The organism is Paraburkholderia sp. EB58 (genome assembly GCF_050436665.1).
GTDB lineage: Bacteria > Pseudomonadota > Gammaproteobacteria > Burkholderiales > Burkholderiaceae > Paraburkholderia.
This window is the reverse complement of sequence record NZ_JBNDMQ010000034.1, coordinates 1-106,863: the sequence shown is the minus strand read 5'-3', so window position 1 is coordinate 106,863 and position 106,863 is coordinate 1. Positions and strand designations below refer to the sequence as shown.

Here is a 106,863-nt window from a genome sequence, read left to right as displayed (position 1 = left end):
AAGCCTTGCCACTGCTGGCTCTCCCGTCTCCCGCGCTCCGGTGTCCGGAACGCGAAAGAACGAGATTCTAGCGAGCCCAACCGGGCCTGGCAAGCGTTATTTTGATAGCCTCATTACCGATGCTTGAAGACCGGTTTGCGCTTCTCCACGAAGGCAGCCATCCCCTCCTTTTGATCCTCAGTCGCGAACAGCGAATGGAATAGTCGGCGCTCGAAATGGACACCCTCTGCAAGCGTCGTTTCGTAGGCGCGATTCACCGACTCCTTGACCATCATGACTGCGGGTAACGGGAACTCAGCGATCGTCGCCGCCGCAGCGACCGCTTCGTCGAGCAACGACGCGGCGGGAACAACCCGGGACACCAATCCTGCACGCTCTGCCTCGGCTGCATCCATAAAGCGCGCCGTCAGACAAAGATCCATGGCCTTCGCTTTCGATACCGCGCGCGGTAACCGTTGCGTACCGCCGGCGCCGGGCATGATGCCGAGCTTGATTTCCGGTTGACCGAACTTGGCCGTATCTGCGGCCAGGATGATGTCGCACATCATCGCCAGTTCGCATCCGCCGCCAAGCGCAAAGCCTGCGACAGCCGCAATGATCGGCTTGCGGATTGTGCGTACGGTCTCCCAATTGCGGGTGATGTAATCGCCCTTGTAGACATCCATATAGGTGTAGGTCGCCATCATGCCGATGTCGGCACCAGCGGCGAAGGCTTTCTCACTGCCCGTGATGACGATCGCCCCGATGTCATCGTCGGCATCAAATGCCTTCAAAGCCGCGCCCAACTCATCCATTAGCGCATCGTTCAGCGCATTCAGCGCCTTTGGGCGGTTCAGCGTGACCAGACCGACCCGTCCACGGGTCTCCACCAGAATATTCTCGTAAGCCATGCAGCCTCCTTTGTATGAAGAATGAGTCGCGCGAAAACGCTTCGCGCCGCCGTCCTAATAATGCTAACATTCACCAACCAACCGGTCGGTCAATTATTCGACAAGGTTTCTCCTAAACTTCAGCCCCCACTTTCGCCATGACACATCCGCTATTTTCCAAGAACGAAGACACGCTGCAAAAGGCGCTCGCCGCCATCGAGACACGCGGCTACTGGAGCCCGTTCGTGGAGATGCCTAGTCCTAAAGTGTACGGGGAAACAGCGAACGCTGATGGTGAGGCGGCATTCAAGGCTCACCTGAATCAGACTTTCGAACTCGACCAACCCGCCACCGGGGAAACCGTCGGAGCCGAGGTTTCGCCGTTCGGCTTCCCGCTCGGCGTCCGCTATCCCAAAGCCGACCCGGATACCCTGCTCGCCGCCGCTGCTGCCGCACAAACGAGTTGGCGTGCCGCCGGCCCGCAGGCATGGATCGGCGTGAGCCTCGAAATTCTGGCGCGCGTGAACCGCGCGAGTTTCGAGATCGGCTACAGCGTCATGCACACCACCGGTCAGGCGTTCATGATGGCGTTCCAGGCAGGCGGACCGCATGCCCAGGACCGCGCGCTCGAGGCCGTCGTGTACGCGTGGGACCAGTTGCGCCGCATTCCGGCTGACGCGCACTGGGAAAAGCCGCAAGGCAAAAACCCGCCCCTTGCGATGCATAAGCGTTATACCGTCGTCCCGCGCGGCACTGGGCTGGTACTCGGTTGCTGCACCTTCCCGACGTGGAATGGTTATCCCGGTCTCTTCGCCGATCTGGCAACCGGCAACGCGGTCATTGTCAAACCCCACCCGGGCGCCATCCTGCCGCTGGCAATTACCGTCCGCATCGCGCGAGACGTCTTACGCGAAGCGGGTTTCGATCCGAACGTCGTCACGCTCCTCGCCACCAACCCGAACGACGGTGCACTCGTCCAGGATCTCGCACTACGCCCCGAGATCAAGCTGATCGACTTCACCGGCAGCACGCAAAACGGCACCTGGCTCGAACACCATGCTCATCAGGCACAGGTGTACACGGAGAAGGCCGGCGTCAACCAGATCGTGATCGACTCGGCAGCCGACATCAAAGCCGTGGCGCGGAACATTGCTTTCTCGCTGGCGCTCTATTCCGGCCAGATGTGCACGGCGCCGCAAAACATCTATATACCGCGCGACGGCATCCGCACCGCCGACGGCATGCTCAGCTTCGACGCGGTTGCGCAGACACTCGCCGACGCCGTGCAAAAACTGGTTGCCGATCCCGCCCGCGCCGTTGAACTGCTTGGCGCGATCCAGAATGAAGGCGTCGTGCAGCGCATCGAGGAAGCCGGCAAGCTGGGCCGCGTGCTGGTCGAGAGCCAGTCGCTCGAACACCCGGCTTTTGCAGGTGCCCGCGTGCGCACGCCGCTCGTCCTGCAGCTTGATGCTGCGACCGACTCGGCAAAATTCACCAAGGAATGGTTCGGTCCGATCTCATTCGTCATCGCAACTGATTCGACCGCGCAGTCGCTCGAGCTTGCCGGCAAGCTCGCAGCCGAACACGGCGCGCTAACGTTCTCGGTATACAGCTCCGACGAAGCCGTTATCGAAGCCGCCCACGAAGCCTCGATTCGCGGCGGCGTTGCGCTGTCCATCAATCTGACCGGTGGCGTGTTCGTCAACCAGTCGGCCGCCTTCTCCGACTTCCACGGCACCGGCGCGAACCCGGCGGCCAACGCCGCGCTTGCCGACGCCGCATTCGTCGCAAACCGCTTCCGTGTCGTTCAAAGTCGCGTTCATGTTGAACCGAAAGCGGCCCCAGTGGCAGTCGGCTGAAAGACATAGGACGGAACGGGTCGATGCGTCTTAGGCCGTTTGGCCGAATGGAACGCCCGACCCGCCCCGACTAACATGAGACACGGGACCGGCATTTCAGCCCGGTCCGCCATCAGCAGGAATCCAGCATGAACGACGCTTTCATCTGCGACGCGATTCGCACTCCATTCGGCCGCTACGGCGGCGCCTTGAAAGACGTCCGCGCCGACGACCTGGGCGCGGTGCCAATCAGGGCGTTGATCGAACGCAACCCTGGCGTGGACTGGCGCGCGCTCGACGACGTGATCTACGGCTGCGCAAATCAGGCAGGCGAAGACAACCGGAACGTCGCGCGCATGGCGGCCCTGCTCGCCGGCTTACCTACTGAGGCACCGGGCGCCACCATCAATCGGCTTTGCGGCTCGGGCATGGACGCGGTTGGCACCGCCGCTCGCGCTATCAAGGCGGGAGAAGCTCGCCTGATGATCGCAGGTGGCGTCGAAAGCATGACGCGCGCGCCGTTCGTGATGGGCAAGGCAGCCAGTGCGTTCTCGCGGCAAGCCGAGATTCACGACACGACGATCGGCTGGCGTTTCGTCAATGCGCTAATGAAGCGCGACTTTGGCGTCGATTCGATGCCCGAAACGGCCGAAAACGTCGCCGTCGAGTTCAGCGTGAGCCGCGCGGATCAGGACGCGTTCGCCCTGCGCAGCCAGCAAAAAGCCGCGCAAGCACAACGCGACGGCACGCTGGCGCAAGAGATTGTCGCCGTCGAAATCGCGCAGAAGAAAGGCGACCCGGTTCGGGTCACGCTGGATGAACATCCCCGCGAAACCTCGCTGGAAGCGCTCGGCAAACTCAAGGGTGTTGTGCGGCCCGATGGCAGCGTAACCGCCGGCAATGCGTCGGGCGTGAACGACGGCGCCTGTGCGCTGTTGCTCGCCAATCAGGCGGCCGCCGATCAATACGGACTTCGCCGTCGGGCGCGTGTCATTGGTATGGCGACAGCTGGCGTCGAGCCTCGCATTATGGGCATTGGACCCGCCCCCGCTACGCAAAAGTTGCTGAAGCAGCTCGGCATGTCGTTGGAGCAATTCGACGTCATCGAGTTGAATGAAGCCTTCGCTTCGCAGGGCCTGGCGGTGCTGCGCACGCTCGGCTTGCGCGACGACGATCCGCGCGTCAACCCCAACGGCGGAGCCATCGCCCTGGGTCACCCGCTCGGCGCCTCGGGCGCGCGGCTCATCACGACCGCGCTCTACCAGCTCGAACGCACTAACGGCCGCTTCGCGCTGTGCACGATGTGCATTGGCGTAGGCCAAGGCATTGCACTGGCCATCGAGCGGGTCTGACGCAAACAAACCGTATTTCGCTCAAGGGCTACCAAATAGCCAGGAGGAGACAACCGATGTCATATGAAGCGATCCGCGTCGATTTTGACGCATCAAGCCGCGTCGCTACCGTGACGCTAAACCGCCCCGACAAGCTCAACAGCTTCACCCGGGCGATGCATCGCGAACTCAGCGCCGCGCTCGACGAAGTCGTCGCTGCAGGTGCGCGAGCTCTCGTGCTGACGGGCGCTGGCCGCGGCTTTTGCGCGGGCCAGGACCTGGCCGATCTGGACTTCACGCCCGGCGCAATGACCGACCTCGGCGAGTTGATCGACGAGCACTTCAATTCGCTGATCCGCCGGCTACAGGCGTTGCCCCTGCCGGTGATCGCCGCAGTGAACGGCACCGCGGCTGGCGCGGGGGCCAATCTGGCACTGGCCTGCGACCTGGTGCTCGCAGCGCGCTCGGCCAGCTTCATTCAGGCATTCGTGAAGATCGGCCTCGTGCCCGATTCAGGCGGCACATGGTTCCTGCCGCAGCGCGTCGGTATGGCCCGCGCGCTTGGCCTCGCCATCACCGGCGACAAGCTGGGCGCGGAGAAGGCCGAAAGCTGGGGACTCGTGTGGCAAGTCGTCGAAGACGCGGAGCTCGCCGCCGCAGCGGCCAAACTCGCCGCCCATCTCGCCCAGCAGCCAACTCGCGCAATCGCCGCGATCAAGCAGGCGATGCGCGCAAGCGCTACGCAAACGCTCGATCAGCAGCTCGACCTCGAGCGCGATCTGCAGCGTGAGCTAGGCGCATCCCACGACTACGCGGAAGGCGTGCAAGCCTTCATCGAAAAACGCGCACCGCGTTTCGAGGGCTGCTGACATGTCGACACAACCAGACCGCACCGCCACGCTGTCGCCCGACGAACTGGCACGCGCCACCGCTGAGGCTATGTACGCGTCCGATGCCTGCAGCCGTGCGCTGGGATTCGAATTGCTGGAAGTCCGGCCCGGTTATGCGCGCCTGCGCATGACGGTGCGCACCGACTTCCTCAACGGCCATCAGATCTGCCACGGCGGACTGATCTTCACGCTTGCCGACTCCGCCTTCGCGTTCGCCTGCAATAGCTACAACATCAGCACGGTGGCAGCGGGTTGCTCGATCGAATTTCTGCGTCCCGTGCAAGGTGGCGATGTGCTGACCGCCGAAGCCGTTGAGCAGACGTTAATCGGACGCACCGGGATCTACGACATTCGTGTAACGAATCGCGCGGGCGAAACCGTGGCGATGTTTCGCGGCAAATCGGCGCAAATCAAAGGCAACGTAATCCCGACCGAACGCTGAACTCTGCGGCTCGCACGGCACCCATTCAAACGCAGCCGCGCGCACTGCAACCCATTCTGAAGAAGCAAGGAGACACTCAATGAACACCACGCTCCCGCTCGAGCCGATCGAAACGGCGAGCCGCGACGAACTCGCCGCGCTCCAGCTTGAACGGCTGAAATGGTCGCTCACGCACGCTTACGAGAATTCGCCGGTCTATCGGCGCAAGTTCGATGAAGCCGGAGTTCACCCAGGTGAGGTCAAAACGCTCGCGGACCTGTCCCGCTTCCCGTTCACGTCCAAAAAGGATCTGCGCGACAACTACCCGTTCGGTATGTTCGCCGTCCCGCAGGAGCAGGTCTCACGGATTCATGCGTCCTCGGGTACGACGGGCAAGCCGACGGTGGTCGGCTATACGGCGCGAGATATCGACACGTGGGCCAACGTGGTCGCCCGTTCGATTCGCGCCGCTGGCGCACGGCGTGGCGACAAGGTACACGTGAGCTACGGCTACGGTCTCTTCACGGGCGGCTTGGGCGCGCACTACGGTGCGGAACGCGCGGGTCTCACCGTGATCCCGTTCGGCGGCGGTCAGACTGAAAAGCAGGTCCAGCTCATTCAGGATTTCCGACCAGACATCATCATGGTGACGCCGAGCTACATGCTGTCGATCGCCGATGAACTGGAAAGGCAAGGCATCGAGCCGGCTCAAACTTCGTTGCGCATCGGCATTTTCGGAGCGGAGCCGTGGACCAACGACATGCGCAGCGCCATCGAAAAACGCATGGGCATCGATGCAGTGGATATCTATGGCCTGTCCGAGGTGATGGGGCCGGGCGTGGCCTCGGAATGCGTGGAGACCAAGGACGGTCCGACCATCTGGGAGGATCACTTTTACCCGGAGATCATCGACCCGGAAACCGGCGAAGTACTGCCGGACGGCGAATTGGGTGAACTGGTGTTCACGTCGCTGACGAAAGAAGCGCTGCCGATCATCCGCTACCGCACGCGCGATCTCACACGTCTGCTACCGGGCACCGCGCGGACGATGCGCCGGATGGAGAAGATCACCGGCCGCTCGGACGACATGATGATCGTGCGTGGCGTGAACGTCTTCCCGACGCAGATCGAGGAACTGCTGCTGAAGCAACGCGCACTCGCGCCGCACTATCAGATCGTCCTCACGAAAGATGGTCCGCTAGATGTGATGACGCTCAACGTCGAGCCGTGCCCAGAGACGGCGCCCGACACTGCTGCGCTGAGCGCAGCGAAGCAGGCGCTGACCTACGACATCAAGGCCCTGATCGGTATCAGCGCCGTGGTGAATGTGTTGGCGGTGAACGGTATTGAACGTTCGGTGGGAAAGGCGCGGCGTGTGGTCGACAAGCGGAAAATGAGCGCCTAAGAACGCTGGCGGCGTCGTTTCGGCCGGGGGGCGACGATCCCGCTGCCCCTGCTAGCGCTGGTGCTGGTGCTCACAACGCGAATCCCCCCAACCCGCAACACCCCACCACCCCATCACGAATTCGGCAGCAGCAACCACATCCGCCCGGCCTGCTTCATCTTGCCGGCCAGATCGCCCGCGTCGTCGCCGAGGCCCCAGAAATAGTCGGCCCGCACGCCACCCTTGATCGCAGAACCGGTGTCCTGCGCAAACACCAGGCGGTTCATCGGCGAATTGGTTAGCGGACGGGTCGTCTGCAGGAAGACCGGCGTCCCCAACGGGATCGAGGACGGGTCGACCGCAATCGAACGCTCCGGTGTCAACGGCACGCCTAAAGCACCGATCGGGCCATCCGCGCCGCCACTCGGAATGTTCTCAACTGACGGCATTTCACGAAAGAACACAAAGCGCGGATTGGTATCCAGCAATGCATCGACGCGTGTCGGATTGGCGCGTGCCCACGCCTTGATGCCCTGCATCGTCGCCTGAGCGGGTGTCAGTTCACCGCGATCCAGCAGCCAGCGCCCAATCGACTTGTACGGCTGGTTATTGGTGCCGCCGAAACCGAGGCGCACGACGCTGCCGTCTTCCATCACCACTCGCCCGGAGCCTTGAACCTGCAGGAAAAACGCTTCGATCGGATCGTCGACCCAAACGAGTTCGTTACCGTTGAGCACGCCCGAGCGCTCGAGTTGCGCGCGGCTCGGCAATTCGCCGCCCGTGCGGTAGCCCGCCGGCCAGCGGTACAGCGCCGTCTGATAGACGCCATGCCGGGTCAGCGAGCCGCGCAACAACGGCTCGTAATAGCCGGTCACGAGGCCGTCGAGCGTGCCATCGGTATTCGCGAACTGGTACGGGGTGAAATAGGCTTCGAAAAAGGCACGCGCGCTGTTCAGGTCCAGATCGTCGATCTGCGCTGCGGCCGCACAAGCGCGCTGCCAGTTCCGTTGACTGGCGAGCCGCAAACAATTCTGCCGCAGCGCAGCGGTCGCGCCGATCAGCGAATCGTCCTGCCAACCCGGCACCTGTTGCCACGCAACCTGCGTGAGTCGCGCAGACGCGATCTGCCCTGGGATGATTGCGGCGCCAGTCGGCGGCCCGGAAGTCCGCACCACGCCGCTACCACCACACGAAGCGAGCAACACCGCAATGGAAAGCGCCCCCAGCCAGCCGGAGACCTGGCCGGCTAACCGCATACAATGTTTGTTCTGAATGGAAACCGCCATGTCTGATCTGTTCGACGAATACCCAGCGCTCATGCTCGTGCCGGAATTGCTGGTCGCGCTTTTCCTGCTCGTTTTCATCGTTGTCTATATGTCGTCCGGCAAGAAAAAAGCAAACCGCGACAAACAACGCTAGAGCAGTTTAAAGACCGCGTGCGGCGCCGCCGGTTCAATGCAGCGTGCGCGGCATGCGCAGGACGAACTCGGGCACCGGCGCTTCGAAGCGCTCGCCGTCTTCGGCGACGCAGAAATACTCCCCGCGCATAGTGCCGACGGGCGTCGCAATCACCGCCCAACTCGTATATTCGAACTGCTCGCCAGGTTTGAGCAGCGGCTGATGGCCGACCACGCCGAGCCCTTTCACTTCCTGTTCGTGTTTGTCGCTATCGGTAATCACCCAATGGCGCGCAATCAGTTGTGCCGGCACCTGACCGCTATTGCGGATGGTCAGCGTGTAAGCGAACGCATACTGACGGCGCTCCGGGTCCGACTCGTCGGGCAGGTACTGTACCTGCGCCGCTACGCTGAATTCGTACTGGCTCATCCTGATTCCGGTCTGGTAAAACGATGTCGTGAAAGTCTGCGAGAGGCCCGGGCGCCAATGCTTTCAGGCGCGCCGGCAAAGGCTCTACTATGGTTCCGCATTCTGGCCCATGCACGGCATGCCCGCAACCGGGCAATCCCATCTGGACAAGGCTTCGAGGCCGGTAAGACGCTAAAATGGTGTTTTCCGCCTACCGCCCGCCCCTGCCATGACGCAATTCCGCATCTCCCCCAGCATTCTGTCGGCCGACTTCTCCCGGCTCGGCGAGGAAGTTCGCAATGTCGTCGCCGCCGGCGCCGACTGGATTCACTTCGACGTGATGGACAACCATTATGTGCCGAACCTGACCATCGGCCCGCTAGTGTGCGAGGCGCTCCGCCCGCACGTCGACGTGCCGATCGACGTGCATCTGATGGTGCGCCCTGTCGACAGGATCGTGCCCGATTTCGCCAAAGCGGGCGCCAACGTGATCAGCTTTCACCCTGAAGGCTCGGACCACATCGACCGCACGCTGTCGCTGATCCGCGATCACGGCTGCAAGGCCGGTCTCGTGTTCAATCCGGCCACCTCGCTGAGCTACCTCGATTACGTGATGGACAAGGTCGATCTGGTGCTGATCATGTCGGTGAATCCGGGTTTCGGCGGTCAGTCGTTCATCCCCGAGGCGCTCGTCAAGCTGCGCGAAGCACGCAAGCGCATCGACGCGTACAACGAGAAGACCGGGCGTGAGATCCATCTGGAAGTGGACGGCGGCGTGAAGATCGACAACATCGCCGAAATCGCGGCAGCGGGCGCGGACACGTTCGTGGCCGGCTCAGCAATCTTTGGCCACCACGACTACACGACAGTCATCGCCGAGATGCGCGCCGAGCTGGCGAAAGTCGGGCAACAGGCATGACGACAAGCGCGACGACGCCGCAGTTTCCCGCGCCCGTATTCACCGGCCCGCGTATCCTCGCGGCGATCATCGACCTCGACGGCACGATGATCGACACCGCTGACGACTTCACGGCCGGCCTGAACGGCATGCTCGCCCAGCTCGACGCGGCGGAAACGTCGCGCGAGGAAGTGGTGGGCTATGTCGGCAAGGGTTCCGAGCACCTGATCCGCAGCGTGCTCGCGCCGCGCTTCGAGACGGCCCACGCGCAGGACCGCTTCGACGAGGCACTCGCAATCTACCAGGAAGAGTACGCCCGGATCAATGGCCGCCATACGTGTCTGTACCCGGACGTCGAAGCCGGCCTGATCGCCATGCGCGACGCCGGACTCAAACTCGCCTGCGTCACGAACAAGCCGCACCGTTTCGCAGTGGAACTGCTGCAGCAATACGGGCTGATCGGCTATTTCAGCGTCGTGATCGGCGGCGACAGCCTGCCGAGAAAGAAGCCCGATCCGCTGCCGATGCTGACCGCCTGCGCGCAGTTGCAGGTCCCGCCCGTGGCCACGGTGGCCATCGGCGACTCGGAAAACGACGCGCTGGCCGGCCGCGCGGCGGGCATGGCAACGCTGACCGTTCCGTACGGCTACAACCATGGCCAGGCTGTACAAACAATAAAATCGGATGGTATAGTTGCCTCGCTGCTCGATGCCGCCAAGGTCATCGCAGCGCACCATGCAGTTCACCATACATCGACCTAACAAGTCCTTCATCCTCATGTTTCTGAACAAAAAACGGAGTCTGAGCAGCATCGACCGGGGAGCCTGGCCCTGGCGTCGCTGGTCGCGCTAACCTCTCCTGAGGTACGCTGAAGCTCGTCTTCGGCACCGTTTTTTGCTTCGCTGCGCTTACGCGCCTTTCCCAGTAGTTTTCGTCGCACCAGTTCATGCGGCCATCGTGTACGCCAAGTACCGTGGTGGCGCGCGCATAACTTGCACGCTTCGCGGGAAAGCTCGCACCGGTTGGCCTAGTCTTGTCCTTAACACGACCAGAGCAGACCAGACTTCGCCCAACCGGCCACGCAGAGAGCGCATCGCCCCGCTTGTCCGACGCACGCCGCGCCCGGACCTATGAACAGGATCGGAACATGATGACCGAACTCGAATTCCAGTCCCTCGCGAACGAGGGCTACAACCGCATCCCGCTGATCGCCGAAGCGCTCGCCGACCTCGAAACGCCGCTCTCGCTGTACCTGAAGCTCGCCCAGTCCGAGCGCAACGGCGCCAACTCCTTCCTGCTGGAGTCCGTCGTGGGCGGCGAGCGGTTCGGCCGTTATTCGTTTATCGGCCTGCCGGCCCGCACCCTCCTGCGCACGCGCAATGGGGTATCGGAAGTGGTGCAGGACGGCAAGGTCGTTGAAACGTACGAAGGCGATCCGCTCGAATTCATCCAGCAATTCCAGGGCCGCTTCAAAGTGGCACAGCGCCCGGGACTGCCGCGTTTTGCCGGTGGTCTGGCTGGCTACTTCGGCTATGACGCGGTCCGTTACATCGAGAAAAAGCTCGCGAACACGGCGCCGCCTGACGATCTGAACCTGCCTGATATTCAGTTGTTGCTGACCGAAGAAGTCGCGGTGATCGACAACCTCGCGGGCAAGCTGTATCTGGTGGTCTACGCCGATCCGACCACGCCCGAAGCCTACACGCGCGCCAAGCAGCGTCTGCGCGACCTGCGCCAGCGTCTGCGCACGACCGTGCAGCCGCCGGTAACTTCTGCCAGCGTGCGAACCGAGACTTACCGCGAATTCGCCAAAGACGATTATCTGGCCGCCGTGCGTAAAGCGAAGGAATACATCGCGGCTGGCGAACTGATGCAGGTGCAAGTCGGCCAACGTCTGACGAAACCGTATCGCGACAATCCGCTTTCGCTGTACCGCGCGCTGCGTTCGCTGAACCCGTCGCCGTACATGTACTACTACAACTTTGGCGACTTCCACGTGGTCGGCGCATCGCCGGAAATTCTGGTGCGTCAGGAAAAGCGTGGCGAAGACCGCATCGTCACCATCCGGCCGCTCGCCGGCACCCGTCCGCGCGGCAACACGCCGGAACGGGATGCCGAGCTCGCCACCGAACTGCTCAACGACCCGAAGGAAATCGCCGAACACGTGATGCTGATCGACCTCGCGCGCAACGACGTGGGCCGGATCGCGCAAATCGGCTCGGTGGTCGTGACCGACAAGATGGTGATCGAAAAGTACTCGCACGTGCAGCACATCGTGAGTTCGGTCGAAGGCAAGCTGAAACCCGGCACCACCAATTTCGACGTGCTGCGCGCCACCTTCCCTGCCGGCACACTGTCGGGCGCGCCGAAGGTCCGCGCGATGGAACTGATCGACGAACTCGAACCCATCAAACGTGGCTTGTACGGCGGCGCGGTCGGCTATTTGTCGTTCACCGGCGAGATGGATCTCGCCATCACGATCCGCACTGGTGTGATCAGCAACGGTAATCTGTATGTGCAGGCGGCAGCGGGTGTCGTTGCGGATTCGGTGCCCGAATCCGAATGGCAAGAGACCGAGAACAAGGCGCGCGCTGTACTGCGCGCCGCCGAGCAGGTGCAAGACGGCCTCGATAGCGACTTCTGACCGGAGACAGACCATGCTGCTGATGATCGACAACTACGACTCATTCACCTACAACCTGGTCCAGTACTTCGGCGAGCTCGGCCAAGACGTACGGACCTATCGCAACGACGAAATCACGCTGGACGAAATCGCGAAGCTCAACCCCGAGCGCATTTGCCTGTCGCCAGGACCGAGCAACCCGCAGCACGCGGGCATCACGCTCGACGTGCTGCGCGAGTTCTCGGGCAAATACCCGATTCTCGGCGTCTGCCTCGGCCATCAGGCGATTGGCGAAGCATTCGGCGGCCGCGTCGTGCGCGCGCAGAGCATCATGCACGGCAAGGTCAGCACGATCGAAACCGACTGCAAAGGCGTATTCGCCGACCTGCCGAAGCATTTCGTCGTAACGCGTTATCACTCGCTGGCCATCGAGCGCGAGTCGCTGCCCGATTGCCTCGAAGTTTCCGCATGGACCGACGACGGCGAGATCATGGGCGTGCGTCATAAGGAACTGGCCGTTGAAGGCGTGCAGTTCCACCCGGAAGCCATCCTGTCCGAACACGGCCACGCACTGCTCGAGAATTTCGTGAAGCAGTCGCGCGCCGCGTCGGCCAGCCGCAACGCTTGATCACCCGAGGCGAAATCATGTCGATTACCCCCCAGGAAGCGTTGCAGCGCACGATCGAGCACCGCGAGATTTTCCACGACGAGATGCTGCATCTGATGCGGCTCATTATGCGCGGCGAACTGTCGCCGGTGATGGCAGCCGCAATCATTACGGGCTTGCGCGTCAAAAAAGAGACCATCGGCGAGATCACCGCGGCCGCCACGGTGATGCGTGAGTTCGCCCGGCACGTGGAAGTGCAGGACAACTCGAACTTTGTCGATATCGTCGGTACCGGCGGCGACGGTTCGCACACCTTCAATATTTCCACGGCGACGATGTTCGTCGCGGCTGCAGCCGGCGCGAAGGTCGCGAAGCACGGCGGCCGCGGCGTATCAAGCAAGTCGGGCAGCGCGGATGTGCTCGAAGCGCTTGGCGTCAATATCGATCTGCAGCCTGAACAGGTGGCGGCGTCCATTGCCGAAACCGGCATGGGCTTCATGTTCGCGCCGAACCATCACCCGGCAATGAAGAACATCGCGCCTGTGCGCCGCGAACTCGGCGTGCGGACCCTCTTCAACATCCTCGGACCGCTCACCAACCCGGCCGGTGCGCCGAACCAGTTGATGGGCGTGTTCCACGGGGACCTCGTCGGCATCCAGGTGCGCGTGATGCAGCGCCTCGGCGCCAAGCACGTTCTGGTCGTCTACGGCATGGACGGCATGGACGAGGTCTCGCTGGGAGCGGCGACGCAAGTCGGTGAGTTGCGCGACGGCGAAGTGCGCGAGTACGAGATTCACCCCGAAGACTTCGGCATGCAGATGGTGTCGAACCGCACGCTGAAAGTGGCCGACGCCGCCGAGTCCAAGCTGATGCTGCTCGAAGCGCTCGACAACAAGCCCGGCGTGGCGCGTGAAATTGTCACGCTGAACGCGGGCACGGCACTCTATTCAGCGAACGTGGCAGCCTCGATCGCCGACGGCATCGAACTGGCGCGCGAAGCGATCGCAAGCGGCAAGGCCCGTGCGAAGGTCGACGATCTGGTTCGCTTCACCCAGCAATTCAAGCACTAAATTCTGTATCGAGAGACCTATGAGCGACATTCTGGAACGCATCATCGACGTCAAGCGCCAGGAGATCCGGGCGGCGGAACTGAGCGCACCGCTCGAGGAACTGCGCCTCGAAGCCTCTGCGCGCGACAAGCGCGACTTTGTCGGCGCACTGCTCGCGAAACATGCCGCCGGTCACGCCGCGGTGATCGCGGAAGTGAAGAAAGCGAGCCCGTCCAAAGGCGTGCTGCGCGAGCATTTCGTGCCGGCAGACATCGCCCGGTCGTACGCCAAACATGGTGCGGCCTGCCTGTCCGTCCTCACCGACGTGCAATTTTTTCAGGGCAGCGCTGCCTATCTGGAAGAAGCACGCGCCGCCTGCGATCTGCCGGTGCTGCGCAAGGACTTCATCATCGATCCCTATCAGATCGTTGAAGCGCGCGCGATGGGCGCCGACGCTATCCTGCTGATCGCCGCCGCGCTCGAAACCTCGCAAATGCAGGATCTCGAAGCATTTGCGCATTCACTGGGGCTTGCGGTGCTCGTTGAAGTGCACGACAAAGACGAGTTGATGGAAGCGCTCACGCTAAAGACCCCGCTGATCGGCATCAACAACCGTAATCTGCGAACCTTCGAAACGTCAATCGAAACCACCATTGGAATGCTCGAATCGATCCCGGCAGACCGCATCGTCGTCACCGAGTCGGGCATCCTGTCGCGCATGGATGTGGACCGCTTGCGCGAGATGGACGTGCATACGTTCCTCGTCGGCGAGGCGTTCATGCGCGCTGAAGAACCGGGCGCGGAACTTGCGCGGATGTTTTTCTGAGCTTTGATTCAGGCTAACTGGAAAAACGACCGCCATGGGAATGGAACGCGAAATCAAGCTGGCGCTGCCGGCTGACCAGGTGAGCGCGGCGACGCGCTGGTTCGTCGCGCGCACCGGCGCCGCAGGGCAACCGGTTCCGCTCGCGAATATCTACTTCGATACGCCGGCTTTGACGTTGGCGCGCTCGAAAAGCGCGCTGCGCCTGCGGCACACACCGGACGGCTGGCTGCAAACTTTCAAGACCGCCGGCAATGCCAGTGCCGGAATGCATAGCCGGCACGAGTGGGAAATGCCTGTGGCAGGCGAGGCGCTCGAGCTCGAGACCTTGCTGCAGGCCTGCGACGAACCCACGGTGGCGGCCGCGCTGCGCGGGGCCGCGCCGGATCTGATCGAGTTGTTTCGCACGAATTTCACGCGCACGCTCTGGCAAGTAGCCCACAACGGCGCCACGGTTGAAGCGGCGATCGATCAGGGCGAGGTGATTGCCGAGGTCAACGGTGAGACGCGCCGCGCGCCGATTCTCGAGGTCGAGCTGGAGTTGAAGAGCGGTGACGAAGCTGCGCTGCACGCACTGGCGGACGAACTCTGCGCCAATGTGCCTGGGCTCGCGCCGGACGATATCAGCAAGGCTCAGCGCGGATATCGACTACGGGAACAATAAGCGCCTTTGCGACAAAGCCGATATTGAGCGGGCGGGCGCCAAGCTTAATGCCCGATCCCATCCCCTGACTCGCGTCTTGAGCTACACCCCGTTTGCTGCGACACTTGCGCGTCATGACCTCCGCCTCCCGCACCCGCTCTCCGTCGTCGCAAGCCTCGCTGTTTGGCGACGAGCCGTCCGACCGCCTTGCTGCACCGCAAGCGCCGTTACCGCAATCCATGCAACCCATTCAATCCACGCAATCCACGCAGGCGACACCTCCGCCCTCTCTCGAAGCCCAGTTCGACGCGCTGCCGCCCGCGTGGCGGGCGCATCTGCGCCCGTTCACGGACAGCGATGCCTACGCGCCGCTGTGTCGCTTCGTCGACGGTGAGCGTGCCGCCGGCAAGACGGTGTATCCCACCGACGTGTTCCGCGCCCTGCGCCTCACCAGTCCGGATGAAGTCAAAGTAGTGATCCTCGGCCAGGATCCGTACCACGGCGAGGACCGTGGCACGCCCCAGGCGCATGGACTGGCGTTTTCCGTGCCGCCGGCGGTACGGCCGCCGCCGTCGCTGCGCAACATCTTCAAGGAGATCGCCGCCAGTCTCGGCCACGAGCCGCCGGCTCACGGTTGCCTCGATGCCTGGGCGAAACAAGGGGTGCTGCTGCTGAACACGGTGTTGACCGTCGAGCGCGATGCAGCGGCGAGCCACGCGAAGCGCGGCTGGGAGAAGTGCACCGACACGCTCATCCACGAACTGGCGACCCGCCACGATGGCCTGGTGTTCATGCTGTGGGGTGCGCACGCGCAAGCCAAGCGTGCGCTGCTCGGCGGCAAATCGCATTACGTGCTGGAGGCGCCGCATCCGTCGCCGCTCTCGGCGCACCGCGGCTTTCTCGGTTGCGGGCACTTTGCATTAGCCAATGCGTACCTGACCGAGCACAACCGCCAGCCGATCGACTGGCGCCTACCCGATGAGGCGCAAATGCTGGCTTAACGACGTTTGTGCGCGCAGTACAAGTGTGATCACCCGGCCGCTCGGCGGCAACGCAGCGCAACCCGAAGCGGCAACGACAAGACAGCGCACAAACAAAAACGCCACGGAAGCCAATTCCGTGGCGTTTTTTTATACCCGCAACGTGCGACGCTTTGAAAACAGCCGCATCGCCACGGTCAACCATCAACAGAAGAGATCCGCGTCGCGGTCCTCTACCGCTACTTAAGCAGCAGCGATCGCTTCGCGTGCGCCCGCCAGAGCGGCGCTAGCTGCGTCCGGGCCCATGTTCAGGCCTTCAGCGTAGATGAAGCTGACGTCAGTCATGCCGAGGAAACCGAGGAAGCTCTTCAGGTAAGGGGTCTGGCTGTCGTGCGGGGTGCCAATGTACTTGCCGCCGCGTGCCGAAACCACGAACACCTTCTTGCCCTTCACGAGGCCTTCCGGACCATTCGCCGTGTACTGGAACGTGATGCCAGCGCGTGCGATGAAGTCGAAATACGTCTTCAGTTGCGACGAGATGCCGAAGTTGTACATCGGTGCGCCGATCACGACGACGTCGGCGGCTTGCAGTTCGGCGATCAGCGCTTCGCTACGTGCAGCGATAGCAGCTTGTTCCGGGGTGCGTTGGTCAGCCGGCGTGAAGAACGCGCCGAGGACGGCGTCGTCGAGGTGGGGCAGCGGTTCAGCTTGCAGGTTACGGACGACGACTTGCGCGCCCGGATTCGATTGTTGCAGCTTTTCGGTCAGCTCGTTGACGAGCAGGGTCGATTGAGCGCCTTGCGAGCGGGCTGCCGAGTTGATTTGCAGGATCGTGGTCATGGTTGACTCCAGTTGGGGCGCGCAGTGTTGCGCGAGTGGAGGCATTGTGTTTCTTTACTCGTCCGCGAAAAAGCCATCCCGCAGCGACGGATTGTTGCAAGGGTAGAACAATCCGCCGCCCAATTTCCCGATTTAAGCAGCCGCCAACCGGATTTCGCCGCTGTCACCCAGCCAGCCAGCGCTCGCGCCAGTTGCGCGCGGCCGCGCGCTTGTCGGCGACGCTAAGCGTGTAACGCGACACCTCAGGGCCGTCCAGCTTGACCTGCGCGGTGCGCAGCTCGTCGCGGCGGAACGCGTGCACTTCCACTTTCGCGCCCGGCAGGTAACGCGAAAGCAGCGCATCAAGATTCGCGCCTGTCACGCGCAGGCCGTCGATCGCCACCAGCACGTCGCCCGCCGACAGGCCGGCTTTCTGCGCCGCGCTGCCGTCGTGCACGGCGGCGAGCGTGCAATCCGCCCCGCCGCGCAGGCGTGCGCCCAGCGACGGTTTGGCGTTCCTGTCCGGCTCCGGCGCGAGCGCAATGCCGAACGGCTCGAGCAGCGTCTCGAGCGGCAGGTCGCGCGTGCTGCGCACCGCCTGCTCGAACAGCGCGCCCAGCTCGGCGCCGGTTGCCTCGGCAAAAATCGCCTCGATTTCGTCCTCTGCCACGCCGACCGGCTTGCCGCGATAGAAGTCACGCCCGAAACGCTGCCACAGCAGACGCATCACATCGTCGAGCGATTTACGGTTGTTGGTCTGCGCACGAATCGTCAGGTCGAACGCCAGCGCAACGAGCGAGCCCTTCGTGTAGTAGCTGACGATGGCGTTCGGCGCGTTCTCGTCCTGGCGGTAGTATTTGACCCACGCGTCGAACGAGCTTTCTGCCACCGTCTGCTTGAGGCGGCCACTACCGCGCAGCACGCCACCCACCACCTTGCCGAGCAGCGCGAAATACTCTTCCGGCTTGATGAGGCCACTGCGCACGAGGATCAGATCGTCGTAGTAGGACGTGAACCCCTCGAACAGCCACAGCAGCGAGGTGTAGTTTTCGCGCGTCAGGTCGTACGGCGCGAAGGCGGCCGGCTTGATGCGCTTCACGTTCCACGTGTGGAAGTATTCGTGGCTGCACAAGCCAAGGTAGGTCCGATAACCTTCCGTGATCTGCGGGCGGCCTTCAACCGGCAAGTCGGTGCGGTTGCAGATCAGCGCCGTCGAAGCCCGGTGTTCGAGGCCGCCGTAGCCGTCGCTCACGGCTTGGGTCATGAACACATAGCGGTCGACCGGCGCTTTCTTCGACTTCGGTTCGAACAATGCGATCTGGGCTTCGCAGATGCGCTTCAGGTCGGCGGCGAGGCGCGCCATATCGAGCGCCACGACACGGCCGGCAATCACGATATCGTGCGGCACGCCGTGCGCCTTGAAGGTCGCGAGCGCGAACTCGCCGAGCGTGACCGGATGGTCGACCAGCTCATCGTAGTTCTGCGCGCTGTACTCGCCGAAGCTGTAGCGCTTCGTGCCGCGCGCCTCGGGCAACGCTGTCGCGACGCGCCAGTTCCTGTAAGCGGGGCCGGCGGGCTTCTGGATATCCACGAGACACGGCGCGACTTCGTGGCCCACCGCCGCGAGGAACACGCTGGTGCCGTTGAAGAAGCCGGTCGTATCGTCCAGATGAGCAGCCCGCACCGACATGTCCCACGCATACACCTCGTAGCGCAACGTCAGCGCGCCATTGACCGGCGCGGCCTGCCAGGTGTGCTTGTCGGTCTTTTCGATGCGCACCTTGCGGCCGGCCTCGTTGAACGCGCGCAGCGTCACGATGTTGCGGGCAAATTCACGCACCATGTAACTGCCCGGGATCCACACCGGCAGCATGAAACGCTGACCGGCCGAATCGGGATCGGTGACAGTGACGGTGACTTCAAACAGGTGGGCAGCGGGTTGCTTCGGAACGATGCTGTAGCGGATCGGCTTCATCTGCGAGGGTGGTTATAAGAATGAGGGTGCCCGAAACGGCAGGAGGCGCAAAGTGCGCCTCCTGTCTGACGATGTGCGGTGCTTAGTGCACTGCGGCAAGTTCCTTGTCCAGCCGGTCGGCCGGCACAGCGCCCGGCAGGCGGCGGCCGTCGGCGAGGAATACGGTAGGCGTGCCGTCCACGTTCATGGCGTGACCGAGGGTGAGATTCTTGTCAATGGCGGCGGTGTCGCAGGTGCCAGCGGCGGTCGGCGCCTGATGGTCCTGCATCCATGCTTCCCAAGCCTTGGCGCGATCGGCCGAGCACCAGATCGACTTCGACTTCACCGCCGAATCCGGCGACAGCACCGGGTACAGGAAAGTGTAGACGGTGATGTTATCGACCGACTTCAGCGTGGTTTCGAGCTGCTTGCAATACGGGCAGTTCGGATCGGAGAACACGGCGATCTTGCGGCTGCCGTTGCCCTTCACCACTTTCACCGCGTTCGCAAACGGCAGGCTCGCGAAGTCGATGCGGTTGGTTTCGGACAGACGCGCCTCGGTCAGGTTCTTGCGGGTCTTCGCATCGACGATATCGCCGAGCACCAGATAGTCGCCGTTGGCGTCGCTATACACGATCTGCGTGCCGAGGTTCACCTCGTACAAGCCGGCAATCGGCGACTTCGAAATGCTCTTGATGGTCGCATCGTCGCCGAGGCGCGCCTGCAAGGTGGTCTTGAGCTTGTCGGTGGCCTGGTCGGCCTGCGCGGAGCAACCGAGCGTCGCAACGGCCACGGTCAATGCGAGCGCGGCGATACGGAAGTGCTTTTTCATACTGAATTTCCTGGTTCATTCGAACACGCGTCACGCGTCTTCGATGTGTACGTCTCGGACAGGCGTGCGGCCCATCCGTTCATCATACTCGTGCGCCGCCGGCCTGACGCAGCGGGCCCGGCCGTCGGGTCGGGTCGGACATAACCCCTACCCCAGCGCCGCCGAGACGAGCCAGCGCTTGAGCAGCGGTTGCGCGCCGACGAAAGCCATGCCGGTGTTGCGCAGCACGCGGGCAACCGGGCCCGGTACGGAAAAGAGCTTCTGCAAGCCGTCAGTGGCGACCATCAGCGCGCGAATGTCCTCACGGCGCGCCCGTTCGTAACGGCGCAGCAGCACGGTATCGCCGAGATCGCGGAATGCTTCCTTGCCGGCGATCGTGTCGGCCAGCGCTGCGACGTCGCGCAGTCCAAGGTTCATGCCCTGGCCGGCAAGCGGATGGATCAGATGCGCCGCGTCGCCCACCAGCGCGACACGCGGCGCCACGAGGCGATCGACGGTTTGCAGCGCAAGCGGAAAGCCCTTCGCGGGCGTCACGCAGTCGAGCGCGCCCACCTGACCACCGCTCACGCGCTCCACTTCTGCCGCAAGCTGCTCGGGATCGAGCGCGAGCAATTCGTCCGCATGCTCGGTGCGCGCCGACCAGACGAGCGAGACGTGTCCCTCGGGCAGCGGGAGCAACGCAATGATCTCGCCGTCCTTGAACCATTGGTACGCCGTTTCACCGTGGGGCTTTTCGGCCTTGAAGTTGGCGACCACGCCGATCTGTTTGTAGTCGCGGCGGATGACCTTGGAGCCGATCTGTGCCCGCACCCACGAATGGGCACCGTCCGCGCCGACCACCAGATCCGCTTCGAGCACCTTGCCGTTGGCAAGGCCGATAGTCGCACCGTCCGGGTTGACGTCGAGCCCCTGAGCGCGGGTGTCGATCCACTCCAGATTGGGCTGGAAGCGCAACGCAGCGTCGAGCGCGCGCTCGATCAGCGACGACTCCGCAATCCACGCCAACTGCGGCACGGACGCCTGAAACGCCGAAAAATGAAGCTCAGCGTGAGCGTCGCCATACACACGCATGTCGTAGACGGGGCCGAGCCGCGAGGTATCGAGCGCCTGCCAGACCCGCAGCCGCTCCAGCAGGGCCTGCGAACTGGCGGACAGCGCGTAGACCCGCGAGTCGAACGTCGCGCCAGCCGGCAGCGGTGCGCAGGGCTGCGCGAGGAGCGCCACGCGCAAGCCGCCTTGCGTCAACGCAAGCGCCGCAGTCTTGCCGACGAGTCCGCCGCCGATCACGGCGACGTCAAAGGTCTGAAGGTGAGCAGTCATGCTCGCATTATAGCTGCGGGGGAGGTGCCGGGGCCGGATCGAGAAATGCGCGATTTCGGCCCGTTCGCGGGCGCCATTCAAGAGGTTTACGGGGAACGCCGTGGCTCGCAAGCGCATCGGGCAGCCCGGCGGCGACGACGCCCCCAAGGCGTCAAGCGGGGCCAGCCGCAGCCCGCCCGCGCGAAGGCGGCGGCGGACAGGGTTACAATTGCGGTTTTCGGTGATCCACGTCATACACACGACGTGCCGCCTGCGCTGCGATATCCGCTGGCGTCCAGCTCGTTCGGTGGACACTGCCCGGCGCGCGAGGCCGAGCCACAGGGGCTGTCCGTGCGCCCCGGTCGAAAAAGCACGTCACCACCTGATTTCTAGAGAAACCCCATGAGCCTCAAATGCGGCATCGTCGGCCTGCCTAACGTCGGCAAGTCCACCCTGTTCAACGCGCTGACCAAGGCGGGCATTGCCGCCGAAAATTATCCGTTCTGCACCATCGAACCGAATGTCGGCATTGTCGAAGTGCCGGACGCGCGCCTCAAGGCGCTCGCCGACATCGTCAAGCCCGAGCGCATTCTGCCGGCCGTGGTGGAGTTCGTCGATATCGCCGGCCTCGTCGCCGGCGCGAGCAAGGGTGAAGGGCTAGGCAACCAGTTTCTCGCCAACATCCGCGAAACCGACGCCATCACGCACGTGGTGCGCTGCTTCGAAGACGACAATGTGATTCACGTCGCCGGCAAGGTCGATCCGCTGTCGGACATCGAAGTCATCAACACCGAACTGGCGCTCGCCGATCTGGCCACCGTCGAAAAGTCGCTCACGCGTTACTCGAAGGCCGCCAAGTCGGGCAACGACAAGGAAGCCATCAAGCTCGCCGCCGTGCTGGAAAAAGTTCGCGCGCAGCTGGACCAGGCCAAGCCGGTGCGTGCGCTCGACCTGTCGGATGAAGAGAAGGTGCTGTTGAAGCCGTTCTGCCTGATCACCGCCAAGCCGACCATGTACGTCGCCAACGTGAAGGAAGACGGTTTCGAGAACAACCCGCATCTGGATGCGGTGCGCAAGTTCGCGGACATCGAGAAGGCGCCGGTCGTCGCGGTGTGCGCGGCCATCGAAGCGGAAATCGCCGATCTCGACGACGAGGACAAGCAGGTGTTCCTCGCCGACCTCGGCATGGAAGAGCCGGGCCTGAACCGCGTGATCCGTGCGGGTTTCAAGCTGCTCGGCCTGCAAACATACTTCACGGCAGGCGTGAAGGAAGTGCGCGCGTGGACGATCCATATTGGCGACACGGCACCGCAGGCTGCGGGCGCGATTCACACTGACTTCGAACGCGGCTTCATCCGTGCGCAGACCATTGCGTTCAACGACTATGTGACCTACAAGGGTGAACAGGGCGCGAAGGAAGCCGGCAAGATGCGTGCGGAAGGCAAGGAATACGTCGTGCACGACGGGGATGTGATGAACTTTCTGTTCAACGTGTAAACGTCGACACGTAACTTCGGATTGCGGCAATAGCTACTAACCCCTTGGAAGCGGTCCTTTTCAAGGGGTTTTTTTACGTATGGACGATCGGCGAAACCAGTAATACCTCGCGAAACATCAAAAGCCTCGATGGAATTGCCACGACAAAAATGAAATGCCCTGCGCGATGCAGGGCTTTGGCGACTGAGGTAGCACCGGCCCAGTGATATCAGTTGGTCAGTTGATTAGTCAACAACGAGCCTAGGTCCTGTTCGCTGAACGTCAGCGTCTTCCAGGTGAAGTACCCAGCGCGCTCGAACTGCTTGCGTCCCACCGACGCCTGGCTCTCGCATATGGCTAAGACCTTTCCCGCCCGCTTTGACAAGTGATATTGCATCTGTATCAACTCCGCCTCAAGCAATCGCGTGGTGCCGGTAGCGGCGACGATGATGATAGGTTCACCGGCGTGGACGATGTGATCGGCAGTCATTCCACCGGCGAATGGAAGGCTCACATCGGAATCGACCTTCACGCCTACGTCCCGCGCTACCTCCATCACGATCCCAGCAAGTTTCGCCTTAAAGTCACTAAAATGCCGCTCCGAACGCGAAGTAGCAATCGCATAAAGTTGTTGTGCTGCTTCCGCGACTCGAAAAATGTAAGGCGCCACCAGTTTTTGGTTTGTACCGGAACAAACTAGTGTTTCGTCTTCCGTCAGGCTAACGGTGCCTAACGATGACAATTCCTCGAGCCAGCGTTTCATTGGCTCCGATTCAATGTCGCCGCCGGCCATCGAGGCGTAGAACGCAGCCTCACCATTTTCGTCGACGGTAAAACTGCCGTCCGCCGCCGGACGCACCCGAACTACGACCTTGTCTGCCGTGCCCGGGTACTCGATAGGCGTAACAACCCGCTGCACCCCGTTCTCGTCAGAATAGACGTCAAAGAGGGAACAAATTGAGCGCTTTATGTCGTCCTTCAGAAGTTCCATAGGTCGGGTTGGACAGGATCCTGATTGCCCGCAAGCGTGATGCCACAGGCCTCGCAAAATCGATTCACAAGCTGCTGGCGGTCACTGTCGCTTCTGGGGTCCAGTAGCAGCGACCCTGACAGGCCCAACTCGGGCGCGCCTACAAGGAATCGATTGGTGTAGTTTAGTTCAGTTTCACATGGGACTTTACAGTGGATTCCCTTGTGACTGGGATGTCAGTGGAATTCGAATATGACGCCCAACGCGTCCTGCGCGAGATCACACATAAGATAGCCGTAGAACGATGCATCTGCCAACGTCTCGCCATCTCGCCACAAAAATAACACCTGGTGGTCGACGGAGACCCGGATCAACTTCGTAGCATGCATACGACTCCCCCCCATCTTACTGAATGGCTTGGGCAGCTTGCCGCGCTTCATGGGTTGAAACGTTGGCACTTCCGTCAGTTTCTTCGCAGCGGCCTTATGCGCTGCCAATTCTCGTGGTGTCACATCACCCCCAATTGCCTGTTCGACCTGACCCAGCCGTGGATGGGCGCAGCGAGCAATCGCCACTTGCCCTCTTCTTCGCTATGACCCTCGCGAGCAGGTCGCCAGTACGTCAGTGCGCCTGCCCCGTCGGACACCGCAACGGCAACCCGATCCCAGCCCGAACCTCCGCCATCTTCGCCGGCGAATCCGACAACACCGCATCCATACCGAGACACGCCGCTACGCGGTAATCATCCGCGCTATTTATGGCAATCGCGACGAGCTGCACGTCTGGCCGCTGCCGGAAACACGCCACGGTCGCGGGGGTCCACAGGGTCGCGTTCACCTCCGAGCGCCCTTCCCCCAGCGTGAATTTCTCCACCACCGTCACCGTCCGATGCAACTCAAACGCGGCCGAACTATGCTCAGCCGGCGCATCAATACAACCCTCGTTGAGCAGCACGCGCACGAGCCGGCCCCGCGTCGCATCTCGTGATTCAAAGATCTTCGCCTGCGGGTAAGCAGCAAAACTTCGTTGATACTCGGCCTCAGTCGAATACAGCGTCACGCGTGACCATGCATTTTCCTCGCTCAGCACTTGCGCGACCGCCTGGGTCTGCGGCTCGGCAGGCAGGGCTTTCATATCGAGGATCACCGGCATCGTCGCCGGAATAGCGCGCAACGCTTCGCGTAGCGTAGGAATCCCAACCGACCGATGGCGATACGGATACGCATCAGCCCCCTCGGCGCCGGCCTGGCGGAAATTCCACCCGGCATTGACACGGGCAAGCTCCGCCGCCGTGCGCGCGGACACCGGCCCCTTAGCATCTGTCAGTGCCGCAAGATCCGCCGGCCGGTACAGCACCGGCACACCATCCTTACTTAGTTGTACGGTCAACCACATCGCGTCGGCGTGATGCTTGAGCGCAAGCCGAATCGCCTCAAGCGTGTTCTCCGGCGCATCGCCGGTGCCACCACGATGAGCGACGATCCGCGGCAGCGCCGTCTTCGACGCATCGACAGAGGCCGCGGGAGGAACCGCACAACCGGATATCAATGCCGAACAGAAGGCGAAAACTAACCCAGCGCAAAGCAAACGAGGCATCTGGACTCCTGAATGGAACGAACCGGACTGGAGCACCTATCTTAAGGTCTACCAATCTCAAAGCAAGGCAGCACACGCGGATCCGGCCGGAAAAAAACCCTGCCACAAGCATCGGAGCAGCCTCAGCACCCGCCTCTCCCGCTTCACTTCTGTTTCAAATTTGCCAGTGTTACATTGCGGCTTCCGGCGCCGCTGAAGCCGGCTGCTGTCGATATCAGAGACCCCGGCAGGCACGCCCCCAAGAGAATAACGCTCAACTTATGACTGTCATCGAGTCCAACTAGAATCGCGCAACCCTGGGCTACGTGCCTTCCGACCAAGGAGACCATAGATGAGTTGCAAACCCCTGTTCCGTACGCTCGCCGTGGCGGCAGTTTTCGCCGTCGGCGCTAATCAGGCCGCTCAGGCCGCGACGGAAATCCAGTTCTGGCATGCCATGGAAGCGGCTCTCGGCGAACGCCTTAACGTCATTGCCAACGACTTCAACGCTTCGCAGAGCGACTACAAGATCGTCCCTGTCTTCAAGGGCTCCTACGACCAGACGCTGGCGGCCGGCATTGCCGCCTATCGCAGTGGCAATGCGCCGGCGATCCTGCAGGTCTACGAAGTAGGTACCGCCACGATGATCCAGGCCAAGAAGGCGGTCATTCCGGTGTCCGATGTATTCAAGCAGGCCGGCGTGCCGCTCGACGAAAAAGCCTTCGTGCCGACCATCGCGAGTTATTACAGCGATTCCAAAACCGGCGAACTCATCTCCATGCCGTTCAATAGCTCGACGCCGGTGCTGTACTACAACAAGGACGCGTTCAAGAAGGCCGGGCTCGACCCGAATCAGCCGCCGAAGACGTGGGACGAGTTGCGCAAGGATGCGCAGAAGCTGAAGGCGTCGGGCATGTCGTGCGGCTACTCGTCGGGCTGGCAGAGCTGGATTCAGCTCGAGAACTACAGTGCGTGGCATGGCCTCCCGTTTGCGACGGAGAACAACGGCTTCGACGGCGCCGACGCACAACTCGAGTTCAACAAACCGCAGCAGATCGCGCACATCCAGTTCCTGCAGGACATGGCGAAGGAAGGCACGTTCAGCTATGTCGGCCGCAAGGACGAACCGGTGTCGAAGTTCTATAGCGGCGACTGCGGCATCATCACGAACTCATCGGGCTCGCTTGCCAACATCAAGAAGTACGCCAAGTTCGACTTCGGCACCGGCATGATGCCCTACGACGCCATCGTGAAGGGCGCGCCGCAGAACGCCATCATTGGTGGCGCGAGCCTGTGGGTGCTGTCCGGCAAGGATCCGCAAGTCTACAAGGGTGTAGCGAAATTCCTCGCCTACCTGGCCACACCGCAGGTTGCGGCCAAATGGCATCAGGACACCGGCTATCTGCCCATCACCACCGCCGCGTATCAACTGACGCAGCAACAGGGCTTCTACGAGAAGAACCCCGGCAGCGACACTGCCATCAAGCAGATGCTCAACAAGCCGCCACTGCCTTTCACCAAGGGCCTGCGTTTGGGCAACATGCCGCAGATCCGTACGATCATCGACGAGGAACTCGAGCAGGTTTGGGCGGGCACGAAGACGCCTAAGGATGCACTCGACTCCGCTGTCTCACGCGGTGACGAATTGCTGCGACGCTTCGAAAAAGCAGGTAGCTAAGCTTACCGGGTGCCCCGCAACTTGGCGCGCATCGCGCCAGGTCCCCAATCAAGGGGAAGAGAAAATCCTCGGGGCGCCCGACGCTTTTAAAGAGGGATATCCTAATGGAAAAGCGATCCCGCTTCGGCACAGGCGCACTGCCCTATCTGCTGGTCGGTCCGCAACTCGCGATCACGTTCGTGTTCTTTCTTTCGCCGGCCGGCGTGGCGTTGTGGCAATCCACACAAAGTCAGGACGCGTTCGGCACCTCGAGCGAATTCGTCGGCCTTGCCAACTTCAAGCAGCTTTTCACCGATCCGCTCTATCTGGCGTCGTTCAACACCACGCTGATTTTTAGCGCCCTCGTCACCGTCAGCGGGCTCGTCATTTCGCTGCTGCTCGCCGTCTGCGCCGATCGCGTGACGCGTGGTGCGAAAACCTATCAGACGTTGCTGATCTGGCCGTACGCGGTCGCGCCCGCAATCGCCGCCGTACTGTGGTCATTCCTCTTCAATCCGAGTATCGGACTTGTGACCTACGCGCTCGCCAAGTACGGCATCGTCTGGAATCATGCGCTCAACGCGGGCCAGGCCATGTTTCTCGTGGTGCTCGCATCCGTCTGGAAGCAGGTCAGCTACAACTTCCTGTTCTTCTACGCGGGCCTGCAGGCGATTCCGCGCTCGCTGATCGAAGCGGCCGCCATCGACGGCGCCGGGCCGGTGCGGCGTTTCTTCGGTATCGCGCTGCCGCTGCTGTCGCCGACGAGCTTCTTCCTGCTCGTCATCAATCTGGTCTACTCGTTCTTCGACACCTTTCCGATTATCGATGCGGCCACCGGCGGCGGCCCGGCCCAATCCACCCGGACGCTGATCTACCGCATCTTCGCCGAGGGCTTCCAGGGCCTCGACATCGGCAGTTCGGGTGCGCAATCGGTCGTGCTGATGGTGATTGTCGTTGCGCTGACCGTGGTGCAATTCCGTTTCATCGAGCGGAGGGTCCAATACTCATGATCGAGAATCGTCGCGGTTTCGACCTGTTCTGCCACGCCGTGCTGATTATCGGCGTCGTGCTGGTGGTGTTTCCGGTGTATGTCGCGTTTTGCGCGGCCACCATGAGCGAGCACGAAGTCTTCACGGTGCCGCTTTCGCTCGTGCCGAGCACCCATCTGTTCGAAAACATCGCGACCGTCTGGGTGCACGGCAGCGGTAACGCCGCGAGCCCGTTCGGCCGCATGCTGCTGAACAGCCTCGTGATGGCGCTGGTGATTTCGATCGGCAAGATCGCCATCTCCATGATCTCCGCCTACGCGATCGTCTTCTTCCGCTTCCCATTCAGGAATCTCGCGTTCTGGCTGATCTTCGTCACGCTGATGCTGCCCGTCGAAGTCCGCATCTTTCCGACCGTGCAGGTCGTGTCATCGATGCATCTGTCCAACACCTATGCCGGGCTCACGCTGCCGCTGATTGCCTCGGCCACCGCCACGTTCCTGTTCCGGCAGTTCTTCATGACGCTGCCCGACGAACTGATGGAAGCCGCGCGCATCGACGGCGCAGGCGCCCTGCGCTTCTTCTGGGACATCGTGCTGCCGCTGTCGAAAACGAATATCGCCGCGCTCTTCGTGATCACCTTCATCTACGGCTGGAATCAGTACCTGTGGCCGATCCTGATTACGAGCCAGCAATCGCTGACCACCGCCGTGGTGGGTATCAAGAGCATGATCGCGTCGGGCGACACGGCCACCGAATGGCATCTCGTGATGACCGCGACGCTGCTCGCCATGCTGCCGCCGCTCGCCGTCGTGCTGACGATGCAGCGCTGGTTCGTGCGCGGTCTCGTGGACTCCGAAAAGTAAGCCGGCCACGCAACCAGCTGATGAACTGGACAACCTCGCGGCGACACGCAGCCTTCAGGGCAAGCGTGTGACCGCGGAAGAAAACAAAGGCGGATGGAATGGCTGCATTGACGCTAAAGGGCGTAAAGAAAAGCTACGACAGCAAACAGTTCGTGCTGCATGGAATTGACGTGGACGTCGCCGATGGCGAGTTCGTCGTGATGGTCGGGCCTTCGGGCTGCGGCAAGTCGACCCTGCTGCGGATGGTGGCAGGACTCGAGAGCATCTCCGAGGGTACGATCTCGATCAACGACAAGGTGGTCAACCGCCTTGAGCCGAAGGACCGCAACATCGCGATGGTGTTTCAGAACTACGCGCTTTATCCGCACATGAGCGTCGCCGAAAACATGGGCTACGCGCTCAAGATCAGCGGTGTGGAGCGCGCGGCGATCGACCGCCGCGTGCAGGCTGCCGCGCAGATTCTCGAACTCGAAGCGCTGCTTCAGCGCAAACCACGCGAACTGTCAGGCGGGCAACGGCAACGGGTGGCGATGGGCCGCGCGATTGTGCGCGAGCCGGCCGTGTTCCTGTTCGACGAGCCGTTATCGAACCTCGACGCCCGGTTGCGCGTGCAGATGCGCCTCGAAATCCAGCGCCTCCACGCCCGTCTGGCGACGACGAGCCTCTACGTCACGCACGACCAGATCGAAGCGATGACGCTCGCGCAGCGCGTGATCGTGATGAACCGCGGCCACGCCGAGCAGATCGGCGCACCGACTGAGGTCTACGAGCGGCCGGCCACGGTGTTCGTCGCGAGCTTTATCGGCTCGCCCGGGATGAATCTACTGGAGGGCCGCGTGTCGGATGATGGCGCCACCTTCGAAGTCGCCGGCAATGGACCGAAACTGCCGCTCGCGGATGCGCCGAACGTCGGTCGCGAAGTGGCGCCCGGGCGCGACTGGGTCCTCGGCATCCGGCCGGAACATATGACGCCTGGGTTGCCCGACGCTCCGCACGTGACCCTGACGGTCGACTCGTGCGAGCTGCTCGGCGCGGACAACCTCGTGCATGGGCGCTGGGGCAAACATGATGTCACGGTGCGCCTGCCCCATGCGCACCGGCCGGCTAACGGCGAAGCGTTGCCGGTAGCGCTGCCCGCGCAACATCTGCATTTCTTCGACCCGGCGAGCGGCAAGCGGGCGAACTGAGCCATTGCGCCGCGGCGGCGCCAGCGGCGCCAGCGGCGCCGCAATACGATGTGTAGAATGAGCCGCAGCACATCAAGCGACGCCACGTCGGACATACGCTTCGACGCGGTCTGACAAGGAGGAAGGCAGATGACGAAGCGAGTGATTGTCACCGGTGGCAGTGGACTGGCCGGCAAGTGGGTGGTGGAAGATCTGGTCGCGCACGGTTACGAAGTACTGAACCTCGACCGCGTGCCGATGGCGAAGCAAACTGTCCGCACCCTGATTACGGACCTGACCGACGCGGGACAGGTGTTCAACGCGCTAGCATCATGCACGACGCAGGATTTCGGCGCCGACATCGAGCCGAAGCCGATCGACGCCATCGTGCACTTTGCAGCCATTCCGCGCATTCACATCACGACCGACAACGAAGTGTTCCGCATCAACGTGATGTCGACGTATAACGTGCTCGACGCGGCGTCGAAGTACGGCATCAGGAAGGTGATACTCGCTTCGAGCGAGACGACCTATGGCGTGGTGTTCGCGCACCGCCATCGCGATCCGGCATATTTCCCGCTGGACGAAACGTACCCGGTCGATCCGATGGACAGCTACGCGACCTCGAAGGTCATCAACGAGGTGACCGGCAAGGCGTTTCATGCGCGCACAGGAGCGGACATCTACTGCTTCCGGATCGGCAACGTGCTCGATCCGTCCGACTACGCGAACTTCCCGACGTGGCTGAAGGATCCGGAACTGCGCAAGCGCATTGCGTGGAGCTATATCGACGGCCGCGATCTGGCTACCGCGTGCCGCCTCGGCATCGAGAAGGATGGCCTCGGCTTCGAGGTCATGAACGTAGCCGCGGATGATGTCTCATCGGATCTGCCGACGGCGGAACTGCTCAAGCGTTTCTATCCGAATGTGCCGGTGAAGAAGCCACTCGGCGAGTTCGAAACGCTGTTGAGCAATGAAAAGCTGAAACGGCTGCTTGGGTGGCAGCAGCAGTATCGTTGGCGGGAGCAGGTTGGCAAATAACGCAGCTGAGTCGCCACACGCACATCACCACGGGCCTCTCCCGTTCGGCCGACTGACTGCGCCGCCGTGCCCCGAAGTACAATGACACCTCTTCCCGCCCCGCGCGCTGCCACGCCGACCACCTCGGCGTCGCGCCCGCGGCGGCCGGAGACTGGCAACACCGCGGCAACACCGAACTCCCATCCACCCCACGACCGCCCGCCCCCAGCGCGGCCGGCGGCGTCAACGCCCTATCGCAAGCAAAATGGCCCAATACGTCTTCACCATGAACCGGGTCGGCAAGATCGTGCCGCCCAAGCGTCAAATCCTGAAAGACATCTCGCTGTCATTCTTCCCTGGCGCGAAGATCGGCCTGCTCGGCCTGAACGGCTCGGGTAAGTCCACGCTGATCCGCATCATGGCAGGCGTCGACAAGGACATCGAAGGCGAAGCCACGCCGATGCCGAACCTGAACATCGGCTACCTGCCGCAGGAACCGCAGCTCGATCCGCAAAAGACGGTGCGTGAAGCGGTCGAAGAGGGCTTAGGCGAAGTGTTCGGCGCGCAGAAGAAGCTCGACGAGATTTACGCCGCCTACGCCGAACCGGACGCGGATTTCGACGCGCTCGCCGCCGAACAGGCCAAGTACGAAGCGATCCTCGCCACGACCGACGGCAGCGCGGAACAGCAGATCGAAATCGCTGCCGACGCACTGCGTCTGCCGGCGTGGGACGCGAAGATCGAGCATCTGTCGGGCGGTGAAAAGCGCCGCGTCGCGCTGTGCAAGCTGCTGCTCGAAAAGCCGGACATGCTGCTGCTCGACGAACCGACCAACCACCTGGACGCCGAATCGGTCGACTGGCTCGAACAGTTCCTGACGCGCTTCCCAGGCACGGTCGTCGCCGTCACCCACGATCGCTACTTCCTCGACAACGCCGCCGAGTGGATTCTCGAACTCGACCGCGGCCACGGCATTCCCTGGAAGGGCAACTACAGCAGCTGGCTCGACCAGAAGGAAGAGCGTCTGAAGCAGGAAGAGTCGTCGGAATCGGCACGTCAGAAGGCGATCAAGAAGGAACTGGAGTGGGTGCGCCAGAACCCGAAGGGCCGTCAGGCGAAGTCGAAGGCGCGTATTGCCCGCTTCGAGGAACTGAACAGCCAGGACTACCAGAAACGCAACGAAACCTCGGAAATCTTCATTCCGGTCGGCGACCGCCTCGGCAATGAAGTGATCGAGTTCAAGAACGTCTCGAAGGCATACGGCGATCGTCTGCTGCTCGACAACGTCAGTTTCAAGATTCCGGCGGGCGCGATCGTCGGCATCATCGGGCCGAACGGCGCGGGTAAGTCCACGCTGTTCCGCATGCTGACCGGCAAGGAACAACCGGATTCGGGCGAAATCGTGCAAGGGCCGACGGTCAAGCTCGCCTACGTGGACCAGAGCCGCGACGCGCTCAACGGTTCGAAGACCGTGTTCGAAGAGATTTCTGGCGGCGCGGACGTACTGACGGTGGGTCGCTACGAAACGCCGTCGCGTGCGTACATCGGCCGCTTCAACTTCAAGGGCGGCGACCAGCAGAAGATCGTCTCCAACCTCTCGGGCGGTGAACGCGGCCGTCTGCATCTGGCCAAGACGCTGATCGCGGGCGGCAACGTCCTGCTGCTCGACGAACCGTCGAACGACCTCGACGTCGAAACGCTGCGCGCGCTCGAAGATGCGCTGCTCGAATTCGCCGGCTCGGTGATGGTGATCTCGCACGATCGCTGGTTCCTCGACCGTATCGCCACGCACATCCTCGCGTTCGAAGGCGATTCGCAAGTGACGTTCTTCGACGGCAACTACCAGGAATACGAAGCGGACAAGCGCAACCGCCTGGGTGAAGAAGCCGCCCGGCCGAAGCGTCTGCGTTACAAGCCGATCGCGCGCTAAACGCGCTTGCCGGATGGGCCGCTCTGTATAGGGCGCGGCCCGCCCGGCAGCCGGCGGCGCGGTACGGGGTTTGCTCACCTACGAACGGCCAGCCGCGCCTTGCGCGGCTACGAGGAGGCAAGCATGGCGATGTCGACTGCAAGACGCGTGGCCATTGCCGTCGCCGGCATTGTGCTGGTGTTGGTCGTGGTCGTCCTCGGTGGTCTTTACTTCGCGCAATACGAAGTCAAACAGCGAGTGATCGCCGCACTCGGACCGCTCGGCAGCGCGGAGAGCATCGACGTCGGCTTCACCTCCGTGCGCCTGACTCATGTCATTCTCAAAGCGCCGCCCGGCTGGCCCGCCGCCGACTCGCTACGCGCCGACCAGATCACTCTTATCCCCGACGTCCGCGAACTCGTCCAGCAGCGAGTGCACATCCGTTCGGTCGTGTTGAGCGGCTTCGACCTTTCGGTGGTGCGCCAGGCGGATGGCACCCTCAATCTGCTACCCAATCTCAGGGAGTCGCTGAACCGGCCAAATACCGGCGCGGGTCCCGGCGAGACGCCGCTGCCGCAAGACAAACGCATCGATCACATCGCCTTCGAACAAGGCACCTTCGAGTTCTACGACTACACCGTGCGCAAGCCGGCGTACAAGGTCTCCGTCACCAACGCCAACGCGACCGTCGACAACCTGCATCTGCCCGCGCTCACCGAGCCGACCACGGTGGCCGTCAATGGATCCATCGTGGGTCCGTCGCATGCAGGCACGGTGTCGTTTGGCGGCTGGATCAAGATCGCCAGCAAGGATTCGCAGACCACCAGCACGCTGCGCGGTGTCGACGTGGTGATGCTCGACCCTTATCTCCTGAAGAAGGCCGGCGCCAAAGCCCTGGTCACTGGCGGGACGGTCGACATGACAGTCGAATCGACGGTGAGTAACTATCACCTGCATGCGCCGGGCACGCTGACCCTGCATAACCTGCAACTGGCCGATAGCGGCAATCCGCTCGACACCTTCCTGTCCATTCCAACCAAAGCCGCCGTCGCGGCGCTGAAGTCGCGCAACGGCGATATCACCGTGCACTTCGTGCTTGATGGCAATTTGCGCGATCCAAAATTCTCGGTGAACGAGAACCTGCTGAACAAGCTCGGTACCGGCTTCGCGCAGGTGATGGGCGTGAGCGTTGAAGGCGTGGCGAAGGGCGCAGGCGAAACGGTCAAGGGCCTGGGCAATGCGCTGAAAAACCTGCTCGGACAGTAGTCGCCGCACGGCATGCCCGGCAATGTCGGGTCTGCACGTCTTGACATGCCTTCGATATAGTCCGACGATTTGTCCATAATGTGATTTAAATATCCATATAGTGGACAAACAGGAGACGCAATGTCAGCTCCCTCCGCTGGCGGCGATGCGATGACACCGTATCAGCTGCCTAATCCGCCCGAAGCCCTGCGCGAGATCGTGGTCGAATCGGCTGTCCCTCAGGACGAGCGCCTGTGGGTGCCGCAAGCCGAAAACGTCTGGTTCCGCCCGCTGTGCCTGAACGTCTCGACCGGCTACTGGATGAACCTGCTGCGCGTGCGCAAGTCCGGCGTGCTGAGTCGCCATCGGCATCCGGCCGCCGTGCATGGGCTGGTCCTCAAAGGCAAATGGCGTTATCTCGAACACGACTGGATCGCCACCGAAGGCAGCTACGTCTTCGAGCCGCCGGGCGAGACGCACACGCTCTACGTGCCCGAGGACGTCGAGGAAATGATCACCTACTTCCAGGTGAACGGCGTGATGTACTACTGCGATCCGTACGGCAATTTCACCGGCTACGAAGACGTGTTCACGAAGCTCGAGATGTGCCGTGAACACTTCGACAGGGTCGGGCTCGGCGCCAGTTACGTGGACCAGTTCGTGAGGTGAGGTAGCGTCGAGGCGCTTCAGGCATTCGTCAGCCGCACCATTCCATCCAATAGACTCAAAAGAGCATCGGAGGAGGAGACAACCATGCAGGCAAAGACACCGCGCTTACGGCGCATCCAGTGGATCGCAATCACGTTCCTGACGCTCGCGGGCATCGTCAACTATCTCGATCGCAGCACGCTGTCGATCGCCAATCATTCGGTAAGTGGCGAACTCGGCCTCTCCGCCTCGCAAATGGGCCTGCTGCTGTCGGCGTTCTCGTTTTCGTACGCGTTCGCGCAATTGCCGATGGGCGCGCTGCTCGACCGCTTCGGCGCGCGTTTGATGCTCGGCGTTGGGATGTTCGTCTGGTCGGTGGCGCAGTTGTTCGGCGGCTTCGTGCACAGCCTGCAGCACTTTCTGGTTGCGCGGATCTTCCTTGGGATCGGCGAGGCGCCGCAGTTTCCCGCCGGTGCGAAGGTCGTCAGCGAATGGTATTCGTTGCGCGAGCGCGGACGGCCTACCGGCATCTTCATCACCTCTTCGACCATTGGCCCGGCGCTCGCCCCGCCTATTCTCACGGGGCTGCTGCTCGCGTTCGGCTGGCGCTGGATGTTCATCGTGATGGGGGTGATGGGCATTGCGGTGGCAATTGGCTGGTACCTCGTGTATCGGAACCGGCGCGAGGTTACGCTAGCACCCGAAGAGCTCACGCACCTCACCGAAGAGGAGCCGCACGCGCGCGCCGAGCGCCGCATGACCGGCGCCGAATGGCGTGGCCTGTTCGCCTCGCGGACTACGTGGGGCATGATCTTCGGCTTCATGGGCGTGATCTACATGGTGTGGCTGTACCTGACCTGGCTGCCGGCCTATCTCGAACACGAACGGCATCTGTCGATCGCGAAGACCGGCTGGATCGTATCGATTCCGTATCTGTTCGGCACACTCGGCATGCTGTCGAGCGGCTTCGTCGCCGACGGACTGATGGCGCGCGGCATCGCACCGATCCGTAGCCGCAAGTGGCCGATCTGCACCGGCCTGATTTTTGGCGCCGTGTTTACGGTGCCCGCGGCCTACACGCCGAATGTCACGCTCGCGATCGTCTATCTGTCGTTAGCGATGTACTTCATCAACATGGCCAGCGGCGGCGCGTGGGCACTCGTCAGCGTAGCGGCGCCGCGGCACCTGGTGGCGTCGCTCGGCAGCATCCAGAACTTCGGCGGCTACTTCGGCGGCTCGTTCGCGCCGTTCATTACGGGCGTGGTGGTTGATCAGACGCATTCGTTCGTCGATGCCTTTCTGATCAGCGCGGGAGTGTCGTTCGCGGCGGCGCTTGTCTACATATTTGTGGTGCGTGAGCCGATCGCCGAGCGCCCGGACACCGCCGCAGCCGCCACGCTGGCCTGATCGCCCGGTCTCATTGATCTTCACCTGTTCGCCTCTTTGCACAGACACTCGCCATGACGTTTCAGCAGGATCTCTTCAAAGGCAAGACCGCCGTCGTGACCGGCGGCACGCAAGGCATTGGAGCGGGAATTGCGCGCCAGTTCGCTGCACTTGGCGCGCATGTGATCGCGGCGGCCCTCGCGCCCACGGATGCGCAACGCAGCGCGCTCGGACCCGGCATCGAAATCGCCGCACTCGACGTCAGTTCGAACGACGAGGTCGCCGCCCTGTTCGCATCACTCACGTCGCTCGACATGCTGGTGAACTGCGCGGGCATGATTCGCCGCGCCGCGGAGCATGAGCTCGATGTATTCGAGCAGGTCATCGACGTGAACCTCACGGGGACGATGCGCGCCTGTTCGGCGGCGCGCGGGCTGCTGCGGAAAAGCCGTGGCACGATCGTCAATACCGCATCGATGCTGAGCTTTTTCGGCGGCGGCCTGGTGCCGGCTTATAGCGCGAGCAAAGGGGGCGTGGCGCAATTGACCAAGTCGCTTGCGCTGGCTTACGCACAGGACGGAATTCGCGTGAACGCGGTCGCGCCCGGCTGGATCGCGACGCCGCTCACTCAGGCGCTGCAGGACGATGATGCCCGCTCGCGGGCGATTCTCGAACGCACGCCGCTCGGACGTTGGGGCGAGCCGGACGATGTCGCGCAGGCGGTGGTGTTTTTATGCTCGCCGGCGGCGGCGTTTATCACAGGCACGATCGTTCCGGTGGACGGGGGGTATCTGGTGGCGTGAAGGGTTTGTCCCCGGCGGGCAAAATGCGCGCCGCTATAATCGCCGCCACCCGGCGCGCCGGCTGCAAACCTTCCGGTACGGAAGGTCACATTACCCGTCATCCGTTCAACCCTTAATTGGCCGTCCTCAACGGGCCGTCCCCAATGCGATGCCGAAATTCTCCGTCCTCGACGCGCAAGACGCCATCGAAGCCCCTGAGGCCGGCCGGTCCACCGGCACCGCGGCCTTTTCAAAGTTCATGGCGGTGCTGCAACGAATTGCCGATGCCGGAGAACCGCTGAACATCGCGCAACTCGCGGCCCAAACCGGCTACCCGCGGCCGACGGTCTACCGGATCGTCGGCGCGCTGATCGCGGAAGGGCTCGTCATCGAAAGTCTGCGCGGCGCGACCGTCGAGCTCGGGCCGCGGCTGATGTCGCTGGCAAGCCGCAGTTGGGAACGCTCCGACCTGCGCGTCGCCGCCACCGAAGCGTTGCAGACGTTGCGCGACGCCACTCAGGAGACCGTGCACCTCGCCGTCCGCAGCGGCGCGGAGATGGTGTACATCGAGAAGCTGGAGAGCCCGCACGCCGTGCGGATGGCCTCGCGTATCGGCACGCGGGTCACGCTCTATTCAAGCTCGGTGGGCAAGGCGTATCTGGCGTCGCTCGATACGACCACGCGGGACGGTCTGCTGCAAGGTCTGCGACTCGAGCGCTTCACCGCCAACACGATCGTCGAACCTGGCGCACTCATCGCCGAACTTGAAGCAACACGGGCGCGTGGCCATGCGGAAGATCGGGAAGAAAACGAAGCACAGATTTTCTGCTACGGCTGCGCAATCCGGGGCCCGGACGGTCAACCGGCAGCCTGCATCAGCGTGAGCATTCCGCTGTTTCGCAAGAGCGCGACGCCGATGGAAACCTATGTGAAGCCGTTGCGCGCCGCGTGCGAAGCGGTGGCTGAACGGCTGGCGCCGATGTCGCGCGGCGCCGTCTAATGCGGGTGTGCTGAGCCGGGCGTGCTGACCGCGAGCCGAACCACCTGAATCAAACCGGCAATCCCAGTTCGCGCAGCTTCGCCTCGGTTTGCGCTGCGGATGTGTGATGCACGCCGTGCCAGCCGAGTACGGTCGCGGCCTCGGCGTTCTTGAGGTTATCGTCGATAAACACGAGTTCGTGCGATTCGATGCCGGGCAGTTGCACCTCGATGCGCCGACGCATTTCAGCGAAGATCGCCGGATCCGGCTTCACCATCTTGACGCGCCCGGACACCACGATGTCGCGAAAACGCCGCAGCACCGGGAAATGCTCCCATGCATACGGAAAAGTCTCGTCGGACCAGTTCGTGAGACCGAATAGCGGCACGCCCGCCGCATCGAGCTTGTCAAGCGTTGCTACGGTGTCTTCAAGCACCCCGCCGATCATCTCGTGCCAGCGCTCATAGAAAGCGCGGATCAGCGGCTCGTGATCGGGAAACCGGGCGACCAGCTCGGCGGTGCCTTCCGCGATCGGCTGACCGCCGTCCTGACGGATGACCCACTCCATCGAGCAGACATGCGTCAGAAACCAGCGACGCTCCGTCTCGTCCGGAATCAGCTCGCGAAACAGATATTCAGGGCTCCAGTCGATCAGCACCCCGCCGAAATCAAACACCACCGCTTTGATGCTCATGCGAACTCCGTTGCGAGGACGTCGGCGAGCGGGCGGACCGAGATCCGGTTGCCCGACAGGGAGGAATGCGCCCACACATGGTTGTAGTGCGCGACGATCTGCTCGGGCGTGAGATCGGAAGTGTGCTGGGTGGTGTGGATATCCGAGACGACCGTGGTCTGATACCCAAGCAAAGCGGCACGGCGGGCGCCGGTATTGACGCAGTATTCGGTCGCGTAACCGCAGATCAGCAGACGGTCGATACCCAGCCGCTCAAGATGCGCCTTGAGCGGCGTTTCGTGAAACGAGTCGCCGACCGACTTGCTCACGAGGATATCGTCGCCGGTGCGCACGAGGGAGGCAGGCAATTGCCAGCCCTCGCTGCCATGCTCGACTTCCTGGTCACCCGCTTCATCGTGCTGGACGATGAAAACCGGTGCCCCCGCCGCTCGCGCCGCCGCGGTTAGACGGTTGATCCCGTCGATCACCTCAGCGCCGCGATACGAGGCGTTCGGGCCGGAGAAAAACGCCTGTTGCACATCGATCACTACGACCGCCACGCCCGCCATCTGTCGCACTCCTAGCGTTAAATCGCCTGCGTCCGTGTCTCCAGCCAGGCCTTCGCGTCACCCGAAACATGCGGCGCGATGCGTGCACGCACCGTCTCGTGATACGCGTTCAGCCACGCGCGCTCGTCCTCGCGCAGCATCGACAAGTCGAAGCAGCGCGTATCGATCGGGCACATCGTGAGCGTCTCGAACTTCAGGAAATCGCCGAACTCGGTCTTCTCCGCAGCGCGGTTCAGCACCAGGTTCTCGATCCGCACGCCCCACTTGCCCGGCCGGTAAATGCCCGGCTCGACCGAGGTAATCATGCCCTCTTCCATCGCCGTCCACGGCTCAGCCGGCGCGTAGTGAGAAATGATCTGCGGGCCTTCATGCACGTTCAGGAAATAGCCGACGCCGTGGCCCGTGCCGTGACCGTAATCCGCTCCGGCCTCCCAGATCGGCGCACGTGCGATGGAGTCCAGCATCGGTGAGCGGATGCCACGCGGAAACTTCGCACGCGAGAGCGCCATCATGCCCTTCAGCACCAAGGTGCAATCGCGCCGCTGCGCGTCGCTCAGCGTACCGATCGGCACGACACGGGTGATATCAGTCGTGCCGGTCAGATATTGGGCGCCCGAGTCGATCAGCAGCAGCCCGTTGCCTTCGATGGTCGAATGCGATGCGGCCGTGGCGCGGTAGTGCGGCATGGCGCCATTCGCGTTGAAGCCGGCGATGGTCGCGAAGCTCAGCGAGATGTAGTCGGGGCGCCGCACCCGCGCGGCCGTGAGGCGTTCGTCGACGGTGAGTTCGGTAATCGTCTCACGGCCCAAGGCGCTTTCGAACCACGCGAAGAATTCGACCAGCGCCGCGCCGTCCTGGTCCATGGTGGCACGCACGTGTTCGGCGTCCGCCTCAGTCTTTTGCGACTTGAGGAACGTCGACGGATTCACCGACTCGACGATGTTCACCGTCGAAGGCACCGATTGCAGCAGACCAAACGTGATCCGGCGCGGATCGATCAGCAGGGTCGAGCCGCCCGGCAGCGCGGCGAGCGCATCGGCAGCCTTTCCATATGATTCGACATGGATGCCGTCGCGCGCCAGCGCCTCAGCCAGCGCCCGCGCCACTTTGCCCTCGGCCACGAACAGCGAGACGCGCTCCAGTCCGATCAACGCATGCGCGACGAACACCGGGTTGTAGCTGACGTCGGCGCCGCGCAGGTTGAACAGCCATGCGAGATCGTCGAGCGTCGAAACGAAGTGCCATTGCGCGCCCTTCTCCTGCATGGCGCGACGAATCTGGCCGAGCTTGTCGAGGCGCGCGACCGTCGCGTGTGGAGCTGCATGTTCGAATACTTGTTCGGTGGGCAGCGTCGGACGCTGGGGCCAGATTGCGTCGAACAGATCGACATCCGTGCGCAGCTTCACGCCGTGCGCGCTCAACGCCGAGGTCAGCGAGCGGGCCGCGGCGAGGCCAAGCACCGCGCCGTCAACGCCGACGGTGCCGCCGACCGCCACGTTCTGCGCCAGCCATTCGAAGTACGGTTGTGACTGCTGGCCCGCCATCATCTTCATCAACTGGACGCCGGTGCCGGCCAATTGCGCTTCGGCCTGCTCCCAGTAGCGGCTGTCGGTCCACACGCCGGCAAAGCCGTCCGTGACGACCAGTGTGCCGGCCGAGCCGGTAAAACCCGATAACCATTGCCGGCCCTGCCAGCGTCCGGGTAGATACTCGGACAGGTGCGGATCGGCGGACGGAACCAGATAGGCCGCGAGGCCTTCGCGCGCCATCGCGCCGCGCAGGTGAGCGATACGCTCAGGAATAGAGGAGGTTTCGGGAAGTCGGGCATTCATCGGATTCACCTGCATATGTTCAGCGACGGGAGAACAAGCCGACCGTCACGGCAACGGCAATCAGCGCAACAGCCGTACATACCGGCCATTCGAGCGTATCACCGTCATGGAAGAGACCCACTACGTTGCCGGCCAGGCGGGCGAACGCTGCGCCCAACACACCAGCCAGCAGCGCCACCCAGAAACGTGTGCGGCTACTGCGCCGCAGCGGATGCAGCCACCAGCCCGCGAGGCCGATCACCGCACCCAGCAACACGATACCGGGCCAACCCATCAGTGGGGAACCTCGCTCACTTTCGGACTCTTCTCATAGGCGTTAAGCGTTCGGGCAGCTAGCATTTTTGTCTCGTTAACTATAAAGGTCAGCACGGCGCTTTCCGCGTAGCGGTTGAGTTTAGGGGCCGGGGTCATATTTAGGCAAGCCGTAAGGTTCGCCGCCCTCGCCCGCCACGCTGAAAGCCGTGTCCTATGCGAATCGCCCTCATCGACCCTGACGTGCGTCACGCCGAACTCGTCGACAGGCTGATCTTTGCCGGCGGCCATTCCTGTCAGCATTTCGTTGCAAGCACACCCTTTCTCGCGAGCGCGTCCACCCTGTTCTTCGATCTGCTGCTGACCGATAGTTGGGCAGGCGACCGCTCTGCCGAAGACGTCATTCCCCGAGCCCGCAGCATTCTGCCCGCCTTGCCGGTCATTATGCTGATGTCGTCACCGCGCGAAAGTGAGATTGTCGCAGCATTGCACGCCGGTGCCGACGATTGTCTGACGAAACCAGTGCGCGGCCCCGAAATGCTCGCACGCGTCGACGCCCTGCTACGCCGCGCCGGCCTGCGCCGCCCGTCCAACCGGCGGTGCGACGTGTTCGGCAACTACGTATTCGACGCCGCGAACTTTACCGTTACATTTCACGGACAGACAGTGGCACTAACCCCCAAGGAGTTCCGCTTCGCGCTGCTACTGTTCAATAATGTGTCGCGGCCGGTGTCGCGCGCGCACATCCTCGAAACAGTGTGGGCCCGTCGGCGCGACGTAAGGTCGCGCACGCTCGACACGCACGCATCGCGGGTGCGCACCAAATTGCAGTTGCGACCCGAGCACGGCTATTGCCTGACACCGCTCTACGGCTACGGTTACCAGCTTGACGCGGTCCCGCCGGACAGCGGTACCGGCGCCTGAAGTGTCCCGCAGGCTGAAAGAATTGCGAAAAAGCTATAATATTGGGCTAAACCATAGCCCCGCATATGCAGCTTCTAACGATCGGAATCAATCACCACACCGCGCCCGTCGCCTTGCGCGAACGCGTGGCGTTTCCGCTCGAACAGATCAAACCTGCACTGGCGACCTTTAAGGACATCTGGCTCGGCCCCGCCGCCCGGACTGCGCCTGAAGCAGCAATCCTCTCCACCTGCAACCGTACCGAGCTCTACTGCGCGACCGACGACCAGGCAGTCCGCGAAGCCGCCATCCAGTGGTTCTCGCGCTACCACAATCTGCCGGTCAGCGAACTCGCGCCGCACGTGTACGCGTTGCCGCAGTCGGAAGCGGTGCGTCACGCGTTTCGTGTCGCTTCGGGGCTTGATTCGATGGTACTCGGCGAGACGCAAATCGTCGGACAAATGAAGGATGCGGTGCGTACCGCGTCCGAAGCCGGCGCGCTCGGCACCTATCTGAACCAGTTGTTCCAGCGCACCTTCGCGGTGGCGAAGGAAGTGCGCACTACTACAGAGATCGGGTCGCAATCGGTTTCGATGGCCGCTGCCGCGGTGCGTCTCGCGCAGCGCATTTTCGACAAGGTGGCAAACCAGCGCGTGCTGTTCATCGGCGCCGGCGAGATGATTGAGCTGTGCGCGACCCACTTCGCGGCCCAAAAGCCGCGCGAGCTGGTGGTGGCGAACCGCACCGCCGAGCGCGGCACGCGGCTTGCCGAACGCTTCAACGGCCGGGCGATCCCGCTGGCGGATTTGCCGGCACGGATGCACGAGTTCGACATCATCGTGTCGTGCACAGCCTCCACCTTACCCATCATTGGCCTTGGCGCGGTCGAGCGTGCCGTGAAAGCGCGCCGCCACCGGCCCATTTTCATGGTCGACCTGGCCGTACCGCGCGACATCGAGCCCGAAGTCGGCAAACTCGAAGACGTATTCCTTTATACCGTCGACGACCTCGGCGCCATCGTGCGTGAAGGCAATGCGTCGCGCCAGGCAGCCGTCGCGCAGGCCGAAACGATCATCGAAACGCGCGTGCAAAACTTCATGCAGTGGCTCGACGCGCGCAGCATCGTGCCGGTGATCCGCCATATGCACACTCAGGCTGACCTGCTGCGCCGCGCCGAAGTCGAACGCGCGCAAAAGATGCTCGCCCGCGGCGACGATCCCGCTGCGGTGATCGAGGCGCTATCGCAAGCGCTGACCAACAAGCTGATCCATGGTCCGACGCACGCACTCAATCGCGCCAGCAGCGAGAATCGCGATAAGCTCATCGAACTGATGGGCGGGTTCTACAAACACTCCGACGCTTCGGAACGTTAGCGGCGCTGCCGCCGCGCGCAGCCTCGCCAGGTGGTTTCGGCAGGCCGGCGCCAACCTTCAGGGCCTGCGCCCGCCTCCCCAGTTACGCCGTCCTTTCCGGAGCCCGCTCCGTACCGTCCGATGAAAACGAGCATGCAAAGCAAGCTCGACCAGCTCACTACCCGGCTGGCCGAACTGAACGACCTGTTGAGCCGCGAGGACATCACCGCGAATCTCGACCAATACCGCAAGCTCACGCGTGAGCACGCCGAGCTGGGGCCGGTGGTCGAGCATTACGCGCTGTGGCGCCAGGCCAGCAACGACGCGCTCACTGCGCAAGAACTGCTGGCCGACACGTCGATGCGCGATTTCGCCGAAGACGAGATCCGCGCGGCACGCGAGCGGATGGACAAGCTCGGCGCCGAGCTGCAGAAAATGCTGCTGCCGAAAGACCCCAACGACGACCGCAACATCTTCCTCGAAATCCGCGCAGGTACCGGCGGCGACGAATCGGCGCTGTTTGCGGGCGATCTGCTGCGGATGTATCTGCGCTTCGCCGAGCGCAACCGCTGGCAGGTTGAAATGATGTCGGCGAGCGAATCGGATCTGGGCGGCTACAAGGAAGTGATCGTACGGATCGCGGGCGAAGCGGCGTATTCGAAGCTCAAGTTCGAATCGGGCGGCCATCGCGTGCAGCGCGTGCCGGCGACCGAAACCCAAGGCCGGATTCATACGTCGGCATGCACGGTCGCGGTCATGCCGGAAGCGGATGAAATCGGCGAAGTCGAGATCAATCCGGCGGACCTGCGCATCGATACGTTCCGCGCGTCCGGCGCGGGCGGGCAGCACATCAACAAGACCGATTCGGCCGTGCGGGTCACGCACCTGCCCACCGGCATCGTCGTGGAATGCCAGGACGACCGTTCGCAGCACAAGAACAAGGATCGCGCGCTGAAGGTGCTCGCCGCGCGCATCAAGGACAAGCAGTATCACGAGCAGCACGCCAAGGAAGCGGCGACCCGCAAGAGCCTGATCGGCTCGGGCGACCGTTCGGAGCGCATCCGCACCTATAACTTCCCGCAAGGGCGGCTCACCGATCACCGCATCAACCTGACGCTGTATCGCCTCGAGTCGATCATGGACGGCGATCTCGACGAACTGATCGCCGCGTTGGTGAGCGAGCATCAGGCGGAGTTGCTGGCCTCGCTGGGCGACGCGGACTAAGCGCCGGTGCCCGCCGCTCGCCGTTCGCACCCGCCTCGCATGCACCCATCGCGCTGCCATGGATAACGCCGCCGCCCTGTTGCGCGCCTCTGCCTTGCCGCCGCTCGAAGCGCGCATCCTGCTCGGGCACGTGCTCGGCTGGCGCCGCACCGAGCTCATCACGCGCAGCGACGAGCCGCTCGACGCGGCGCTCGTGGCCCGCTATCAGGCGCTGGAGACGCGGCGTCTGGCGGGTGAGCCCGTCGCGCAATTGGTCGGCGCCCGGGAATTCTTCGGGCTCGATTTCGAAGTCACACCGGATGTGCTGATCCCGCGGCCGGAAACCGAACTGCTGGTCGAAACCGCGCTTGCTGTGCTAGAGGGAATGGCGCGGCCGCGGGTGCTGGACCTCGGCACCGGCACCGGCGCGATCGCCATCGCCATCGCATCGGTCAGGCCCGACGCGCAGGTCTGGGCGGTAGACCGCTCGGCCGAAGCGCTCGCCGTCGCAACCCGCAACGCTCTACGGCTGCTGGATAAAACACGCCACGGCGGCCCGCTCCAGTTCGTACGGAGTGACTGGTACGACGCGCTCGATCCCACCCCGCGCTTTGACGCGATCGTCAGTAATCCGCCCTATATCGCCAGCGGCGACCCGCATCTGTCCGAAGGCGATTTGCGTTTCGAACCGCGCGGCGCGTTGACCGACGAGGCCGATGGCCTCAGCGCGATCCGCGTCATCGTCGCCGATGCACCCTCGCGATTCGCGGAGCGCGGCGGCGTGCTTTGGCTCGAACACGGGTACGATCAGGCCACGGCAGTGCGCGCGCTGCTTGACGAAGCAGGTTTCGCAGCGGTGCGTTCGGAGCGCGATCTGGCCGGCATCGAACGCATCAGCGGGGGCAGGTGGCACGCGGGCGCATGACGTCGGCGCGCCGTCCGCCTGCCCCGGCGAAATCCGCTATCATTTCATCCTATCTCCACCTTATTCCGGAACCGCAAGGTCAGTCATGGATACGCAACAACGCATCAAGCAAATCGTCGACGAGAATGCCGTCGTCCTCTTCATGAAGGGCACCGCGCAGTTCCCGATGTGCGGCTTTTCGGGCCGCGCCATTCAGATCCTGAAGGCATGCGGCGTCGACGCGCCGAAGACCGTCAACGTCCTTGAGGACGACGAAGTCCGCCAGGGCATCAAGGAATTCTCCAACTGGCCGACCATTCCGCAGCTCTACGTGAAGGGCGAGTTCATCGGCGGCTCGGACATCATGATGGAGATGTATCAGAACGGTGAACTGCAGCAACTGTTTGCTGCGGTCTGATCGTTCGTTAGACGAAACCAGGTGCCGCGAGCCATGGAAACACGCGCTGCGGCGCCTCGCCGGCTGATCATTGCGATCACCGGCGCGACGGGCGCTGTCTATGGCGTCCGCTTGCTTGAAACGCTGCGCCGGCTGGGCGGCGTGGAAACCCATCTGCTGATTTCCAGCGCCGGCTGGCTCAACATCCAGCACGAACTCCAGTTAAGCAAAGAAACCCTGCACGGGCTCGCAGATGTCGTTCATTCGGTGCGCGACGTGGGCGCGAGCATCGCGTCCGGCTCGTTTTCGACCGATGGCATGATCGTCGCACCCTGTTCGATGAAAACCTTGGCCAGCGTCGCGCACGGCCTCTCGGACAATCTGATCACCCGCGCCGCCGACGTCACGCTCAAGGAACGCCGCCGCCTCGTGCTGATGGTGCGCGAAACACCGTTCAACCTCGCGCATCTGCGCAACATGACCGCGGTCACCGAAATGGGCGGCATCATCTTTCCGCCACTACCCGCCTTCTATAACCAGCCTGCCTCGATCGACGAGATGGTCGATCACACGGTCGCGCGCGTGCTGGACCTGTTCGCGCTAGGGCCCGCACTCGCACCCGCGTGGCCAGGACTGCGCGACGCATCAACCGAATAAGGCCTGGCGCCATCCGCCGATTAACAACACCGGCGACGCAATCAAATCCAGTTTCAGCCGTTTATCAAACCGCAGTACGCCCGTATATTGGTAACAAGCCAATTTACAAGCCGCACTCGCTGTGGACTTCGTTGCCATGACCCGCTTGCCGTCGCTTTTCCTGTCCCACGGCGCCCCGACGCTGCCGATCGACCCCTCCATGCCGCGGGCCGAATTCGCTGCGCTTTCTGCGCAGGTGCCGCGTCCTGAAGCCATCCTGATGCTGTCGGCCCACTGGGGCACCGCCCAGCCGCTGGCGAGCACCGCCGCCCAGCCGGAGACCATCCACGATTTTTACGGCTTTCCCCGTCAGTTGTACGAGATCCAATATCCTGCGCCGGGCGCACCGGATGTCGCGCGACGGGCCGCCGTCATGCTCAACGAGCACGGCCTGCTGGCCAACACGCAGTCGCACGGTCTCGATCACGGCGCATGGGTGCCCATGCTGCTGATGTTCCCGCACGCGGACGTGCCGGTGGCCCAGCTGTCGATCCAGCCGCACATGGATGCGGCCCACCACTTTCGCGTCGGCCGCGCACTGCGGGCGCTGAAGGATGACGGGGTGATGGTGATCGGCTCCGGCCAGATCACGCACAATCTGCGCGCCGCCGACTTTTCGGCCCGGCCCGAAGATGCCGACCCGCGCGTCACCGAATTCACCGACTGGTTCGAAGCGAAGCTGGACGCGCACGATATCGATGCGCTGCTCGACTACCGGCGCCAGGCGCCGCACGCGGTGCTGATGCATCCAACCGACGAGCATCTGTTGCCGATATTCGCGGCGCTCGGCGCTGCGGACGACGACTACACACTCGGGATCCAGTCGCTCGGGACGTACCAGAAGGCGCTGGCGATGACGAACTACGTGTTCGGCACCGCTTAACAGTTGACAGCCAGGCGCGCCACCTGCGGTACCTGGGCTGCACCCTCGCCGACAAACAAAAAGCCCGCCTGATTTCACTCAGGCGGGCTTTTTGCGTCCCGGAACAGCATCCGGGCCAAGGGTTCAGCAGCGCTGACGATCAGTGCGCGCCCATCCCTTCGAGCACTTCGTCATGGACCTGACGCTCATCGAGGTAATCGCTGCGATAACCGGCATTCACGCCCCAGTAATAGAAAACCAGCGCGACCACGGCCACCACCAGCATGTCCCAGCCGTACGGCAGAATGTTATGGCCGCCGAACTGCTTGCTGCCAATCAGCGACAGGATCGCCATCACCGGCAGGTAGGCCACCAGCCACCACGCAGCCTTCAGGTCACGCTGATAGCCGCTAAAGCCCGACTTCGCCTGGAAGTAGAAGTACACCGGCAACGCGACGATCATCAACAGGATGATTTCACCTGTCAGCGGCCACTTCGCCCAAAACAGCACCATCGACGCGCAGACGAATGCGAACGGCGCGATGATCTTCATGCCCGGAATGTGCAGCGGACGATCCAGATCGGTTGCCGCGCGGCGCAGGGCCATCAGGCTGATCGGACCCGTCAGGTACGAAATCACCGTCGCCACCGAAATCACCGCCGCCAGCGAACTCCAGCCGCGGAAGAAGAACAGGAAGATGAATGAAACCAGCAGGTTGAACCACATCGCCTGACGCGGCACGCCGTAGATCGGATGCACATTGCCGAACATCTTCGGCATCGTGTTGTTGCGCTCCATGGCGTAGATCATGCGGCTCGTCGTCGCCATGTAGGTCGTGCCCGTGCCGCTGGGGCTGACGAACGCGTCGACGTACAGAAGGAACGCCAGCCAGTTCAGGTTCAGCGCGAGCGCCAGCTCAGCGAACGGCGACGCGAAGCTGAAGTGGCTCCAGCCCTTCATCACGTCAGCCGGATTCACCGCGCCGATATACGCAATCTGCAGCAGCACGTAAATCACGAGCGCCAGCAGGATCGAGCCGATCACCGCGAACGGCACGCTGCGTGAAGGGTTACGCGCTTCGCCAGCCAGGTTGATCGGGCTCTGGAAACCGTTGAATGCGAACACGATACCGCTCGTCGCCACCGCCGTGAACACGGCCGACCAGCCGTATGGCGCGAACGTACTCGCCTCGCCGAAGTTCTCGTGGTGAAAACCGGTGAACATCAGACCGGCAATCGTCGCCGCGGGAATAATAAACTTGAAGATCGTGATTGCGGAATTGGCGCGTGCAAACAACTTCACACCCCAATAGTTCAGCATGAAATAGATAATCACGAGGATCGCCGAAAGTAATAACCCATTAGTGGTTAATGACCCGTTGACGAACAATGCATGCGCCCATGGATACGGCCAGGTACTCATGTATTGAATCGAAGCTTCGGCTTCAATTGGAATCACCGAGACGATGGCGATCCAGTTGGCCCATGCGCTGATGAACCCGACCAGTGCGCCGTGCGAATAGCGCGCGTAGCGCACCATGCCGCCCGACTCGGGGAACATTGCGCCAAGCTCCGCATAGGTGAGCGCAATCGCCAGAATCACCACTGCGCCGATGACCCAGGCACAAATGGCTGCTGGACCGGCAATTTTTGCCGCCTTCCACGCGCCGAACAGCCAGCCCGATCCGATGATCGAACCGAGGCCGGTGAGCAACAGCGCGAACGGGCCAATGTTCCGTTGAATAGAACTCTTCACGTCTTCTCCTTGTCGACCGGAGTTCGTGCCTTAGCGCTTACTCCGGTCCCATGCAATGCGGTCTGAAACATGTCGGCACCGCGGCATTGCTTGTGACGCTGGAGACGGGTGACGGCCATGATTGGGCAAGAGCTTATACCTAGAATGAGGTGCAACCCCTGCGCGGCGCGTAGTTTAACGGGTTGCACCGCGCGAGTGCAGCGAAGCCAGGGTTATCCCTAACAAAAAATTAAGGGGCCCGCAAGTTTTGTAAGCACCACTTCCGCCTGGCCCTAAAAACCTTGTAAAGATGTGCAGATACAGTTGACCTTCTCTCGAAATCGCCGTATAACGTTCGGGCAGGATTTCAAGCGGCGAGTGAATTGGTCTTTCGTAGTTCGCCCATCAACGGTACTCCGGTTGGTCCCATTACCCCCTTCCTTGATTTTCATGCACCCTCTGGGCTTCGGCCTTATTTACCATCTTTAGGAACAAGTAATATGGAAACCGGTACCGTCAAGTGGTTCAATGACGCAAAGGGCTTTGGCTTCATCACTCCCGACGGCGGCGGCGAAGATCTGTTCGCGCATTTCTCGGAAATCCGCACGGAAGGCTTCAAGACGCTGCAAGAAAACCAAAAGGTCACGTTTGAAGTGAAGACGGGCCCGAAGGGCAAGCAAGCAGCGAACATCAAGCCGGTGTAAGCGCGCGCTTCCTTCTGGACGCGAAGAAAAACCCCGCCTCGCCGCGGGGTTTTTTTACGTCTGATGAAAACGCGCCGGAAGCGTCGAGTGGGAAGTGAAGCTGAACTGAATTGAAACGTCCAGCAGAGCATCGCGCGCGGCGCGACGCCCGCGCGAGCCGCTTAACCGAACACGCGCCGCGCGTGAATGCCGAGGCCCGTGGCCACGCTGGCGAGGCGATCTCCGAACACCGGCCGCGCATCCGGAAACGCCGCGGACAGCGCGCCGGAAAGAAACGCGAGACCAGTCGAGCCGCCAGTGAAGTAAATCGCGCCCACATCGCGGGGTGCCACGCCAGCCGCCTGTACGGTATCCCGCGCCGCCTGCACGATGCGCAGCGTCTCGTCGTGACCCGCCTTGATCAATTGCGCTTCGTCGAACGCGAGGCGCAGATCGTCTTCCACCAGTTCCAGATCGATCATGGTCTCGCCGCCCGCTGCTACGCCGATCTTCGCTTCTTCCGCGTGAGCCGCCAGCGCGTGCCCCAAACGCCGGTCGACCACCCGCATCAGGCGGTCGTGGTGGCGGACGTTGCTAAATAGATGCCGCATCAGCACGAGTTCACTGACCCGCTTGGGGGCATAGACCGTGTTGATCAGGTGCCACGTGGCGAGGTCGAAATAGACCCGGTTCGGAATCTCGCGCCCTTCCGGATCGAGCGTCTGATAACCCAATTCCCGCAGGATGGTGGCAAGCTCGACGCGGCGGTCGAAGTCCGTACCGGCCACGTGCACGCCGTGATGCGCCAGCACGTCGTCCTTGCGTTCGACGCGTTTCACGCGCTCCGGCCCCACCCGCACCAACGAGAAGTCCGACGTACCGCCGCCGATGTCGGCCACCAACACCAGCCCCTCTTCCGTCAGATGCGACTCGTAGTCGAACGCTGCGGCAATCGGTTCGTACTGGAAATGGATCTCCTTTAAGCCCACCGAGCGCGCGGCCGCTTCCAGCTGCTGTTGCGCGAGCTGGTCGGCGCGCGGATCGTCGTCGACGAAGAACACCGGGCGGCCCAGCACCGCGCGGCTGATCGGGCCGCCGGCGCTGGCTTCGGCCGAGCGCTTCAGGTGGTCGACAAAAATCGCGATCACTTCGGTGTACTTGATCGCCGAGCCGTCGCCGAGGTCGGTAGAGTTTTCCGCCAGAGGCGAGCCGAGGATGCTCTTCATCGAGCGCATCAGCCGGCCGTCGAAGCCGTCGACATACGCTTCGAGCGCAGCGCGGCCGAAGCCGCGGGTGTTCTCGTCGGTATTGAAGAAGACGGCTGTAGGCAGCGTCGTGTAGGCACCTTCGACCGGCGCAAGCCGCAACGCCGTGCCGTCAGGCACGGCGACTGCCGAATTCGAGGTGCCGAAGTCAATCGCGCAATAGGTCATGGCAGAAATCGCCGCTCACGGCTGGCGCGGACAGGAAGGGGACGGGCTTTGTATCACGAAACGGCGCAGAGTATCAACTGCGACAGAAAGCAACAAAAGTTGGGACGGTCGGGCGTTTCGCGGCGAGAAATGCGCGCAAACGTGTGCCGGTTCAGGGGAACAAAAATTGCTCATTCGCACAGGATACGCCATTCAAATTTCCCGACCGCCTTGCATGGGATAGGAGACCTATCGCAATGACCGAGCCGTCCACCGCAGCGGTGCAGGAAAATCCTCGCACCGTGATCGAAACCGACCTGCCGTCGCGGCTCGACCGCCTGCCCTGGGGGCAATTCCATTCGCTGATTGTGGTCGCCCTCGGTGTGACCTGGCTGCTCGACGGCCTGGAGGTGACGCTGGCCGGCGCGGTGGCCAGCGCCCTGAAGGCCAGCCCGACGCTGCACTTTACCAACAGTGACGTGGGCCTGACCGGCAGCGCCTATATCGCCGGAGCGGTGCTCGGTGCGCTCGGCTTCGGCTGGCTTACCGACCGCCTCGGCCGACGCAAGCTGTTCTTCATCACGCTAACGCTCTACCTGGCGGCCACCGCAGCCACGGCGCTGTCGTGGAACCTGGCGAGCTTCCTTCTGTTTCGCTTCCTGACCGGTGCGGGTATCGGCGGCGAGTACACGGCAATCAACTCCACGATCCAGGAATTTACGCCTGCACGCGTGCGCGGCTGGACCGATCTAGGCATCAATGGCACGTTTTGGGTGGGCGCCGCGATTGGTGCGGCCGGCTCATTAGTGCTGCTCGATCCGCACCTGCTGCCAACCGACTGGGGCTGGCGCGCGTGCTTCTTCATCGGCGCCGTGCTCGCGCTCGCCATCCTGCCGATGCGCGCCTGGGTCCCCGAAAGTCCGCGCTGGCTGCTCACGCATGGCGAGGCGCGTGAAGCAACGACGATCGTCGAAGGCATCGAAACTCGCTTTCACCGCGCCGGACATCGTTTGACGGATGAACCACTCCGTCGACTGCGTCTAAGAACGCGGGACCACACGCCGCTCGGCGAAGTCTTCCACGCTATCTTCACGTTGCACCGGCGCCGCGCGCTGGTTGGACTATCGATGATGACCGCGCAGGCGTTCTTCTACAACGCCATCTTTTTCACTTACGCGCTGGTGCTCACGGATTTCTATCACGTGCCGGGTGACCATATCGGCTGGTATCTGCTGCCGTTCGCCCTCGGCAATTTTCTCGGGCCACTGGTTTTGGGGCGTCTCTTCGACGTGATCGGCCGACGCACCATGATCGCGACAACTTATGCACTATCAGGCATTTTGCTCACCATCAGCGGCTATCTGTTCGAACACAATCTACTCACCGTCGTCACACAAACCATCGCGTGGATGGTGATTTTCTTCTTCGCCTCGGCGGCGGCCAGTTCCGCCTATCTGACGGTGAGCGAATCGTTTCCGCTGGAGATCCGCGCGCTGGCGATTGCCGTGTTCTATGCGTTCGGCACTGCGCTCGGCGGCATTGCCGGGCCGGCATTCTTCGGACGACTGATCGATACGCATCAACGCAGCGAGGTCTTCACCGGTTATCTGGTCGGCTCGGCGCTCATGGTTGGCGCGGCGGTAGTGGCCGCGATCTGGGGCGTCGATGCGGAGCGGAAATCGCTCGAAAGCGTCGCCGCACCGCTATCGGCGCTGGCTGACGACGAGTGAATTAAAAAACGCGCGGCATGGCGGACCGCGCGTTTCTCATCTGACTAATTACGCCGTCAACACCGGCTCAGTGGGTCCACGCTGGCAAACCGCTCAAAAACCCTTCTTCCACACACCGCTATAAGCAATCTCGCCCAGCGGAAAACGCGTACGCACCGACTTCTCGCGCTCGCGCAGCACCGGGTCGAGCTTCTCGATTTCGCCGTAGTGGCCAAGCGAAATCATCGAGATGACGTCGACGTCGTCGGGGATGATGAACGCCTTGCGGAACGCAGGAACATCAAAGCCGCTCATCTGGTGCGCGGCGAGACCCAGCGCGTGGGCTTGCAGCACCAGCGCCATCGCGGCTGCGCCCGCATCGTAGGCCGCGCAACGGTTCACTTCCCCCTTGTTGGTGCGCGTGTGCGTCGTCACGGCGATCAGCACCGGCGCCGGCCCGTTCCAGCCCTGGTTGAATGGCACCAGCGTAGCGAAAGCGCGCTTGAACGAGACTTCGTCGGTGCTGCGATCAAACACGACGAAACGCCACGGTTGCGAGTTGTACGACGAAGGCGCCCAGCGGGCCGCTTCAAGAACCGCATGCAGGTGGTCCCGGCTAACCGGCTCGCTCGAATACGCGCGCGGGCTCCAGCGGCCTGCAATCAGTTCATGAAGGGGAACTGCGGTTGGGGCGGGTTTGTTGGTCATGCGCTTCTCTCAGTCGAAATTCATGATCGACGGGCGGCTGCCCGGGGCCACATAGCATAACCGGGCTTTGCCACGTGTGCTTCAAGATGGACTGATAAAGCGCATTCGAAGAGCTGCCGGGAGGCAGGCCGCAAAACGCCGGCCGGCCCACAGCGCTGCGCCTGCCCTATGCCGGTTGCGGTACGACCGGACGCTCGCCCCGGTTGATGCGCAGCACGATCACCGATGCAACGAGACACAGGCCGCCCGAGATCATCGACGCCACCGTGTAAGTGCCGAGGCTCGCGCGCAACATCCCGGCGCCGAGCGCTGCGAAGGCCGCGCCGAGCTGGTGTCCCGCCACCACCCAGCCGAATACCACCGGCGCCGCTTCCTTGCCGTAGACATCGGTCGCAAGGCGCACTGTCGGCGGGACAGTAGCGATCCAGTCGAGACCGTAGAACAACGCGAAGATCGGCAGGCCGAAGAAGTCGATGCCGAACGCATGCGGCAGATACATCAGCGACAACCCGCGCAAGCCGTAGTACCAGAATAGCAGCACGCGGTTGTTGAAGTGGTCCGACAGCCAGCCCGACAGTGTCGTGCCGAACAGATCGAAGATGCCCATTGCCGCCAGCAGCGATGCGCCCTGCACTTCGGTCAAGCCGTGGTCGCTGCACATGGCGATCAGATGCGTGCCGACGTAGCCGTTCGTGCTCGCACCGCAAATGAAGAAGCTGAAAAACAGCAGCCAGAAGTCGCGCGTCTTGCTGGCCATCGCGAGTGTGCCGAAGGCAATCGCCAGCGGGTTCTGCTTTGAGACCTGGGTGTTAAGCGGTGCGTCGGCCGGCTCGCCGAACGGGCGCAGCGTCAGGTCGGCGGGACGCTCGGGCAGCAGGAACAAGACCAGCGGCAACACGATCGCCGCCGCGCCGGCGACCACCCAGACCACCGGGCGCCAGCCGTGATGCTCCGCAATCGCCGCCAGCAAAGGCAGGAACACCAGCTGACCGGTCGCCGAACTGGCGGTGAGGATACCCATCACTAGCCCACGATGCGTGGTGAACCAACGGTTCACCACCGTCGCCGACAGCGAGAGGGCCGCCACGCCGGTCGAACCGCCCACCATCACGCCCCAGATCAGGATCATCTGCCACGGATGCGTCATCATCGACGACAGCGCCACGCCCGCTGCCATCGTACCGAGTGCGATCAGCACGGTCGGACGGACGCCGAAACGCTGCATCGCCGCCGCCGCAAACGGCCCCATCAGGCCGTAGAGCGCGATATTCACCGAGATCGCGAGCGAGATGGTCGCCCGGCTCCAGCCCAACTGATGCTCGAGCGGCACCATCATCACGCTGGGCGTCGCGCGCGTTCCCGCCGCGGCCAGCAACACCAGAAACACCACCGCCACGGTCAACCAGCCGTAGTGGAAGCGCCCACCAATCATTCTCGCTGCCCAGTTCATCGGATCTCCGGTCGGCGCCCGGTCCATCGGACGTTGGCGCCCCACTTATTGTTACGGCTTTCGTAAAGGACTTGTGACAGATCAGTCACAATGGTGTTGCGATATTAGTTACCGCTCGGTAACATGTCAAGGCATCGACCACCGAAGGTGGAATCACCATGTCACAGCGCGAAACCGCAACGCCGGGCAAGGCGGCCCGTCGTACCCGCACCCAGACGACCGGGCCGCAAGCACAGGAGCATCTGCTGCAGGCTGCCGGCGAGTTGTTCTATGAGGAGGGCGTGCGCGCGGTGGGCGTCGATGCGGTCGTCGAGCGGGCTGGCGTCAACAAGATGAGCCTGTACCGCCAGTTTTCCTCGAAGGACGACCTAGTGCTCGCTTACCTCGAGCGCCAGGACACGCGCTTCTTTGCCTACGTCGAAGCGAGCTTCGCCAAACATCCGGGCGAGCCGGCCAAACAGCTTTTGCAGTACTTCGATGACCTGACCGTGCGCGCGTCGGACGAACGCTATCGCGGATGCCCGTTTGTGAATGTCGCAGTCGAGTTTCCGGACGCATCCCATGCAGCGAGGCGCTTTGTGGCCGGCAACAAGGCGCGCCTGATGGCGCGCATCACCGCCCTCACCACCGAGGCCGGCGCCGATGACCCCGTGGCGTTGGCCAACGCGCTCGGGTTGCTGATCGAAGGCGTGTATGCGGCGAGCCAGACTTACGGGCCCGGTTGTGGACCGATTCTGGCCGCGCCTCGCGTAGCGGCACAGTTGATCGCGGCGGCTTGTTTAAAGACAGCGGGCGGCGTTTAGACATTTCCACTCCGCTCGGTAGACACCCGGGATGGATGGTTGCAACCCGCGCCGCCGGTAAAATGGCGTTTTCAGCACGTTGCCCCGTCATGCCGCCGTCCACCGACTCCCACGCCGCCATCCTTGCCGCGACCCGTCACTGGCTAACCCGTGCGGTCATCGGCCTGAACCTGTGTCCGTTCGCCAAGGCCGTGCACGTGAAGAACCAGATCCGCTACGCGATCAGCGAAGCGACCGATCTGGAAGGCGTCCTGACGGATCTCGAAAACGAATTGCAAGCGCTAGCGCAGGCCGACCCAGCCGAGGTGGATACCACGCTGCTGATCCTCCCGCACGCACTCGCCGATTTCATCGAGTACAACGACTGTCTGTTTTTCGCGGAGCGCATGCTCAAGCAATTGCGCCTCGAAGGCGAACTACAGATCGCGAGCTTTCATCCGCAGTATCAGTTCGAAGGCAGCGAGGCTGACGATATTGAGAACTACACGAATCGGGCCCCGTATCCGATCCTGCATTTGCTGCGGGAAGCGAGCATCGAGCGCGCGGTGGATGCGTTTCCCGACGCCGCGGATATCTATGAACGCAATCAGGAAACGCTGCGCCGGCTTGGATTAACCGGCTGGGAAAAGTGGATGAGCGAGCCGGAGCCGGCTGACGAATAAGCCGCGGCGCTTCGCGGCAGGCGGAATCCAGCCCGCCTACTTCAATATGCTCAGGCCTCCTTAGGCCCCATCAAGCCTCGACGAAAAACCGCTCGCGCAGGTCCGCCAGCCCGAGCGTCTCCATCACCTCATTCAGGCGCTCCGTCGGCCGACGCCGCGGCAAGTCCTTGTACTGGGCGATGATGAGTTCGTTCTTCATCGAATGCTCCCAGCCCACCAGCTCGGTGACGCTCACCTGGTAGCCGTGCGCCTCGAGTTGCAGACAGCGCAACACGTTGGTGATCTGGCTGCCGAATTCCCGCGTGTGCAGCGGATGGCGCCAGATTTCCGTCAACGCGTTGCCGAGCGACTTGCTCTTGTTCTGACGCAGCACACCGGCCACTTCGGCCTGACAGCACGGCACCACCACGATGTATTTCGCGTGTTTCTGTAACGCGAAGCGAATCGCGTCGTCCGTCGCGGTGTTGCACGCGTGCAGCGCCGTGACGATATCGATGGTGGGCGGCAAGCGGTCCGAAGTAATCGAATCCGCCACGGACAGATTCAGAAACGACATCCCCTTGAAGCCGAGCCGCTCCGCCAGCGCCTCGGAACTCGTCACGAGTTCTTCGCGCGTCTCGATGCCGTAGATGTGCGAATTATCCTGTTGCTCCTTGAAAAACAGGTCATACAGGATAAAACCAAGATACGACTTGCCGGCGCCGTGATCGACGAGGGTCAGGTCGCCCTTGGTTTCTTTCAGATCTTTCAGCAGCGGCTCAATGAACTGGAACAGGTGATAGACCTGTTTCAGCTTGCGGCGGCTGTCCTGATTCATTTTGCCGTCGCGCGTCAGGATATGCAGTTCCTTCAGCAGTTCGACAGATTGGTTGGGGCGAATTTCGTGAGTTTTGCTAGACATCGTACGGACCGCCATCGATTGCACGGCGAACGTGCGACAGGCGACGGAAAAAGAGAGAAGTTGCTGCCAGTTTACCCAAAGCGCGGCACACCCACCGATTGATTGCCGCCAACGACGCGCAAACCACGTTTTCCTGGAACACTTCCTGCTCTAAAAAGGGCGCGCGAAGGTAGGCAAAGCACAACGTGAGACGCGCAGCAAGCGAAGCATGCGGCCAAGGCCCAACGGCCGGCCGCATGAACAACAATGACACGCAGCCGGCCGCCAGTTCGTTCAGGCAAACCGCATGCGTGTGGGGAGGTCGGACCCGGAACACGGGAACGAACGTTACGTAACCTGCAGCGCGCCGCGATCTCAAGGGGAAGCGCGCTCAGAAAAGAATGAGGCGGCAATGGACACGATACCCAACGGCAACGCCGAACAGAAGTTCCAGGAACTGTTGACCAAGCTATTGGCGACACCTGCGTGGACAGAGAAACAGCAGCTCGAACTAGAAATGGCGCGTGACATCTCCGTCGAGATGCTGCGCCTCGCCGAGTTGATGCGCGATGGCAGCGTCGACCTCGAAACCTGTCTGACCATGCTCAAGTACGCGAAAGTCCTCGATTTCGTCATGACCACGCTCGCGTCGCGGCGCGATATCAAGCCACAAACGCTGCGTGTGATTTTCAAGCTCGCTGGACTCAAGGTCGATGAGGAGTATCCGGGCTAAGGCTCGGGGTAGTGCTGAGCAGGTGAGCAAACTCACCCAGGCCGCAACTCGCAGCAGCGCGGCCGCGCTCAGTGCTTTGATTGGATGATCAGACGTGTATAAATAAAAAAGCTTCGGATAACGCTGCGTCGCAACATGCGCCCGCAACGGGTCGCACGCTTCGAGCGGCTCAGGAATCGCGCGATGTCCTTCGAGCGCGGCTCTCCTATTTCCTCCAGAAAGTGCGCAGGTGCAGCGTCATAAACTGGCTTGACCAGTATGACGGCACCCTCCTATTATCGGCAACTAGTCAGACGATTTAAGCACGCACGCAAGGCAGTCTCGCCGGCAGAGCGGGACGCACAGCAGATGCACCGCCCGCCCGGCATCGAAGCGGACCGCGCAATCCACACCAGGGATGCCGCCCACGGAGGAGACGTTGTCATGAGGAAAATGCGTTGGGTCGTGATTTTTCTGTGTTTTCTGGCAATTGCAGTCAATTACGTCGACCGCGCCAATCTCGCGGTCGCCGCGCCGCAGATCGAAAAGGCGCTCGGCATCGGACCTGCGGAAATGGGCCTTATCCTGAGCGGCTTTTTCTGGACCTATGCGTTCATGCAGATGCCGTTCGGCTGGTTCGTCGACCGTGTCGGCGCCCGCATCGCGCTGCCGCTGGCGGTGGGCTGGTGGTCGCTGTTCACGGCCGCCACTGCCGTCACGACGAGCGTCGGTGCGATGTTCGGCTGCCGCTTGATGCTCGGCATCGGCGAGGCGGGTGCTTACCCGTCCTGCGCGAAGCTCGTCGCGCAGTGGTTCAAGCCAGCGCAGCGCGCCATCGCCACCAGCATCTTCGATAGCGGTTCGCGGGTCGGCTCGGCGCTGTCGATTCCGGTGGTCGCGTTGATCATCGGCACTGCAGGGTGGAAGGCGTCGTTTGTTGTCACGGGCCTGCTCGGCGCGGTATGGATTGTCGGCTGGCTGGCGATCTACCGCAGCCCCGCCCACGGCGACATGACCGGCCCCGAAGACGTAGTGCCGCAGCGGCAGGCACGCGCCAACGAGCCGCGCGCGAGCTGGGCATCGCTGTTCCGCCACCGCACGCTGTGGGGCATGATGCTCGGCTTCTTCTGCCTGAATTTCGTGATCTACTTTTTCATCACCTGGTTTCCGAGCTATCTGGTGCAGACGCGCGGCTTCTCGCTCAAATCGCTCGGCACGCTCGGGATGATTCCGGCGTTGATCTCGATTCCCGGCGGCTGGCTCGGCGGCTTCGTCTCCGATGCGCTGTACCGGCGCGGCTGGAGTCTCACCGCTTCGCGCAAGACCTGCATGGTGGGCGGGATGCTGATGTCGTCGGTGATTACCTTGTCGGCGTTCACCTCTGACATCTACCTGATGCTCGCTTTCTTCGGCATCTCCTACGGCAGCCTCGCGTTCGCCGCTGCGAGCATCTGGTCGCTGCCCGCCGACGTCGCCCCCACCCCATACCACGTCGCATCGATCAGCGGCATTCAGAACTTCGCGTCGAATCTGGCCGGCATTGTCATCACCACCTTTACTGGGGTAATGGTCGCGCTGACCAAGGGCTCATTCACAATCCCGCTGATCGTCGCAGGCGGATTCTGTTTTCTGGGGGCGTTCAGCTATCTCGTGATAGTCGGGCGAATCGAGCCTTTGCCGACCAAACCGGGCCAACACGACGAGCCTGAGACGGCGCACTCGCCGGTTTGAATCGTCGGTGCGCGCGACGATCTTCGACCGCGAGGCGCACCGAATCAGGATGGCTCCTACGTCACGCGTGCGGCGCGTCGACGGGCGGCGTGCCGTCGTGGAACAGCGTCTCGCATTACCGGCGTCCCGCCACCGTCCCAGGCCATGCGCAAGTGCCTCGTTTGCTCCGGAGTTGTGTGCAGTGTGAAAATAGCGGGCTTCGCGACGCGAGCCGTGGCAAGCTGGCCGCGCACACCGATTTTCTCCCTCTCACGCCCTCACCCGAATGCACAGGATGTCCACCTTGCCCGATTCCGCATGTGTCGCCGTCATCGGCGGCGGCCCCGCCGGGCTGATGGCCGCCGAAGCGTTAGCCGAGGGCGGCGTGCACGTTGACGTGTACGATGCGATGCCCTCGGTCGGACGTAAATTCCTGATGGCGGGCAAAGGCGGCATGAACATCACGCATTCGGAAGCGCTCGAGCCGTTTCTTGGGCGCTACGGCGCAAGACAGCCGCAGATTGCGCCGCTACTCGATGCTTTCGGCCCGGATGCGCTCCGGACCTGGCTGCAGGGCCTCGGTGTCGAAACCTTCGTGGGAAGTTCAGGACGCGTGTTTCCCTCCGACATGAAAGCGGCGCCGATGCTGCGCGCCTGGCTGCATCGTCTGAAAGAGGCCGGCGTGCGATTTCACATGCGGCACAAATGGGTGGGATGGAACAACGACGTCGCTGCGGACACGGCGCGCCCCACGCTGCGTTTCATGACGCCAACCGGCGAGCAACAAGTGGCCACCGACGCCGTGGTGTTGGCACTGGGCGGCGCGAGCTGGCCGCGTCTCGGCTCGGATGCGGCATGGGTTCCCCTGATGAGCGCGCGCGACGTGCCGGTCGAACCGTTACGTCCGGCGAACTGCGGCTTCGACGCGACCTGGAGCGACTACTTCCGCGAGCGCTTCGCGGGACAGCCGGTGAAGCCCGTGGCCATCACGCTGACCGACGTGGATGGCAACGTGCAGCATCGGCAAGGTGAGTTCGTCGTGACCGAGACCGGCATCGAGGGCAGTCTGGTGTATGCGCTGTCGGCGCCGATCCGCGAGCGGTTGCGGGCCGACGCAGAGGCGACGATCACGCTCGATCTCCTACCGGGGCTTACCGCACAACGCGTGCTGGACGAAGTGACCCGGCCGCGTGGCTCACGCTCGATGTCGAGTCATCTGCACAGCCGTATTGGTCTCACCGGGGTCAAGCTCGGACTACTGCACGAAGCACTCTCGAAGGAGGCGTTCGCCGACACGACGCGCCTCGCCCGCACGATCAAGGCGCTGCCGTTGAAGCTCGTGCGCCCTCGGCCAATTGCAGAAGCCATCAGCAGCGCAGGCGGCATTCCGTTTGAGACGCTGGACTCACGGTTGATGATCGAGCATTTGCCAGGCGTATTTTGCGCTGGCGAAATGCTCGATTGGGAGGCGCCGACCGGCGGTTACCTGCTCACTGCGTGCTTCGCGAGCGGGCTGGTGGCGGGACGCGGGGCGCTAGCTTATGTGGCTGGGTCAGGGAGTTGAGGCCGCCAGGACTGACGGCGCGCTCGCGCTCAGGTTCACCGTCCACGTTGGCGCGTCAGTTCGTGCACGATTCGCGGCCGCCTTCGAAGGCAGGCGGACGTTCAGCCTTCTAGCGCGCCTTCAAACGCCACAGCGACGTCACTTCCGCCACGCGCGCGGCGTGCAGCGGATCGGTTTCATCCGACGACTTCGGATGACGCGGACGGATATCCTCCCGTCCGACGACCGTCAGTCCGGCCTTGTCGATCGCCGCGAGCAGAAACTCCCGAGTGCGCAGCCCCAAATGCTCGGCGAAGTCCGAGAGGATCAGCCAGCCTTCGCCACCGGGCGACAGATGCTCCGCCAGACCGTTCAGGAAGCCGAGCAGCATGCGGCTCTCCATATCGTAGATGGCGTATTCGATGGGCGACGCGGGTCGCGCCGGCACCCAGGGCGGATTGCAGATCACGAGCGGCGCGCGGCCCTCGGGGAACAGATCGGCCTCGATCACATCAACCTGCTGGGTGTAGCCGAGCCGCGCGAGATTCTCGCGCGCGCACGCCAGCGCACGCGGGTCCTGGTCGGTGGCGACGATCTTCTTCACGCCGCGTTTGGCCAGCAAGGCGGCGAGCACGCCCGTGCCGGTGCCGATATCGAACGCCTTGTTCAACGACGGCAGCGGCGTACGCGCCACCAGGTCAACGTATTCACCACGCACCGGCGAGAACACGCCGTAGTGCGGATGAATGCGCTCGCCGAGCACGGGAATCTCCACACCCTTCTTGCGCCATTCGTGCGCGCCGATCAGACCGAGCAGCTCACGCAGCGAAACCACGGACGCTTCATCGGCCGGCGGTCCGTAGGTCTCCGTGCAGGCTTGCTGCACCTCCGGAGCACGGCGCAGCGGGATCGTGTAGGTGGCGTCGAGCGGGATCAGCAGCATGCCAAGCGTGCGCGCGCGCTGCGACTGCGCCTGGCGGTGAAAATTGAAGGCGTCGATCAGCGTATCGGCCTGCTTGCGCGGCTTGCGTTCGACGCGGCGCGTCACCGCCTGCAAAAGCTGGCGGGCATTCTGAAAGTCGCCTTGCCACAGCAGGGCCGTGCCTTCGCAGGCGAGGCGGTAGGCGGTGTCGGCGGTGGTGCGGTCATCGGCCACGACGACGCGTTTGGGCGGCGGCACTGCCGCTTCCGAGCGCCAGCGGGCGGTACGCGGGCCGTCGGCTTCAGGCCACGTAATCGTGGGGGCTTGCGTAGGGTGCTGCGAGGGGTGTTGGGTCATTGAGCGAGGTGGGGGATCCGATATGACAGGGATATCGAATAGAGCTACATGGTAACTGATTGATGCCGCCTGCCAGGTAGCGGTCTCGTTCTTCTTGGCTTATAATAGCGCGCTGCTTTCGCCCCCTTAGCTCATTTGGTAGAGCACTTGACTTGTAATCATGAGGTGGTCTGTTCGAATCAGACAGGGGGCACCAATAGATTCAGGCACTTAGCCCAGTCCTCGTGACTGGGCTTTTTGCTTTCTGGCGTTCATGCAGGCATTGCCGGGGTATTGGGTCCGCATCGATGCACCTCGATCCGTGCGCCAATTCCCTGTTACCCGACCTCCCGCGACTAACTATTCGACGCCACAGCCGAGCCCGGCTCCGCATGCCCGATCCGGGTAAGCTGGAACGTGCGACGTATCTCGAACCCGAGGCGTTCGTACAGGCCAATCGCGAGACGGTTGCCACCAAGCACGTGCAGGAACGGCGTCTGCCCCCGTTGCTCGATTTGCCTGCGCAATATCGTCACAAGCCGACCGGCAAGCCCCCTCCCGCGCCAGTCGTCGTCCACGCAAACAGCGCTTATCTCGACGTATCCGTCGATGCACATCCGTTCGCCGGCCATCGCAATGAGACGCCCCTGGTCGCGAATCCCGATGTAGTTGCCCATCTCGTGAGTTCGCTTGGCGAAAGGACCCGGTTTGGTCTTCTGGACCAGATCGAGCATGTCTTTTGCATCTGCGTGACTCAAGGCGATCACCCCCTGATCATCCACGCTGCCGGATTTGTGTTGCGTGGCGAGCATTTGATGGAGATCGCCCACTCGCGTCGTTTGCAGCGCATCGATTGGACTGACAGAATCCTGCGACAGCAAAGCGACTTGTTCGCCAGGCAGCAGGAGCTGGTGAAGCGCCTCATAGGCCGCTGGGGTTTCGGACGCCAACGCGGCAAAAGGCGCCACATCGGGATGGTACCGACGGGCAAGCGCATCTCCCTGCCCAAGATGGGCCTGCCTGGTAGTGAGCGCCGTCCAGATCGGGTAGTCGAGGCTAACTTGTGGTGAACGACTCATGACGTCTCCTTCAGTGCGCCAATCACTATGACTTTCATGGTCGGCTCCGGTTACTAAGGATATTGAGAACGCCGTCCGGACAATACGGGCGGTTGCGTTCGGATGGGTATCACTCTAGACGGGAACCGGAGTCCGCACCATTGTCGGAAGTGACAACTTTAGAGTCGTTTACGCCACATGAGCGGCGATTCTATATGGCGAGCGCTTGTGCAGTCGCATGGCTCATCAAGGCGACGGGCAATACGATGGCCCCGGCCTGGTACATGATTGGGTGCGTGATTATTTCGCTGATTGCCGTTTCGATGCTCGAAGAAACCGGCGGCCGCGAACTGGCCACTAAAAGAAGCTACGGCGTATCCAGCACGATTAGCTAGCTGGATCCGCCCGCAGCATCATCTCACTTCACTTTACGACCTTCAGGTGGCCGCGACCGCCGCCCTTCGATCCATCGTCATCGGGAGTCGGCGTATCGTCAGCGTCAGCCTCATCGGCCTTCGCCCGCGGCGCAGACGCAGGCTCAGACTCAACGGCCCGAGGGCCACCGCCCGCTGACTTCACCGGCGGCGTCGCCTCATCGGCTTCTACCGCGTCAGCACCGGAATCCGTCGCCTCGCCACCCGCCGAGTCGACCGGGAACGCCATGCCCTGGCCATTCTCACGTGCGTAAATCGCCAGCACATTGGCGACCGGCACTTCGATCTTGTGCGACTTGCCCGAAAACCGCGCGCTGAACTCGACCCACTCGTTGCCCATCTGTAACTGGCTGGTCGCCTCGAAACTGATGTTCAACACGATTTCGTTGTCCCGCACGAACTGGCGAGGCACCCGCGTCTGATTGTCGACCCGTACCGCGATGTGCGGCGTATAGCCGTTATCCGTGCACCACTCGTAGAGCGCGCGCAGCAGGTAAGGCTTCGTGGAAATCTCTTGCATCAACAGTCCTCTTACTGGGCAAGGCGCCGCAGCTTCACGCGCAGACACTCACGGGCAGCGCGCGACGCCCCTACCCTCAAGCCAAACTCAACGACGCATCACCTTTTCCGACGGCGTCAGCGCTTCGATATAGGCCGGGCGGCTGAAAATCCGCTCGGCGTACTTCATCAGCGGCGCGGCGTTCTTCGACAGTTCGATGCCGTAGTGATCCAGACGCCACAGCAGCGGCGCGATCGCCACGTCGAGCATCGAGAACTCTTCGCCGAGCATGTACTTGTTCTTCAGGAAGATCGGCGCGAGCTGCGTCAGGCGATCGCGGATCGCGAGGCGTGCTTTCTCGTGATTCTTCTCGGCGGCCTTGCCCTTCTCGTTTTCGAGCGTGCCAACGTGCACAAACAGTTCCTTCTCGAAGTTGAGCAGGAACAGGCGTGCGCGGGCGCGTTGCACCGGGTCGGCCGGCATCAGTTGCGGATGCGGGAAGCGTTCGTCGATATACTCGTTGATGATGTTCGATTCGTACAGAATCAGGTCCCGTTCGACGAGGATCGGCACCTGACCATACGGATTCATCACAGCAATGTCTTCCGGTTTGTTGAACAGGTCGACGTCGCGGATCTCGAAGTCCATGCCTTTCTCAAACAACACCAGCCGGCAGCGCTGGGAGAATGGGCAAGTTGTGCCGGAATACAGAACCATCATGTTTACGTTTCCTCAAAAAGCTGAAGGGCCAGCGCGCGGAAAAACCGTCCAGCAGGTTTTTCCTTGCGCCGGCCCCACGCCGGTTATGGCGTGATTATTTGATATCTTTCCAGTACGCGGCGTTCAATCGCCAGGCGAAAAAGCTCAGGACGCCGAGGAACAACAGCACCCACACACCAAGCCGGTGGCGGGTTTGCTGCGTCGGTTCGGACATCCAGGACAGGTACGACACAAGGTCGGCCACATCCGAATCATAATCCACCGCGGACAACGTCCCCGGCGTGACCTGCTGGTAGCCGACGAATTTATGGACTGTTTCCCCGCTCCTTTCGTCGATTACGTCGTCGAACTTCGCCGTACGCTGCCCCTGAAGCTCCCACAATACATTGGGCATGCTCACGTTTTCATACACCAGATTGTTCCAGCCGGTCGGCCGTGTATCGTCGCGATAAAAGCTGCGCAGATACGTGTATATCCAATCCCGGCCGCGCGCCCGCGCCTCCACTGACAAATCCGGCGGCGCCGTGCCGAACCACGCCTTCGCGTCGTCGGGCTTCATGGCCACGGACATCGTGTTGCCGATTTTATCGGTGGTGAAAAGCAGGTTTGTCTGAATTTCCTGCGGTGAAATGCCCAAACTGGTCAATGCGCTGTAGCGCATCAGGTTCGCACTATGGCAATTCAGGCAGTAGTTTACAAACAATTTGGCGCCATGCTGCAAAGAAGCAAAATTGTCCGCGTTATCGGGCGCGCGGTCGAGCGGGAAATTGTCGTCCGCGTAAGCGGGCGCCGCCAACAGCGCGAGCGCCAGAGTGACCGATGCGGCCCCGATCACCGCGAGCCTCGAAAGCATTTTTCTCATCTTCTTGTCTCCTTGGCCTGCGATTAGTGAGGCTTGAACCGCACCCGTTCGGGTGGTTGCTTGAAAGTGCCAAGCGGCGTCCAGAACGGCATGCCAAGGAAAAACGCGAAATAGACCAGCGCGCAGATCTGCGCAATCAGGGTCGCGGCGGGAGACGGCGGCTTGGTCCCGAGGAACGCCAACGTCAGAAAAACCAGCACGAAGATCCCGTAGAACACCTTGTGGAAGAACGGCCGGTAGCGGATCGACTTCACCGGCGAGCGATCCAGCCACGGCAGGAAGAACAGCGAAATCACCGCGCCGCCCATCACCACCACGCCCCAGAACTTCGACTGGGTGAAGTACATTGCCAGAATCACCAGTACGGCAAGTACCGGCAACCCCACCTTCCACTTACCGCGGGCCCGCACCAGTGCGAACAGCCCCAGCAGCGCGATCACGATCATCAGGACGATCTTGAACGGATCCGTGGTGGCGCGCAGCATCGCATAGAACGCCGTGAAGTACCACACCGGCGCGATTTCCGGCGGCGTCTGCAGCGGGTTGGCCGGGACGAAGTTGTTTGCCTCGAGGAAGTACCCGCCCATCTCCGGTGCGAAGAAGATGATCGCCGCGAAGATCAGCAGAAACACGGTGACGCCCATGAAATCGTGCACGGAGTAGTACGGGTGGAACGGGATGCCGTCGAGCGGAATGCCGTTCGCGTCCTTCTTCGCCTTGATCTCGATGCCGTCCGGGTTGTTCGAGCCCACTTCATGCAACGCCACGATGTGCGCAACCACCAGCCCGATCAGCACCAGCGGGATCGCGATCACGTGAAACGCGAAAAAGCGGTTCAGCGTGACGTCCGACACCACGTAGTCGCCGCGAATCCACAGTGAGAGGTCCGGGCCGATGAAGGGAATCGCCGAGAACAGGTTCACGATCACCTGGGCGCCCCAGAACGACATCTGGCCCCACGGCAGCAGGTAACCGAAGAACGCCTCGGCCATCAGGCACAGGAAGATCGCGCAGCCGAAGATCCACACCAGTTCGCGCGGCTTGCGGTACGAGCCGTACATCAGCCCGCGGAACATGTGCAGATAGACCACCACAAAGAACATCGACGCGCCCGTCGAGTGCATGTAACGGATCAGCCAGCCCCACGGCACCTCGCGCATGATGTACTCGACCGAGCCGAACGCGAGCATCGAATCGGGCTTGTAGTTCATGGTGAGGAAAATGCCGGTGACGATCTGATTGACCAGCACCAGCAATGCCAACGAGCCGAAGAAATACCAGAAGTTGAAGTTTTTCGGCGCGTAGTACTCGGAGACGTGCTTCTTCCACGTCGAGGTCATCGGAAAGCGGCGGTCGATCCAGCCGACCAGCCCGGTCGTCTCCACTTCGTGATCGATCGCCATTTACGCTTCTCCTTTCTCGTCCTTGCCGATCACGAGCTGGGTAGCCGACGTGAACATGTAGGGCGGGATGTCCAGGTTTTGCGGTGCAGGTTTGTTCTTGAAGACGCGGCCGGCCAGGTCATAGGTCGAGCCGTGGCACGGGCACAGGAAGCCGCCGGGCCAGTCGTCAGGAAGATTTGGCTGCGCGCCTTCCTGGAAACGCGGAGTCGGCGTGCAGCCCAGATGGGTGCATACGGCGACGGTAACTAACAGGTTCTTGTGATCGGGCCGCGAGCGGAATTCGTTGTTACAGTACGCCGGCAACGGCATCGAGAAGGGATGTTCGGTATGGGGATCGGCTACTTCGTTATCGGCTTTCTGGACGTCGGCGAGCATCCGGTCGGTGCGGTTGAGGATCCATACGGGCTTGCCGCGCCAGGCGACCGTCATCATCTCGCCCGGCTTCAGATTGGTAATATCGGCCTCGACCGGCGCGCCGGCGGCCTTGGCTTTTTCAGATGGTGCAAACGAACCAACAAAGGGTACGACAGTGGCAACGCCTCCTATGCCACCTGCTACGGTCGTCGCTATCAGCCACGTACGGCGGCCGCCATCGACGAGCTCATCATCTTTGTCTCGCATCACACGCCCCACTTCTGAGTTGGATTTTTCCTTCACGTCGCTTCTACCGAACGCTAGTTTGCTCGAATGGAGTCGTCATTTACAAGGCCCGAATGCCAAAAACCATGCGAAGTCTTTGATATCCAAGGGTTTCCCCGCACCAATCAGAAACTTTTTGGTCGTTCTTTTTAAGTGGGCCCTGCGTATTTCGTGCGTTTTAGTTCGGTAATCAGACTGGATTGTGGATATCGATAAACAGGTGTTCGATATCAAATGATTCCGACAGATGTGCACCGAGCGCCTGCACCCCGAACCGTTCGGTCGCATGGTGACCGGCGGCGAGAAACGCGACGCCGCTCTCCATCGAAGTATGCATGGTTTGTTCGGAGACCTCGCCGGTCAGGTAGACATCGGCGCCGGCTTCGATCGCCGCGTCGAAATAGCCTTGCGCGGCGCCCGTGCACCAGGCGACACGCCGCAGTTCGACGTCCGGATCGCCGAACACGAGCGGCGTGCGGCCGAGCGTCTCCTCCACCTGGGCGGTGAAGTGCGCGAGCGTGACCGGCATGGGCAGCGTGGCGATCCAGCCAATGTCGTTTTCGCCGAAACGCGCGTCGGCGATCCAGCCCATCTTCGCGCCAATCTGCGCGTTATTGCCGAACTCGGGATGGTCGTCGAGCGGCAGATGGTAGGCGAACAGGTTCAGGTCATTGGCCAGCAGCAGTTTCAGCCGCCCATATTCGCGGCCGGTAATTTGCGGCGGTTCATTGCGCCAGAAGTAGCCGTGATGGACCAGCACGGCGTCGGCACCCCAGTCGAGCGCAGCCTCCAGGAACGCCAATGAAGCGCTCACACCGGTGGCGATTTTATTGACCCGGCGGCGCCCCTCGACCTGCAGCCCGTTCGGGCAGTAGTCCTTGAAGCGCGCGGTTTCAAGGACTTTGTTCAAGTACAATTCAAGTTCGATCCGATCCATATAAACCTCTAATCTTCAGATGCTTAGACGCTTTTGGCTGTTCTTTGCCCAAGCGGTGACCGTGCTGTTGGCGCTGATGTTCATCATTGCGACCCTCAAACCGCAATGGCTGCAGCGACAAGGGCAATTCGGCAAGCAACTCGCCGAGCCGATCGTCGCACTGCGGGAGGTAGCGCCTGGCATCGGTAGCGGTCCTGCTCAGGCTTCCTATGCCGACGCCGCGCAGAAAGCATCGCCCGCGGTCGTCAATGTGTTCTCGAGCAAGGACGGGTCTTTGCCGCCCGACCCTCGGGCGAAAGACCCACTGTTTCGTTACTTCTTCGGCAACAAGAACAACAACAAACAGCAGGAGCAACCAGCCGCCAATCTGGGCTCGGGTGTCATAGTGAGTTCGGAAGGTTACATTCTAACGAACCAGCACGTGGTCGACGGCGCGGATCAGATTGAAATTGCGCTCGCCGACGGCCGCACGACCACCGCCAAGGTGATCGGCGTCGATCCGGAGACCGATCTGGCGGTCCTCAAGGTCAACCTCACCAACCTGCCTACGATCACGCTCGGCCGCATGGACCAGACGCGCGTGGGCGACGTGGTACTGGCGATCGGCAACCCGTTCGGCGTCGGTCAGACGGTGACCATGGGCATCGTCAGCGCGCTCGGCCGCAATCACCTCGGCATCAATACGTTCGAAAACTTCATTCAGACCGACGCGGCCATCAACCCCGGAAACTCGGGCGGCGCGCTCGTTGACGTGAACGGCAACCTGCTCGGCATCAACACCGCCATCTATTCACGCTCGGGCGGCTCGCTCGGGATCGGTTTTGCGATCCCCGTGTCGACGGCGCGCAGCGTGTTGGAGAGCATTATCACGACCGGCTCGGTGACGCGCGGCTGGATCGGCGTCGAGCCGCAGGATGTCACGCCAGAGATTGCCGAGTCGTTCGGGCTCGACCAGAAGTCGGGCGCGATCGTCGCCGGGGTCCTGAAGAACGGCCCGGCGGACCGTGCCGGCATCAAGCCGGGCGACATTCTGGTCAGCGTGGACGGTCAGGACATCACCGATACGACGCGCCTTTTGAACCTCATCGCGCAGATCAAGCCGGGCTCCAACGCGAAGATCCATCTGGTGCGCAAAAACCGCGAGCTGGACTTGGAGGTGATGATCGGCAAGCGTCCGCCACCGCCGAAGCAGCCTGCCGACGACAGCGGCGATCAGGATGACGACGGCGGTTAAGCAAAGCTCAAAATCCGCCAAACAAAAAGGGCAGTCCGTGATTGGACTGCCCTTTTTGTATCTTGATGCCACTGAACTCAAAGCATGCGAGGCGCGCTGCGCCACGAATAGGCCCGGCCAGGCGGCTCCGGCAGGCTAGCGCCAACCTCGCCCTAGCCTTAGTCTCACCCTCAACTCGCCGCCGACTCCTCTTCGTCGACCTTTTCAACCTGCTTGCCGACAATCAGCCGCGCCGCGATGATCCCCGCCTCGTACAACACGATCAGCGGCACCGCGAGAATCAGCTGCGAAAACACGTCAGGCGGGGTCACCACAGCCGACACCACAAACGCCCCGACGATCACATACGGACGGATCTGGCGCAGCTTCTTGACCGTCAGAATGCCCATCCGGACCAGTAGCACGACAACGATCGGGACCTCGAAGGTCACCCCGAACGCGATGAACATGGTCAACACGAAACTTAGATAGTTGTCGATATCCGTGTTCATCGCCGCGCCAAGCGGCGCGTTGTAGTGCGCCATCACGCGGAAGATGGTCGGAAACACCACGAAGTACGCGAACGCCATGCCGCACAGAAACAGGATGTAGCTGCTGCCCACCAGCGGCACGACCAGCTTCTTCTCATGCTGGTAGAGCCCCGGCGCGACGAACGCCCAGATCTGGTACAGCACGACCGGCAGCGCGATGACGAGCGCAACCATCATGGTTACCTTCATCGGCACGAAGAACGAGCCGGTGACGTCGGTCACGATCAGCTTGCCGTCCTTCGGCAGATTCATCATCAAGGGCCGCGCGAGCAGCTTGAAGATGTCCGGCGCCCAGTAGACGAGCCCGAGAAACACCACGATGACGGAGATGCCGGCGCGGATGATGCGGTCGCGCAGTTCGACGAGATGCGAGATGAAGGTCTCTTCAGTGCCTTCGCTCTGGGTTTGCTGGGGGTCGCTCACACCGGCCCTCGGTAGGAGATTATCGTTAGAGTCATCAGAAGAAGCGCGTCGGCCGGCGCAGGCTCACCGGCGTATGACGCGCCACGCGCGCTGCGCCCGACTGCACACGCGTACGGCGCGTGGTGGCGCGCTTGTACCACGTTGGCATGGCCGTTTGCTTGACGCGCCAGTTCTTGCGTTTAGGCGCAGCGGCGGCAGGCGCGCTGCGCCAAGACGTCGAACTGGACGTGCTGCCGCTCCCCGCGGCACTTTCCAGCGAACCGCCGGCAATGCTAGGGCTCACCGACGAGCCTGAGTTCCAGGCCTCATTCAGCTCGGTCTCATGCTTGCGCAGATTGTCGTGAACGCTTGTTTCAACGTTGCTCGCCGCCGTTTCGAACTCGGTCTTCATGCGACGCAATTCGTCGAGCTCAATTTCACGCGTGACTTCGGCCTTCACGTCGTTGATATAGCGCTGCGCGCGACCGAACAGCGCCCCCGCCGTGCGGGCGACGCGCGGCAGCCGCTCCGGCCCGAGTACGACCAGCGCGACGACGCCGATCAGCGCCATCTTGGTTAGACCGAGGTCCAGCATGAAGTGGGGTTCCCGTCAGTACGCGGATGGACCGCGGCTTAGCGGTAGTCGCTCGAGCGCGGCGTCTTTTCTTTTGCGTCGACGTCGACCGTGTCGGTACGCGGCAGTTCGCGCTGTTGCGCGTCGCCCGCCGGTGTCTCCGCTTCTTTCATGCCTTCCTTGAAGCCCTTCACTGCGCCGCCCAGATCGGTGCCGATATTGCGCAATTTCTTCGTGCCGAATACCAGTGCCACGATCAGCAAAACAATCAGCCAGTGCCAAATACTCAACGAACCCATGACTACTCTCCTTAACCCCGACATCGCGTTTGCACGCGTCGAACATCTGCGCCTTTACGGCCCGAATCGAAGCGCGTACGCCTCATCTATACGTTGCCGCCGCTGCTTCAGATCCGGCAGAGCGGCTCTGCGCGTGATTGTGTCCAGACAATCGCGACGGCGTCATTACATCGCAAGAGGAAAAACACCTTTGCCTCACCGACCGCCATCATACGCAGTTCAATACGCCCCTTGAACGCGACGTAACCGCCGGCGTTCGCGGCCCCCGGCCCTTACCCCATCCGTTGCCACGGACGCGGCCCAGCCAGAATATGCGCATGCAGGTGGTACACCTCCTGACCGCCGCCCGGCCCGGTATTGATCACCGTGCGAAAGCCGGTCTCGCCGCCGGTGTAGGCCACCCCGAGCTGATCGGCAAGACGCCCCACCAATACAAGCATTCTACCAAGCAGCGGTGCATCGCTTTCGCTGCAGTTCGACAGGGTTTCGATGTGCTTGCGCGGAATCACCAGCACATGGGTCTCGGCCGCCGGACGGATGTCGCGAAAGGCGACGAACTCGTCGTCCTCGTGGACTTTGGTAGACGGAATCTCGCCCGAGGCGATCTTGCAGAAAAGGCAATTTGAGTCGTGGCTCATGGGTGTCCTGAAGCGCAAACGTACGGGCGGGGGAACCTGGCCTCAGAACCACGCCCGCGGATTCAGCAGCGGCTTGTTATCGTACAGATACAGCCAGCCCTTGATGATACGGTACAACATCCAGATACCGACAGCCCACAGGATCGGAATTCCAATCACAACGAAAAACAGCAGGCCGCCAATCAGGTAGCCGAGCATGCACCACCAGAACGTGCGCATCTGCCACTGGAAGTGCGCTTCATACGGCGTGCCTACGACGTCCGGCCGCTTCACATAATTGATGATGATGGCGATCAACACCGAGATGCCACCTGTCAGCCAGTAGACCGCGTAGAGCGCGTACAGGACGTGCGTCAGCGTGCGCGCGCCGCGTTCGCGGTCGGATTCGAGGGCATTGCGGTACGACGGCGGCGGATATCCGCCTTGCGACTGTTCCATGTTTGCGTCCTCCTTCCTATTGGCGGTCAGTTGGCGTTCAATCGCCCTTCTGCTCGCGTTCGCGGCTCTTACGCAGCGCTTTCTCTTCGATCCCGGACATGCCTTCGCGGCGCTCGAGCTCGGCGAGCACGTCGGCCGGACTCAGATCGAAGTGCGACAGCATCACGAGGCAATGGAACCAGAGATCGGCCACTTCGCCGACCAACGCGGTGGGCGCGCCGCCCTGGCGCACGTCCTTGGCGGCAAGCACGACTTCAGTCGCTTCTTCGCCGATCTTCTTCAGGACCGCGTCGTCGCCCTTGTGGAACAGGCGCGACACATACGATACGTCGGGATCGCCGCCCTTGCGGCCGTCAATGACTGCGGCGAGGCGCAGCAGGGTATCGTTCGTCGATTCGGAGTTTTGCGTCATTTGTAGATGTGTTCGGGGTCTTTCAGGACAGGCTCGACTGCGATCCAGTCGCCGTCGTCGACCGTCCCTTCGAATTTCTGGAAAAAGCACGAATGGCGGCCGGTGTGGCAAGCAATGCCCGACACCTGCTCGACCTTCAGCAGCACGACGTCTTCGTCGCAGTCGAGCCGCACTTCATGCACATGCTGCACGTGGCCGGACTCCTCACCCTTGAACCACAGCCGCTGACGCGAGCGCGAGAAATACACCGCGTGGCCGGTCTCGACCGTCTTGGCGAGCGCCTCACGGTTCATCCACGCGAACATCAGCACGTCGTTGCTCGAGGCTTCCTGCGCGATCACCGGCACGAGGCCGTTCGCGTCCCACTTCACTTTGTCGAGCCAATCCACAGCAGTAGGGTTCACCACGTCACAACCTCACCGAAATGCCTTGATCGGCCATGAAGCGCTTGGCTTCGCTAACCGTGTGTTCGCCGTAGTGGAAAATGCTGGCGGCCAGCACGGCGTCTGCGTGGCCGTCCTTGATGCCGTCTGCCAGATGCTGCAGCGAGCCGACGCCGCCCGAGGCGATCACCGGAATCGACACGGCGTCCGACACGGCGCGCGTGAGCGCCAGGTCGAAGCCGCTCTTGGTGCCGTCGCGGTCCATGCTGGTGAGCAGGATTTCGCCCGCGCCGAGTTCGGCCATCTTGCGCGCCCATTCGACCGCTTCCAGCCCGGTCGCCTTGCGCCCGCCGTGCGTGAAGACTTCCCAGCGCGGCGTTTCACCGTCGGCGGAGACGCGCTTGGCGTCGATCGCGACCACGATGCACTGCGAGCCGTACTTATCCGTCGCGTCGCGCACCAGTTGCGGGTTCGCGACCGCCGACGAGTTCATGCTGATCTTGTCCGCGCCGGCGTTCAAGAGACGGCGCACGTCTTCGACCGCGCGCACGCCGCCGCCAACCGTCAAGGGAATGAAGACCTGCGAGGCCACCGCTTCGATGATCGGCAGGATCAGATCGCGCTGGTCGGAGGTGGCGGTGATGTCGAGAAAGGTGAGTTCGTCGGCGCCCTGCTCGTCGTAGCGACGGGCAATTTCCACCGGATCGCCGGCATCGCGCAGTTCGACGAAGTTGACACCCTTGACCACGCGGCCAGCCGTGACGTCGAGACAGGGGATGATGCGTTTAGCTAGAGCCATGATCTTGCAAATTCTGCCAATACCGCTGATGAGGCCGCTCATACCGGAGCGGCGCAATGCCGGCGCGCGTTGCCGTGCCGGGCTGGCCTGGATGGCCGGAATGGTCCAGATCGACTGGAACGTCCGTTTCGGCCCTGGAAAACCGGGCTGGCCTGCTTGTTGACCCGGTTGGTTGCCCGGGCTCACCTGAAAAGCCTGGAACGCCGAACAAACGTTGACGGCCGGCGCCGCCTTCAGCCTGGGGCCGAAACCCCGCGCCACCACGCGTTCGCGCCGCGGCGCTAAAGCCCGTCAGGCGTCGTCCGATTCGCGCAGCTTGTCGGCGAGTGTCTGGGCGGCCGCAAAGTCGAGGTCGCCCGAATAGATGGCGCGACCGCAGATCACGCCTTCGATGCCTTCGACTTCGACTTCGCACAGCGCCTCGATGTCGGCGAGATTCGACAGGCCGCCGCTCGCGATCACCGGAATCTTCACCGCACGCGCAAGGCGCACCGTCGCTTCGATGTTAATACCTTGCAGCATGCCGTCGCGGCCGATGTCGGTGTAGATGATCGACTCGCAGCCGTAGTCCTCGAACTTGCGCGCGAGGTCGGCGACTTCGTGGCCGGTCAGCTTGCTCCAGCCGTCGGTGGCCACCTTGCCGTCCTTCGCGTCGAGCCCGACGATGATATGGCCGCCGAACGCCGTGCAGGCGTCCTGCAGGAAGCCCGGATTCTTCACCGCCGCCGTGCCGATGATCACGTACGACAGACCGTCGTCCAGATAGCGCTCGATCGTATTCAGGTCGCGGATGCCGCCGCCCAGCTGGACGGGAATCTCACCCCCGACTTCCTCGATGATCGCGCGAATCGCGTCTTCGTTCTTCGGCTTACCAGCAAATGCTCCATTGAGGTCGACGAGGTGCAGGCGCCGGGCACCGCGGTCGACCCAATGTCGGGCCATCGCCGCCGGTTCCTCGGAAAAAATCGTCGCCTGGTCCATGTCGCCCTGTTTGAGGCGTACACACTGACCATCTTTCAGGTCGATGGCGGGAATCAGCAGCATAGCAATCGGGTCTAGTCAGGGAAGAAGGTTTAAAGTCGGGCGGCGCCGGGAAGCCATAAGCCTGCTCGCGCATCGTTTCGCTAGTTTAGTACAACTCGTTCAGGAGCCCTGCGCACGTACATTGGGCACAGGGATGCAACAAAGACGCAGCTCCGGCGGCCACCACGATACGAGTCAGGCGGGAGACGGCAGCACGGGACTGGAGACGGTTGGCGCTCACGGGTTCCAGTGCACGAAGTTTCGATACACACGCAGGCCCGCTTCGGCGCTCTTTTCCGGATGGAATTGGGTTGCAAAGATGTTATCCCGCGCCACCGCCGAGGTAAAGGGCACACCGTACACGGTCTCGCCCGACGTATGCGCCGCGTTGTCCGGCCGTACGTAATAGCTGTGCACGAAGTAGAAGAAGCTGCCGTCCGCAACGCCGTCCCAGAGCGGGTGCGGCAGGGTCTGACGAACGCGGTTCCAGCCCATCTGCGGCACCTTGAAGCGCGAGCCGTCATCCTGCAACTGGCCTTCCAGGTCAAAACGCAGCACCTTGCCGGGCAACAGGCCGAGTCCGCGCGTGTCGCCCTCGGCGCTCCAGTCGAACAGCATCTGCTCGCCCACGCACACGCCCATCAGCGGCTTGCTGCGCGACGCTTCGATGACCGCTTCCTGCAAGCCGGATTCGCCGAGGCTGCGCATGCAATCAGGCATCGCGCCCTGGCCGGGCAGCACCACACGGTCCGCCGCGCGGATCGCTTCCGGCTGGTCGACGATCGCCACGTCCACTTCCGGCGCGGCCTTCCTCAACGCCTGGGCGACCGAACGCAGGTTGCCCATTCCGTAATCCACAATCGCAATCGAAGTTTTCATTTCAAGTTAGGCAGTAACGCCTTCAGACCGTCGACGATGAATTCCACCGCCAGCGCCGACAACATCAAACCCATGAGCCGCGTGCCGATATTGATGCCCGTTTGCCCCACCCAGCGGGCGATCGGTTCAGCGAGCCGCAGCGAAAAAAAGCAGATCGCCGCCAGCACGGCACCGATAACAATAAGACTAATCCGGTCGTACCAATGCGGCGAGTGAGCCGCGTAAATGATCACCGTGCTGATGGCGCCCGGCCCCGTCAGCAACGGAATCGCGAGCGGCACCACCGCGACGTTATCCTTCTGCTCGGCCTCGTGACGCTCTTCCGGCGTCGAACGGCTATTGCCGATCTGCGCATTCAGCATGTTGATGGCCATTAGCAGCATGATGATCCCGCCGCCCACCTGCAGCGATCCGACCGAGATGCCGAAGAAGCTGATGATCTGCTGTCCGAGCAGCGTCGTCACCGCAATCACGAAGAACACCGACACCGCAGCAATCCGGATCGTCCTGCGCCGCTCGCCGTCCGACTGCTGGGCCGTGAGGCTCATAAAGAACGGAATGGCGCCGACCGGATTGATTAGCGCCAGCAGCGAGATGAACGACTTGAGGATATCCATCGCAAGCCGGGCTCACGCAATGCGCGCCCGGTCCGGTTAGTCTGGCTTACAGGCTACCCTTGGTCGACGGAATTTGCCCCGCCGCGCGTTCATCCAGTTCCACTGCCATGCGCAAGGCCCGTCCAAACGCCTTGAACACTGTTTCCATCTGATGATGGGCGTTCAGGCCGCGCAGGTTGTCGATATGGAGCGTCACGCCGGCGTGGTTCACAAAGCCGCGGAAAAATTCGATGGAGAGATCGACGTCAAACGTCCCGATGCGCGCGCGCGTGAACGGCACGTGGAATTCGAGGCCCGGGCGACCGGAGAAATCGATCACGACGCGCGACAGCGCTTCGTCCAGCGGCACGTAAGAGTGACCGTAGCGACGGATGCCCTTCTTGTCGCCGACCGCCTTCGCGACCGCCTGGCCCAGCGTGATGCCGACGTCTTCGACCGTGTGATGGTCATCGATATGCGTGTCGCCATGCGCTTCGATGTCGAGATCGATCAACCCATGCCGCGCAATCTGGTCGAGCATATGGTCGAGAAACGGCACACCGGTGGCCAGCTTTTGCTTGCCGGTGCCGTCCAGATTGATCTTGATACGGATCTGCGTTTCGCTAGTGTCGCGAACGACTTCCGCCTGGCGCATGGTAATTCCTCGAATCTGACTATGAAAGATGGGGAGTTGGGGGAACGCCAAGCGCCGCGCCCGCTGTACGGTGCGCAGCGCGACGGCACGCCGTTTAATGCAGCACGAGTTTCAGTGCGGCCAGCAGTTGCGCGTTTTCTTCAGGGGAACCGACCGTCAGACGCACGCAATTCGCCAGCAATGGATGCATTTTACTCACGTTTTTGATCAAAACCCGTGCAGTAAGCAGCGTTTCGAACATAACGGATGCATCAGGTACCCGCACCAGCAGGAAGTTGCCCGCGCTCGGGAACACTTCGGCGCCGGGCAACTGGCCGACGGCCTGGGCCAGTTTCGTGCGTTCTTCGCGCAATTGCGCGGCCTGCGCGTCGAGCACGTCGAGGTGATCGAGCAGGAAATCGGCGGTGGCCTGGGTCAGCACATTGACGTTGTAGGGCGGGCGCACCTTGTCGAATTCGGTCAGCCAGGCCGCGCGTCCGACCAGATAGCCGAGGCGAATGCCGGCGAGACCAAGCTTCGAGACCGTGCGCATCACGACCACGTTGTCAAACGCGTCGGCGCGCGGCAGCCAGCTTTGCTGCGCGAACGGCTGATACGCCTCGTCGATCACCACCAGGCTCTTGTCCGCGGCGGCGATGATGCGCTCCATGTCGGCGTCGTCGTACAGCGTGCCGGTCGGATTGTTCGGATACGCCAGGTAGACGATCGCCGGCTGATGCTCGGCGATGGCGGCGAGCATCGCTGCGGTGTCGAGCGTGAAATCGGCCTTGAGTGGGACGCCGACGAATTCCAGGTTCGCCAGTTTGGCCGACAACTGGTACATCACGAAGCCCGGCACCGGCGCGAGCACCTTGGCGCCCGGCTTGGCACAGGCCATCGACACCATGCTGATGATCTCGTCCGAGCCGTTGCCCAGCAGCACTTCGCAGTTGGCCGGCACGCCCATGGCGCGTTTGATCTTTTCAAGCAGCGCTTCCGGGCGTGGCGCCGGATAGCGGTTCAGCGCGACACCGGCCAGACGCTCGCCGAGTTGCGCGGCGAGCGCCGTCGGCAAGGAAAACGGGTTTTCCATCGCGTCGAGCTTCACAAAGCCCGTTGCGTCCGGAACGGGATAGCTCGTCATCGCGAGCACGTCGCGGCGAATGATGTCTTGAGGTGTCGTCATGGATGGGCGGACTGTTCCGTACAACGGACCAGTCATGCAAGGGCGGCGCGAGAGCCGCCCCGGTTGGTCAAGGTCGATGAGGCGCCGGCTGGGTTACATCAGCCTGGCGCGTTCAGCCGTTCTGCTTCATCCGGTATTCGGCGCTGCGGGCATGCGCCTGCAGTCCTTCGCCATATGCGAGTTCCGCGGCGATCTCGCCGAGCGTCTGCGCGCCTTCCGCGCTGACTTCGATCACGCTCGAGCGCTTGAAGAAATCGTAGACGCCAAGCGGCGAGGAGAACCGTGCGGTACGCGACGTAGGCAGCACGTGATTCGGCCCCGCGCAGTAGTCGCCGAGGCTTTCGCTGGTGTAGCGGCCAAGGAAGATCGCGCCAGCATGGCGGATCAGCTTGCCCCATTGGTGCGGCTCCAGCGCGGAAATCTCGAGGTGTTCCGGGGCGATGTCGTTGGCGATCGCGCAGGCTTCGGCCATGTCGCGCACCTTGATCAGTGCGCCGCGCCCTTCCAGCGAGGCGCGGATCACGTCGCGCCGCGGCATGGCGGGCAGCAGTTCGTTGATCGCGTCATGCACGCGGGCAATGAAGGCGTCGTCGGGGCACAGCAGGATGGATTGCGCGAGCTCGTCGTGCTCGGCCTGCGAGAACAGGTCCATGGCGACCCAGCGCGGATCCGTCGTGCCGTCGCACAGCACCAGGATCTCCGAGGGACCGGCGATCATGTCGATGCCCACGGTGCCAAACACGCGGCGCTTGGCCGACGCGACATACGCGTTGCCCGGGCCGCAGATCTTGTCGACTGCGGGCACGGTAGCGGTACCGTAAGCCAAAGCGCCGACAGCCTGCGCGCCGCCAATAGTGAACACGCGGTCAACCCCGCCCAGCAGCGCCGCCGCCAATACCAGCGGATTCTTCACACCATCCGGCGTCGGCACGACCATGACGATTTCGCGCACGCCGGCTACCCGCGCCGGGATCGCGTTCATCAACACCGACGACGGATACGCGGCCTTGCCGCCCGGCACATAGATGCCGGCGCGGTCCAAAGGCGTGACCTTCTGGCCCAGCACGGTGCCGTCGGATTCGGTGTACTGCCAGCTATGGCTGCCGCATTCGATCTTCTGCTTCTCGTGATACCCGCGCACGCGTGCCGCGGCGGCTTCAAGCGCAGCCCGGCGGCGCGGATCGAGCCCTTCCAGGGCGGCTTCGAGTTCCGACATCGGCAATTCGAGCGCAGCGACACTCGACGCTGCGAGACGGTCGAAGCGGTTGGTGTACTCGAGCACGGCGGCGTCGCCGCGAGCCTTCACGTCGGCCAGAATCTGCGCGACCGATTGTTCGATCGCTTCGTCCTCGCTCGCCTCGAACGCGAGCACCGCGTGCAACGCCTTGTGGAATTCGGGAGCGCTGGAATCGAGTTTGCGAATCTTGATAGACATGCTGGTATCCGTTTCGGTAAGGCGCGCCTGATGCCCTTCAAACAACATCAGACGGCATCTGGCACCTGCAGGCGCTCTCAGGCCGCCGCATCGGCGCGCCGCGACGCGCGTTCGAACGCGTCGAGGAACGGCCGCAACGCGGCGCGCTTGAGCTTGAGCGCCGCCTGGTTCACAACGAGGCGCGACGAGATCTGCATGATCTCCTCCACCTCGACAAGATTGTTCGCACGCAGCGTGCCGCCCGAGCTGACCAGGTCGACGATCGCGTCCGCGAGGCCCACCAGCGGTGCGAGTTCCATCGAACCGTACAGCTTGATCAGGTCGACGTGCACACCCTTCGCGGCGAAATGCTGGCGCGCGGTTTCCACATATTTGGTTGCCACCCGCAGACGCGCCCCTTGGCGCACCGCGTTCTCATAATCGAAGCCCGCCGCCACGGCGACCGACATCCGGCAACGCGCGATGTCGAGGTCCACCGGCTGGTACAGGCCGCTGCCGCCATGTTCGAGCAGCACGTCCTTGCCCGCCACGCCGAAATCGGCTGCGCCGTATTCGACATAGGTCGGCACATCGGTGGCGCGCACGATGATCACGCGCAGGTTCGCATCGGTGGTCGGCAGGATCAGCTTGCGCGAAGTTTCCGGGTCTTCGGCGACCTGGACGCCGGCTGCCTCGAGCAGCGGCAACGTCTCTTCGAAGATACGCCCTTTTGACAGTGCTAGCGTGAGCGGCGCGCTCACCGCCGTCGAGGACGAGGTTTGCGGCAGCGCGCTCATGCCTGGCTCCCCGCAATACGGCGTACCTTCGCGCCCACGGCCGTCAGCTTCGACTCCATGCGGTCATAGCCACGATCGAGGTGATAAATGCGGTCGATCAGCGTTTCGCCGTCGGCACACAAACCAGCGATCACGAGGCTCGCCGACGCGCGCAGGTCGGTGGCCATGACCTTGGCGCCCGATAGCTTGTCGACGCCGCTTACGAGCGCCGTGTTGCCGTCAATCGTGATGCTGGCGCCCAGGCGGTTCAGTTCCTGCACGTGCATGAAGCGGTTTTCGAAAATCGTCTCGACCACTTGCGACGTGCCGTTGGCAATCGCGTTGAGCGCCATGAATTGCGCCTGCATGTCGGTCGGGAAAGCCGGGTACTCGGAAGTGCGCACGCCTACGGCATGCGGACGCTGGTCCATGCGCACGCGCATCCAGTCGTCGCCCTCTTCGATCGTCACACCGGCTTCGCGCAGCTTTTCCGTCACGGCTTCGAGGATCAGCGGACGTACCTTGCGCAGGATCACATCGCCGCCGGCGGCCGCGACCGCGCACAGGAACGTGCCCGCTTCGATACGATCCGGAATCACCGTATGCTTCGCGCCGTGCAGCTTGTCGACGCCGTGGATCACCAGACGGTCCGTGCCGATGCCGTCGATCTGCGCGCCCATTTCGACGAGCAGGTGCGCAAGGTCGCCCACTTCCGGCTCGCGCGCGGCGTTCTCGATCACGGTCTCGCCTTCGGCCAGTACCGCTGCCATCAGCAGGTTCTCGGTACCGGTGACGGTGATCATGTCGGTCACGATACGCGCGCCCTTCAGGCGCTTCGCGCGGGCTTCGATGAAGCCGTGCTCGATCGTGATCTCCGCGCCCATCGCCTGCAGGCCCTTGATATGCTGGTCGACCGGTCGCGCGCCGATGGCGCAGCCGCCCGGCAGCGACACCTTCGCCTCGCCGAAGCGCGCGAGCAGCGGCCCCAGCACGAGGATCGAGGCGCGCATCGTCTTCACCAGTTCGTACGGTGCGACGAGGTTGTCGACCTTCGACGCGTCGAGCGACACCCGTCCCGCGCCTGCTTCGGTCCGCACACCCATCTGGTTGAGTAGCTTGAGCGTGGTGCGCACGTCTTGCAGGTCCGGCACGTTCTCGAGATGAACCGGCTCCGCGCTCAGCAAGCCCGCACACAGGATCGGCAAGGCGGCGTTCTTCGCCCCCGACACAACGATCTCACCGGCCAGCCGCTGGCCGCCTTCAATGACGAGTTTGTCCATACCTGTCAGTTCCTGATCGATCCGGCTTTGTACCGGGGCTGCATTGCTTTCTGCGGCGGCGCCACTACCGGCCTCGCGCCTGTCTTGTGTAATTCGCACTAACGTTCCAGATTACGCGTTTTGCCATTCGGCGGGCGTCAGCGTCTTCATGCTGAGCGCGTGGATTTCTTCGCGCATGCGGTCGCCGAGCGCCGCATACACGAGTTGATGGCGTTGGATCAGCCGCTTGCCTTCGAAGCTCGGAGACACGATGGTCGCAAAGAAATGCTGACCGTCGCCTTCGACTTCGAGATGCTCGCAGGCGAGCCCAACCGCGATGTATTGCTTGACCTGTTCGGGAGTCGGTAACATGAGAAAGCTCCTCGTCAGTGGCGCAGTTTGAAACCGGAGGCGAGCATGCGCATCGCCACCACGGCCAGCACCACGAAGAAACCGGCGACGATGGCCAGGCTCACGAGCGGATCGATATCCGAAACCCCGAAGAAACCGTAGCGAAAGCCGTCGATCATGTAGAAAAAAGGATTGAGCCGCGACACTTCGCGCCACACCGGCGGCAGCGTGTGCGTCGAGTAGAACACGCCCGACAGGAACGTGAGCGGCATGATCAGAAAATTCTGGAACGCGGCGAGCTGATCGAACTTCTCGGCCCAGATGCCGGCGATCAGACCAAGCGTGCCGAGAATCCCTGCGCCCAGCACCGCAAAGGCGATGATGATCAACGGCGCGCTGAAGCTGAGCGGCACGAACCAGATCGTCACGATAAACACGCCGAATCCGACCGCCAGCCCGCGCACCACCGAAGCCAGCACATATGCGCAGTACATCTCATAGTGGGACAACGGCGGCAGTAGCACGAACACCAGGTTGCCGGTGATTTTCGACTGGATTAGAGACGACGAACTGTTGGCGAACGCGTTCTGCAACACGCTCATCATCACGAGGCCCGGGATCAGGAAGCTCGTGTACTCGACGCCCGGGTAGACCTGCACATGGCCGCGCAGCGCGTGGCCGAAAATCGTCAGGTACAGCAGCGCGGTGATCACCGGAGCCAGAACGGTCTGGAACGCGACCTTCCAGAAACGCAGAATTTCCTTGTAAAACAGCGTGCGAAATCCACCAAAGCCGCTCATGCAAGCCCCTCGATCACTTCCGGACCGTTCATCACCTGAACAAAAACATCTTCGAGGTCGGCCTTGCGCACCTCGACTTCTTCCAACTTGCAACCTGCGTTGCGGCATTGCGCGAGAATCCGCTCGACGTCGTCATAGCTCGCGAGACGCAGCAGATGTTGCCGGCCATTGCCGTTGCCCGCGCCGGACTCGACTTCGAGCGGCCGCAATTCGGACGGCAGCACGCCCTCGGTAAAACGCAGGAACAGTTGCATGCCCGCGAAGCGTTGCAGCAGCGTGCTGGTGCGCTCGAGCGCGACCACTTCGCCGCGCCGCAACATCGCAATCCGGTCGCACAGCGATTCCGCTTCTTCCAGATAGTGCGTGGTCAGGACAATCGTGTGGCCCTCGCGATTCAGGCGCGAGATGAACTTCCACAACGTTTGACGCAGCTCGACATCGACGCCCGCGGTCGGCTCATCGAGCACGATCACCGGCGGCCGGTGTACCAGCGCCTGCGCGACCAGCACGCGGCGCTTCATCCCGCCTGACAGGGCGCGCATGTTGGCGTCGGCTTTTTCGGTGAGGTCGAGGTTGGCCATCACCTCGTCGATCCACGCGTCGTTGTGGCGCAGGCCGTAATAGCCGGACTGGATGCGCAAGGTCTCGCGCACCGTGAAGAACGGGTCGAACACGAGTTCTTGCGGCACGACGCCGAGCGCCCTGCGGGCGTCACGGAAATCGGTGACGACGTCGTGGCCGCGGACCGCGATGTTGCCTTCATCGGCGCGCGCGAGACCGGCGAGGATGCTGATAAGCGTCGTCTTGCCGGCGCCGTTCGGACCGAGCAGTCCGAAAAACTCGCCTTCTTCCACCGTGAGGCTGACGCCCTTGAGCGCCTGAAGATCTTTGTAGCGTTTCTTGACGTTACGAATTTCTATGGCTGGCATGACTGTGCGCCGCTTTGGATCACGGCGCCTGATAGGTGCGCAAAGTGCTGGAGGGAACGAAATTGGGGCTCATTGAAAGCCCCAAAAAACGTTTGATTATAGGGCAAAGTTGGGAGCCCCGACTTTGCCAGGGAGACCGGGAGGTGACGCCGGACGCGTCAGTTGAGCGTCAATGTCGCCCGGAGAGGAGCGTATCGACGCCGTAGGCTTGCGCCAGGCTGGCGAGACCAGCCGGCAGATTGACGACTTCGAGCGCAGCGCCGCGTGCCTGGGCGGCACGCTGCCATGCGATCAGCACGGCGAGCGCCGACGAATCGAACTGCGCAAGCGGCGTGCAATCGACGCCGGTCGCGCCCGCCGCGATACGTTGCAGCCCGGCCGCGAGCGCGGCTGTGGCGCTCGCGTGGGTCAGCGTGGCGCCGGTTTCGAAACGGCCCGCCACTGAGCAGGACTCGGCGTTCGCCGCTGTGCTCACGACTGCTTGCCCGCAGCGAGTTGCTGGTTACGCTGCGTGAGGAACTGGATCAGCCCATCGACGCCGTGTTGCTGGATCTGCTCGTTGAACTGTTGCTGATACGCCTGGATAAGCCATGCGCCGAGCACGTTGATGTCATACACGCGCCAGCCTTGCGGCGTCTTGTACAGGCGGTAGTCGAGTTCGACCGGCGAGCCGTTGTTCATCACGACCGAGCGCACCACCGTGTCGGTGTCGTCAGGGTTCATGCGGAACGGCTTGTACTGGATCTGCTGGTCTTTGACCTGCGCCAGCGCGCCCGAATACGTGCGGATCAGCAGCATCTTGAACTGCTCGACCACCGCGTTTTGCTGGTCGGGCGTGGCGGTGCGCCAGTTGCGGCCCATCGCCAGTTGGGTCGTACGGCGGAAGTCCGTGTAAGGCAGGATCTTCTCGTTGACGAGCTGGGTGATGTGAGAAATATCGCCGTGCTGGATCGACTTGTCGCTGCGCACGGCGTCGACCACCTGCTGCGTGACGGTCTTGATCAGGGCATCTGGCGCGCTGCTATCAACCGTTTGCGCGAACGCTGCGTTACCAGATGAAAACAACGCAACAAAAAACGAAATGAGGAAGAATTTTTTCATATTGAGCCTGACAGAAAGAATAGTGCAGTGCCAACCTTGGAGCCGACAATAGCACGCGAGTTCATCCGCGATCCACGCGCAAACTGCGAGAGTCGTTTCGAGGTGTTACGACTGCGCCCTCAATGCAACCTGAACGTCGGGAAGTTAAGCCGCGGCGGCACGACCTGATCGGCCGGCACCTGGTCGTTTTCCGGGCCGCCGTTCATATCCAGCGGCGGCGACGCTGAGGTACCGGAGGCCGGCGTCGCGGTTGCGGCGGTGGTGCCCGAAGCACTCTCGGGAGCCGCCGCGTTAGCAGGCGCAGACACCGTGCCCGGCGCAGAAGCCGCGCCCGGAGCCGAGGCGGCCGTTGCGCCAGCAGCCGGAGCCGCGGCGCTGCCGTCCACGTCGTCGTACTTGGGCAGCGGCGCGTTGTCGCCGTAATCCGGCAGCGATGCAGTGCCGCCCGCCTTGCCTTGCGACAGCAGGTAGTTCCGGCGTTGCAGGTACGCATTACGCACAAACGAATACTTGTCGAGCGCCGCGCCTTCCAGCACATCGCTCGCGCCCAGCAGGTTCGCCCGCGTGTTGACGATGTTCACGCCGTACAGCGCCCAGCTGAGGCCATCCGGATGAATGTACGACAACGGATTGACATAGTAAGCGCCAATCGAGCCCACCGCGTCGCGCACCGTGCTTGGCCCGAACAGCGGCAGCACGAGGTACGGGCCTGCCGGCACGCCGTAGTGACCGAGCGTGAGGCCCAGGTCATTGTCGTGCTTGGGCAGCTTCGCGAGCGTTGCCACGTCGAACAGGCCGCCCAAACCGAACGTGGTATTGATGACGATCCGCATGATGTCTTCGACACCATCGGTAATCTTCAACTGCAGCAGGTTGTTCGCTGCAATGTAGACGTCGCCGATGTTCGAAAAGAAGTTGGTCACGCTGTCGCGCACCGGCTGCGGCGTGATGTACACGTAGCCCTTGGCGACCGGCTTCAACGCGTACTGGTCGACCTTGTCGTTGAACTTGAAGACGGTACGGTTAAAGCCCTCGATCGGATCGCCCTTGGTCGGGGTCTGGACGGTCGCACAGCCGGCCAGCATCGCCGCGCCGAACGCGAGCGCCGAGATACGGACGCGCATGGTCTGCATTCTTGTTCTCCTTATTGACCCGACGCGCCCGATGCGGGCACGGCCGGTGCCGGTGCCGCCGGTGCGGGGGCTGCAGCGGATGCGCCCGTCTTGGCGGCACCCGAGTCTGCCGCCTTGCTATAGAGGAATTGTCCAATCAGGTTTTCGAGCACGATGGCCGATTGCGTCATCGAGATCGTGTCGCCTGCTTTCAGCATTTCGCTATCGCCGCCCGGTTCGAGACCGATGTACTGCTCACCGAGCAGCCCCGCAGTCAGGATCTTGGCGGAGGTGTCCTTTGGAAACGGGTATTGCTTGTCCAGATCGATCGTCACCACGGCCTGGTACGAATTGCTGTCGAAACCAATCGAATCGACCCGGCCGACCGTCACGCCCGCACTCTTCACCGGCGCACGCGCCTTCAGCCCGCCGATATTGTCGAACTTCAGCTTGACCGGGTAGGTTGCCTGAAACGACAACGAGCTCATGTTGCCGGCCTTCAGCGCCAGGAACAGCAGTGCTACGAAACCCAGCACCACAAACAGGCCGACCCAGAAGTCGAGAGCAGTCTTTTTCATCGTCATCCCAAAGAGAATCCGTCGCGCCGGCCACACCTTCCGCGCGGCGCGGGCAAGCCAGTGCCCGCGGCGGAAAGCACGTCGCGCGGTTTTTTTAGCTGAACATCAATGCGGTCAGCAGGAAATCGAGGCCGAGCACGGCCAGCGAGCCGTACACCACCGTCTTGGTCGTCGCCCGTGAAACACCTTCCGGGGTCGGTTTGGCTTCGTACCCCTGAAAGAGCGCAATGAACGTCACCGCAAAGCCGAACACAATACTCTTGATCACGCCGTTGCCTACGTCAGCCCAGACGTCGACGCCGCCCTGCATCTGCGACCAGAACGAGCCGGCATCAACGCCGATCATCAACACGCCCACCACGTAGCCGCCGCCAATCCCGACCGCGCTGAAAATGGCCGCGAGAATCGGCATGGAGATGATGCCCGCCCACAGGCGCGGCGCGATCACGATCTTGATCGGATCGACCGCCATCATTTCCATGGCCGTCAGTTGCTCGCCGGCTTTCATCAGACCAATTTCCGCGGTGAGGGAGGTACCAGCACGGCCCGCGAACAGCAGCGCGGTGACGACCGGACCAAGCTCGCGCACCAGCGACAGCGCCACCAACAGCCCAAGCGCCTGCTCGGAGCCATAGCGATTCAGCGTGTTATAGCCCTGCAGCCCCAGCACGAAGCCGACGAACAGCCCCGACACCGCGATGATCACGAGCGAATAATTACCCACGAAGTGGATCTGCTTCGTGACAAGACGCGGACGGCGCAACAACGGGAAGAATTCCAGCACCAGACGGAAGAAAAGCCGCGTGGCATAGCCGGCGGTTTCAAGTCCGCCGATCACCGAACGTCCGATCGTACTGATCATGCCTGTCCCCCGCCGATGCCGAAATCTGCCGCAAGCGGCGTGTTGCTGGGATAGTGGAATTTGAACGGACCGTCCGGGGCGCCGTCTATGAACTGGCGCACGGTGGGATCGCTTGAGGCCCGCAATTGCTCGGGCGTGCCTTCGGCGTGTACGCCACCGTTGGCCAGAAAATACACGTAGTCGGCAATCGCGAACGATTCCGGCACGTCATGCGTCACCAGAATCGAGGTGGCGCCTAGCGCCTGATTCAGCGTGCGGATCAGGTTCGCGGTGATGCCGAGCGAAATGGGATCGAGGCCGGCAAACGGCTCGTCGTACATCATCAGGTCGGGGTCGAGCGCGATGGCCCGGGCGAGCGCCACGCGCCGCGCCATGCCGCCGGAAATTTCCGCTGGGGATAGATCCCGCGCGCCACGCAGGCCCACCGCGTTGAGCTTCATCAACACCAGGTCGCGGATCAGCTCTTCAGGCAGATCGGTGTGCTCGCGTAGCGTAAAAGCCACGTTTTCGAACACCGACATGTCGGTAAACAGTGCGCCGAACTGGAACAGCATGCCCATTTTGCGACGCAGGGCGTAGAGACCGTCGCGCGTCTGCGCGCCGATGTCCTGCTCCTGGAAAAGGATCTGCCCGCGCTGGGCGCGCACGAGGCCGCCGATCAGCCGCAGCACGGTGGTCTTGCCGCACCCCGAGCCGCCCATGACCGCGACGACCTGGCCGCGCTTGAAGCGCAGGTTCAGGTTCGACAGGACGAGCCGGTCGCCGTAACCGAAGTCGACGTCGCGAAGCTCGAGAAGGGTCTCGGAGGAGGAAGGCACGAAGCTGACGATCCTTTTACACAGAAGGCCGAATTATAGGGCCATCGTGCAAAAGCTGCCGTGACGCGCCCTGTCCCGAAAAGGCAGGGACGTCGCGATTATGGCGTAAACCCTCGTTGCATCGCAGATACCGCGGCAGCAGGGTCGGCCGCCTCTGTGACGGCGCGCACAACGGCCGCGCAGCCGACGCCCGTCGCCAGCACCTGCGGCAGCACCTGCTGGTCGATCCCGCCAATCGCCACCAGCGGCACGACGCCCTCGAGCAGGCGCACGTAGCGGGCAAGACGCGCGAGTCCTTGCGGCGCCGTGGGCATCACCTTGGTGGTGGTCGCGAACACCGCGCCGAGCGCGATGTAGCTGGGCCGGAAGTGCAGCGCGGTGAGGATTTCGTAGTAGCCGTGGGTCGACAGGCCGAGACGCACGCCCGCAGCGGCGAGCGTGGCGAGATCAGCCTTGTGCAGGTCTTCCTGGCCAAGGTGAACGCCATACGCGCCGGCTTCGAGCGCAAGCTGCCAGTGATCGTTGATGAACACTTGCGCGTCGTGCGTGCGGCCCGCCGTGACGCAGCGGGCGATTTCCTGCGCCAGTTCGCCCGGTTCGGCCGTCTTGCGACGCAGTTGCACTGTCTTCACCCCAAAGCCGACCACCCGCTCGACCCACTCGGCCGTCGGCAGCACCGGGTACAGGCCAAGACGTTCAGGGCAGCGCGCGAACGGCTGCTCCGGTGCAGCCGGCAAACCCATCACGCGTGGGAAACGGGACAGATCCGTGGGCCAGGCGTCGTCCGCGGTGGCTTCATCGCCGTCGCGCCAGGCGAGCGCCAGCACCAGCGCGTCGTGCGGCGCAAAGCCACAATCGAGAATGGCAGCGAGCGCCGGGATCCAGTCTTCGGCCAGATGGCCTTCCAGCGGATAACGCTCGCCGCCCAGATGCAGCGTCGCACGGCCCGCAGCCGCTTCGATCACACCTGCGCCCTGTACCTGCCAACGCGCCACCTGCTCGCCGTGCTGCTGGGCGTCGGCGACGATAATCAGATCGCCGCCGTTGGCGTCGTCCGGCGCGGTCAGGCAAATGCGCCACGGCGCGTGGGTAGGCGGCCAAACGCCCAACCGCGCGCGGATGCGCTCGGCGGCTTCGGTCAATTCGTCAGCGGGCGGCCAGAACAACTCGCGGCCGCCGAGCGGCGAAGTCTGCGTCGATGTCTGGTTCATGCTGCGCTCCCGTCCTGATGCCAGAACGGCATGCCGACCACCGGCGTGCTCGCATGGGCGGTTTCACGTTCGGCCATCGGCCCCGCGAGGTAAGCCTGGCGCCCCGCTTCGACGCCCAGCGCGAACGCGCGGGCCATCGCGTCGGGATGGGTAGCCTGCGATACGGCCGTATTCAGCAGCACGCCGTCGAAGCCCCATTCCATCACTTGCGCGGCATGCGACGGCACGCCAAGACCCGCGTCGACGATCAGCGGCACGTCCGGCAGCCGCTCGCGCAGCACCCGCAGGCCATACGGATTGATCACGCCCTTGCCGGTGCCGATCGGTGCGCCCCACGGCATCAGCGCCTCGCAGCCGGCGTCGAGGAGACGACGGCCGATCACCAGATCTTCGGTGCAATACGGCAGCACCTTGAAGCCGTCCTTCACCAGCCGTGCAGCCGCTTCGATCAGGCCGACCGGGTCGGGTTGCAGCGTGTAGTCGTCGCCGATCAGCTCGAGCTTGATCCAGTCGGTCTCGAACACTTCGCGCGCCATATGGGCGGTCGTGACCGCTTCGCCGACACTCTGGCAGCCGGCCGTGTTCGGCAAGAGCGGCACGCCGTGGCGTTTGAGCAGGTCGAAGAAGCCGGCTTCGGCGCCGCCTTCGTTCATCTGGCGACGCAGTGCGACCGTGATCATGCCGGGCTTCGCTGCATCGATCGAGTCGGACAGCGACTGCAGCGATGGATAGCGCGAGGTGCCGAGCAGCACACGACTCGCGAAGGTTTCGCCGTACAGCGTGAGCGCGTCGGCGGGAGTGGGAGAAGTCATCTAAAAATCCTTGTCTCTGGCGATACGCGGCCGCTTGGCCGCAGGCGTTCGTTTAGCCGCCGGCGACGGGTTGCACGACGTCGAGCTTGTCGCCCGCCTGCAGCGCGCGCGCGGCGTGCTGGGTGCGGGCGACAAAATCGCCGTTCAGCGCGACGGCGAACGGCGGACGCGCGCCGAAGGCGGCAAGCGCGTCGGCGACAGTCGCCCCGTCGGGCAGCGACAACGGCTTCTGATTGATGTGAATGTCCATGGTGTTCAGATACGGTTCAATCAATAACGCAAATAACTAGCCCAGCGGGCGCCGCGTAACAGGCCGCAACGCTCATGCCGGCTCCTGCGAGCAATCGTGTGGGTCAAGCCGGGCGAGCTGAAACAGCTCGCTCCAGCGGGCATCGCGCCGCCAGCCGGCGAAGGCGTCGGCGTCGCCGATACGTCCCTCGAGCAGCGCGGCGGCAAAGCGGGCGGCTTCGTCCGCGACTTCCGGCACGATCATGTAGCCATGCCGGTACAGGCCGTTCACGCGCAACGTCTGCGCGCCATCCCAAACCAGCGCCGGACGGTGATCCGGCAAGGTCGGGCGACACTGCGAATTCAATTCGAGTATGCGTGCCTCGCCGAAGCCGGGATGAACCGAAAACGCTGCGCTGAGCAATTCGAGCGCGGAACGCACACTGACGGGCGACATGTCCTCGCCTTCCACTTCGGTGGCGCCGATCACGTAGAGATCGTTCTGCTTCGGCGCGATATACAGCGGGTAGCGCGGATGCAGCAGGCGCACCGGGCGCGTCAGGCCGATACCAGGCGCATGCACACGGGCGACTTCACCGCGGACACCGCGCAAGGTGGGCAATACCGCTTTCGCGCCGAGCCCGCGGCAATCGATCGTCACGCGTGCTGGCGGCAGGGCGTGCTCGGCGACCGGTGTGTTCCAGTGCGTCTCGACACCGCGCTCGGCCAGACCTGCGGCCAACGCGCTGAGCACCTGGCGATTGTCGAGCTGGCCTTCGTGTGGCAGCAGCCAGCCTTGCGTGAAGCGGCCGGCCAGCGCGGGTTCCGTCGCGCCGACCTGAGTACCCGATAACGTAACGAAACCGCCATCCAGCAGATCTGCGGGCGCGTTCGAGCGCACGCGGCGTTCGAACAGCGGTGCTTCGGTGCGATCGGCGTGATGCCAGACGACCAGCGTGCCATTGCGTTGAAAGAACACCGGTTCGGGCAGTTGGGCCAGGATCGTCGGCCAGGTATCGAGCGAGGTGGCGCCGAGGCGCGTGATCAGCAACTCGGCGCTGGCCGCTTCGGCGAGCGGCGCGAGCATGGCGGCCGCCACCCACGCCGCGGCCTGCGAGCCGGCCGCATCGCCGCGCTCGTACAAAGCGACGCGGTGTCCCGCTCCGGCGAGCCGCCAGGCGACCAGCCGGCCGCACAAGCCACCGCCGATGACGGCGAAATCCGGTTGAGCAAGCGTGTTCATCGCCGTCCCGCCGGCACGCGCAAACAGGCATGGCCCGTGAGGGGGCGAACGAAGCAATAAACTGAAGAATGAGCGGTCATCGTATCCTTTCCGTACGGCATCAGGCGCACGTACCCAAGGACGAAACCGGCGGGCGAGGCCGGCCGGGCAAAAGGCGCATCCAGTGACGGACGCTGCCCGGCGGGAGAATGGAAGAAAAGCTGACTTCCGGAAACTTCCCGCGCCGGTATTACCCGGATCGGGTGCAAAGGGTCTCTCTCAGCCTCGCCGCGGCGTGTGGCCCGCGCGCAAAGCACCCCTGTTTCGTCGAGAGTCATTAGACCATAAAAGGCGCGGAGGCCGCAAACCGACTGCGTCGGCGGGGCTGCGGCCGCCGATTGATGCAGCCACGCGCGGCGCTCTGGCACAATGCAACGATCGGACGCCCGCGCCATTGGCGCGGCTTCTTGCCCCACACCCGGTAGTCGCCTGCCCGCGTCTCACGCGATTAATTTTCGCTTAAGGCGCTCGCGCCAAAATCGGGCGACGGGCGGCCGGTGTCGGGCGACGGGGTCGAGACCCGGGCCGCAATCGCAATTCCGCCGTGGCGCCGACTCGCTATGGACTGAGCTATCTGGGCCGGTCATAGTGGGTTAGCCCAAGATGAGCCAGCATTACTTCAGGATGGTCATGACACCCAATACTTCCCCTGCCCACCCGCTAGAGCCGGACGACAAAGTCTCTGCGTGGAGTCTGATCAAGCCCTACTGGGTCTCAGAAGAATGGAAGATCGCGTGGGGGCTGCTCGTCACGATCATTGCGATCAACCTCGCCAACGTCTGGCTGAGCGTGAAGTTCAACACCTGGAATGGCGACTTTTATAACGCCCTGCAGGCCAAGAACGTTCACGACTTCCCGCACCTGATGGTGGTCTTCTCGGTCATCGTGTTCGCGATGATCATCCTGTTCGTGTACGGCCGGTACCTGCGTCAGATGCTCGGGTTCCGCTGGCGCCAGTGGCTCACGCACCGCTACCTTGAAGAGTGGCTCGGCGACGGCGCGTTCTACCGCATCGAGCGCGACCGCCTCGCCGACAACCCCGACCAGCGGATCAGCGACGACCTGCAGTCATTTGCGACCAGCACGCTCACGCTGACGCTCGACCTGCTGTCCACGGTCGTCACGCTCATTACGTTCGTCACCATCCTCTGGGGTCTGGCGGGCTCGCTGAGCGTCACGCTCGGCGGCGTCCCACTCGTGATTCCCGGCTACATGGTATGGGTCGCAGCGCTCTACGCACTCGGTGGCTCGTACATGATCTACAAGCTCGGCCACCCGCTCGTTTCGATCACCTACCAGCAGCAGAAGGTTGAGGCAGATTTCCGTTTCGGCCTGATCCGGGTGCGCGAAAACGCCGAACAGATCGCGTTTTACGATGGGGAAGCAACCGAACGGGCCGCTGCGGGAAATATCTTCCAGCGCATTCGCGACAACTGGTGGCGAGTGATGAAGTACACCAAGCGCCTGAGCTTCGTGCTGAGCTTCTACGGCCAGATCGCGATTATCTTTCCGATCGCGGTCGCCGCTCCGCGGTACTTCGCCGGCGCATTCACGTTCGGCGTGCTGATGCAGATCCAGAACTCGTTCGGCACAGTGAGCGATTCGTTCTCCTGGTTCATCAACAGTTACGGCAGCCTTGTCGATTGGCGCGCCACGGTAAATCGTCTGCGCGAATTCAAACGCGTCATCCATGCGTCGCATCTGAAAGAAAGCACTTCGCCGGCCACCGCTCATGGCGGCATCAACCTGCACTTCGTCGACGAGGATAAGCTCACCACCGAAGGCCTGTCGCTCTCCTTGCCGAACGGCACCGCGCTCTCGCAGATCCGCGATATCACGATCCAGCCCGGTTCGCGCTGGCTGGTACGCGGTCCGTCCGGATCGGGCAAGAGCACCTTGATGCGTGCGCTCGCCGGACTTTGGCCGTTCGGCGACGGCTCGATCGACGCGCCGGTCAATGCGCGCATGATGTTCATTCCGCAGCAGAGCTACATGCCGATCGGCACATTGAAAGGCGCGCTCGCCTACCCGTCCACCGCCGACACCTACACTGACGACGAATGCCGCGAAGCGCTGCGCGTGTGCCACCTCGACGACTATGTGGAGCGTCTGGCGGAATCGGGACACTGGGCGCGCGTGCTCTCGCCAGGGGAACAACAACGGCTCGCCGCTGCCCGCGTGCTGCTGCACAAGCCCGACTACCTGTTCCTCGACGAAGCCACCAGCGCGCTCGATGCAGCGAACGAGGCGCGGCTCTATCACCTCTTCACCGAGCGTCTGCCTAAGGCCGCGATTGTCAGCGTGGCGCATCGTGAATCGCTCGCGGCGTTCCACGAAGAAACGCTGGATGTCGAACGCTCGGGCGAACCGGTCGCCGCATGAGCAGCGGGGCGTTCGAGCGGGTCGCATCAGAGCGGGCCGCGCTAGACCGGGTCTCGTCAGACCGCGTCGCATCAGAGCGGGCCGCGCTAGACCGGGTCGTGCTGATCACCGGTGCCGGCTCCGGCATCGGGGCGGCGCTGGCCCGGCGCATCGCTGCGCCGCGCACCGCGTTGATGCTGCATGCACGCGGCGCCGATACGCCCTCGCGCGAGCGCCTCACTGCCGTCGCGACGGAGTGCTCGACACCCGGCGCCACATGCGCCACGGTCTTTAGCGATCTCGCCGAGCGCGGTGCAGCCGAACACATCGTGCACGAGACGCTCGCCCAATTCGGCGCACTCGATCAACTGGTCGCCAACGCCGGCCATGCGCAGCGTCAGACGCTAGGCGCACTCGACGCCGATACTTTCTACGAAACCTTCGCCGCAATGCCGGGCGCCTTCGCTGCGCTCGTCAAGCGCGCTTCAGCGGCGCTCGAAACTTCGCAGCGCGGCCGCGTCGTTGCGCTTAGTTCGTTCGTCGCACATCGCTATCGCGCGGACGCACCGTTCGCTGCAACGGCGGCAGCCAAGGCCGCGATTGAATCGCTGGCGAAAACCGCTGCCGCCGAACTCGCCCCGCATGGTGTCACCGTCAATTGCGTTGCGCCGGGCTACACGCGCAAGGAGCGCGGCCCCAGCGCCGCCAACGCCGCGGCGTGGACGCACGCGGCCGAAGCCACACCGCTCGGCCACGTCGCCGAACCGGCCGACATCGCCGCGCTGATCGCCTTCCTGCTCTCCAACGAAGCGCGACACATCACAGGCCAGATCATCCATATCGACGGCGGGCTCACGCTGGGTTGATCACCAAGACGCTGCCCGAATCTGCGGCAGTCCCAGGCAAACTCCAGTCAAACTGCAGCAGCATTCCAACAGGCACGTTGCAACTTCCTGAAATACGCGACAACAGTTCGGAAGCATTTGCGAACCGTTCAGGCTGTTCCATGCTTTGAAAGTACCGTGCTGGGGCGACGATTGACATGCGGGCCAAACACCACCTTGCGACTCGCACGCCACTCACCGCTACCGGACTTCCCGCCCATGTCATCCGATCGCAGCTTCTATCTTTTGACCCAACGACTCACGCGGACGAGCCGTTCCCTTTTCACCGCTGTCGGCACCGGCTTTGGCGCGGGCGCCTTGTTGCTGTCGGTCGGCGCCCACGCCGCGCAGATGGTGCAGGCCGCCGAGCCCGCGAACGTCTGTCCCGCACTGAAGCACATCGTCGCCGCCCCCGACTTCAAGCAACTGCACGATGAACCGGCCGCGCAGTTGCCTGGCCTCGCCAGCGCCGACGATTGCCGCGCCAACTCGAACGCCTACGACTGCCATTGGCACGCTCACTGGGAAGCTGACGGCGTGGTCACGGACCCGCTCGAAGAACTGGGTGCCGACATCGCCGCCTGTTTTCCGAATGTCGTGCACGACCTCAACACGCCAACGCGTCAGCATTTCGTCGTGACCTCGGGCGAGCGCCGCATCACCGTCACGGCGAGCGTGCAGGGGCCCAACGAATTGCGTCTGCGCGTCGCACGCTAAGCGTGCCGGCCCGCGTTTGACTCCCGATCCGACACGCCGAGGTACTGCATCGTGACCGCCTTGCGCTCATCGCTCTTTCCGGCCGTTCTGTGGACCATGAGATTTCCGCGGGCCATGGGGCGGCGCTCCTGCGCATGGGCCGCGACGGCAGCGATCCTTTGCGTCGGACTAAACGGTTGTGCGTGGACGCTGATCACAGCAGCCGACGCCACCGGCTCGGTGATTCAGGCGGGCTATGCGATTGCATCGAACTACTCGTCGCCGACCTTCGTCAACGGTCAGCCCGCGTCCGTTAGCGCGGTGTGCATCGAAGTGAACCGGATGGTGTCCGTTGGCGATTTCGTCCCGTCGTTGCAACTCGCGCTCAACCGGCGCGGCATTCGTTCGGACGTCTACAACCCGGGCACCGCCCCTGCAAGCTGCGAGGCCAGGCTGGTCTACAACGCGTCGGTCGACTACGGCCGGCGAGAGTTTAACGACAATCCGATCCAGTACCTGTCCGTGATCGATCTGACGCTCATGCAGCAGGGCCACATTCTCGTCACCGCGCGGTATCAGACTGGCGAACTCGGCCTGGACCGTTTCTCGAATGCGTCCGTCAAGCTCAATGGCATGATCGACAAGATGGTGGTCAATCGCCTCGACTTGCGCCCGCAAACCATTCAGACTTCACAGGCCAACTAAACTCGCCTCAGCCTCGGCTGAGCCCGACCGCACACACACAGCGACGACCCACTCGACTTCAAACCGTTCGCACACGCTTGCCTACAGTTATCCCGGAAAGGTTTAGAAAGCATTGCGCGCTATGAGCGCCCCGGCTTATCTCCTAAGATTGCCGGAATGAACCAATCCATTCTCGTCGTCGATGACGATGCCGTCGTACGCGACCTCGTACGCGAATACCTGCAAGGACGCGGCTTCTCGGTAACGGTGCTCGAGCACGGCATGGCGTTGCAGCGCGCGCTGCAAAACGAGCGCCCCGCGCTGGTGGTGCTCGACATCATGATGCCGGAGCTGGACGGCATCAGCGCATTGCGCGCGCTGCGTCTGGCCGGCGACGACATTCCGGTGATCCTGCTGACGGCGCGCGCCGATGTGATCGACCGGGTCATCGGTCTCGAACTTGGCGCGGACGATTACCTCGGCAAGCCGTTCGAACCAAGCGAGCTGGTCGCACGTATCCGCACCGTGCTGCGGCGGCGCGGCGCGATCGCGCCTGGCGCGCCGGAGAATCGTGCGCCGTATCGCTTCGGCCGTTTCGAGGTGAATTTTCCGGCGCGCGAGTTGCGCCGCGACGGCGAACGCATTCCGCTGCGTTCGAGCGAATTTGCCATGCTCAAGGTATTCGTCACGCACGCGATGACGGTACTCACCCGCGCGCAACTGCTCGAAAAGCTGCACGGCAATAGCGAGGCGCACCGCAACCGCAGCCTCGATGTGTCAATCTGGCGCCTGCGGCGTCTGATTGAAGTCGACCCGTCCGAGCCACGCTATGTGCAAACGGTATGGGGCCGCGGCTATGTGTTCGTGCCGGATGGCGAAATCGGCGCGGCCGAGCGGGTCGCGCCGCCGTTCGCCGACGCTTAGCGCCGCTGGCCACCTCAAATTAAGGCGGTCTGGCGCAAAGCACCCGCTTCGGGGACGCTCAGAATGTCAGCACGCTCAGGAACATCCGCTGCAGCCAGCCCACTGTCGTCGAGTCGCTCACGATGCCCCGTCCGGCCTGCTCGATCCGCGCATTCGCCACTTTGCTCGACGACACATAGTTGCCTGCTTCGATGTCCTTCGGATTGACGATGCCGGAGAGTCTGAGGCGGTCATGATTGCCGTTCATCGCGATCAGCTTTTCCCCCGCCACCATCAGATTGCCGGTCGGCATCGTACCGATGACGGTAACGGCCAGCGTGCCGGTCATACCGTTGGTGTCGGTCATCGCGCCCTGCCCCTTGAAGTCCGTGTTCGCGGAGCCGATGTTGAATAGTCGCGCCAGTCGGGCAGCGGCGCTGGTCGACTGATCGGCCGCGGTGGCGCTAATGTCGCTCGCGCGACTTGCAGTCGTATTTGCGCTGCTGTTGCCGCTATACGATTCGGACAAGCGAATGGTCAGCACATCGCCCACGTGCTGCGCGCGCGGCGTCTCATAGAGCAAGAGCGACGACCCGGCCTGATAGATCGCGCCCTGCGTATTGATGTTGAGCGGCGCGCTCACGAGGGGCGGCAGCATCGGCGTATCAACGATCGAATCCGGATGGCTCGCGCAGGCGGCGAGACACAGCGCCGTCGTCAGCGTGGCAGTGAGGCGTAGCGCGGACATGGAGATTCCTCTACCGGCGTGAAGATTGGAGAAATGGGTGTCGGCAAGCATGCGACGCCTCATCCCGCCTCAGGACTGCTCGCCTGCCATTGGCGCACGAGCGACTTCACCCACGCATCCGGATCTTTCAGCAGATAGGTCAGCGTGCCGTTGTGGGTGGACGGCAAAAAGCACAACGTGATTGAGCTCACGGCGTTTTCCCAGACGTACATAGGGACCACGCTGCCCGCCGCCGAGGTGTTCTTCGTCACGAGCCGCGGCATCCCATAGCGGTCAGCCAGCGCATCGCGCAGATCACCGGCGGTGACCTCGTCGATCACGAACGAAATCTCATAGAGCCGCAACGCGCTCTGGCCGGCGACCCGCGCAAAGCGCAGCACGTGGTCCTGTGCCGGCGCGCCGTCGACGACCGCCTGCGAGACCTGCCAGCGGTCGGCCGACCGATGCGCCCAGCGGCAGGCCACGGTCAGGCTCTCGCTCGTCTTCATGCTCATGCCGAGCGCGCCCGCCAGCATGTCCGTCTCGCAGACCGGCACGCTGCCCACCGGCGTCGCCCGCACGGTCGAGCCGGCGCGAAATTCGTCGAGCGTGATGCCAAGCGGAATGCCGCGAAACTCGAACGGCGTATCCGCGGCACGCTTTTTCTCATCAGCAGTACTACGCTTTGGCGAGAACGCTACGCTTGCAGCAGGATCCGCGTGCGCGCCGGGCGCCGCCACGCCCAGCCACACGGAGAGCAGTAGCGGCGCCAACGCGCCGAAACACTGATGGACGGACGGTCGGGAGATCATGGCTCAGTCAATCGCTGAAGCACACGCGTTGAACGGCGTGGCCGCGGCGTGCCCGACCACCGGCAGGATGTCGAGCGTCGCGGCCGTCAAACGACACGGCAGCGCCGCGACCCCGCAGCCGTCGAGAGGCAGCAGCATCGCGCCCAACATCAGCCAGCTTGCGGCTCGCAAACAGCGCTTGAACACAGTCAGAGTGGACACGGGCGCCCTCGTCAGATCAGGCTGTGGTGTTGACATGATTGCCGACCAGGCCCCCGGGCGACACCGGCGCGGCGGGTTCGCTCGGGAGCGACTCCGGTTTGGCCGTGCTGTCCGGCGTGGACGCCGGCCGCTCGCGCTGCACGGGCTGGAAAGTGGTGGGGCGGAGATTGTTCGTGACGGTCATGGTCTGCCTCGCGTGACACTTGGGTGCGGATTCGATTGCCGCACTCACGCAGACGCTGAAAGCAGAGATTCGAACCTTCAGGCCAACGTAATGCGGCGGCGATGGACTACAGGTGGAATCATCACGCTGCGAGGACCGTCACAATGCACGAAGGAACGCGCGCTTTTCCAGGGTGCTTACGAGTGATTTCGATTGGGCGCCAATCCTTTCCCCGCAGCAATTCCGGTAAGCGATTGCAGTGCGATACGTCCCTCAATCTGCAATTTATATTGCCAGCTTTAGCGCCGGAAATTGGCCGGTTAGCCTTGTGTAGCAAGGCTTCTCACGGGAGGCCGAGGGACTGCCGCCCCGCCGGGCAGCAGCAGGTAAGTGTTGGTAAGAAAACAGTCGGCCGCTTGCCGCGCGCGCCAGTCTAAAATTTCGAAATGAATCCACAGGTCCTTATCGTCGACGACGACCCGGTTGTACGCGATCTGCTTTGCCGCTTTCTGCAATCGAACGGGTTCGACGCCTCCGTGCTCCACGACGGCACGCATTTGCAACGCCGCCTCGAAAGAGAGCGGCCTTCTGTCGTTGTGCTCGACATCATGATGCCGAACACCGACGGTCTGCGTGCGCTCACTGCGCTGCGCGCCGCCGGCGACGACATTCCCGTGATCTTCGTGACAGCGCGCGGCACCGTGGCGGACCGCATCGTCGGGCTGTCGCTCGGCGCCGACGACTATCTGACCAAGCCGTTCGATCCACGTGAACTGCTCGCCCGCATCCAGACGGTGTTGCGCCGGCGCGGGCCGTCGACCACCAGCGCGCCCGAAGCACGCAAGCCGTATCATTTCGGGCCTTTCGAACTCGACTTCGCGATGCGCACCCTGTCGCGCGACAATACGCGGCTCGCACTACGGGACAGCGAATTCGCGCTGCTGAAGATCTTCGTCAACAATCCGTACAAGGTGCTCTCGCGCGTGTTGATCCACGATCTGGTTCACCGTGACAATCTTGCCTTTCGCGACCGCAGTCTCGATGTGCCGATCTGGCGTCTGCGCCGCGTCATCGAAGACGACCCGTCGAGCCCGTGCTATGTGCAGACCGTGCGCGGCAAGGGTTACGTATTCGTGCCGGACGCCGACGGCACGCCGTTCTCGATCGAGGGCGCAGCAGACTCATGAAAAACCCGTTGAACACGCTATTCGGCAGAATGGCGTTGCTCTCGACGGCGGTATTGTTGGCAATTCAGGCCGGCTGGTTCGTACTGATCGTGCTGCAGCCCCCTCGCCACGAGGTGGACGGGTTCGCGCGCGGCATCCTGCTGATGCTGCAGGCGGCCAATGGAGAACCGGTGCACGGCGCCGATCTCGCGCCCGCGATGCGCGTGCATCTGGTGCCGACCTGGAACATGCCCTCCACAATCCATTTGCACTCGCCAACCGAACGGCAGTTCGTCGAACTCAGCCAGCATTTGCGTGGCCGCTTGCCGCCAGGCACGGAGATCGAAGTCGATGACGCGCGGCCGCCGCGCCTGTGGATTCGCTATCCGGGCAAGTCGATGTGGGTGGTGGTGCCGGTCGACATTCCGCCACGTCCGCGTTTCATCATCGAAACCATCTCGATGCTGGTGGCGGCCCTTATCCTGTCGCTCCTCGCGGTATGGCAGATGCAGCGGCCGCTGTCGCGCGTCGCGCTGGCCGCGCGTGCCTTCGGCGCGGGCGGGCGGCCCGAGCCCGTGAATGTGCAGGGACCGCGAGAATTACGCGACCTGATCGGTTCGTTCAACGACATGATGCGGCGTCTGAACGAAGCCGGTGACGACCAGGCGGTCATGCTAGCCGGCGTGGCGCACGACCTGAAAGCGCCGCTCACGCGGCTCAAGCTGCGGGCCAGCGTGCTCGTTGCGGAGAATGAACGGGCCGGGCTGATTCGCGATGTCGACTCGCTCACCAATATCGTCCAGCAGTTTCTCGAATTCGCCGGCCAGGCCGCGGATGCCGGGCCACCGGTCGCGGTCGACGCATTCCTGCGCGAACAGTTTTCCGACGCCGATATCGCCGAGTTCGCCGACGCCGCGGACAGCGCCACCCCGGCCGACGCCCTGCTCTTTAGCCTCGACCTGCGCGCGGGTCCCGACTTTACCCTGCCGCGCACCCTGCTCGACCGGCTCGTGACGAACCTGGTCGACAACGCGCTCGAGCACGGCGCGCCGCCTGTCGAAATCGCGACGGCACGCGACGCTCGGCATTGGGTTGTGAGCGTTCGCGATCACGGCCCAGGGATTCCAGACGACAGGATTGCCGCCGCCATGAAGCCGTTCGTACGGCTCGACGCCGCGCGCGGCGGCGAAGGCCATTGCGGCCTCGGACTCGCGATCGTGGCGCGCCTCGCGCACGATCGCGGCGGACGGTGTGAGGTCTACAACCATCAGGACGGTGGCCTGTGCGTGCGCATCGCCCTGCCGTTAGGACTGCAGGACGCGTGACACGGCGGCACTTACACAACCTTACCGGGTGCCCTCACCGGAGAAGCACGCACGTATAGTCTGCGCGGGCTTCCTCGATAGGCCCCCTGTTCGGTCCGCCCAGCTGTTGCCCGGGCGGGCCGCTTTTTCTGCCGTCCCCGGCTCGCTCTGCATCTTTGTGCTTTCGTCCCACGCGCCTTGTGCCGCTCGCTGTTAAGAGCGTCTTCCGGCACCAGCCTCCCCACTGCTTAAAGCGTTCAAACGACCAGGCGTTGGTGCAACGTATCAATGGTCGATTGGGGCAAGCCGAGCCCCGTGATCAGGTAACTGGACATCGTGCCGTAGCTCGCCTGCACCTGATCGAAGCCGGCCTGTAGAAAGCTGTCCTGCACGCTGAAGAACGGCGCATCCAACGTAGCCGCAGCGGCGCCGCTTTCTGCCTGGATCGCGGTGACCTGCGCGTTGATCGACGCAGCCGAGTAGGTATTCGTCAGAAGGTAGTCCTGCATGATCACATCTAGCGGGACGTTCGCAATACTAAGCAGGATGGCCGCGACCCAGCCGGTGCGGTCTTTGCCCGCGGTGGATTGGATCAGTTGCACGCCCGGCGTGTTGGCGAGTTGCGAGAGCAGCGCGCCATAACCCGCCCGCTGCGCCACGCCAGTCACGTATGCACGCTCGGCGCTCTCCATCATCGCCATGGCACCTCCCGACATTTCGGCCGGCGGCACGATCTGATCAGGCTCACCTGTGATATTGATGTTCTTATACACCGCGCCGGTAGGAATCACGTCCGCCACACGGGCAACCTCACCGGGCGTGCGCAGATCGTAGACGGTCGCGATGTCAAGCGTATCGATCACCGCCTTGTCCGCCCCACTCAACGTCAACGTATTCGAACGATAGAACATGCCGCGCCGCACCTGCCGGCCATCCACGGTCTGATAGCCACCGCCTGCGCCGCCTATATCGCGGAAATTGTCCACCGATGCGAGCCGCGGCGTGTCCGGCAGATCCGACGACAACCCACCGCCGCCGCACGCCGATAGCAGCGCGCTGCCGAACCCCGACATCAGCAGCACGCTCGCCGAGCCCTGCAAGAAGGCACGGCGCGAGCAAAGCTCACCATCCGGTACAAACTGGCGCGGCCGGCCGCTGCCGGAGCGGTTCGCAGATACGCGAACTTTCGCAATGAAATCCATTGAGTGTATTGGTAAGGCGCGCTTTCGCTGCAGGACGGATGGACGGCGTAAAACGAACTGCGCCGCAGCGGAGTGTACCGGGCAAAAATATCGGACGGGTTACAAAGTAGGCGTCGGTAAGGATCTGAAATTCGTCCCCGAACGCGGGAAACGCGGACGGGCCAGACGCATACGCGGCATACGCGGCTTGTGGCGGTATTTTGTCCGGGCTGGTCCACTCGGCTTTCCGAGCCGTAAAATAGGGGCGAACCGGGGCGCACACGGTGAACCGCGCACAACAAGGATCAGGGGCTCAGGAGACGGGATGGCGTCATTTCAGTGGTTCACCGAGTTGACGACGCACGAGCGCCGCACGCTCTACGCGGGCTTCGGCGGTTACGCAGTCGATGCGTTCGACTTCATGATCTACTCGTTCCTGATCCCGACGTTGATCGTCACGTGGGGCATGACCAAAAGCGAGGCGGGACTGATTGCCACCAGTTCGCTGATTTCCTCGGCCATCGGCGGCTGGATCGCGGGCATTCTAGCCGATCGCTATGGGCGGGTGCGCGTGCTGCAGTGGACTATCGCGACCTTTGCGATCTTCACCTGCCTGTCGGGCTTCACGCATTCGTTCTGGCAACTGCTGACCACGCGCACGTTGCAGGGCATCGGCTTCGGCGGGGAATGGTCGGTGGTGACAGTCATGATGGCCGAAACGATCCGCTCCCCGCAGCATCGCGCCAAGGCAGTCGGCACCGTGCAGAGCAGCTGGTCGTTCGGTTGGGCGGCGGCGGCGATCATCTACTGGGCGTCGTTTGCGCTATTGCCGGAGCAGATTGCATGGCGCGCCTGCTTCTGGGTGGGCATCCTGCCGGCCTTGTGGATCGTCTATGTGCGCCGCAACGTCAGCGACCCGGAGATCTTTCTCGCCACCCGCCGGGCGCGTGACAGCGGTTTCGATACCTCGCACTTCCTGCAGATCTTCGCCTTTCCTCACCTGAAAACGACGCTGCTCGGCAGCGCGCTATGCACCGGCATGCTGGGCGGCTACTACGCGATCACCACCTGGCTGCCGACCTACCTGAAGACGGTGCGGCATCTGTCCGTGTTCAACACCAGCGGCTATCTGATCGTGCTGATTGTCGGCTCGTTCACTGGGTACATTGTCGGGGCGATCCTGTGCGACAGGATTGGCCGGCGCGCGTCGTTCATCCTGTTTGCGATTGGCTCATTCGTGCTCGGCATGGTCTACACGATGTTGCCCATCACCGACAACGCGATGCTGCTGCTCGGCTTTCCGCTTGGCGTGGTCGTGCAGGGGATTTTCGCGGGAGTCGGCGCGTATCTGTCCGAGCTGTATCCGAATGAAATCCGCGGCTCGGGCCAAGGGTTCTGCTACAACCTCGGGCGCGGCCTCGGCTCGTTCTTCCCGATTCTCGTCGGGACGCTTTCGCAATCGATGACGCTCGTCAATGCGATGGGTCTCGTCGCCGGTTCAGGCTATCTGCTCGTCATCGCCGCGGCGCTGTGCCTGCCCGAAACGAAGGGCAAGGCACTCGCGGCTGCGAGCCCGGCATCCTGATGTGCATCGATCCGACATGAAAACGATTGTTCTCGGCGGCGGTGTGATTGGCGTCGCCACCGCTTTCTATCTGCGTGCCCATGGGTGCGAGGTCACGGTGATCGAGCGCGAGCCCGACGTGGCGCTCGTCACCAGTTTCGGCAATGCCGGTGTGATCGCGCCGGGTTATGTCACGCCATGGGCGGCGCCGGGGATGCCGGCAAAGCTTCTTAAATACCTCTTCAAACCTGCGTCGCCGTTGATCTTCCGGCCGACGTTCGACCCTGCGCAGTGGCGCTGGATTGCGCGTTGGCTGCATGAGTGCGACCTCGAACGGTTTCGCGTCAACAAGCAGCGCATGCAGCGGATTGCTTACTACAGCCGGAACTGTTTGCGGGAATTTCGGGCTCGTCATCCGTTTGATTACGGTCGTAGCCAAGGGTATCTGCAGTTGTTTCGCAGCGAGTATGACGTGGAGTTGGCGCAGCCTGCTCTTGCCGTGCTGCGTGATGCAGGGATTGCGTTTCGTGAGGTTAGCGCTGCGCAATGTGTGGAGATTGAGCCGGGCCTGCGGTGGGCGCGTGAAGCGCCGCTTTCCGGGCTTTATCTGCCCGATGATGAGGCTGGGGATTGTGCGCGGTTTACTCGTGAGCTTCGGTCGATTTGTGAAAGCAATGGGGTGCGGTTTCGGCTTGATACGCGGGTGACTGGGCTTGATGTTCAGGGCGGTGCGGTGCGTGGGGTGCGGGTTGGTAGCGAGCGTGGCGATGAGGTGCTTGTTGCGGATGCGGTGGTGGTGGCGCTCGGGGTTGACAGCGCGCAGCTGCTTGCACCGCTTGGGGTGAAGGTGCCACTTTATCCCGTCAAAGGGTATTCGGCTACGTTGCCCGTGATCGATGATGAGAAGTCGCCGCGGGCTGCGTTGATGGATGAGTCTTTGAAGACCGCTATCACAAGATTTGGGCGGAATTTGCGGGTGGCGGGGACTGCAGAGTTGGGGAATTGGCAGCCCACTTTACGTGAGCAGGCTTTGCAGACATTGCTCAAGGTACTCGATGATTGGTTTCCTCATGCTGCTAAGGCTAGTTCTGCTCATTTTTGGGTCGGACGCAGGCCCATGACGCCGGATGGGGCTCCTTTGCTTGGTCCTTCCGGGGTTGGGAATCTTTGGCTGAATGTTGGGCATGGGTCTACCGGTTGGGCCATGGCTATGGGGTCCGGGAAGGTTGTTGCCGATCTTGTTACGCTGCGCGTGCCCGAGATTTCCTTAGAGGGGCTTACCTTGGAGAGGTATCGGAGGTAAGGGTTTTTTGCCTGCGCGGCGGTTTGGTGGTTGTGCCTGCGGGGTTGGCCTTTCCTTGATTTCTTAGTGGTCTATTAGGCAGTATGACTCCCGTGAGGCAAAGGCTGGCCTGCCGTGAGGAATCAAACGCGGGTTAGCATTGCCAGAGCCGCACGGTGTGGAC

At 62.8% G+C, this 106,863-nt stretch carries 112 protein-coding genes, 1 tRNA gene and 1 riboswitch; of the genes, 53 read left to right on the top strand and 60 right to left on the bottom strand.

Annotation, left to right across the window (positions count from 1 at the left end; translation table 11 throughout):
- Positions 1-113 precede the first annotated feature (113 nt).
- Complete coding sequence (locus P3T40_RS35145; RefSeq protein WP_429272306.1) at positions 114-890, bottom strand: enoyl-CoA hydratase; 777 nt, start codon at positions 888-890, stop codon at positions 114-116.
- Between the two features lie 137 nt (positions 891-1,027).
- Between P3T40_RS35145 and paaN the strand changes: the two genes are divergently transcribed.
- The 5 genes from paaN (at position 1,028) to paaK (ending at position 6,754) form a co-directional block, all read left to right on the top strand.
- Positions 1,028-2,728, top strand: a complete 1,701-nt coding sequence (gene paaN, locus P3T40_RS35140; RefSeq protein ID WP_429272305.1) for a phenylacetic acid degradation protein PaaN — start codon at positions 1,028-1,030, stop codon at positions 2,726-2,728.
- Between the two features lie 128 nt (positions 2,729-2,856).
- Positions 2,857-4,059 carry a 3-oxoadipyl-CoA thiolase gene (pcaF, locus tag P3T40_RS35135; RefSeq protein WP_429272304.1) on the top strand — a complete coding sequence of 401 codons (1,203 nt, stop codon included), beginning with the start codon at positions 2,857-2,859 and terminating at the stop codon, positions 4,057-4,059.
- A gap of 56 nt (positions 4,060-4,115) precedes the next feature.
- Complete coding sequence (gene paaG, locus P3T40_RS35130; protein ID WP_429272303.1) at positions 4,116-4,907, top strand: 2-(1,2-epoxy-1,2-dihydrophenyl)acetyl-CoA isomerase PaaG; 792 nt, start codon at positions 4,116-4,118, stop codon at positions 4,905-4,907.
- A 1-nt stretch (position 4,908) separates the two neighbouring features.
- On the top strand, positions 4,909-5,370 hold the full coding sequence (gene paaI, locus P3T40_RS35125) for a hydroxyphenylacetyl-CoA thioesterase PaaI (protein ID WP_429272302.1): 462 nt from the start codon (positions 4,909-4,911) through the stop codon (positions 5,368-5,370).
- 79 nt (positions 5,371-5,449) lie between these two features.
- Positions 5,450-6,754 carry a phenylacetate--CoA ligase PaaK gene (gene paaK / locus P3T40_RS35120; protein ID WP_429272301.1) on the top strand — a complete coding sequence of 435 codons (1,305 nt, stop codon included), beginning with the start codon at positions 5,450-5,452 and terminating at the stop codon, positions 6,752-6,754.
- Between the two features lie 113 nt (positions 6,755-6,867).
- Here the strand turns inward: paaK and mltA are convergent, their stop codons facing one another.
- Positions 6,868-7,989, bottom strand: a complete 1,122-nt coding sequence (gene mltA / locus P3T40_RS35115; RefSeq protein ID WP_429272300.1) for a murein transglycosylase A — start codon at positions 7,987-7,989, stop codon at positions 6,868-6,870.
- 28 nt (positions 7,990-8,017) lie between these two features.
- Here mltA and P3T40_RS35110 point away from each other — a divergent pair, with 28 nt between their 5' ends.
- Positions 8,018-8,152 carry a hypothetical protein gene (locus P3T40_RS35110; RefSeq protein ID WP_429272299.1) on the top strand — a complete coding sequence of 45 codons (135 nt, stop codon included), beginning with the start codon at positions 8,018-8,020 and terminating at the stop codon, positions 8,150-8,152.
- A gap of 33 nt (positions 8,153-8,185) precedes the next feature.
- Here P3T40_RS35110 and apaG read toward each other — a convergent pair whose 3' ends face one another.
- On the bottom strand, positions 8,186-8,560 hold the full coding sequence (gene apaG / locus P3T40_RS35105) for a Co2+/Mg2+ efflux protein ApaG (protein WP_074262575.1): 375 nt from the start codon (positions 8,558-8,560) through the stop codon (positions 8,186-8,188).
- A gap of 208 nt (positions 8,561-8,768) precedes the next feature.
- Here apaG and rpe point away from each other — a divergent pair, with 208 nt between their 5' ends.
- The 8 genes from rpe (at position 8,769) to P3T40_RS35065 (ending at position 16,183) form a co-directional block, all read left to right on the top strand.
- Positions 8,769-9,458: a ribulose-phosphate 3-epimerase gene (gene rpe / locus P3T40_RS35100; protein WP_429272298.1), complete on the top strand. Its 690-nt coding sequence runs from the start codon at positions 8,769-8,771 to the stop codon at positions 9,456-9,458.
- Positions 9,455-10,198 carry a phosphoglycolate phosphatase gene (locus tag P3T40_RS35095; RefSeq protein WP_429272297.1) on the top strand — a complete coding sequence of 248 codons (744 nt, stop codon included), beginning with the start codon at positions 9,455-9,457 and terminating at the stop codon, positions 10,196-10,198. Before rpe ends, P3T40_RS35095 begins: the two co-directional genes overlap by 4 nt.
- A gap of 389 nt (positions 10,199-10,587) precedes the next feature.
- Positions 10,588-12,081: an anthranilate synthase component I gene (trpE, locus tag P3T40_RS35090; protein WP_429272311.1), complete on the top strand. Its 1,494-nt coding sequence runs from the start codon at positions 10,588-10,590 to the stop codon at positions 12,079-12,081.
- Between the two features lie 13 nt (positions 12,082-12,094).
- Positions 12,095-12,688: an aminodeoxychorismate/anthranilate synthase component II gene (locus P3T40_RS35085; protein WP_429272296.1), complete on the top strand. Its 594-nt coding sequence runs from the start codon at positions 12,095-12,097 to the stop codon at positions 12,686-12,688.
- Positions 12,689-12,705: 17 nt separating this feature from the next.
- Entirely contained in the window at positions 12,706-13,737 is a 1,032-nt protein-coding gene (gene trpD / locus P3T40_RS35080; RefSeq protein WP_429272295.1) for an anthranilate phosphoribosyltransferase, read from the top strand.
- A 19-nt stretch (positions 13,738-13,756) separates the two neighbouring features.
- Positions 13,757-14,542, top strand: coding sequence for an indole-3-glycerol phosphate synthase TrpC (trpC, locus tag P3T40_RS35075; protein ID WP_429272294.1), 786 nt, complete (start codon positions 13,757-13,759; stop codon positions 14,540-14,542).
- Positions 14,543-14,576: 34 nt separating this feature from the next.
- A complete protein-coding gene (locus tag P3T40_RS35070; protein WP_429272293.1) occupies positions 14,577-15,203 on the top strand; it encodes a CYTH domain-containing protein in 627 nt (208 codons plus the stop codon).
- Positions 15,204-15,316: 113 nt separating this feature from the next.
- Positions 15,317-16,183, top strand: a complete 867-nt coding sequence (locus tag P3T40_RS35065; RefSeq protein WP_429272292.1) for a uracil-DNA glycosylase — start codon at positions 15,317-15,319, stop codon at positions 16,181-16,183.
- Positions 16,184-16,405: 222 nt separating this feature from the next.
- Here P3T40_RS35065 and P3T40_RS35060 read toward each other — a convergent pair whose 3' ends face one another.
- From P3T40_RS35060 to P3T40_RS35045, 4 genes are all read right to left on the bottom strand, one after another.
- Positions 16,406-17,002, bottom strand: coding sequence for an FMN-dependent NADH-azoreductase (locus tag P3T40_RS35060; protein ID WP_429272291.1), 597 nt, complete (start codon positions 17,000-17,002; stop codon positions 16,406-16,408).
- A 163-nt stretch (positions 17,003-17,165) separates the two neighbouring features.
- On the bottom strand, positions 17,166-18,956 hold the full coding sequence (locus P3T40_RS35055; RefSeq protein WP_429272290.1) for a M61 family metallopeptidase: 1,791 nt from the start codon (positions 18,954-18,956) through the stop codon (positions 17,166-17,168).
- 82 nt (positions 18,957-19,038) lie between these two features.
- Positions 19,039-19,767 (bottom strand): DsbC family protein, encoded by a 729-nt coding sequence (locus P3T40_RS35050; protein WP_429272289.1) that lies wholly within the window; start codon positions 19,765-19,767, stop codon positions 19,039-19,041.
- Between the two features lie 147 nt (positions 19,768-19,914).
- Positions 19,915-21,087, bottom strand: coding sequence for a UbiH/UbiF family hydroxylase (locus tag P3T40_RS35045; RefSeq protein WP_429272288.1), 1,173 nt, complete (start codon positions 21,085-21,087; stop codon positions 19,915-19,917).
- Between the two features lie 381 nt (positions 21,088-21,468).
- On the opposite strand from P3T40_RS35045, the gene ychF reads away from it, so the two are divergent.
- A complete protein-coding gene (gene ychF, locus P3T40_RS35040; protein WP_429272287.1) occupies positions 21,469-22,563 on the top strand; it encodes a redox-regulated ATPase YchF in 1,095 nt (364 codons plus the stop codon).
- A gap of 208 nt (positions 22,564-22,771) precedes the next feature.
- Here ychF and P3T40_RS35035 read toward each other — a convergent pair whose 3' ends face one another.
- The 3 genes from P3T40_RS35035 to P3T40_RS35025 all read right to left on the bottom strand — a co-directional run bounded on the left by P3T40_RS35035 (position 22,772) and on the right by P3T40_RS35025 (position 25,108).
- Entirely contained in the window at positions 22,772-23,533 is a 762-nt protein-coding gene (locus tag P3T40_RS35035) for a hypothetical protein (protein WP_429272286.1), read from the bottom strand.
- A gap of 215 nt (positions 23,534-23,748) precedes the next feature.
- The gene (locus tag P3T40_RS35030; RefSeq protein ID WP_429272285.1) at positions 23,749-24,087 is read right to left on the bottom strand and encodes a hypothetical protein; all 339 of its coding nucleotides are present in this window, start codon (positions 24,085-24,087) and stop codon (positions 23,749-23,751) included.
- A gap of 46 nt (positions 24,088-24,133) precedes the next feature.
- Positions 24,134-25,108 carry a glycerophosphodiester phosphodiesterase family protein gene (locus P3T40_RS35025; RefSeq protein ID WP_429272284.1) on the bottom strand — a complete coding sequence of 325 codons (975 nt, stop codon included), beginning with the start codon at positions 25,106-25,108 and terminating at the stop codon, positions 24,134-24,136.
- A gap of 331 nt (positions 25,109-25,439) precedes the next feature.
- Between P3T40_RS35025 and ugpB the strand changes: the two genes are divergently transcribed.
- The 11 genes from ugpB (at position 25,440) to P3T40_RS34970 (ending at position 37,752) form a co-directional block, all read left to right on the top strand.
- Positions 25,440-26,765, top strand: coding sequence for a sn-glycerol-3-phosphate ABC transporter substrate-binding protein UgpB (ugpB, locus tag P3T40_RS35020; RefSeq protein WP_429272283.1), 1,326 nt, complete (start codon positions 25,440-25,442; stop codon positions 26,763-26,765).
- Positions 26,766-26,869: 104 nt separating this feature from the next.
- Positions 26,870-27,754 carry a sn-glycerol-3-phosphate ABC transporter permease UgpA gene (gene ugpA / locus P3T40_RS35015; protein ID WP_429272282.1) on the top strand — a complete coding sequence of 295 codons (885 nt, stop codon included), beginning with the start codon at positions 26,870-26,872 and terminating at the stop codon, positions 27,752-27,754.
- Entirely contained in the window at positions 27,751-28,596 is an 846-nt protein-coding gene (gene ugpE / locus P3T40_RS35010) for a sn-glycerol-3-phosphate ABC transporter permease UgpE (RefSeq protein ID WP_429272281.1), read from the top strand. The genes ugpA and ugpE overlap by 4 nt, the downstream gene beginning before the upstream one ends.
- A gap of 98 nt (positions 28,597-28,694) precedes the next feature.
- The gene (locus tag P3T40_RS35005; RefSeq protein ID WP_429272280.1) at positions 28,695-29,783 is read left to right on the top strand and encodes a sn-glycerol-3-phosphate import ATP-binding protein UgpC; all 1,089 of its coding nucleotides are present in this window, start codon (positions 28,695-28,697) and stop codon (positions 29,781-29,783) included.
- Positions 29,784-29,912: 129 nt separating this feature from the next.
- Positions 29,913-30,803: an NAD-dependent epimerase/dehydratase family protein gene (locus P3T40_RS35000; protein WP_429272279.1), complete on the top strand. Its 891-nt coding sequence runs from the start codon at positions 29,913-29,915 to the stop codon at positions 30,801-30,803.
- 244 nt (positions 30,804-31,047) lie between these two features.
- Positions 31,048-32,712 (top strand): energy-dependent translational throttle protein EttA, encoded by a 1,665-nt coding sequence (ettA, locus tag P3T40_RS34995; protein WP_429272278.1) that lies wholly within the window; start codon positions 31,048-31,050, stop codon positions 32,710-32,712.
- Between the two features lie 123 nt (positions 32,713-32,835).
- Complete coding sequence (locus P3T40_RS34990) at positions 32,836-33,957, top strand: DUF748 domain-containing protein (RefSeq protein ID WP_429272277.1); 1,122 nt, start codon at positions 32,836-32,838, stop codon at positions 33,955-33,957.
- A 120-nt stretch (positions 33,958-34,077) separates the two neighbouring features.
- Positions 34,078-34,605 carry a 2,4'-dihydroxyacetophenone dioxygenase family protein gene (locus P3T40_RS34985; protein WP_429272276.1) on the top strand — a complete coding sequence of 176 codons (528 nt, stop codon included), beginning with the start codon at positions 34,078-34,080 and terminating at the stop codon, positions 34,603-34,605.
- 84 nt (positions 34,606-34,689) lie between these two features.
- Complete coding sequence (locus P3T40_RS34980; RefSeq protein WP_429272275.1) at positions 34,690-35,991, top strand: MFS transporter; 1,302 nt, start codon at positions 34,690-34,692, stop codon at positions 35,989-35,991.
- A 53-nt stretch (positions 35,992-36,044) separates the two neighbouring features.
- Complete coding sequence (locus P3T40_RS34975; protein ID WP_429272274.1) at positions 36,045-36,773, top strand: SDR family NAD(P)-dependent oxidoreductase; 729 nt, start codon at positions 36,045-36,047, stop codon at positions 36,771-36,773.
- A 148-nt stretch (positions 36,774-36,921) separates the two neighbouring features.
- Positions 36,922-37,752, top strand: coding sequence for an IclR family transcriptional regulator (locus P3T40_RS34970; protein WP_429272273.1), 831 nt, complete (start codon positions 36,922-36,924; stop codon positions 37,750-37,752).
- A gap of 49 nt (positions 37,753-37,801) precedes the next feature.
- Here P3T40_RS34970 and P3T40_RS34965 read toward each other — a convergent pair whose 3' ends face one another.
- Genes P3T40_RS34965 through P3T40_RS34950 form a run of 4 tightly spaced genes read right to left on the bottom strand, consistent with a single transcriptional unit; the run spans position 37,802 to position 41,079 of the window.
- Entirely contained in the window at positions 37,802-38,425 is a 624-nt protein-coding gene (locus P3T40_RS34965; protein ID WP_429272272.1) for an HAD family hydrolase, read from the bottom strand.
- On the bottom strand, positions 38,422-38,973 hold the full coding sequence (locus P3T40_RS34960) for an isochorismatase family protein (RefSeq protein ID WP_429272271.1): 552 nt from the start codon (positions 38,971-38,973) through the stop codon (positions 38,422-38,424). Before P3T40_RS34960 ends, P3T40_RS34965 begins: the two co-directional genes overlap by 4 nt.
- A gap of 17 nt (positions 38,974-38,990) precedes the next feature.
- A complete protein-coding gene (locus tag P3T40_RS34955; RefSeq protein WP_429272270.1) occupies positions 38,991-40,805 on the bottom strand; it encodes an aminopeptidase P family protein in 1,815 nt (604 codons plus the stop codon).
- A gap of 19 nt (positions 40,806-40,824) precedes the next feature.
- Positions 40,825-41,079: a hypothetical protein gene (locus P3T40_RS34950; protein ID WP_429272269.1), complete on the bottom strand. Its 255-nt coding sequence runs from the start codon at positions 41,077-41,079 to the stop codon at positions 40,825-40,827.
- 194 nt (positions 41,080-41,273) lie between these two features.
- Here P3T40_RS34950 and P3T40_RS34945 point away from each other — a divergent pair, with 194 nt between their 5' ends.
- The 7 genes from P3T40_RS34945 to P3T40_RS34915 all read left to right on the top strand — a co-directional run bounded on the left by P3T40_RS34945 (position 41,274) and on the right by P3T40_RS34915 (position 47,395).
- Positions 41,274-41,981 (top strand): response regulator transcription factor, encoded by a 708-nt coding sequence (locus tag P3T40_RS34945; RefSeq protein ID WP_429272268.1) that lies wholly within the window; start codon positions 41,274-41,276, stop codon positions 41,979-41,981.
- 65 nt (positions 41,982-42,046) lie between these two features.
- Positions 42,047-43,333 carry a glutamyl-tRNA reductase gene (gene hemA / locus P3T40_RS34940; RefSeq protein WP_429272267.1) on the top strand — a complete coding sequence of 429 codons (1,287 nt, stop codon included), beginning with the start codon at positions 42,047-42,049 and terminating at the stop codon, positions 43,331-43,333.
- Between the two features lie 120 nt (positions 43,334-43,453).
- Entirely contained in the window at positions 43,454-44,536 is a 1,083-nt protein-coding gene (gene prfA, locus P3T40_RS34935) for a peptide chain release factor 1 (RefSeq protein WP_429272266.1), read from the top strand.
- A gap of 58 nt (positions 44,537-44,594) precedes the next feature.
- Positions 44,595-45,440, top strand: coding sequence for a peptide chain release factor N(5)-glutamine methyltransferase (gene prmC / locus P3T40_RS34930; RefSeq protein WP_429272265.1), 846 nt, complete (start codon positions 44,595-44,597; stop codon positions 45,438-45,440).
- Between the two features lie 85 nt (positions 45,441-45,525).
- The gene (gene grxD / locus P3T40_RS34925) at positions 45,526-45,837 is read left to right on the top strand and encodes a Grx4 family monothiol glutaredoxin (protein WP_429272264.1); all 312 of its coding nucleotides are present in this window, start codon (positions 45,526-45,528) and stop codon (positions 45,835-45,837) included.
- A 33-nt stretch (positions 45,838-45,870) separates the two neighbouring features.
- Positions 45,871-46,473: a UbiX family flavin prenyltransferase gene (locus tag P3T40_RS34920; RefSeq protein WP_429272263.1), complete on the top strand. Its 603-nt coding sequence runs from the start codon at positions 45,871-45,873 to the stop codon at positions 46,471-46,473.
- A 136-nt stretch (positions 46,474-46,609) separates the two neighbouring features.
- Positions 46,610-47,395, top strand: coding sequence for a DODA-type extradiol aromatic ring-opening family dioxygenase (locus P3T40_RS34915; protein ID WP_429272262.1), 786 nt, complete (start codon positions 46,610-46,612; stop codon positions 47,393-47,395).
- Between the two features lie 139 nt (positions 47,396-47,534).
- Here P3T40_RS34915 and P3T40_RS34910 read toward each other — a convergent pair whose 3' ends face one another.
- Positions 47,535-49,130 carry an APC family permease gene (locus P3T40_RS34910; protein WP_429272261.1) on the bottom strand — a complete coding sequence of 532 codons (1,596 nt, stop codon included), beginning with the start codon at positions 49,128-49,130 and terminating at the stop codon, positions 47,535-47,537.
- A gap of 479 nt (positions 49,131-49,609) precedes the next feature.
- Between P3T40_RS34910 and P3T40_RS34905 the strand changes: the two genes are divergently transcribed.
- Positions 49,610-49,813, top strand: coding sequence for a cold-shock protein (locus P3T40_RS34905; RefSeq protein ID WP_007180251.1), 204 nt, complete (start codon positions 49,610-49,612; stop codon positions 49,811-49,813).
- Between the two features lie 161 nt (positions 49,814-49,974).
- On the opposite strand, the gene P3T40_RS34900 is transcribed toward P3T40_RS34905, so the two are convergent.
- Positions 49,975-51,225 carry an Hsp70 family protein gene (locus tag P3T40_RS34900; RefSeq protein WP_429272260.1) on the bottom strand — a complete coding sequence of 417 codons (1,251 nt, stop codon included), beginning with the start codon at positions 51,223-51,225 and terminating at the stop codon, positions 49,975-49,977.
- Positions 51,226-51,461: 236 nt separating this feature from the next.
- On the opposite strand from P3T40_RS34900, the gene P3T40_RS34895 reads away from it, so the two are divergent.
- Positions 51,462-52,934 (top strand): MFS transporter, encoded by a 1,473-nt coding sequence (locus P3T40_RS34895; RefSeq protein WP_429272259.1) that lies wholly within the window; start codon positions 51,462-51,464, stop codon positions 52,932-52,934.
- Positions 52,935-53,027: 93 nt separating this feature from the next.
- Here P3T40_RS34895 and P3T40_RS34890 read toward each other — a convergent pair whose 3' ends face one another.
- Positions 53,028-53,621: a nitroreductase family protein gene (locus tag P3T40_RS34890; protein ID WP_429272258.1), complete on the bottom strand. Its 594-nt coding sequence runs from the start codon at positions 53,619-53,621 to the stop codon at positions 53,028-53,030.
- A 166-nt stretch (positions 53,622-53,787) separates the two neighbouring features.
- Positions 53,788-55,071: an MFS transporter gene (locus tag P3T40_RS34885; protein WP_429272257.1), complete on the bottom strand. Its 1,284-nt coding sequence runs from the start codon at positions 55,069-55,071 to the stop codon at positions 53,788-53,790.
- Positions 55,072-55,229: 158 nt separating this feature from the next.
- Here P3T40_RS34885 and P3T40_RS34880 point away from each other — a divergent pair, with 158 nt between their 5' ends.
- Positions 55,230-55,874, top strand: a complete 645-nt coding sequence (locus P3T40_RS34880; protein WP_429272256.1) for a TetR/AcrR family transcriptional regulator — start codon at positions 55,230-55,232, stop codon at positions 55,872-55,874.
- Positions 55,875-55,963: 89 nt separating this feature from the next.
- Positions 55,964-56,536 (top strand): DUF1415 domain-containing protein, encoded by a 573-nt coding sequence (locus P3T40_RS34875; protein WP_429272255.1) that lies wholly within the window; start codon positions 55,964-55,966, stop codon positions 56,534-56,536.
- 70 nt (positions 56,537-56,606) lie between these two features.
- Here P3T40_RS34875 and P3T40_RS34870 read toward each other — a convergent pair whose 3' ends face one another.
- Positions 56,607-57,437, bottom strand: coding sequence for a class I SAM-dependent methyltransferase (locus P3T40_RS34870; protein WP_429272254.1), 831 nt, complete (start codon positions 57,435-57,437; stop codon positions 56,607-56,609).
- A 391-nt stretch (positions 57,438-57,828) separates the two neighbouring features.
- Here P3T40_RS34870 and P3T40_RS34865 point away from each other — a divergent pair, with 391 nt between their 5' ends.
- The 3 genes from P3T40_RS34865 (at position 57,829) to P3T40_RS34855 (ending at position 61,402) form a co-directional block, all read left to right on the top strand.
- Positions 57,829-58,149: a DNA-binding protein gene (locus P3T40_RS34865; RefSeq protein WP_429272253.1), complete on the top strand. Its 321-nt coding sequence runs from the start codon at positions 57,829-57,831 to the stop codon at positions 58,147-58,149.
- Between the two features lie 423 nt (positions 58,150-58,572).
- Complete coding sequence (locus tag P3T40_RS34860; RefSeq protein ID WP_429272252.1) at positions 58,573-59,859, top strand: MFS transporter; 1,287 nt, start codon at positions 58,573-58,575, stop codon at positions 59,857-59,859.
- A 274-nt stretch (positions 59,860-60,133) separates the two neighbouring features.
- Positions 60,134-61,402, top strand: coding sequence for a TIGR03862 family flavoprotein (locus tag P3T40_RS34855; protein WP_429272251.1), 1,269 nt, complete (start codon positions 60,134-60,136; stop codon positions 61,400-61,402).
- 109 nt (positions 61,403-61,511) lie between these two features.
- Here P3T40_RS34855 and P3T40_RS34850 read toward each other — a convergent pair whose 3' ends face one another.
- Positions 61,512-62,660 carry a methyltransferase gene (locus P3T40_RS34850; protein ID WP_429272250.1) on the bottom strand — a complete coding sequence of 383 codons (1,149 nt, stop codon included), beginning with the start codon at positions 62,658-62,660 and terminating at the stop codon, positions 61,512-61,514.
- A gap of 120 nt (positions 62,661-62,780) precedes the next feature.
- Between P3T40_RS34850 and P3T40_RS34845 the strand changes: the two genes are divergently transcribed.
- Positions 62,781-62,856: transfer RNA gene (locus tag P3T40_RS34845), tRNA-Thr, on the top strand.
- Between the two features lie 139 nt (positions 62,857-62,995).
- On the opposite strand, the gene P3T40_RS34840 is transcribed toward P3T40_RS34845, so the two are convergent.
- A complete protein-coding gene (locus tag P3T40_RS34840; protein WP_429272249.1) occupies positions 62,996-63,718 on the bottom strand; it encodes a GNAT family N-acetyltransferase in 723 nt (240 codons plus the stop codon).
- A 194-nt stretch (positions 63,719-63,912) separates the two neighbouring features.
- On the opposite strand from P3T40_RS34840, the gene P3T40_RS34835 reads away from it, so the two are divergent.
- On the top strand, positions 63,913-64,092 hold the full coding sequence (locus tag P3T40_RS34835; RefSeq protein ID WP_429272248.1) for a hypothetical protein: 180 nt from the start codon (positions 63,913-63,915) through the stop codon (positions 64,090-64,092).
- 28 nt (positions 64,093-64,120) lie between these two features.
- Here the strand turns inward: P3T40_RS34835 and P3T40_RS34830 are convergent, their stop codons facing one another.
- The 6 genes from P3T40_RS34830 to P3T40_RS34805 form a co-directional block, all read right to left on the bottom strand.
- Positions 64,121-64,651, bottom strand: coding sequence for a ClpXP protease specificity-enhancing factor (locus P3T40_RS34830; protein ID WP_429272247.1), 531 nt, complete (start codon positions 64,649-64,651; stop codon positions 64,121-64,123).
- A gap of 87 nt (positions 64,652-64,738) precedes the next feature.
- Positions 64,739-65,350 (bottom strand): glutathione S-transferase N-terminal domain-containing protein, encoded by a 612-nt coding sequence (locus tag P3T40_RS34825; RefSeq protein WP_006052302.1) that lies wholly within the window; start codon positions 65,348-65,350, stop codon positions 64,739-64,741.
- Positions 65,351-65,444: 94 nt separating this feature from the next.
- Positions 65,445-66,212, bottom strand: coding sequence for a cytochrome c1 (locus P3T40_RS34820; RefSeq protein WP_429272246.1), 768 nt, complete (start codon positions 66,210-66,212; stop codon positions 65,445-65,447).
- 23 nt (positions 66,213-66,235) lie between these two features.
- The gene (locus P3T40_RS34815; RefSeq protein WP_429272245.1) at positions 66,236-67,615 is read right to left on the bottom strand and encodes a cytochrome b; all 1,380 of its coding nucleotides are present in this window, start codon (positions 67,613-67,615) and stop codon (positions 66,236-66,238) included.
- Entirely contained in the window at positions 67,616-68,236 is a 621-nt protein-coding gene (gene petA / locus P3T40_RS34810) for a ubiquinol-cytochrome c reductase iron-sulfur subunit (protein WP_429272310.1), read from the bottom strand. It abuts the gene before it with no gap.
- Positions 68,237-68,444: 208 nt separating this feature from the next.
- Positions 68,445-69,191 carry a Nif3-like dinuclear metal center hexameric protein gene (locus tag P3T40_RS34805; RefSeq protein ID WP_429272244.1) on the bottom strand — a complete coding sequence of 249 codons (747 nt, stop codon included), beginning with the start codon at positions 69,189-69,191 and terminating at the stop codon, positions 68,445-68,447.
- 19 nt (positions 69,192-69,210) lie between these two features.
- Here P3T40_RS34805 and P3T40_RS34800 point away from each other — a divergent pair, with 19 nt between their 5' ends.
- A complete protein-coding gene (locus tag P3T40_RS34800; protein WP_429272243.1) occupies positions 69,211-70,425 on the top strand; it encodes a Do family serine endopeptidase in 1,215 nt (404 codons plus the stop codon).
- Positions 70,426-70,595: 170 nt separating this feature from the next.
- Here P3T40_RS34800 and tatC read toward each other — a convergent pair whose 3' ends face one another.
- The 29 genes from tatC to P3T40_RS34655 form a co-directional block, all read right to left on the bottom strand.
- Positions 70,596-71,378, bottom strand: coding sequence for a twin-arginine translocase subunit TatC (tatC, locus tag P3T40_RS34795; protein ID WP_429272242.1), 783 nt, complete (start codon positions 71,376-71,378; stop codon positions 70,596-70,598).
- 34 nt (positions 71,379-71,412) lie between these two features.
- A complete protein-coding gene (gene tatB, locus P3T40_RS34790; RefSeq protein WP_429272241.1) occupies positions 71,413-71,952 on the bottom strand; it encodes a Sec-independent protein translocase protein TatB in 540 nt (179 codons plus the stop codon).
- A gap of 38 nt (positions 71,953-71,990) precedes the next feature.
- Positions 71,991-72,230, bottom strand: a complete 240-nt coding sequence (gene tatA, locus P3T40_RS34785) for a Sec-independent protein translocase subunit TatA (RefSeq protein ID WP_074301476.1) — start codon at positions 72,228-72,230, stop codon at positions 71,991-71,993.
- 272 nt (positions 72,231-72,502) lie between these two features.
- Complete coding sequence (locus P3T40_RS34780) at positions 72,503-72,868, bottom strand: histidine triad nucleotide-binding protein (protein ID WP_429272240.1); 366 nt, start codon at positions 72,866-72,868, stop codon at positions 72,503-72,505.
- Between the two features lie 42 nt (positions 72,869-72,910).
- Positions 72,911-73,306, bottom strand: coding sequence for a DUF4870 family protein (locus P3T40_RS34775; protein WP_429272239.1), 396 nt, complete (start codon positions 73,304-73,306; stop codon positions 72,911-72,913).
- Between the two features lie 37 nt (positions 73,307-73,343).
- Positions 73,344-73,718 carry a phosphoribosyl-ATP diphosphatase gene (locus tag P3T40_RS34770; protein ID WP_429272238.1) on the bottom strand — a complete coding sequence of 125 codons (375 nt, stop codon included), beginning with the start codon at positions 73,716-73,718 and terminating at the stop codon, positions 73,344-73,346.
- The gene (gene hisI, locus P3T40_RS34765; RefSeq protein WP_429272237.1) at positions 73,715-74,125 is read right to left on the bottom strand and encodes a phosphoribosyl-AMP cyclohydrolase; all 411 of its coding nucleotides are present in this window, start codon (positions 74,123-74,125) and stop codon (positions 73,715-73,717) included. Before hisI ends, P3T40_RS34770 begins: the two co-directional genes overlap by 4 nt.
- A 1-nt stretch (position 74,126) precedes the next feature.
- Complete coding sequence (gene hisF / locus P3T40_RS34760; RefSeq protein ID WP_429272309.1) at positions 74,127-74,900, bottom strand: imidazole glycerol phosphate synthase subunit HisF; 774 nt, start codon at positions 74,898-74,900, stop codon at positions 74,127-74,129.
- A 291-nt stretch (positions 74,901-75,191) separates the two neighbouring features.
- On the bottom strand, positions 75,192-75,944 hold the full coding sequence (hisA, locus tag P3T40_RS34755) for a 1-(5-phosphoribosyl)-5-[(5-phosphoribosylamino)methylideneamino]imidazole-4-carboxamide isomerase (RefSeq protein WP_074301471.1): 753 nt from the start codon (positions 75,942-75,944) through the stop codon (positions 75,192-75,194).
- A 216-nt stretch (positions 75,945-76,160) separates the two neighbouring features.
- On the bottom strand, positions 76,161-76,802 hold the full coding sequence (gene hisH, locus P3T40_RS34750; RefSeq protein WP_429272236.1) for an imidazole glycerol phosphate synthase subunit HisH: 642 nt from the start codon (positions 76,800-76,802) through the stop codon (positions 76,161-76,163).
- Positions 76,799-77,419, bottom strand: a complete 621-nt coding sequence (locus P3T40_RS34745; protein ID WP_429272235.1) for a YchE family NAAT transporter — start codon at positions 77,417-77,419, stop codon at positions 76,799-76,801. Before P3T40_RS34745 ends, hisH begins: the two co-directional genes overlap by 4 nt.
- Positions 77,420-77,465: 46 nt before the next feature.
- A complete protein-coding gene (gene hisB, locus P3T40_RS34740; RefSeq protein WP_117338061.1) occupies positions 77,466-78,053 on the bottom strand; it encodes an imidazoleglycerol-phosphate dehydratase HisB in 588 nt (195 codons plus the stop codon).
- A gap of 94 nt (positions 78,054-78,147) precedes the next feature.
- A complete protein-coding gene (hisC, locus tag P3T40_RS34735) occupies positions 78,148-79,218 on the bottom strand; it encodes a histidinol-phosphate transaminase (protein WP_429272234.1) in 1,071 nt (356 codons plus the stop codon).
- Positions 79,219-79,330: 112 nt separating this feature from the next.
- Positions 79,331-80,653, bottom strand: coding sequence for a histidinol dehydrogenase (gene hisD, locus P3T40_RS34730; protein WP_429272233.1), 1,323 nt, complete (start codon positions 80,651-80,653; stop codon positions 79,331-79,333).
- 77 nt (positions 80,654-80,730) lie between these two features.
- Complete coding sequence (gene hisG / locus P3T40_RS34725; RefSeq protein WP_429272232.1) at positions 80,731-81,429, bottom strand: ATP phosphoribosyltransferase; 699 nt, start codon at positions 81,427-81,429, stop codon at positions 80,731-80,733.
- Positions 81,426-82,688: a UDP-N-acetylglucosamine 1-carboxyvinyltransferase gene (gene murA, locus P3T40_RS34720; RefSeq protein ID WP_429272231.1), complete on the bottom strand. Its 1,263-nt coding sequence runs from the start codon at positions 82,686-82,688 to the stop codon at positions 81,426-81,428. Before murA ends, hisG begins: the two co-directional genes overlap by 4 nt.
- Before the next feature lie 111 nt (positions 82,689-82,799).
- Positions 82,800-83,039 carry a BolA family protein gene (locus P3T40_RS34715; RefSeq protein WP_074262648.1) on the bottom strand — a complete coding sequence of 80 codons (240 nt, stop codon included), beginning with the start codon at positions 83,037-83,039 and terminating at the stop codon, positions 82,800-82,802.
- A 14-nt stretch (positions 83,040-83,053) separates the two neighbouring features.
- Complete coding sequence (locus tag P3T40_RS34710) at positions 83,054-83,818, bottom strand: ABC transporter permease (RefSeq protein WP_429272230.1); 765 nt, start codon at positions 83,816-83,818, stop codon at positions 83,054-83,056.
- Positions 83,815-84,747 (bottom strand): ABC transporter ATP-binding protein, encoded by a 933-nt coding sequence (locus P3T40_RS34705; protein WP_429272229.1) that lies wholly within the window; start codon positions 84,745-84,747, stop codon positions 83,815-83,817. Before P3T40_RS34705 ends, P3T40_RS34710 begins: the two co-directional genes overlap by 4 nt.
- A 169-nt stretch (positions 84,748-84,916) precedes the next feature.
- On the bottom strand, positions 84,917-85,222 hold the full coding sequence (locus P3T40_RS34700; RefSeq protein WP_429272228.1) for an STAS domain-containing protein: 306 nt from the start codon (positions 85,220-85,222) through the stop codon (positions 84,917-84,919).
- Positions 85,219-85,848 (bottom strand): MlaC/ttg2D family ABC transporter substrate-binding protein, encoded by a 630-nt coding sequence (locus tag P3T40_RS34695; protein WP_429272227.1) that lies wholly within the window; start codon positions 85,846-85,848, stop codon positions 85,219-85,221. The genes P3T40_RS34700 and P3T40_RS34695 overlap by 4 nt, the downstream gene beginning before the upstream one ends.
- Positions 85,849-85,967: 119 nt before the next feature.
- Positions 85,968-86,981, bottom strand: coding sequence for an MlaA family lipoprotein (locus tag P3T40_RS34690; RefSeq protein ID WP_429272226.1), 1,014 nt, complete (start codon positions 86,979-86,981; stop codon positions 85,968-85,970).
- An 11-nt stretch (positions 86,982-86,992) separates the two neighbouring features.
- The gene (mlaD, locus tag P3T40_RS34685) at positions 86,993-87,538 is read right to left on the bottom strand and encodes an outer membrane lipid asymmetry maintenance protein MlaD (protein ID WP_429272225.1); all 546 of its coding nucleotides are present in this window, start codon (positions 87,536-87,538) and stop codon (positions 86,993-86,995) included.
- A 94-nt stretch (positions 87,539-87,632) separates the two neighbouring features.
- Positions 87,633-88,400 (bottom strand): lipid asymmetry maintenance ABC transporter permease subunit MlaE, encoded by a 768-nt coding sequence (mlaE, locus tag P3T40_RS34680; RefSeq protein ID WP_429272224.1) that lies wholly within the window; start codon positions 88,398-88,400, stop codon positions 87,633-87,635.
- A complete protein-coding gene (locus tag P3T40_RS34675; protein ID WP_429272223.1) occupies positions 88,397-89,218 on the bottom strand; it encodes an ABC transporter ATP-binding protein in 822 nt (273 codons plus the stop codon). The genes mlaE and P3T40_RS34675 overlap by 4 nt, the downstream gene beginning before the upstream one ends.
- A gap of 98 nt (positions 89,219-89,316) precedes the next feature.
- Positions 89,317-90,429: a thiamine phosphate synthase gene (gene thiE / locus P3T40_RS34670; RefSeq protein ID WP_429272222.1), complete on the bottom strand. Its 1,113-nt coding sequence runs from the start codon at positions 90,427-90,429 to the stop codon at positions 89,317-89,319.
- Entirely contained in the window at positions 90,426-91,241 is an 816-nt protein-coding gene (locus tag P3T40_RS34665) for a thiazole synthase (protein WP_429272221.1), read from the bottom strand. The genes thiE and P3T40_RS34665 overlap by 4 nt, the downstream gene beginning before the upstream one ends.
- Positions 91,242-91,293: 52 nt before the next feature.
- The gene (thiS, locus tag P3T40_RS34660) at positions 91,294-91,491 is read right to left on the bottom strand and encodes a sulfur carrier protein ThiS (protein ID WP_122155463.1); all 198 of its coding nucleotides are present in this window, start codon (positions 91,489-91,491) and stop codon (positions 91,294-91,296) included.
- A 72-nt stretch (positions 91,492-91,563) separates the two neighbouring features.
- Positions 91,564-92,712: an FAD-dependent oxidoreductase gene (locus P3T40_RS34655; RefSeq protein ID WP_429272220.1), complete on the bottom strand. Its 1,149-nt coding sequence runs from the start codon at positions 92,710-92,712 to the stop codon at positions 91,564-91,566.
- Positions 92,713-92,910: 198 nt separating this feature from the next.
- Positions 92,911-93,022: riboswitch (TPP riboswitch) on the bottom strand.
- Between the two features lie 359 nt (positions 93,023-93,381).
- Between P3T40_RS34655 and P3T40_RS34650 the strand changes: the two genes are divergently transcribed.
- The 5 genes from P3T40_RS34650 to P3T40_RS34630 all read left to right on the top strand — a co-directional run bounded on the left by P3T40_RS34650 (position 93,382) and on the right by P3T40_RS34630 (position 98,300).
- A complete protein-coding gene (locus P3T40_RS34650) occupies positions 93,382-95,133 on the top strand; it encodes an ABC transporter ATP-binding protein/permease (protein WP_429272219.1) in 1,752 nt (583 codons plus the stop codon).
- Positions 95,130-95,978 (top strand): SDR family NAD(P)-dependent oxidoreductase, encoded by an 849-nt coding sequence (locus P3T40_RS34645; protein WP_429272218.1) that lies wholly within the window; start codon positions 95,130-95,132, stop codon positions 95,976-95,978. The genes P3T40_RS34650 and P3T40_RS34645 overlap by 4 nt, the downstream gene beginning before the upstream one ends.
- A 237-nt stretch (positions 95,979-96,215) precedes the next feature.
- The gene (locus P3T40_RS34640; RefSeq protein WP_429272217.1) at positions 96,216-96,713 is read left to right on the top strand and encodes a hypothetical protein; all 498 of its coding nucleotides are present in this window, start codon (positions 96,216-96,218) and stop codon (positions 96,711-96,713) included.
- Positions 96,714-96,827: 114 nt separating this feature from the next.
- Positions 96,828-97,397, top strand: coding sequence for a hypothetical protein (locus tag P3T40_RS34635; protein ID WP_429272308.1), 570 nt, complete (start codon positions 96,828-96,830; stop codon positions 97,395-97,397).
- A gap of 156 nt (positions 97,398-97,553) precedes the next feature.
- Positions 97,554-98,300: a response regulator gene (locus P3T40_RS34630; RefSeq protein WP_429272216.1), complete on the top strand. Its 747-nt coding sequence runs from the start codon at positions 97,554-97,556 to the stop codon at positions 98,298-98,300.
- Positions 98,301-98,358: 58 nt separating this feature from the next.
- Here P3T40_RS34630 and P3T40_RS34625 read toward each other — a convergent pair whose 3' ends face one another.
- From P3T40_RS34625 to P3T40_RS34615, 3 genes are read right to left on the bottom strand one after another with little or no spacing between them, the layout of a single operon-like run.
- Positions 98,359-99,027, bottom strand: a complete 669-nt coding sequence (locus P3T40_RS34625) for a flagellar basal body L-ring protein FlgH (protein ID WP_429272215.1) — start codon at positions 99,025-99,027, stop codon at positions 98,359-98,361.
- A gap of 59 nt (positions 99,028-99,086) precedes the next feature.
- Complete coding sequence (locus tag P3T40_RS34620; protein ID WP_429272214.1) at positions 99,087-99,818, bottom strand: hypothetical protein; 732 nt, start codon at positions 99,816-99,818, stop codon at positions 99,087-99,089.
- A 3-nt stretch (positions 99,819-99,821) separates the two neighbouring features.
- Positions 99,822-99,968, bottom strand: a complete 147-nt coding sequence (locus tag P3T40_RS34615; protein ID WP_429272307.1) for a DUF6726 family protein — start codon at positions 99,966-99,968, stop codon at positions 99,822-99,824.
- 89 nt (positions 99,969-100,057) lie between these two features.
- On the opposite strand from P3T40_RS34615, the gene P3T40_RS34610 reads away from it, so the two are divergent.
- The 3 genes from P3T40_RS34610 (at position 100,058) to P3T40_RS34600 (ending at position 102,673) form a co-directional block, all read left to right on the top strand.
- On the top strand, positions 100,058-100,219 hold the full coding sequence (locus P3T40_RS34610) for a hypothetical protein (RefSeq protein WP_429272213.1): 162 nt from the start codon (positions 100,058-100,060) through the stop codon (positions 100,217-100,219).
- A 409-nt stretch (positions 100,220-100,628) separates the two neighbouring features.
- Entirely contained in the window at positions 100,629-101,369 is a 741-nt protein-coding gene (locus P3T40_RS34605; RefSeq protein ID WP_429272212.1) for a response regulator, read from the top strand.
- Positions 101,366-102,673, top strand: a complete 1,308-nt coding sequence (locus tag P3T40_RS34600; protein WP_429272211.1) for an ATP-binding protein — start codon at positions 101,366-101,368, stop codon at positions 102,671-102,673. The genes P3T40_RS34605 and P3T40_RS34600 overlap by 4 nt, the downstream gene beginning before the upstream one ends.
- A gap of 236 nt (positions 102,674-102,909) precedes the next feature.
- Here P3T40_RS34600 and P3T40_RS34595 read toward each other — a convergent pair whose 3' ends face one another.
- A complete protein-coding gene (locus P3T40_RS34595; RefSeq protein ID WP_429272210.1) occupies positions 102,910-103,854 on the bottom strand; it encodes a tyrosine-protein phosphatase in 945 nt (314 codons plus the stop codon).
- Between the two features lie 304 nt (positions 103,855-104,158).
- On the opposite strand from P3T40_RS34595, the gene P3T40_RS34590 reads away from it, so the two are divergent.
- Both P3T40_RS34590 and P3T40_RS34585 read left to right on the top strand, forming a co-directional pair.
- Positions 104,159-105,418 (top strand): MFS transporter, encoded by a 1,260-nt coding sequence (locus P3T40_RS34590; RefSeq protein WP_429272209.1) that lies wholly within the window; start codon positions 104,159-104,161, stop codon positions 105,416-105,418.
- Between the two features lie 16 nt (positions 105,419-105,434).
- Positions 105,435-106,700: a D-amino acid dehydrogenase gene (locus P3T40_RS34585; protein WP_429272208.1), complete on the top strand. Its 1,266-nt coding sequence runs from the start codon at positions 105,435-105,437 to the stop codon at positions 106,698-106,700.
- Positions 106,701-106,863 lie beyond the last annotated feature (163 nt).

Excerpts from the sequence above, each read along its gene's own strand:
- hisA (WP_074301471.1), bottom strand. The coding sequence starts at position 75,944 with ATGCTGCTGATTCCCGCCATCGACCTGAAAGATGGTCAGTGTGTACGC.
- P3T40_RS35065 (WP_429272292.1), top strand. The coding sequence starts at position 15,317 with ATGACCTCCGCCTCCCGCACCCGCTCTCCGTCGTCGCAAGCCTCGCTG.
- P3T40_RS34850 (WP_429272250.1), bottom strand. The coding sequence starts at position 62,660 with ATGACCCAACACCCCTCGCAGCACCCTACGCAAGCCCCCACGATTACG.
- prmC (WP_429272265.1), top strand. The coding sequence starts at position 44,595 with ATGGATAACGCCGCCGCCCTGTTGCGCGCCTCTGCCTTGCCGCCGCTC.
- P3T40_RS34635 (WP_429272308.1), top strand. The coding sequence starts at position 96,828 with ATGGGGCGGCGCTCCTGCGCATGGGCCGCGACGGCAGCGATCCTTTGC.
- P3T40_RS34745 (WP_429272235.1), bottom strand. The coding sequence starts at position 77,419 with ATGGATATCCTCAAGTCGTTCATCTCGCTGCTGGCGCTAATCAATCCG.
- grxD (WP_429272264.1), top strand. The coding sequence starts at position 45,526 with ATGGATACGCAACAACGCATCAAGCAAATCGTCGACGAGAATGCCGTC.
- P3T40_RS34980 (WP_429272275.1), top strand. The coding sequence starts at position 34,690 with ATGCAGGCAAAGACACCGCGCTTACGGCGCATCCAGTGGATCGCAATC.
- P3T40_RS34915 (WP_429272262.1), top strand. The coding sequence starts at position 46,610 with ATGACCCGCTTGCCGTCGCTTTTCCTGTCCCACGGCGCCCCGACGCTG.
- P3T40_RS34645 (WP_429272218.1), top strand. The coding sequence starts at position 95,130 with ATGAGCAGCGGGGCGTTCGAGCGGGTCGCATCAGAGCGGGCCGCGCTA.
- P3T40_RS34840 (WP_429272249.1), bottom strand. The coding sequence starts at position 63,718 with ATGAGTCGTTCACCACAAGTTAGCCTCGACTACCCGATCTGGACGGCG.
- P3T40_RS34770 (WP_429272238.1), bottom strand. The coding sequence starts at position 73,718 with ATGACGCAAAACTCCGAATCGACGAACGATACCCTGCTGCGCCTCGCC.
- P3T40_RS34705 (WP_429272229.1), bottom strand. The coding sequence starts at position 84,747 with ATGCCAGCCATAGAAATTCGTAACGTCAAGAAACGCTACAAAGATCTT.
- P3T40_RS35070 (WP_429272293.1), top strand. The coding sequence starts at position 14,577 with ATGGGAATGGAACGCGAAATCAAGCTGGCGCTGCCGGCTGACCAGGTG.
- P3T40_RS34820 (WP_429272246.1), bottom strand. The coding sequence starts at position 66,212 with ATGAGAAAAATGCTTTCGAGGCTCGCGGTGATCGGGGCCGCATCGGTC.
- P3T40_RS35045 (WP_429272288.1), bottom strand. The coding sequence starts at position 21,087 with ATGACTGCTCACCTTCAGACCTTTGACGTCGCCGTGATCGGCGGCGGA.
- P3T40_RS34600 (WP_429272211.1), top strand. The coding sequence starts at position 101,366 with ATGAAAAACCCGTTGAACACGCTATTCGGCAGAATGGCGTTGCTCTCG.
- P3T40_RS34855 (WP_429272251.1), top strand. The coding sequence starts at position 60,134 with ATGTCCACCTTGCCCGATTCCGCATGTGTCGCCGTCATCGGCGGCGGC.
- P3T40_RS35085 (WP_429272296.1), top strand. The coding sequence starts at position 12,095 with ATGCTGCTGATGATCGACAACTACGACTCATTCACCTACAACCTGGTC.
- P3T40_RS34975 (WP_429272274.1), top strand. The coding sequence starts at position 36,045 with ATGACGTTTCAGCAGGATCTCTTCAAAGGCAAGACCGCCGTCGTGACC.
- hisG (WP_429272232.1), bottom strand. The coding sequence starts at position 81,429 with ATGAGCGCGCTGCCGCAAACCTCGTCCTCGACGGCGGTGAGCGCGCCG.
- P3T40_RS35005 (WP_429272280.1), top strand. The coding sequence starts at position 28,695 with ATGGCTGCATTGACGCTAAAGGGCGTAAAGAAAAGCTACGACAGCAAA.
- mlaE (WP_429272224.1), bottom strand. The coding sequence starts at position 88,400 with ATGATCAGTACGATCGGACGTTCGGTGATCGGCGGACTTGAAACCGCC.
- P3T40_RS34605 (WP_429272212.1), top strand. The coding sequence starts at position 100,629 with ATGAATCCACAGGTCCTTATCGTCGACGACGACCCGGTTGTACGCGAT.
- rpe (WP_429272298.1), top strand. The coding sequence starts at position 8,769 with ATGACGCAATTCCGCATCTCCCCCAGCATTCTGTCGGCCGACTTCTCC.
- P3T40_RS35050 (WP_429272289.1), bottom strand. The coding sequence starts at position 19,767 with ATGAAAAAGCACTTCCGTATCGCCGCGCTCGCATTGACCGTGGCCGTT.
- paaG (WP_429272303.1), top strand. The coding sequence starts at position 4,116 with ATGTCATATGAAGCGATCCGCGTCGATTTTGACGCATCAAGCCGCGTC.
- ugpA (WP_429272282.1), top strand. The coding sequence starts at position 26,870 with ATGGAAAAGCGATCCCGCTTCGGCACAGGCGCACTGCCCTATCTGCTG.
- P3T40_RS34900 (WP_429272260.1), bottom strand. The coding sequence starts at position 51,225 with ATGACCTATTGCGCGATTGACTTCGGCACCTCGAATTCGGCAGTCGCC.
- P3T40_RS34595 (WP_429272210.1), bottom strand. The coding sequence starts at position 103,854 with ATGGATTTCATTGCGAAAGTTCGCGTATCTGCGAACCGCTCCGGCAGC.
- trpE (WP_429272311.1), top strand. The coding sequence starts at position 10,588 with ATGACCGAACTCGAATTCCAGTCCCTCGCGAACGAGGGCTACAACCGC.
- P3T40_RS34990 (WP_429272277.1), top strand. The coding sequence starts at position 32,836 with ATGGCGATGTCGACTGCAAGACGCGTGGCCATTGCCGTCGCCGGCATT.
- P3T40_RS35035 (WP_429272286.1), bottom strand. The coding sequence starts at position 23,533 with ATGGAACTTCTGAAGGACGACATAAAGCGCTCAATTTGTTCCCTCTTT.
- P3T40_RS35060 (WP_429272291.1), bottom strand. The coding sequence starts at position 17,002 with ATGACCACGATCCTGCAAATCAACTCGGCAGCCCGCTCGCAAGGCGCT.
- P3T40_RS34780 (WP_429272240.1), bottom strand. The coding sequence starts at position 72,868 with ATGAGCCACGACTCAAATTGCCTTTTCTGCAAGATCGCCTCGGGCGAG.
- thiE (WP_429272222.1), bottom strand. The coding sequence starts at position 90,429 with ATGAACCAGACATCGACGCAGACTTCGCCGCTCGGCGGCCGCGAGTTG.
- P3T40_RS34950 (WP_429272269.1), bottom strand. The coding sequence starts at position 41,079 with ATGGGTTGGCCCGGTATCGTGTTGCTGGGTGCGGTGATCGGCCTCGCG.
- P3T40_RS34875 (WP_429272255.1), top strand. The coding sequence starts at position 55,964 with ATGCCGCCGTCCACCGACTCCCACGCCGCCATCCTTGCCGCGACCCGT.
- ugpB (WP_429272283.1), top strand. The coding sequence starts at position 25,440 with ATGAGTTGCAAACCCCTGTTCCGTACGCTCGCCGTGGCGGCAGTTTTC.
- thiS (WP_122155463.1), bottom strand. The coding sequence starts at position 91,491 with ATGGACATTCACATCAATCAGAAGCCGTTGTCGCTGCCCGACGGGGCG.
- hisB (WP_117338061.1), bottom strand. The coding sequence starts at position 78,053 with ATGCGCCAGGCGGAAGTCGTTCGCGACACTAGCGAAACGCAGATCCGT.
- P3T40_RS34665 (WP_429272221.1), bottom strand. The coding sequence starts at position 91,241 with ATGACTTCTCCCACTCCCGCCGACGCGCTCACGCTGTACGGCGAAACC.
- hisC (WP_429272234.1), bottom strand. The coding sequence starts at position 79,218 with ATGACGACACCTCAAGACATCATTCGCCGCGACGTGCTCGCGATGACG.
- P3T40_RS34920 (WP_429272263.1), top strand. The coding sequence starts at position 45,871 with ATGGAAACACGCGCTGCGGCGCCTCGCCGGCTGATCATTGCGATCACC.
- P3T40_RS34585 (WP_429272208.1), top strand. The coding sequence starts at position 105,435 with ATGAAAACGATTGTTCTCGGCGGCGGTGTGATTGGCGTCGCCACCGCT.
- hemA (WP_429272267.1), top strand. The coding sequence starts at position 42,047 with ATGCAGCTTCTAACGATCGGAATCAATCACCACACCGCGCCCGTCGCC.
- ettA (WP_429272278.1), top strand. The coding sequence starts at position 31,048 with ATGGCCCAATACGTCTTCACCATGAACCGGGTCGGCAAGATCGTGCCG.
- P3T40_RS34625 (WP_429272215.1), bottom strand. The coding sequence starts at position 99,027 with ATGTCCGCGCTACGCCTCACTGCCACGCTGACGACGGCGCTGTGTCTC.
- tatB (WP_429272241.1), bottom strand. The coding sequence starts at position 71,952 with ATGCTGGACCTCGGTCTAACCAAGATGGCGCTGATCGGCGTCGTCGCG.
- P3T40_RS34800 (WP_429272243.1), top strand. The coding sequence starts at position 69,211 with ATGCTTAGACGCTTTTGGCTGTTCTTTGCCCAAGCGGTGACCGTGCTG.
- ugpE (WP_429272281.1), top strand. The coding sequence starts at position 27,751 with ATGATCGAGAATCGTCGCGGTTTCGACCTGTTCTGCCACGCCGTGCTG.
- P3T40_RS34815 (WP_429272245.1), bottom strand. The coding sequence starts at position 67,615 with ATGGCGATCGATCACGAAGTGGAGACGACCGGGCTGGTCGGCTGGATC.
- P3T40_RS34690 (WP_429272226.1), bottom strand. The coding sequence starts at position 86,981 with ATGCAGACCATGCGCGTCCGTATCTCGGCGCTCGCGTTCGGCGCGGCG.
- ychF (WP_429272287.1), top strand. The coding sequence starts at position 21,469 with ATGAGCCTCAAATGCGGCATCGTCGGCCTGCCTAACGTCGGCAAGTCC.
- P3T40_RS34905 (WP_007180251.1), top strand. The coding sequence starts at position 49,610 with ATGGAAACCGGTACCGTCAAGTGGTTCAATGACGCAAAGGGCTTTGGC.
- paaI (WP_429272302.1), top strand. The coding sequence starts at position 4,909 with ATGTCGACACAACCAGACCGCACCGCCACGCTGTCGCCCGACGAACTG.
- P3T40_RS34640 (WP_429272217.1), top strand. The coding sequence starts at position 96,216 with ATGTCATCCGATCGCAGCTTCTATCTTTTGACCCAACGACTCACGCGG.
- P3T40_RS34825 (WP_006052302.1), bottom strand. The coding sequence starts at position 65,350 with ATGATGGTTCTGTATTCCGGCACAACTTGCCCATTCTCCCAGCGCTGC.
- P3T40_RS34885 (WP_429272257.1), bottom strand. The coding sequence starts at position 55,071 with ATGAACTGGGCAGCGAGAATGATTGGTGGGCGCTTCCACTACGGCTGG.
- P3T40_RS35000 (WP_429272279.1), top strand. The coding sequence starts at position 29,913 with ATGACGAAGCGAGTGATTGTCACCGGTGGCAGTGGACTGGCCGGCAAG.
- P3T40_RS34865 (WP_429272253.1), top strand. The coding sequence starts at position 57,829 with ATGGACACGATACCCAACGGCAACGCCGAACAGAAGTTCCAGGAACTG.
- P3T40_RS35025 (WP_429272284.1), bottom strand. The coding sequence starts at position 25,108 with ATGCCTCGTTTGCTTTGCGCTGGGTTAGTTTTCGCCTTCTGTTCGGCA.
- P3T40_RS35110 (WP_429272299.1), top strand. The coding sequence starts at position 8,018 with ATGTCTGATCTGTTCGACGAATACCCAGCGCTCATGCTCGTGCCGGAA.
- petA (WP_429272310.1), bottom strand. The coding sequence starts at position 68,236 with ATGCGAGACAAAGATGATGAGCTCGTCGATGGCGGCCGCCGTACGTGG.
- P3T40_RS34965 (WP_429272272.1), bottom strand. The coding sequence starts at position 38,425 with ATGAGCATCAAAGCGGTGGTGTTTGATTTCGGCGGGGTGCTGATCGAC.
- P3T40_RS34775 (WP_429272239.1), bottom strand. The coding sequence starts at position 73,306 with ATGGAACAGTCGCAAGGCGGATATCCGCCGCCGTCGTACCGCAATGCC.
- P3T40_RS34710 (WP_429272230.1), bottom strand. The coding sequence starts at position 83,818 with ATGAGCGGCTTTGGTGGATTTCGCACGCTGTTTTACAAGGAAATTCTG.
- trpD (WP_429272295.1), top strand. The coding sequence starts at position 12,706 with ATGTCGATTACCCCCCAGGAAGCGTTGCAGCGCACGATCGAGCACCGC.
- hisF (WP_429272309.1), bottom strand. The coding sequence starts at position 74,900 with ATGGCTCTAGCTAAACGCATCATCCCCTGTCTCGACGTCACGGCTGGC.
- P3T40_RS34655 (WP_429272220.1), bottom strand. The coding sequence starts at position 92,712 with ATGAACACGCTTGCTCAACCGGATTTCGCCGTCATCGGCGGTGGCTTG.
- P3T40_RS34860 (WP_429272252.1), top strand. The coding sequence starts at position 58,573 with ATGAGGAAAATGCGTTGGGTCGTGATTTTTCTGTGTTTTCTGGCAATT.
- P3T40_RS34615 (WP_429272307.1), bottom strand. The coding sequence starts at position 99,968 with ATGTTGGGCGCGATGCTGCTGCCTCTCGACGGCTGCGGGGTCGCGGCG.
- P3T40_RS35055 (WP_429272290.1), bottom strand. The coding sequence starts at position 18,956 with ATGAAGCCGATCCGCTACAGCATCGTTCCGAAGCAACCCGCTGCCCAC.
- P3T40_RS34835 (WP_429272248.1), top strand. The coding sequence starts at position 63,913 with ATGGCGAGCGCTTGTGCAGTCGCATGGCTCATCAAGGCGACGGGCAAT.
- P3T40_RS34955 (WP_429272270.1), bottom strand. The coding sequence starts at position 40,805 with ATGAATGCCCGACTTCCCGAAACCTCCTCTATTCCTGAGCGTATCGCT.
- P3T40_RS34985 (WP_429272276.1), top strand. The coding sequence starts at position 34,078 with ATGTCAGCTCCCTCCGCTGGCGGCGATGCGATGACACCGTATCAGCTG.
- P3T40_RS34960 (WP_429272271.1), bottom strand. The coding sequence starts at position 38,973 with ATGGCGGGCGTGGCGGTCGTAGTGATCGATGTGCAACAGGCGTTTTTC.
- paaK (WP_429272301.1), top strand. The coding sequence starts at position 5,450 with ATGAACACCACGCTCCCGCTCGAGCCGATCGAAACGGCGAGCCGCGAC.
- P3T40_RS34870 (WP_429272254.1), bottom strand. The coding sequence starts at position 57,437 with ATGTCTAGCAAAACTCACGAAATTCGCCCCAACCAATCTGTCGAACTG.
- trpC (WP_429272294.1), top strand. The coding sequence starts at position 13,757 with ATGAGCGACATTCTGGAACGCATCATCGACGTCAAGCGCCAGGAGATC.
- P3T40_RS34890 (WP_429272258.1), bottom strand. The coding sequence starts at position 53,621 with ATGACCAACAAACCCGCCCCAACCGCAGTTCCCCTTCATGAACTGATT.
- P3T40_RS34620 (WP_429272214.1), bottom strand. The coding sequence starts at position 99,818 with ATGATCTCCCGACCGTCCGTCCATCAGTGTTTCGGCGCGTTGGCGCCG.
- P3T40_RS34970 (WP_429272273.1), top strand. The coding sequence starts at position 36,922 with ATGCCGAAATTCTCCGTCCTCGACGCGCAAGACGCCATCGAAGCCCCT.
- paaN (WP_429272305.1), top strand. The coding sequence starts at position 1,028 with ATGACACATCCGCTATTTTCCAAGAACGAAGACACGCTGCAAAAGGCG.
- P3T40_RS34630 (WP_429272216.1), top strand. The coding sequence starts at position 97,554 with ATGAACCAATCCATTCTCGTCGTCGATGACGATGCCGTCGTACGCGAC.
- pcaF (WP_429272304.1), top strand. The coding sequence starts at position 2,857 with ATGAACGACGCTTTCATCTGCGACGCGATTCGCACTCCATTCGGCCGC.
- P3T40_RS34590 (WP_429272209.1), top strand. The coding sequence starts at position 104,159 with ATGGCGTCATTTCAGTGGTTCACCGAGTTGACGACGCACGAGCGCCGC.
- apaG (WP_074262575.1), bottom strand. The coding sequence starts at position 8,560 with ATGAGCCAGTACGAATTCAGCGTAGCGGCGCAGGTACAGTACCTGCCC.
- mlaD (WP_429272225.1), bottom strand. The coding sequence starts at position 87,538 with ATGAAAAAGACTGCTCTCGACTTCTGGGTCGGCCTGTTTGTGGTGCTG.
- murA (WP_429272231.1), bottom strand. The coding sequence starts at position 82,688 with ATGGACAAACTCGTCATTGAAGGCGGCCAGCGGCTGGCCGGTGAGATC.
- P3T40_RS34805 (WP_429272244.1), bottom strand. The coding sequence starts at position 69,191 with ATGGATCGGATCGAACTTGAATTGTACTTGAACAAAGTCCTTGAAACC.
- P3T40_RS34715 (WP_074262648.1), bottom strand. The coding sequence starts at position 83,039 with ATGTTACCGACTCCCGAACAGGTCAAGCAATACATCGCGGTTGGGCTC.
- hisH (WP_429272236.1), bottom strand. The coding sequence starts at position 76,802 with ATGAAAACTTCGATTGCGATTGTGGATTACGGAATGGGCAACCTGCGT.
- P3T40_RS34880 (WP_429272256.1), top strand. The coding sequence starts at position 55,230 with ATGTCACAGCGCGAAACCGCAACGCCGGGCAAGGCGGCCCGTCGTACC.
- P3T40_RS35095 (WP_429272297.1), top strand. The coding sequence starts at position 9,455 with ATGACGACAAGCGCGACGACGCCGCAGTTTCCCGCGCCCGTATTCACC.
- P3T40_RS35145 (WP_429272306.1), bottom strand. The coding sequence starts at position 890 with ATGGCTTACGAGAATATTCTGGTGGAGACCCGTGGACGGGTCGGTCTG.
- tatA (WP_074301476.1), bottom strand. The coding sequence starts at position 72,230 with ATGGGTTCGTTGAGTATTTGGCACTGGCTGATTGTTTTGCTGATCGTG.
- P3T40_RS34650 (WP_429272219.1), top strand. The coding sequence starts at position 93,382 with ATGACACCCAATACTTCCCCTGCCCACCCGCTAGAGCCGGACGACAAA.
- P3T40_RS34695 (WP_429272227.1), bottom strand. The coding sequence starts at position 85,848 with ATGAAAAAATTCTTCCTCATTTCGTTTTTTGTTGCGTTGTTTTCATCT.
- prfA (WP_429272266.1), top strand. The coding sequence starts at position 43,454 with ATGAAAACGAGCATGCAAAGCAAGCTCGACCAGCTCACTACCCGGCTG.
- P3T40_RS34895 (WP_429272259.1), top strand. The coding sequence starts at position 51,462 with ATGACCGAGCCGTCCACCGCAGCGGTGCAGGAAAATCCTCGCACCGTG.
- P3T40_RS34945 (WP_429272268.1), top strand. The coding sequence starts at position 41,274 with ATGCGAATCGCCCTCATCGACCCTGACGTGCGTCACGCCGAACTCGTC.
- hisD (WP_429272233.1), bottom strand. The coding sequence starts at position 80,653 with ATGTCTATCAAGATTCGCAAACTCGATTCCAGCGCTCCCGAATTCCAC.
- mltA (WP_429272300.1), bottom strand. The coding sequence starts at position 7,989 with ATGCGGTTAGCCGGCCAGGTCTCCGGCTGGCTGGGGGCGCTTTCCATT.
- P3T40_RS34830 (WP_429272247.1), bottom strand. The coding sequence starts at position 64,651 with ATGCAAGAGATTTCCACGAAGCCTTACCTGCTGCGCGCGCTCTACGAG.